At 63.1% G+C, this 115,343-nt stretch carries 105 protein-coding genes, 3 tRNA genes and 1 pseudogene (2 of these 109 only partly in view); 32 read left to right on the top strand and 77 right to left on the bottom strand.

Features of this window, described 5'->3' with window-relative positions; genetic code table 11:
• On the bottom strand, positions 1–406 hold the beginning of the coding sequence (locus tag RX331_RS17970; protein ID WP_317257780.1) for a S41 family peptidase. Its footprint begins 926 nt before the window's first position; the window shows 406 of its 1,332 coding nt (coding positions 1–406); it begins with the start codon at positions 404–406; its stop codon lies beyond the left edge, outside the window.
• Between the two features lie 273 nt (positions 407–679).
• On the opposite strand from RX331_RS17970, the gene RX331_RS17965 reads away from it, so the two are divergent.
• Positions 680–1,162, top strand: coding sequence for a GNAT family N-acetyltransferase (locus RX331_RS17965; protein ID WP_317257779.1), 483 nt, complete (start codon positions 680–682; stop codon positions 1,160–1,162).
• A 29-nt stretch (positions 1,163–1,191) separates the two neighbouring features.
• On the opposite strand, the gene RX331_RS17960 is transcribed toward RX331_RS17965, so the two are convergent.
• Positions 1,192–1,497: a hypothetical protein gene (locus tag RX331_RS17960; protein ID WP_317257778.1), complete on the bottom strand. Its 306-nt coding sequence runs from the start codon at positions 1,495–1,497 to the stop codon at positions 1,192–1,194.
• A gap of 121 nt (positions 1,498–1,618) precedes the next feature.
• Between RX331_RS17960 and RX331_RS17955 the strand changes: the two genes are divergently transcribed.
• The 5 genes from RX331_RS17955 (at position 1,619) to RX331_RS17935 (ending at position 5,365) form a co-directional block, all read left to right on the top strand.
• Positions 1,619–2,245, top strand: a complete 627-nt coding sequence (locus RX331_RS17955) for an HAD family phosphatase (RefSeq protein ID WP_317257777.1) — start codon at positions 1,619–1,621, stop codon at positions 2,243–2,245.
• A gap of 12 nt (positions 2,246–2,257) precedes the next feature.
• Positions 2,258–3,469 carry a gephyrin-like molybdotransferase Glp gene (gene glp / locus RX331_RS17950; RefSeq protein WP_317257776.1) on the top strand — a complete coding sequence of 404 codons (1,212 nt, stop codon included), beginning with the start codon at positions 2,258–2,260 and terminating at the stop codon, positions 3,467–3,469.
• Between the two features lie 202 nt (positions 3,470–3,671).
• The gene (lexA, locus tag RX331_RS17945; protein ID WP_317257775.1) at positions 3,672–4,373 is read left to right on the top strand and encodes a transcriptional repressor LexA; all 702 of its coding nucleotides are present in this window, start codon (positions 3,672–3,674) and stop codon (positions 4,371–4,373) included.
• 261 nt (positions 4,374–4,634) lie between these two features.
• On the top strand, positions 4,635–5,057 hold the full coding sequence (locus tag RX331_RS17940) for a hypothetical protein (RefSeq protein WP_283034631.1): 423 nt from the start codon (positions 4,635–4,637) through the stop codon (positions 5,055–5,057).
• Between the two features lie 137 nt (positions 5,058–5,194).
• The gene (locus tag RX331_RS17935) at positions 5,195–5,365 is read left to right on the top strand and encodes a hypothetical protein (protein WP_317257774.1); all 171 of its coding nucleotides are present in this window, start codon (positions 5,195–5,197) and stop codon (positions 5,363–5,365) included.
• A gap of 7 nt (positions 5,366–5,372) precedes the next feature.
• Here the strand turns inward: RX331_RS17935 and RX331_RS17930 are convergent, their stop codons facing one another.
• The gene (locus RX331_RS17930) at positions 5,373–7,664 is read right to left on the bottom strand and encodes a ComEC/Rec2 family competence protein (protein WP_317257773.1); all 2,292 of its coding nucleotides are present in this window, start codon (positions 7,662–7,664) and stop codon (positions 5,373–5,375) included.
• A 239-nt stretch (positions 7,665–7,903) separates the two neighbouring features.
• On the opposite strand from RX331_RS17930, the gene RX331_RS17925 reads away from it, so the two are divergent.
• Both RX331_RS17925 and RX331_RS17920 read left to right on the top strand, forming a co-directional pair.
• On the top strand, positions 7,904–8,059 hold the full coding sequence (locus RX331_RS17925) for a hypothetical protein (RefSeq protein WP_317257772.1): 156 nt from the start codon (positions 7,904–7,906) through the stop codon (positions 8,057–8,059).
• Positions 8,060–8,167: 108 nt separating this feature from the next.
• A complete protein-coding gene (locus tag RX331_RS17920; RefSeq protein WP_317257771.1) occupies positions 8,168–8,425 on the top strand; it encodes a hypothetical protein in 258 nt (85 codons plus the stop codon).
• Positions 8,426–9,441: 1,016 nt separating this feature from the next.
• On the opposite strand, the gene RX331_RS17915 is transcribed toward RX331_RS17920, so the two are convergent.
• Together RX331_RS17915 and RX331_RS17910 are read right to left on the bottom strand one after the other, a co-directional pair.
• Positions 9,442–9,843 (bottom strand): nuclear transport factor 2 family protein, encoded by a 402-nt coding sequence (locus tag RX331_RS17915; RefSeq protein ID WP_317257770.1) that lies wholly within the window; start codon positions 9,841–9,843, stop codon positions 9,442–9,444.
• A 25-nt stretch (positions 9,844–9,868) separates the two neighbouring features.
• Positions 9,869–11,551, bottom strand: coding sequence for a glutamine--tRNA ligase/YqeY domain fusion protein (locus RX331_RS17910; RefSeq protein ID WP_317257769.1), 1,683 nt, complete (start codon positions 11,549–11,551; stop codon positions 9,869–9,871).
• Positions 11,552–11,696: 145 nt separating this feature from the next.
• Here RX331_RS17910 and gltX point away from each other — a divergent pair, with 145 nt between their 5' ends.
• Positions 11,697–13,121 (top strand): glutamate--tRNA ligase, encoded by a 1,425-nt coding sequence (gltX, locus tag RX331_RS17905; RefSeq protein WP_317257768.1) that lies wholly within the window; start codon positions 11,697–11,699, stop codon positions 13,119–13,121.
• A gap of 159 nt (positions 13,122–13,280) precedes the next feature.
• On the top strand, positions 13,281–14,585 hold the full coding sequence (gene gltA, locus RX331_RS17900; protein WP_317257767.1) for a citrate synthase: 1,305 nt from the start codon (positions 13,281–13,283) through the stop codon (positions 14,583–14,585).
• 107 nt (positions 14,586–14,692) lie between these two features.
• Here the strand turns inward: gltA and RX331_RS17895 are convergent, their stop codons facing one another.
• The 18 genes from RX331_RS17895 to RX331_RS17810 form a co-directional block, all read right to left on the bottom strand.
• Positions 14,693–16,516 (bottom strand): caspase domain-containing protein, encoded by a 1,824-nt coding sequence (locus tag RX331_RS17895; protein ID WP_410708236.1) that lies wholly within the window; start codon positions 16,514–16,516, stop codon positions 14,693–14,695.
• 218 nt (positions 16,517–16,734) lie between these two features.
• The gene (gene lpxB / locus RX331_RS17890) at positions 16,735–17,895 is read right to left on the bottom strand and encodes a lipid-A-disaccharide synthase (protein WP_317258166.1); all 1,161 of its coding nucleotides are present in this window, start codon (positions 17,893–17,895) and stop codon (positions 16,735–16,737) included.
• Positions 17,896–17,918: 23 nt separating this feature from the next.
• Entirely contained in the window at positions 17,919–18,776 is an 858-nt protein-coding gene (locus RX331_RS17885) for an LpxI family protein (protein ID WP_317257766.1), read from the bottom strand.
• Positions 18,777–18,795: 19 nt separating this feature from the next.
• Entirely contained in the window at positions 18,796–19,599 is an 804-nt protein-coding gene (gene lpxA / locus RX331_RS17880) for an acyl-ACP--UDP-N-acetylglucosamine O-acyltransferase (protein ID WP_317257765.1), read from the bottom strand.
• A 168-nt stretch (positions 19,600–19,767) separates the two neighbouring features.
• Complete coding sequence (locus tag RX331_RS17875) at positions 19,768–20,121, bottom strand: hypothetical protein (RefSeq protein ID WP_317257764.1); 354 nt, start codon at positions 20,119–20,121, stop codon at positions 19,768–19,770.
• Positions 20,122–20,267: 146 nt separating this feature from the next.
• Positions 20,268–20,903 (bottom strand): histidine phosphatase family protein, encoded by a 636-nt coding sequence (locus RX331_RS17870; RefSeq protein WP_317257763.1) that lies wholly within the window; start codon positions 20,901–20,903, stop codon positions 20,268–20,270.
• 137 nt (positions 20,904–21,040) lie between these two features.
• Complete coding sequence (gene fabZ / locus RX331_RS17865; RefSeq protein WP_283034616.1) at positions 21,041–21,499, bottom strand: 3-hydroxyacyl-ACP dehydratase FabZ; 459 nt, start codon at positions 21,497–21,499, stop codon at positions 21,041–21,043.
• Positions 21,499–22,566 (bottom strand): UDP-3-O-(3-hydroxymyristoyl)glucosamine N-acyltransferase, encoded by a 1,068-nt coding sequence (lpxD, locus tag RX331_RS17860; RefSeq protein ID WP_317257762.1) that lies wholly within the window; start codon positions 22,564–22,566, stop codon positions 21,499–21,501. Before lpxD ends, fabZ begins: the two co-directional genes overlap by 1 nt.
• Before the next feature lie 122 nt (positions 22,567–22,688).
• Positions 22,689–25,229, bottom strand: a complete 2,541-nt coding sequence (bamA, locus tag RX331_RS17855; RefSeq protein WP_317257761.1) for an outer membrane protein assembly factor BamA — start codon at positions 25,227–25,229, stop codon at positions 22,689–22,691.
• Between the two features lie 173 nt (positions 25,230–25,402).
• Positions 25,403–26,578: an RIP metalloprotease RseP gene (gene rseP / locus RX331_RS17850; RefSeq protein WP_317257760.1), complete on the bottom strand. Its 1,176-nt coding sequence runs from the start codon at positions 26,576–26,578 to the stop codon at positions 25,403–25,405.
• 42 nt (positions 26,579–26,620) lie between these two features.
• A complete protein-coding gene (dxr, locus tag RX331_RS17845; RefSeq protein ID WP_317257759.1) occupies positions 26,621–27,844 on the bottom strand; it encodes a 1-deoxy-D-xylulose-5-phosphate reductoisomerase in 1,224 nt (407 codons plus the stop codon).
• 4 nt (positions 27,845–27,848) lie between these two features.
• A complete protein-coding gene (locus RX331_RS17840) occupies positions 27,849–28,697 on the bottom strand; it encodes a phosphatidate cytidylyltransferase (protein WP_317257758.1) in 849 nt (282 codons plus the stop codon).
• Positions 28,694–29,449: an isoprenyl transferase gene (locus RX331_RS17835; protein ID WP_317257757.1), complete on the bottom strand. Its 756-nt coding sequence runs from the start codon at positions 29,447–29,449 to the stop codon at positions 28,694–28,696. Before RX331_RS17835 ends, RX331_RS17840 begins: the two co-directional genes overlap by 4 nt.
• Before the next feature lie 57 nt (positions 29,450–29,506).
• Positions 29,507–30,070 (bottom strand): ribosome recycling factor, encoded by a 564-nt coding sequence (gene frr, locus RX331_RS17830; RefSeq protein ID WP_317257756.1) that lies wholly within the window; start codon positions 30,068–30,070, stop codon positions 29,507–29,509.
• 69 nt (positions 30,071–30,139) lie between these two features.
• The gene (pyrH, locus tag RX331_RS17825; RefSeq protein WP_317257755.1) at positions 30,140–30,856 is read right to left on the bottom strand and encodes a UMP kinase; all 717 of its coding nucleotides are present in this window, start codon (positions 30,854–30,856) and stop codon (positions 30,140–30,142) included.
• A gap of 70 nt (positions 30,857–30,926) precedes the next feature.
• Positions 30,927–31,850 carry a translation elongation factor Ts gene (gene tsf, locus RX331_RS17820; RefSeq protein WP_317257754.1) on the bottom strand — a complete coding sequence of 308 codons (924 nt, stop codon included), beginning with the start codon at positions 31,848–31,850 and terminating at the stop codon, positions 30,927–30,929.
• A gap of 133 nt (positions 31,851–31,983) precedes the next feature.
• Positions 31,984–32,979, bottom strand: a complete 996-nt coding sequence (locus tag RX331_RS17815; protein ID WP_317257753.1) for a 30S ribosomal protein S2 — start codon at positions 32,977–32,979, stop codon at positions 31,984–31,986.
• Positions 32,980–33,201: 222 nt separating this feature from the next.
• The gene (locus RX331_RS17810) at positions 33,202–35,559 is read right to left on the bottom strand and encodes a caspase family protein (protein ID WP_410708235.1); all 2,358 of its coding nucleotides are present in this window, start codon (positions 35,557–35,559) and stop codon (positions 33,202–33,204) included.
• 239 nt (positions 35,560–35,798) lie between these two features.
• Between RX331_RS17810 and RX331_RS17805 the strand changes: the two genes are divergently transcribed.
• On the top strand, positions 35,799–36,266 hold the full coding sequence (locus RX331_RS17805; protein ID WP_317257752.1) for a YbaK/EbsC family protein: 468 nt from the start codon (positions 35,799–35,801) through the stop codon (positions 36,264–36,266).
• Between the two features lie 76 nt (positions 36,267–36,342).
• Here the strand turns inward: RX331_RS17805 and RX331_RS17800 are convergent, their stop codons facing one another.
• From RX331_RS17800 to RX331_RS17775, 6 genes are all read right to left on the bottom strand, one after another.
• Positions 36,343–36,762 (bottom strand): CBS domain-containing protein, encoded by a 420-nt coding sequence (locus tag RX331_RS17800; RefSeq protein ID WP_317257751.1) that lies wholly within the window; start codon positions 36,760–36,762, stop codon positions 36,343–36,345.
• 188 nt (positions 36,763–36,950) lie between these two features.
• Complete coding sequence (gene adh, locus RX331_RS17795) at positions 36,951–38,468, bottom strand: aldehyde dehydrogenase (protein ID WP_317257750.1); 1,518 nt, start codon at positions 38,466–38,468, stop codon at positions 36,951–36,953.
• A gap of 135 nt (positions 38,469–38,603) precedes the next feature.
• Positions 38,604–39,569, bottom strand: a complete 966-nt coding sequence (locus RX331_RS17790) for a helix-turn-helix domain-containing protein (RefSeq protein WP_317257749.1) — start codon at positions 39,567–39,569, stop codon at positions 38,604–38,606.
• A 300-nt stretch (positions 39,570–39,869) separates the two neighbouring features.
• Positions 39,870–40,403: a DUF2846 domain-containing protein gene (locus tag RX331_RS17785; protein ID WP_317257748.1), complete on the bottom strand. Its 534-nt coding sequence runs from the start codon at positions 40,401–40,403 to the stop codon at positions 39,870–39,872.
• Positions 40,404–40,505: 102 nt separating this feature from the next.
• Entirely contained in the window at positions 40,506–44,015 is a 3,510-nt protein-coding gene (dnaE, locus tag RX331_RS17780; RefSeq protein ID WP_317257747.1) for a DNA polymerase III subunit alpha, read from the bottom strand.
• 461 nt (positions 44,016–44,476) lie between these two features.
• The gene (locus tag RX331_RS17775) at positions 44,477–45,223 is read right to left on the bottom strand and encodes an outer membrane protein (RefSeq protein WP_317257746.1); all 747 of its coding nucleotides are present in this window, start codon (positions 45,221–45,223) and stop codon (positions 44,477–44,479) included.
• Between the two features lie 306 nt (positions 45,224–45,529).
• On the opposite strand from RX331_RS17775, the gene RX331_RS17770 reads away from it, so the two are divergent.
• A complete protein-coding gene (locus RX331_RS17770; protein WP_317257745.1) occupies positions 45,530–45,823 on the top strand; it encodes a DUF3551 domain-containing protein in 294 nt (97 codons plus the stop codon).
• A gap of 161 nt (positions 45,824–45,984) precedes the next feature.
• Positions 45,985–46,242, top strand: a complete 258-nt coding sequence (locus tag RX331_RS17765) for a DUF3551 domain-containing protein (protein ID WP_317257744.1) — start codon at positions 45,985–45,987, stop codon at positions 46,240–46,242.
• Between the two features lie 8 nt (positions 46,243–46,250).
• On the opposite strand, the gene RX331_RS17760 is transcribed toward RX331_RS17765, so the two are convergent.
• The 8 genes from RX331_RS17760 to RX331_RS17725 all read right to left on the bottom strand — a co-directional run bounded on the left by RX331_RS17760 (position 46,251) and on the right by RX331_RS17725 (position 55,082).
• Positions 46,251–46,949, bottom strand: coding sequence for an ABC transporter ATP-binding protein (locus tag RX331_RS17760; RefSeq protein WP_317257743.1), 699 nt, complete (start codon positions 46,947–46,949; stop codon positions 46,251–46,253).
• 7 nt (positions 46,950–46,956) lie between these two features.
• Positions 46,957–48,237: a lipoprotein-releasing ABC transporter permease subunit gene (locus RX331_RS17755; protein WP_317257742.1), complete on the bottom strand. Its 1,281-nt coding sequence runs from the start codon at positions 48,235–48,237 to the stop codon at positions 46,957–46,959.
• 69 nt (positions 48,238–48,306) lie between these two features.
• Entirely contained in the window at positions 48,307–49,626 is a 1,320-nt protein-coding gene (gene proS / locus RX331_RS17750; protein WP_317257741.1) for a proline--tRNA ligase, read from the bottom strand.
• Between the two features lie 237 nt (positions 49,627–49,863).
• Positions 49,864–50,367, bottom strand: coding sequence for a copper chaperone PCu(A)C (locus RX331_RS17745; protein WP_317257740.1), 504 nt, complete (start codon positions 50,365–50,367; stop codon positions 49,864–49,866).
• A 108-nt stretch (positions 50,368–50,475) separates the two neighbouring features.
• Positions 50,476–50,982, bottom strand: coding sequence for a TlpA disulfide reductase family protein (locus RX331_RS17740; protein WP_317257739.1), 507 nt, complete (start codon positions 50,980–50,982; stop codon positions 50,476–50,478).
• A complete protein-coding gene (locus RX331_RS17735; protein WP_317257738.1) occupies positions 50,979–52,193 on the bottom strand; it encodes a sialidase family protein in 1,215 nt (404 codons plus the stop codon). Before RX331_RS17735 ends, RX331_RS17740 begins: the two co-directional genes overlap by 4 nt.
• Before the next feature lie 29 nt (positions 52,194–52,222).
• On the bottom strand, positions 52,223–54,616 hold the full coding sequence (locus RX331_RS17730) for a TonB-dependent receptor (protein WP_317257737.1): 2,394 nt from the start codon (positions 54,614–54,616) through the stop codon (positions 52,223–52,225).
• A 94-nt stretch (positions 54,617–54,710) separates the two neighbouring features.
• The gene (locus tag RX331_RS17725; RefSeq protein WP_317257736.1) at positions 54,711–55,082 is read right to left on the bottom strand and encodes a DUF2946 domain-containing protein; all 372 of its coding nucleotides are present in this window, start codon (positions 55,080–55,082) and stop codon (positions 54,711–54,713) included.
• 262 nt (positions 55,083–55,344) lie between these two features.
• Between RX331_RS17725 and RX331_RS17720 the strand changes: the two genes are divergently transcribed.
• From RX331_RS17720 to RX331_RS17700, 5 genes are all read left to right on the top strand, one after another.
• Positions 55,345–55,581, top strand: a complete 237-nt coding sequence (locus tag RX331_RS17720; RefSeq protein WP_317257735.1) for a hypothetical protein — start codon at positions 55,345–55,347, stop codon at positions 55,579–55,581.
• Positions 55,544–55,945: a globin gene (locus tag RX331_RS17715; protein WP_317257734.1), complete on the top strand. Its 402-nt coding sequence runs from the start codon at positions 55,544–55,546 to the stop codon at positions 55,943–55,945. The genes RX331_RS17720 and RX331_RS17715 overlap by 38 nt, the downstream gene beginning before the upstream one ends.
• 141 nt (positions 55,946–56,086) lie before the next feature.
• On the top strand, positions 56,087–57,106 hold the full coding sequence (locus RX331_RS17710; protein ID WP_317257733.1) for a sugar ABC transporter substrate-binding protein: 1,020 nt from the start codon (positions 56,087–56,089) through the stop codon (positions 57,104–57,106).
• A 5-nt stretch (positions 57,107–57,111) separates the two neighbouring features.
• Entirely contained in the window at positions 57,112–58,614 is a 1,503-nt protein-coding gene (locus RX331_RS17705; RefSeq protein ID WP_317257732.1) for a sugar ABC transporter ATP-binding protein, read from the top strand.
• Positions 58,615–58,624: 10 nt separating this feature from the next.
• Positions 58,625–59,659: an ABC transporter permease gene (locus RX331_RS17700; RefSeq protein WP_317257731.1), complete on the top strand. Its 1,035-nt coding sequence runs from the start codon at positions 58,625–58,627 to the stop codon at positions 59,657–59,659.
• Positions 59,660–59,675: 16 nt separating this feature from the next.
• On the opposite strand, the gene RX331_RS17695 is transcribed toward RX331_RS17700, so the two are convergent.
• Positions 59,676–60,155, bottom strand: a complete 480-nt coding sequence (locus tag RX331_RS17695) for a hypothetical protein (protein WP_317257730.1) — start codon at positions 60,153–60,155, stop codon at positions 59,676–59,678.
• A gap of 364 nt (positions 60,156–60,519) precedes the next feature.
• On the opposite strand from RX331_RS17695, the gene RX331_RS17690 reads away from it, so the two are divergent.
• Positions 60,520–60,921, top strand: a complete 402-nt coding sequence (locus RX331_RS17690) for a calcium-binding protein (RefSeq protein WP_410708287.1) — start codon at positions 60,520–60,522, stop codon at positions 60,919–60,921.
• A gap of 35 nt (positions 60,922–60,956) precedes the next feature.
• Here the strand turns inward: RX331_RS17690 and mtnK are convergent, their stop codons facing one another.
• From mtnK to RX331_RS17675, 3 genes are all read right to left on the bottom strand, one after another.
• Positions 60,957–62,264, bottom strand: a complete 1,308-nt coding sequence (gene mtnK, locus RX331_RS17685; RefSeq protein ID WP_317257728.1) for an S-methyl-5-thioribose kinase — start codon at positions 62,262–62,264, stop codon at positions 60,957–60,959.
• Positions 62,265–62,397: 133 nt separating this feature from the next.
• Positions 62,398–63,003 (bottom strand): class I SAM-dependent methyltransferase, encoded by a 606-nt coding sequence (locus RX331_RS17680; RefSeq protein ID WP_317257727.1) that lies wholly within the window; start codon positions 63,001–63,003, stop codon positions 62,398–62,400.
• Between the two features lie 29 nt (positions 63,004–63,032).
• Entirely contained in the window at positions 63,033–63,386 is a 354-nt protein-coding gene (locus tag RX331_RS17675; RefSeq protein WP_317257726.1) for a hypothetical protein, read from the bottom strand.
• A 528-nt stretch (positions 63,387–63,914) separates the two neighbouring features.
• Here RX331_RS17675 and RX331_RS17670 point away from each other — a divergent pair.
• On the top strand, positions 63,915–64,154 hold the full coding sequence (locus RX331_RS17670; protein WP_317258164.1) for a PilZ domain-containing protein: 240 nt from the start codon (positions 63,915–63,917) through the stop codon (positions 64,152–64,154).
• Between the two features lie 13 nt (positions 64,155–64,167).
• On the opposite strand, the gene RX331_RS17665 is transcribed toward RX331_RS17670, so the two are convergent.
• The 23 genes from RX331_RS17665 to RX331_RS17555 form a co-directional block, all read right to left on the bottom strand.
• Entirely contained in the window at positions 64,168–67,515 is a 3,348-nt protein-coding gene (locus RX331_RS17665) for an AAA family ATPase (protein ID WP_317257725.1), read from the bottom strand.
• Between the two features lie 479 nt (positions 67,516–67,994).
• Entirely contained in the window at positions 67,995–68,270 is a 276-nt protein-coding gene (locus RX331_RS17660) for a DUF1467 family protein (protein WP_317257724.1), read from the bottom strand.
• Positions 68,271–68,276: 6 nt separating this feature from the next.
• Positions 68,277–68,681 carry a methylmalonyl-CoA epimerase gene (mce, locus tag RX331_RS17655; RefSeq protein ID WP_317257723.1) on the bottom strand — a complete coding sequence of 135 codons (405 nt, stop codon included), beginning with the start codon at positions 68,679–68,681 and terminating at the stop codon, positions 68,277–68,279.
• Positions 68,682–68,749: 68 nt separating this feature from the next.
• Positions 68,750–70,420 carry a ribonuclease J gene (locus RX331_RS17650; RefSeq protein ID WP_317257722.1) on the bottom strand — a complete coding sequence of 557 codons (1,671 nt, stop codon included), beginning with the start codon at positions 70,418–70,420 and terminating at the stop codon, positions 68,750–68,752.
• Complete coding sequence (locus tag RX331_RS17645; protein ID WP_317257721.1) at positions 70,420–71,229, bottom strand: biotin--[acetyl-CoA-carboxylase] ligase; 810 nt, start codon at positions 71,227–71,229, stop codon at positions 70,420–70,422. Before RX331_RS17645 ends, RX331_RS17650 begins: the two co-directional genes overlap by 1 nt.
• A gap of 52 nt (positions 71,230–71,281) precedes the next feature.
• Positions 71,282–72,727: an NADH-quinone oxidoreductase subunit NuoN gene (gene nuoN, locus RX331_RS17640; protein WP_317257720.1), complete on the bottom strand. Its 1,446-nt coding sequence runs from the start codon at positions 72,725–72,727 to the stop codon at positions 71,282–71,284.
• Between the two features lie 11 nt (positions 72,728–72,738).
• Positions 72,739–74,250, bottom strand: a complete 1,512-nt coding sequence (locus tag RX331_RS17635) for an NADH-quinone oxidoreductase subunit M (RefSeq protein WP_317257719.1) — start codon at positions 74,248–74,250, stop codon at positions 72,739–72,741.
• Positions 74,250–76,319, bottom strand: coding sequence for an NADH-quinone oxidoreductase subunit L (gene nuoL, locus RX331_RS17630; RefSeq protein WP_317257718.1), 2,070 nt, complete (start codon positions 76,317–76,319; stop codon positions 74,250–74,252). Before nuoL ends, RX331_RS17635 begins: the two co-directional genes overlap by 1 nt.
• Positions 76,320–76,329: 10 nt before the next feature.
• Positions 76,330–76,638 carry an NADH-quinone oxidoreductase subunit NuoK gene (gene nuoK, locus RX331_RS17625; RefSeq protein WP_057856672.1) on the bottom strand — a complete coding sequence of 103 codons (309 nt, stop codon included), beginning with the start codon at positions 76,636–76,638 and terminating at the stop codon, positions 76,330–76,332.
• Positions 76,635–77,273 carry an NADH-quinone oxidoreductase subunit J gene (locus RX331_RS17620; protein WP_317257717.1) on the bottom strand — a complete coding sequence of 213 codons (639 nt, stop codon included), beginning with the start codon at positions 77,271–77,273 and terminating at the stop codon, positions 76,635–76,637. The genes nuoK and RX331_RS17620 overlap by 4 nt, the downstream gene beginning before the upstream one ends.
• Positions 77,274–77,282: 9 nt before the next feature.
• Positions 77,283–77,777, bottom strand: a complete 495-nt coding sequence (gene nuoI, locus RX331_RS17615) for an NADH-quinone oxidoreductase subunit NuoI (protein ID WP_028345787.1) — start codon at positions 77,775–77,777, stop codon at positions 77,283–77,285.
• Positions 77,778–77,784: 7 nt separating this feature from the next.
• Positions 77,785–78,855 (bottom strand): NADH-quinone oxidoreductase subunit NuoH, encoded by a 1,071-nt coding sequence (gene nuoH, locus RX331_RS17610; protein ID WP_317257716.1) that lies wholly within the window; start codon positions 78,853–78,855, stop codon positions 77,785–77,787.
• A 10-nt stretch (positions 78,856–78,865) separates the two neighbouring features.
• Positions 78,866–80,941 carry an NADH-quinone oxidoreductase subunit NuoG gene (nuoG, locus tag RX331_RS17605; protein ID WP_317257715.1) on the bottom strand — a complete coding sequence of 692 codons (2,076 nt, stop codon included), beginning with the start codon at positions 80,939–80,941 and terminating at the stop codon, positions 78,866–78,868.
• Positions 80,942–80,948: 7 nt separating this feature from the next.
• Complete coding sequence (locus RX331_RS17600) at positions 80,949–81,437, bottom strand: hypothetical protein (RefSeq protein WP_317257714.1); 489 nt, start codon at positions 81,435–81,437, stop codon at positions 80,949–80,951.
• A gap of 5 nt (positions 81,438–81,442) precedes the next feature.
• Positions 81,443–82,768: an NADH-quinone oxidoreductase subunit NuoF gene (nuoF, locus tag RX331_RS17595; protein WP_317257713.1), complete on the bottom strand. Its 1,326-nt coding sequence runs from the start codon at positions 82,766–82,768 to the stop codon at positions 81,443–81,445.
• A 21-nt stretch (positions 82,769–82,789) separates the two neighbouring features.
• Complete coding sequence (locus RX331_RS17590; protein ID WP_317257712.1) at positions 82,790–83,005, bottom strand: hypothetical protein; 216 nt, start codon at positions 83,003–83,005, stop codon at positions 82,790–82,792.
• Positions 83,002–83,613, bottom strand: coding sequence for an NADH-quinone oxidoreductase subunit NuoE (gene nuoE / locus RX331_RS17585; RefSeq protein WP_317257711.1), 612 nt, complete (start codon positions 83,611–83,613; stop codon positions 83,002–83,004). Before nuoE ends, RX331_RS17590 begins: the two co-directional genes overlap by 4 nt.
• 11 nt (positions 83,614–83,624) lie before the next feature.
• Positions 83,625–84,581 (bottom strand): FkbM family methyltransferase, encoded by a 957-nt coding sequence (locus RX331_RS17580; protein WP_317257710.1) that lies wholly within the window; start codon positions 84,579–84,581, stop codon positions 83,625–83,627.
• Positions 84,581–85,771, bottom strand: coding sequence for an NADH-quinone oxidoreductase subunit D (locus tag RX331_RS17575; protein ID WP_317257709.1), 1,191 nt, complete (start codon positions 85,769–85,771; stop codon positions 84,581–84,583). Before RX331_RS17575 ends, RX331_RS17580 begins: the two co-directional genes overlap by 1 nt.
• A gap of 5 nt (positions 85,772–85,776) precedes the next feature.
• On the bottom strand, positions 85,777–86,388 hold the full coding sequence (locus RX331_RS17570) for an NADH-quinone oxidoreductase subunit C (RefSeq protein ID WP_317257708.1): 612 nt from the start codon (positions 86,386–86,388) through the stop codon (positions 85,777–85,779).
• Between the two features lie 12 nt (positions 86,389–86,400).
• Positions 86,401–86,991: an NADH-quinone oxidoreductase subunit B family protein gene (locus RX331_RS17565; protein ID WP_317257707.1), complete on the bottom strand. Its 591-nt coding sequence runs from the start codon at positions 86,989–86,991 to the stop codon at positions 86,401–86,403.
• Positions 86,982–87,347, bottom strand: a complete 366-nt coding sequence (locus RX331_RS17560) for an NADH-quinone oxidoreductase subunit A (RefSeq protein WP_057849463.1) — start codon at positions 87,345–87,347, stop codon at positions 86,982–86,984. The genes RX331_RS17565 and RX331_RS17560 overlap by 10 nt, the downstream gene beginning before the upstream one ends.
• Positions 87,348–87,545: 198 nt before the next feature.
• Entirely contained in the window at positions 87,546–88,058 is a 513-nt protein-coding gene (locus RX331_RS17555; protein WP_317257706.1) for a MarR family winged helix-turn-helix transcriptional regulator, read from the bottom strand.
• A 188-nt stretch (positions 88,059–88,246) separates the two neighbouring features.
• Here RX331_RS17555 and RX331_RS17550 point away from each other — a divergent pair, with 188 nt between their 5' ends.
• The 3 genes from RX331_RS17550 (at position 88,247) to RX331_RS17540 (ending at position 91,218) form a co-directional block, all read left to right on the top strand.
• Entirely contained in the window at positions 88,247–89,437 is a 1,191-nt protein-coding gene (locus tag RX331_RS17550) for an aromatic ring-hydroxylating dioxygenase subunit alpha (protein WP_317257705.1), read from the top strand.
• Positions 89,438–89,477: 40 nt separating this feature from the next.
• A complete protein-coding gene (locus RX331_RS17545; RefSeq protein WP_317257704.1) occupies positions 89,478–90,770 on the top strand; it encodes an MFS transporter in 1,293 nt (430 codons plus the stop codon).
• 253 nt (positions 90,771–91,023) lie between these two features.
• Entirely contained in the window at positions 91,024–91,218 is a 195-nt protein-coding gene (locus tag RX331_RS17540) for a hypothetical protein (protein ID WP_317257703.1), read from the top strand.
• 96 nt (positions 91,219–91,314) lie between these two features.
• On the opposite strand, the gene RX331_RS17535 is transcribed toward RX331_RS17540, so the two are convergent.
• Positions 91,315–91,391: transfer RNA gene (locus RX331_RS17535), tRNA-Asp, on the bottom strand.
• A 277-nt stretch (positions 91,392–91,668) separates the two neighbouring features.
• On the opposite strand from RX331_RS17535, the gene RX331_RS17530 reads away from it, so the two are divergent.
• Both RX331_RS17530 and pepT read left to right on the top strand, forming a co-directional pair.
• Positions 91,669–91,968 carry an HU family DNA-binding protein gene (locus RX331_RS17530; RefSeq protein WP_317257702.1) on the top strand — a complete coding sequence of 100 codons (300 nt, stop codon included), beginning with the start codon at positions 91,669–91,671 and terminating at the stop codon, positions 91,966–91,968.
• Positions 91,969–92,060: 92 nt separating this feature from the next.
• On the top strand, positions 92,061–93,317 hold the full coding sequence (gene pepT / locus RX331_RS17525) for a peptidase T (RefSeq protein WP_317257701.1): 1,257 nt from the start codon (positions 92,061–92,063) through the stop codon (positions 93,315–93,317).
• Between the two features lie 375 nt (positions 93,318–93,692).
• On the opposite strand, the gene RX331_RS17520 is transcribed toward pepT, so the two are convergent.
• Positions 93,693–94,553, bottom strand: a complete 861-nt coding sequence (locus RX331_RS17520) for a class I SAM-dependent methyltransferase (protein WP_317257700.1) — start codon at positions 94,551–94,553, stop codon at positions 93,693–93,695.
• A gap of 771 nt (positions 94,554–95,324) precedes the next feature.
• Here RX331_RS17520 and RX331_RS17515 point away from each other — a divergent pair.
• Positions 95,325–95,981 carry a hypothetical protein gene (locus RX331_RS17515; protein WP_317257699.1) on the top strand — a complete coding sequence of 219 codons (657 nt, stop codon included), beginning with the start codon at positions 95,325–95,327 and terminating at the stop codon, positions 95,979–95,981.
• 179 nt (positions 95,982–96,160) lie between these two features.
• Here RX331_RS17515 and RX331_RS17510 read toward each other — a convergent pair.
• From RX331_RS17510 to RX331_RS17480, 7 genes are all read right to left on the bottom strand, one after another.
• Positions 96,161–96,237 (bottom strand) — tRNA-Val (locus tag RX331_RS17510).
• Positions 96,238–96,365: 128 nt separating this feature from the next.
• Positions 96,366–96,767, bottom strand: a complete 402-nt coding sequence (locus RX331_RS17505; protein WP_317257698.1) for a GFA family protein — start codon at positions 96,765–96,767, stop codon at positions 96,366–96,368.
• Between the two features lie 331 nt (positions 96,768–97,098).
• On the bottom strand, positions 97,099–99,525 hold the full coding sequence (gene lon / locus RX331_RS17500; RefSeq protein WP_317257697.1) for an endopeptidase La: 2,427 nt from the start codon (positions 99,523–99,525) through the stop codon (positions 97,099–97,101).
• Positions 99,526–99,827: 302 nt separating this feature from the next.
• Complete coding sequence (gene clpX / locus RX331_RS17495; RefSeq protein ID WP_283034548.1) at positions 99,828–101,102, bottom strand: ATP-dependent Clp protease ATP-binding subunit ClpX; 1,275 nt, start codon at positions 101,100–101,102, stop codon at positions 99,828–99,830.
• 449 nt (positions 101,103–101,551) lie between these two features.
• Positions 101,552–102,184: an ATP-dependent Clp protease proteolytic subunit gene (locus tag RX331_RS17490; protein ID WP_317257696.1), complete on the bottom strand. Its 633-nt coding sequence runs from the start codon at positions 102,182–102,184 to the stop codon at positions 101,552–101,554.
• A gap of 294 nt (positions 102,185–102,478) precedes the next feature.
• A complete protein-coding gene (gene tig / locus RX331_RS17485) occupies positions 102,479–103,843 on the bottom strand; it encodes a trigger factor (RefSeq protein WP_317257695.1) in 1,365 nt (454 codons plus the stop codon).
• A 162-nt stretch (positions 103,844–104,005) separates the two neighbouring features.
• Positions 104,006–104,090: transfer RNA gene (locus RX331_RS17480), tRNA-Leu, on the bottom strand.
• A gap of 174 nt (positions 104,091–104,264) precedes the next feature.
• Here RX331_RS17480 and RX331_RS17475 point away from each other — a divergent pair.
• From RX331_RS17475 to RX331_RS17465, 3 genes are all read left to right on the top strand, one after another.
• A complete protein-coding gene (locus tag RX331_RS17475; RefSeq protein WP_317257694.1) occupies positions 104,265–105,548 on the top strand; it encodes a multicopper oxidase family protein in 1,284 nt (427 codons plus the stop codon).
• Positions 105,549–105,557: 9 nt separating this feature from the next.
• Complete coding sequence (locus tag RX331_RS17470) at positions 105,558–106,640, top strand: enolase C-terminal domain-like protein (RefSeq protein ID WP_317257693.1); 1,083 nt, start codon at positions 105,558–105,560, stop codon at positions 106,638–106,640.
• Between the two features lie 79 nt (positions 106,641–106,719).
• Positions 106,720–107,814 carry an acyltransferase gene (locus RX331_RS17465; protein WP_317257692.1) on the top strand — a complete coding sequence of 365 codons (1,095 nt, stop codon included), beginning with the start codon at positions 106,720–106,722 and terminating at the stop codon, positions 107,812–107,814.
• A 57-nt stretch (positions 107,815–107,871) separates the two neighbouring features.
• Here the strand turns inward: RX331_RS17465 and RX331_RS17460 are convergent.
• Together RX331_RS17460 and RX331_RS17455 are read right to left on the bottom strand one after the other, a co-directional pair.
• Positions 107,872–108,321, bottom strand: a pseudogene (locus tag RX331_RS17460) (GNAT family N-acetyltransferase); the annotation flags it as partial.
• Positions 108,296–109,795 carry an NAD(P)H-hydrate dehydratase gene (locus RX331_RS17455; RefSeq protein ID WP_317257691.1) on the bottom strand — a complete coding sequence of 500 codons (1,500 nt, stop codon included), beginning with the start codon at positions 109,793–109,795 and terminating at the stop codon, positions 108,296–108,298. The pseudogene RX331_RS17460 and the gene RX331_RS17455, both read right to left, overlap by 26 nt.
• Positions 109,796–110,199: 404 nt before the next feature.
• On the opposite strand from RX331_RS17455, the gene RX331_RS17450 reads away from it, so the two are divergent.
• The 3 genes from RX331_RS17450 to RX331_RS17440 all read left to right on the top strand — a co-directional run bounded on the left by RX331_RS17450 (position 110,200) and on the right by RX331_RS17440 (position 113,067).
• The gene (locus RX331_RS17450) at positions 110,200–110,538 is read left to right on the top strand and encodes a P-II family nitrogen regulator (RefSeq protein WP_027537227.1); all 339 of its coding nucleotides are present in this window, start codon (positions 110,200–110,202) and stop codon (positions 110,536–110,538) included.
• Between the two features lie 138 nt (positions 110,539–110,676).
• Positions 110,677–112,086 carry a type I glutamate--ammonia ligase gene (gene glnA, locus RX331_RS17445; protein ID WP_317257690.1) on the top strand — a complete coding sequence of 470 codons (1,410 nt, stop codon included), beginning with the start codon at positions 110,677–110,679 and terminating at the stop codon, positions 112,084–112,086.
• Positions 112,087–112,284: 198 nt separating this feature from the next.
• Positions 112,285–113,067: a hypothetical protein gene (locus tag RX331_RS17440; protein WP_317257689.1), complete on the top strand. Its 783-nt coding sequence runs from the start codon at positions 112,285–112,287 to the stop codon at positions 113,065–113,067.
• Between the two features lie 188 nt (positions 113,068–113,255).
• On the opposite strand, the gene RX331_RS17435 is transcribed toward RX331_RS17440, so the two are convergent.
• Both RX331_RS17435 and RX331_RS17430 read right to left on the bottom strand, forming a co-directional pair.
• Complete coding sequence (locus tag RX331_RS17435) at positions 113,256–115,184, bottom strand: potassium transporter Kup (RefSeq protein ID WP_410708286.1); 1,929 nt, start codon at positions 115,182–115,184, stop codon at positions 113,256–113,258.
• Positions 115,181–115,343, bottom strand: the 3' end of a protein-coding gene (locus RX331_RS17430) for a hypothetical protein (RefSeq protein ID WP_317257688.1). The gene runs 260 nt beyond the window's last position; only the last 163 of its 423 coding nucleotides appear in the window; its start codon lies beyond the right edge, outside the window; it ends in the stop codon at positions 115,181–115,183. Before RX331_RS17430 ends, RX331_RS17435 begins: the two co-directional genes overlap by 4 nt.

Raw genomic sequence — 115,343 nt, 5'->3', positions numbered from 1 at the left:
CCGACAGCACGCCCGCCTTTGCCGCCGGCGTATCGTCGATCGGCGTCACCACCTTGACGAGGCCGTCTTCCATCGTGACCTCGATGCCGAGCCCGCCGAACTCGCCATGGGTGGTCTCCTGCATGTCGCTCCAGCCTTTCTCATTCATGTAGCGCGAATGAGGATCGAGCGCGGAGATCATGCCGTTAATGGCGCCTTCCATCAGCTTGGAATCGTCCGGCTTTTCGACATAGCTGGTCTTGACCCGTTCGAACACGCTGCCGAACAGATTGAGCTGGTTGTAGGTGTCGGAACGGGCCGCGGCCTTTGCCGCCGCGACCAGATTGGCGCCCTGTGGTCCGGCCACGACAAGGGTCAGACACACACCCGTCACCGTGCCGAGAAGAAAGGCGAAATTCCTGCGCATATGGGGCGTCCCTTCCCTAACGGACGCCCACGATTCCCCTGAATCAGCGCCCCTGTCCCGGCACCGCCAACACACAATGGCTTTTTGGTCGGATCAAGGCATGCCCGCCCGGGGCAATACGGCCTCAAGGAGCCCTTATCGGCCTCGAATTGATCCGATTCACCCGAAACAGGAACATTTTCTCACCGAAAGCCGACCGCATTTGCTGAGTTTCCTAATCGAGTGCAAATGTAGGATCGACCCGGCCGGGTTCCGCGGTTCGAAGGGGCAGTCATGGCTGATAGCAACGAAGTGCAGATCGAACCTGCGCTGACCGCGACCGACGAGGTGCGCTCACTCGTCGGTGAGTTGGAGGCTGTGCTCTCCGCGGAGTACTCGCCTGAGCAGCGTCATGGCCTGACGCTCGACGCGATTTTTCAACCGGACGTCCGATTCTTCCTCGCAAGACTGCGCGGAGCGGCGGTTGGCTGCGGCGGCGTCTTCCTCTTTCCCGATTTCGCGGAGGTCAAGCGCATGTACGTGCGGCACACCGCGCGGGGACAGGGCGTTGCGGACGCCATCCTGGCCCGCATCGAAGCCGAGGTCCGCCATGCCGGCCTCACCGTGCTGCGTCTGGAGACGGGAGACCGGCAGATCGCGGCGATGCGGCTCTATGTACGAACGGGATTCCGGGAATGTCCGGCGTTCGGCGCCTATGCGAAGATGGCACCACAATCCATCGCGAGCAGCGTGTTCTTCGAGAAGCGGATCATATAGCCCGGCCATGCGGGCTTTAAGGACTTTGCTTACTTTGCCGCGCCTTCGGCGGATTTGGCCTTTGGCTTGCCGGGTGCCGGCGCCTTGGCGGCGCCTTTCGGCGGGGCGCTGTCGCCGCGCATCGTTCCCCAGGGATCGCTCTTCTGCTGCTGGGGAATGTTGCCGAGCGATCTCTGGTAGGCCCGCTCGGCGTCCTTCTCGGCCCTTATTTCGGCCGGCGTCTTGTCCTTGTCGGTCTCGCCGTAGGCGGGAGGACGGGCCTGCTGACCCCAGGCGGGACCAGCCAAGAATGCAATCACAACGGTCGCGCTCAAAATTCTGCCCACGATTTTCATGCCACCACTCCCTGTTTTGACCCAACGCTTAGCACAGCTCGCGGACCGGCTTAAATGCCGGATCGAGCGGAAATCAGTCCGAGCCGTTGCCCATGCCCAATCAGTTTTGTAAACGACTGCCATGAATTCGCCGCCAGCGCCCCACTCCGCCGACGTCCTGTTGTTCGACCTCGGCCGCGTCGTGCTCGATATCAGCTTCGACCGCGTGATGGCGTGCTGGGCAGGCCATGCGGGCTGCACGCCTGTTGACCTCGCCGCGCGCTTCATTGTCGACGACAGTTTCAAGCATCACGAGATCGGCCGGATCGACGACGCCGCGTTCTTCGCAAACCTGCGCCAGTCGCTCGGCATCACCATCACGGACGCCCAATTCCTGGAAGGCTGGAACGCGATCTTCACCGGCGAGATGCCCGGCATTGCCCCGCTTCTCGCCGGTGCGGCGCGGCGCCTGCCGCTCTATGCCTTTTCCAATACCAATCCGGCCCATGTCGCGCATTTCTCGCGGGCCTATACTGATGTCCTCAGCCACTTCCGCGAGATCTTCCTGTCCTCGAGCATCGGTTTGCGCAAACCCGACGCCGAAGCCTATGATCATGTGATAAAAGCGATCGGCGTGCCGGCCTCGCGGATCCTGTTCTTCGACGATTCAGCCGCCAATATCGAAGGCGCGCGGGCGCGCGGCCTTTCTGCCATCCACGTGACATCGACGGATGACGTGGCAAGGGCACTGACCGCACTTGGAATTTAGGGAGGTCTGCCCGTGGCCTTGATGCCGGTTGCCGATGCATTGTCCGCGATCCTTGATGGCGCCGATCCCCTGCCCGAGGAAATGGTCGCGCTGGACGCCGCCCATCACCGCGTGCTGGCGCGCGACGTCGCGGCGCGGCGGACCCAGCCGCCTGAGGCGATGTCGGCGATGGACGGCTATGCGGTGCGCGCAACGGATGCCGCCGATCTCTCCGCCCGGCTCAAAGTGATCGGCGAGGTCGCCGCTGGCCGCCCGTTCGAACGGAAGGTCGGCCGCGGCGAAGCGGTGCGAATTTTCACCGGCGGCGTCATCCCAGACGGCGCCGACGCCGTCATCATCCAGGAAGACACGGCTGTCGACGGCGATCATATCACCATCACCGAAGCCGCCGTCCCCGGGCGGCATATCCGCGCCGCCGGCGTCGATTTCCGTGAGGGTGACGTGCTGCTGAAGCGCGGGCGCCGCCTCTCCGACCGCGACCTGTCGCTCGCCGCCGGCATGAACTATCCGGAAGTCGCCGTGCACCGCCGCCCGAAAGTGGCCGTGCTGGGCACAGGCGACGAGTTGGTCATGCCCGGCACGATCCCCGGCCCCGGCCAGATCGTCTACTCCAACGGCTATGGCTTGCGCGCGCTGGCGCGGGCGGAGGGCGCCGAGGTCGTCGATCTCGGCCTGGCCGCCGACACCGTTGCCGCCACCACGGAAGGTATCCGCCGTGCCAACGAGTCCAACGCGGATGTCCTGATTACCATGGGCGGGGCGTCCGTCGGGGACCATGACCTCGTCAAGCAGTCGCTCGAAGCCGAAGGGACGACCATGGCCTTTTGGCGGATCGCGATGCGGCCGGGCAAGCCGATGATGCATGGCAGGCTCGGCTCGATGCGGGTGATCGGCCTGCCCGGCAATCCCGTCTCTTCCTATGTCTGCGGATTCCTGTTCCTGGTGCCGCTGATTCGCGCTTTATCGGGCCGCGACCACGTCCATCACGTCAGGGAAGGCGCCGTTTTGGGCCGCGACCTCGCCGCCAACGACCAGCGCGAAGATTATCTTCGCGCCCGCCTGGAAGAGCACGAGGACGGCACGCTGACGGCCGTGCCGGTCACCCACCAGGACTCCTCACTGCTCGGGAATCTCGCTGCGGCACGGGCACTTGTGATACGTCCGCCATTCGCGCCGGCCGCCGTGAAGGGGTCGCGTTGCGAGCTTCTGCGCCTGCCGGAATGACGCGCCGAACGGCGCATCCGGCCGCTATCGCCAATGCGTTCACCTGAAATTAAGTGGTTGCGGAACACATATCGAACATATAGTGTCCGTTCATGATTTGTTTCGAGCGCTAGTGTCTCTGGTTGGGAGTTTGGGGACTCCGGCGATCTGGGCGCTGAAATTCGAGACCGAACGACGATACCAAACCGGGGGATTGCTCGCGATGCTTACGCGCAAACAGTATGAGCTACTGCGTTTCATCAATGAACGGCTGAAAGAGGCCGGCGTGCCGCCCTCCTTCGACGAGATGAAGGACGCGCTCGACCTGCGCTCGAAGTCCGGAATCCACCGCCTGATTACGGCGCTGGAGGAGCGCGGCTTCATCCGCCGCCTGCCCAACCGCGCCCGCGCCATCGAAGTCATCAAGCTGCCGGAGCTTGCGACAGCCGGCAACGGCCGCCGCGGCTTCACGCCAAGCGTTATTGAAGGCACGCTCGGCAAGCGCACCTCAAGCCCGCCTGTTGCCGAGGACGACGGCAATCGTCCGGTCGCCGTGCCCGTGATGGGCCGGATCGCCGCCGGCACGCCGATCGAGGCGCTGCAGACCCGCAGCCATACGATCAGCGTGCCGCCTGACATGCTCGGCTCCGGCGAACATTACGCGCTCGAAGTGCGCGGCGATTCCATGGTCGATGCCGGCATTCTCGACGGCGACATGGCGCTGATCCAGCGCAACGAGACCGCCGACACCGGCGATATCGTGGTGGCGCTGATCGACGAGGAGGAAGCCACGCTAAAGCGTTTCCGCCGCCGCGGCGCCTCGATCGCGCTCGAGCCGGCCAACGCCGCCTATGAAGTCCGCATCCTGCCGCCCAACCGGGTCCGAATCCAGGGCAAGCTGATCGGGCTGTACCGCAAATACTGATCTTTAAATATTGGTCTGTCGGTTGGCGTACATGACGACAACGACATCCAGCCCCGGCCATCGGCCGGGGTTTTTTGCTGCGTGAAGGAACAAAGCCCCGTTATCGCGCTTGTGATTTTGATCGCAGTCAGGCCAGTCGCAGAATTTGTCCCGAACCAAGAAAAGCTTCTGCCAAGTCCACTTGCGATAAAATCCACTGCGATAGAGGCCTGTGCCTCCTTCCAGACACGGGTCAGCTATCTCAAACGAGGGAGCCATCCGATGTGTGACTATAGCCTGCACGCCGTGGCGACGCGCCCTGCCCGGGTCGGCGAGACGCTTGTTACCACAACCTTCCGCGGTACTTCGACCCGCGGCTTTGCGTCAGAGCGCGAACCAGCAGTGGCGGTCTGCATGCTTCCCGGCACCGAACTGGCGTTCGCCGAGGACGTCAGATACGATAACCGCTGGATCTGGACGCGAACCACCGAGTGGCGGGTCGGCAAGTTCAATCAGATCGAGCCCGAAGTGGCCGACCGTCACCATGACGCGATCGAATTTCCCGATGGCAGCCATGTGCTGGTGACGCAGCTTTGCGAAGGCCAGCGGGCGACCGTGCTGCAATTGCCGGTGGTCCAGACCGGCGGCGAGCGCGCCCCGAAAGCCGTCGAAGCGCCTCCGGCCGCTTCTATCGTGACCGGCTAAACGCCGCGCATGTAATCCGCCGGTTCAAACCGGCGGATTACGTGATATATTGCCTGGAAAATCGGCGCCGAGGGCAGTCGGTGGTCAACAAGATTACATGGCAAAGAGCCGGACGCGTCACTGCACCGGGGCGGTACATGTTCCGCTATGGCTGGCTCACCGTCACCGCGGACGATCTCGCGATCTGGCAGCAATTCCCCGACGCCTCGTTCACGTTGGTCAACCTGCCTTCGCAGCCTGACGCGCCGGAGGAGTTTCACCTCGGCGCGTTCGAGATACCGGTCGCTCCTCCGCACGACGATCGCTGAACTCAATTTATTCTTCCGCCTGAAGGTCCGCCTCGGCCGGCGTCGCATCGACGGCCCGCGCCGGCACGCGCGGCGCCAGCACGGTGGCGTCCGGCTCGCGCTCCTCAGCTACGGCCGGCGACCACGGCCGGTCGATCCCGCGCGGCTTGACCGCCTCGACGACAAAGCCTTCCCTGCCTCGCCCTAGCGCCATCGCGCCCTGGCGCCGCAATCGCTCGCCGTCGATCACGGAAGCGCTGCAGGCGGCCGGCGCCTGCCGCAGCGTCACGATCAGCGCCGTGCGCTCGCAATCATCCGCAAACGCTTCCGGCCTGAACGCCTGCGCGACCAGCGGGCCGCCCGCAGACGGCACCACGCAGCCGAGGTCGTCGCAGGACACGCCTGAGGTGAGCGTGGCATCGGTTGCGTTGCGCGCATCGGCATCCGCCGCCAGCCACTCCTTCAGCAGGAACGTATCCTTCGAGCCCTTCACCGCGTGCATCAGATGCAGCCGGCCGTCCTGGCCGCGGACGCCGACATGGCGGCCGTCCGCAGAGATCAGAATATCCGGTGGCGTCACCCGCGCCGCCCACATCGCCGCCAGCACCACCAGCGCGGCGCCCGACCAGCGCAGCGGCGTGCGCAGCAGGCCGAGCAGGATGATGCCAATACTCGCCGCGATCAGCGGGCCGATGCCGAAGGCCGGAATGCGGCCAACCGCGCCGGGCAATGCCGCGACCCATTGCGTGACCGCAATCATCCAGTCGATGCCAAAACCCATGATCGCCCAGAACAGCCCATCGAAGCCGAACGGCATGGCGACGAGGCCGAGCAGGCCCGCCGGCATCACGACCGCCGACACCACCGGCATCGCCGCGAGGTTGGCGATCACGCCATAGGGCGTCACCCGGTGGAAGTGAAAGGCCGCGTAAGGCATGGTCGCAAGCCCCGCCACCAGGGAGGCCAGCAGCAGCATGGTGAACTCGCGGCCGCCCCACAGCGCGGCCCGCGCGGTCGCGTTGTTGTCGGGCGCGGCGAACAGGCGCGGCATGCCGATCTGCACCAGCGCCACCAGGCCCAGCGTGGCGGCAAACGACATCTGGAAGCTCGGATGCACCAGCGCCTCCGGCGCCACCGCCAGCACGATCAAGGCGGCGACCGCGAGCGTGCGGAAGGTGATGGCGCGGCGGTCGACCATGACCGCGATCAGCACCACGGCGGTCATGAAGAACGACCTTTGCGTCGCGACCTCGGCGCCCGAGAGCAGGAGGTAGAACGCGGCGGCAGCGAGCGCGGCGGCCGCCGCCCATTTCTTGATGGCGTAGCCGACCGTGAGCACCGGAAACAGCGCCAGCAGCGCCCGCACCGCAAAGAACACGACGCCGGCGACGACAGCCATGTGGTAGCCGGAGATCGACAGCACATGGCCGAGGCCGGAGATGAACATCGCATCGTTCACCGGCGGCGAGATCGCATCGCGCCGCCCGGTGAGCAGCGCGGTTGCGATCGCGCGTTTGTCGCCTTCCAGCGTGGTCCTGATCCGCGCATCGATCGCGTCCCGCAGGCCCTGCATGAAGGCGGAATAGCGCAGGCGCAGCCCGCCGCCCTCCGGCGGCTCGGCCGTCTTGATCGCGCCCATCACGAAGCCGGAGGCGCCGATGCCGGCGAAAAACATGTCGCGGCTGAAATCATAGCTGCCCGGCCGCACCGGCCCGAGCGGCGGCAACAGCCGCGCCTTCAGCTCGACAAAACTGCCGACATCAGGCGCCGCGCCTTTCTTCACCGACAGCCGCACGCGCTCCAGCTTCAAAGTTCCCCGCGCGCTTTCCATGGTGACGACGCGCAGCACAAAACGGTCGGTGCGCTCGCGGATGTCGCGGGTTTCGACAAAGCCGGTCAGCGACACCGAGAACATCGGCCGCGCCAGCACGCCATGCGCCACCCGCGCCGTCTTCCAGGTGGCGACCGCAAAGCCGGCCGCGACGGCTGCGATCATCACCGCAGCGGGAAAGAACTTCTGCCGCCGCAACAGGACCGCCACCGCGCACAGCACGATGGCCAGGCTGGCGGCCACCGACAGCACCGGCTCATGATCGGCCGCGAAGTAGAGCGCGATGCCCGAGCCGAACGCCACCGGCACCCAGGGCAGCAGCCGCCCGGCGCCGGCTTCGGCGCGGGCCCATGCCCGCACGGTCTCGATCAGCGGCGGCCAGAATGCAGGCGGCGACGGCGCAAGGCCGCCGACGGGCACCGCCGCGCGCGGTGGCCAAGTTCCGGCATAACCGCGCTTTCGGCCCGACGTGTCGTCCTGATCCGCCACCGAGCCTACACCTTACTACACCTTACGATCTCGTGGATGGCGCAAGACTACCGGACGGTGTATCGGGCCCGCTAGCAGAACAGATGCAGAAACCTCAGGAAATGCACGCCGGCGGATAGGTACGCCGCACCGGATAGCGCTGCACAGCGCTTCATCCGCCGTGGAAAACCTCCATTAAGTCAGCCCAACTGCATTTATCGACTCGGCCAGCCGTGCTGGTTTCTGTGCAGTTCAGGTTCGTGGCGGAATACGATGTGAGCCAGTTTTCCTCCGTGCTTCTGCTGATGATCGCTCTGACGCTCACGGTATGTGTCGGAGTGGCGGCTTGGCGCATCTCCGGCGACACGTCGGAGATTACCGGCGGTATTCTGCCGGCATTGAGCGACCCGCGCTGACGCTCGCCCAATAGATGCGTCATATTGAATCTACGGAACCGGAAGAAATACATGCCCGCCGGGGTTACAATTCCGCGCTATGTCTCGAACAGCAGGACAAGAAGTAACGTGAAACATTCGGCCTGGATTGTATGTGCGGTGATCCTGACGCTTTCTCCGGCCGGTGCCGCAACGCCGGAGCAATGCCGCTTCATCGAAGCGCGCGCCGATCGCGAGGCCTGCTATCAGCGCCAGGAGGCGGCGCGGCTTTCCCGGCAAAAGGCGAACGAGGCCAAAGAGGCCGAGCAGCAAAAGCCTCACGAGCCGATGTCGGCCGAAGATGCCCAGCTCGCAAGAGCCATCCGGGGCATCTGCCGCGGCTGCTAGCGAGCTAGTGCAGCGCCGCAGCCTGCTGCATGACCTACCGCCATCGATGTGCCTGTCCACCATCTCAGCATGAAGGGGCGTGGCGCAGCTTTGTGACCATGCTCACACATGATTCCTCCAGATAGGAAGGGATGACGAATGCTTCGATGGCAAACAGGATGACGCCCAATCCGAGTGCGATGGTTAGCCAGACGGCTGGACCGGCCATGCCGAGGACAAACGGCGAAACGACCAGCCACGCACCCACCAACAGGCTGGCAACGTCTTGCCAGTTTGAATGCGCATGATGCTCACCTCCCCTCTCTCATTGATACGGTGGTGCGGCGCTCAAAGCGCATCCGTCCGGCCTGCGTTGTGTTGCCGCCGTGCTTTGGGCCCGGACCGACCAGCCAAACCCGGCAGCGAACCGTCGGGAAGAGCGCCCTTTAAAGCGCTCTGAAGGTGCGCCGCAGCAGGATGCGCATTGTTCGCGCACGACCAGGCGTCAACACGTCTACGCCTCTCGGCTCGACTGGAATTCACGATTGCGTTCAGAACGAGAGAAGCATGCGTGCCCCCTAGACGTGCGCGGAAACGACCGAAAAAATCTTGGTAATTGGCAGTGGGTCAGTTGGAATATGGCAGCCATCCGTACTGGAAAACGCGTGAGCGGAGGCGCATACTTCCGAAATGGCGACCATTGTCAGGTGTAACAATTGCGGCGCCGAGTACCATCGCACTGACGAGAAGTTTCTGGTGCCGCACACTGGTCACGCATCCTGTACGATCTGCGGTGACACGCTGGAGTATTGGGTGGAAGACACCCATGTCGCCATATTCGAGTTGGTCATACGTCCAGACGGAAGCCCTCGCACAGCCCAAACGCCCTAGGACCCAGCCAACTCGCCAGGTCGCGATGCAATGCCGGCAACTTCAAGCACGCGTGCTCTGACATTAATGCCGGGCGGATCCGCCGATGCGATGTCACTGCCCGAACATGAAGGGGTCAGGCCATCGGGTTTATTGGTTCGACAAAATTACTGACCCGCCCCGTCAATCAGCGGGGTCTTGGACGAGACGTGGTGACTGACGATCTTCCAGTCGCCGTCTTCGCGAAGGATGACCCAGGTGATTTTCACGACCAGCGGCTCGGCATCCTGCTCGATTGTGAACGTCGCCGTACCTGCGACGTTGATCAGGTCGGGCGCCGCCTGCGCGGTCCTGACATCGGTGAATTCGACGGACGGCGAGTGCCAGCGCGGCAGGCCTTCGAAATAGGCCTTCACGCCGTCTTTTCCGTGGTAGAGGAGCGGGTTCGAGCCGAAGAAGAACGCATGCTTCGAATAGAGCGCGGCGAGCCCCGTGGCGTCCAGCCGGGTGAACGCCGCGCCCCATCGCTTCATGACGCCGGAGACGATGTCGTGGGGTGCGCTCTGCATCCAGGCGATCCTAGGCCATAGGACTTCAGCCCTTCCCGCCGACTTCCTTGGCAAACGTATCGCGCAGGCCGATGGTGCGGTTGAAAACGGGCTTGCCGGGCGCGGAATCCTTGTCGCGCACGAAATAGCCCTGCCGCTCGAACTGCATCACCTCGCCGGAATTGTCCCCCGCGACCGACGGCTCGATCCGAGCGTCAGGCAGGACCTCCAATGACTCCGGATTGAGGTCGGCGGCAAAATTCGCGGCATTCGGGCTCGGGTTCGCGAACAGCTGGTTGTAGACGCGGATCTCGGCGGGCACCGAGTCCTTCGCCGACAGCCAGTGCATGGTAGCCTTGACCTTGCGTCCGTCGGGGGCGTTGCCACCCTTGGTGGCGGGATCATAGGTGCAACGCAGTTCGACGACTTCGCCGGCACCGTTCTTGATGACGCCGGTGCATTTGACGAAATAGGCGTAACGCAGCCGCACCTCGTTGCCCGGCGACAGGCGGAAGAATTTTTTCGGCGGGTTCTCCATGAAGTCGTCGCGCTCGATATAGAGCTCGCGGCCGAACGAAATTTTTCGCGTGCCGGCGGACGGATCGTCGGGATGGTTGACGGCCTCGAGCTCCTCGACCTGCCCTTCCGGATAATTCTCGATCACGACCTTGAGCGGCCGCAGCACAGCCATGCGCCGCTGCGCCGATTTGTTGAGATGCTCGCGGATGCAGAACTCGAGCATGCCGACATCGACGATGCTGTTGGCCTTCGCCACGCCGATCCGCTTGACGAACTCGCGCACCGCCGCCGGCGGCACGCCGCGCCGCTTTAGGCCCGCGATGGTCGGCATGCGCGGATCGTCCCAGCCGGAGACGTGGCCGTCGCGCACGAGCTGCGTCAGCACGCGCTTGGACAGCAGCGTGTAGGTGAGGTTGAGGCGCGCGAATTCGTACTGCCGTGGCTTTGACGGCACCGGTAGCTTTTCCAGCAGCCATTCATAGAGCGGCCGGTGGTCCTCGAACTCCAGCGTGCAGATCGAATGGGTGATGCCTTCAATGGCGTCCGACTGGCCGTGGGCGTAGTCGTAGCTCGGATAGATCGACCATGTGGTGCCGGTGCGCGGATGCTCGGCATGCAGAATGCGATAGAGCACGGGGTCGCGCAGGTTGATGTTGCCGGCGGCCATGTCGATCTTGGCGCGCAGCACGCGGGCGCCGTTCGGAAATTCACCGGCCTTCATGCGCCGGAAGAGGTCGAGGTTCTCCTCGACCGTGCGGTCACGGAACGGCGAGTTCTTGCCGGGTTCCGTCAGCGTGCCGCGATTAACGCGGATTTCCTCCTGCGACTGGTCGTCGACATAGGCATTCCCGGCCTTGATCAGGCCCTCCGCCCAATCATAGAGCCGCTCGAAATAGTCGGAGGCGTAATAGAGGTCGGTTCCCCAGTCGTAGCCGAGCCAGTGCACGTCGGCCTGGATGGAATCGATATATTCCTGCTCTTCCTTGGTCGGGTTGGTGTCGTCGAAGCGCAGATGGCACTTGCCGGCGAATTCCTGCGCGATGCCGAAATTGAGGGCAATCGACTTGGCATGCCCGATGTGCAGATAGCCGTTCGGCTCCGGCGGGAAGCGGGTCACGATCCGGCTGTGTTTCTTGGAAGAGAGATCGGCCTGGACGATGTCGCGGATGAAATCGCGCCCCGCCTCTGCCGTTACCGGTTCTGTGGTCATCTACGAGTTCCTGTTAGGGATTGGCGAACCTTCTGCCAAATTCGCCCCTGTGAGCCAAGCCTACTTTGCGGTCGCAAAGGCTTTAGTTATGCACCGTTCCTGCTATACACCACCGCCAATTCCTGAACCTCTGCCCCGTCCGGTAATGACTGATCCCGTCGTCACACGCTTTGCCCCCTCGCCCACCGGCTTCCTCCATATCGGCGGTGCCCGGACCGCGCTGTTCAACTGGCTTTACGCCAAGAAGACGGGCGGCAAGATGCTACTGCGGATCGAGGATACCGACCGCGAGCGCTCGACCGAGGCCGCCATCGCGGCCATTCTCGACGGGCTGAAATGGCTCGAGCTCGATTGGGACGGCGAGGTCATTTACCAGTTCAGCCGTGCCTCAAGACACCGCCAGGCGGCCGAGCAACTGCTCGCCAGCGGCAAGGCATACCGCTGCTACGCCACATCGGAGGAACTGGCGGCGATGCGCGAGAAGGCGCGCGCCGAGGGGCGCACCCGGCTCTATGACGGGATGTGGCGGGACCGCGATCCGGCGCAGGCGCCTGAAGGCATGAAGCCGACCATTCGGCTGAAGGCGCCACAGATCGGCGAGACCGTGATCGAGGACCAGGTTCAGGGCCGCGTGGTCTGGCAGAACGAGAACCTCGACGACCTCGTGCTGCTGCGTGGCGATGGCACCCCGACCTACATGCTGGCGGTGGTGGTCGACGACCACGACATGGGCGTGACGCACGTCATTCGCGGCGACGACCATCTGATCAATGCCGCGCGCCAGAAGCAGATCTACGACGCGCTCGGCTGGGACATCCCGAACATGTCCCACATCCCGCTGATCCATGGGCCGGATGGTTCAAAACTCTCCAAGCGCCATGGCGCGCTCGGTGTCGACGCCTACCGCGCTATGGGATACCTGCCGGCGGCGCTGCGCAATTACCTCGTCCGGCTCGGCTGGAGCCATGGCGACCAGGAAATCTTCTCGACGCAGGAGATGATCGACGCGTTCGACCTGCCGGCGATCGGCCGCTCGGCGGCGCGTTTCGATTTCGCAAAACTGGAAAACCTCAACGGCCACTACATCCGCCAAGCCGACGACCGCGAGTTGCTCAGGCAGTTCGAGAGCGTGCTCGACTACGTCCCCGAAGGCGCCGACCTCAAGGCCAAGCTGAGCGACGCCACACGCGCGCAGCTGCTGCGCGCGATGCCGAGCCTGAAGGAGCGCGCCAAGACGCTGATCGAGCTTATCTCGGGCGCCTATTTCATCTTCGCCGACCGGCCGCTGCAGATCGAGGCCAAAGCCGCCGCGCTGCTGACGCCGGAGACCCGCGCCCTGATCGGCCGGCTGCGGACGGCGCTGGATGCCGTTACCGACTGGCGCGCCGAGACGACGGAAGCCGCCATGCGGAATTTCGCCGAGCAAAATAACCTCAAGCTCGGCGCCGTCGCCCAGCCGCTCCGGGTGGCCCTGACCGGACGGACGACTTCCCCGGGGATTTTCGACGTTTTGGACGTCCTGGGGCGGGAGGAATGCCTTGCCCGCCTCGCCGATCAAGCCGGCGGCTAACCCCTACCTTATGCCGGTTTCCGCCCGTCTTGCAGTGCACAGGGCAATAAGCTAACCCATTCAGCGCCGCTTCCAGACAAGCCGGCTCCCTTGCTGCTGCCTTGAAAATGGCACCAGGGGCAGCGCGGTTTTTCGTAACGATTTCATCGGGGATTCACGATGGACGCCAAATCCAGCAACAAGACTGCAACGCTCACGGTAGGTAACAAGACGTACGATTTCCCGATCCTCAGCGGCACAGTGGGGCCAGATGTCATCGACATCGCCAAGCTCTACGCCCAGGCGGGAATGTTCACCTACGACCCCGGATTCACTTCGACCGGCAGCTGCCAGTCGAAAATCACCTATATCGACGGCGATGCCGGCGTCCTCGAATACCGCGGCTATCCGATCGAGCAGCTTGCCGAGCACGGCGACTTCCTGGAGACCTGCTACCTCCTGCTCTACGGGGAATTGCCGACGAAGGCGCAGAAGGCAGACTTCGATAATCGCGTCACCCGCCACACCATGGTGCACGAGCAGATGGCCCGCTTCTTCCAGGGCTTCCGCCGTGACGCGCATCCGATGGCGGTCATGGTCGGCTGCGTCGGCGCGCTGGCGGCGTTCTATCACGACTCGACCGACATCAACGATCCGCAGCAGCGCATGATCGCCTCGATGCGGATGATCGCGAAGATCCCGACGCTGGCGGCGATGGCCTACAAATACACCGTCGGCCAGCCCTTCATTTATCCGAAGAACTCGCTCTCCTTTGCCGAGAACTTCCTGAACATGTGCTTCGCGGTGCCCTGCGAGGACTACAAGATCAACCCGGTGCTGGCTGACGCGCTCGACAAGATCTTCATCCTGCACGCCGATCACGAACAGAACGCCTCGACCTCGACGGTGCGTATCGCCGGCTCGTCCGGCGCCAACCCATTCGCATGCATCGCCGCCGGCATCGCCTGCCTGTGGGGCCCGGCGCATGGCGGCGCCAACGAAGCGGCGCTGGCGATGCTGTCCGAGATCGGCTCGGTCGACAAGATTCCGGAATTCATCAAGAAGGTGAAGGACAAGAATTCGGAAGTCCGCCTGATGGGCTTCGGTCACCGCGTCTACAAGAACTACGATCCGCGCGCCAAGATCATGCAGAAGATGTGTCATGCCGTGCTGAAGGAAACCGGCCATGGCGACGATCCGATGCTCAAGGTCGCGCTGGAGCTGGAGAAGATCGCGCTCTCCGACCAGTACTTCATCGACCGCAAGCTCTATCCGAACGTCGACTTCTATTCGGGCATCACGCTGAAGGCGATGGGCTTCCCGACCTCGATGTTCACCGTGCTGTTCGCGGTCGCCCGCACCGTCGGATGGATCAGCCAGTGGAGCGAAATGATCGAGGATCCGCAGCAGAAGATCGGCCGTCCGCGCCAGCTCTACACCGGCGTCGCCCGCCGCGACTACGTGCCGGTGGACAAGCGCAAGTAAACGAAGTTGCTCACCCACAACAGAAAGCCGGATGCGGCGACCGCATCCGGCTTTCTTGTTTTGTGGACGTGCGTGGGTCCTACCGCCCTACCCAACGATGCGTCGCTTTAGGGGCACACCTGGTATTGAGAACTACGGTTCTTGTCGCCCGCGGCCCAGCCAGACTCAAGTCTGCAGCCCTTTCCCAGGGGGCGACATCCCTGCGAGTCGCAGAATATCTTTCCTGCAGCCTGCCTAGACGGCGTGTCGTCCATTTTTGCGCCTTTGGCCGATTCAGGTCTCGGCTTCGGCTGACCGGGGTTAACGGCCCTTTTCGTCCGGACCTTCTCGCACGAACCAAGATCGTTGAGCTCATAGCCGGCACGGCAGACGATCTTGCGGCAGCCGCTGCCCTCAGCGCGATAGCCAAAATCGCAGGCAAGGGGGCAAATCCGGCCGGTCTTGCGCCTGACCGCGTTGAGCGCATCGGCGCTCGCGCCCTTCGTATCGAACCGCGTGCCCGCGTGGACGTTAAAGAGTTGGAGCGCGCGCTCAGAGGCCGCGCTCCACGTGCCGTCCACGGAAGCTGTATTGCATCCGACACGACGAAGCTCTTCTTGAAGCGAAACCGTCAATTCAAGCGGGGTGGGCTGCTGAACAGGGGGCGACAGGGCTGCAAGCTGATGCTCGACCTTTGCGTCTGCAGGTTTTTCGGCCAGCGCCCCCACCTGCTCCAAAGTAGCGGCCGCCTTTTCCTTCTCGTCCTTCGGCTTCTCCTGTTCGGATCGCGCAGCTTCCACGGCTGCAATCTTCTCAGGCGCAATGCGCTTGCCTTCTTCTACCGCAAAGCGAGCTTCCTCTGCCGCCTTCGCAGCAGCAACGGCTTTGGTCAGTTCGTCTTGTCTTGCCCCCTGCTCAGCGAGACGCGCTCTTTCTTGTTCGGCAAGGCGCGCCTGCTCGGCCGCCGCCACACGTGCATCTTCTGCCGCAATCTTGTTTAGCTGCCCTTTAGCAAGGTTGGCGTAGAAGCCGTCGGCATGCTGCGAAAGAAAGGCTTCCCATCCATCTCGCGTACCAAGCTGGAGTGCCAACTCGTAGTCGCGCCGAACTGCGGATTGGATATCCTGAGGAGCGGCCTTAGAGGCAATCACGGGGACCAAAGAGACATCGTCGCCGCCGAGCGATCCGTAGACATAGGGCTCCTGTTTGTTGCCAGTATTCTTCAACACGTCATCGCGGACATAGCCAAGGGCCCGGCGAATATCTAGGCCGGGTCTGGGCAGATATTCCACGAGTGCAGTGGCGAACGGGCTGTTTTGGAAGTCCCCATCTGATGCAGTCGAACCCGCCTTCGCCGCGAATGCGATCAGCGTGTTCGGGCTTGTTGGTTCGACCTTGGCAAGTCCACGCCAGATGCCACGCGAGGCAACTGTGCGCTTCATTCTGTTAACAAAGGGATTGTCCCGGCAGGCGTCGAGGATGACGAGTCGAAGCCGCTTGGCGGGCTCCACCGCAAATAACACCCGCTCGACCGACACCGTTTCGTCCAGCACATCGCCATCGGTTTGAAGAGCAGCATCGACAGGCACCAGGAAATTGTTGCCGTCCAGCTCGATGCCGTGGCCGGCGTAATAGACGACGGCAATATCTGCATCGCGCGTCCTGCTCGCAAATTCTCGCAGTGCTCTGCGAAGCTCGGTCGCGGCAAGATCGAACTTCAACTCGACCAAGTCGAAGCGCGCTGCCTTGAACATGGCTGCTAGCGCCGTCGCATCGCTCGTGGGGTTGGTGAGGCTCGGAACTTTCTGATAGGCAGAATTACCGACGACTAGTGCAACGCGCGTTTCGGCCAGCGCTGGATGGCGGCCGAGACAGCCCAAACAAATCAACAAAATCAGAAGCCGAACTGTGCGCACGGACAGTCCTCGAACAATCGACTGCAATATCGGCAACAGAGTATCGGAAAATAGAGGACCGTAAAGGCACCTCTGTGAGGCTCATCACACGCACGATGATGTGCAGCCCTTGCGGGCGCGGCTGCCTTTAAGAGCAGGGATTGGCCGGATTGGTTATGGCTTGCTTGTTCTCATAGGCTTTGCACCTGGCGCGAGCGCCAAGCCAAGCGCGGGCCGTTGATACGCGTCACCACGAGGCGCTGGCGCCGCCGGCCTCATGCCCGCCGCTTGTACATCGTTGCCAGCACGATGTCCGCGGCGCGCACGCTCGGCGGCTGGTCGCCGGTCGACATGATCGTGTCCAGCGTGGCGAAGGCCTCGAGCTGCTGCCGGCGCAGCTCTGAATCCGACAGGACATCGGCGAGCGCCTCCGCCAACTTTTCGGGCGTGCAGTCTTCCTGAAGGAATTCGGGAATGACGTCCTTGCCGATCACGAGGTTGGCGAGGATGACCGACGACACGCGGATCGCCCGCCGCAGGATGAATGCTTCGATGGCGCCGACGCGGTAGGCGGTCACCATCGGTACGCCGGCCAATGCGAGTTCGAGCGTCACGGTGCCGGATTTGGCGAGCGCCGCATGCGCGATCCGGAACGCGGCCCGCTTGTCCTGCTCACCGATCACGACCTGGGGCTGGACCGGCCAGCCCTTCACCGCCTCGACCACCGTCTCCTGCAGATGCGGCATGGTCGGCAGCATCAATTCGAATGCGACGCCCCGCTCCTGCAGCAGTCCCACGGCCTCGCCGAATACCGCCATGTGGTGGCGGATTTCGCTGCGGCGGCTTCCTGGCAGCACCAACAATACCGGCGGCGATTCCGCCCGCCGTCTGGCTTCATCCGCGTTCGGGCGCAGCGAGGCCAGCTGCTCGGTCAGGGGATGGCCGACATAGCTGCAGGGGGGCCCGTGCAGCCGCTGATAGGCCTCGGGCTCGAACGGCAATAGCGCCAGCACGTGGTCGACATATTTCAGCATCGCGCGCGCCCGGCCCGGCCGCCACGCCCAGACCGACGGCGACACATAGTCGACGATCGGAATCGCCGGGTTCTTGGCGCGCACCCGCTTCGCCACGCGGTGAGTAAAATCCGGGCTGTCGATGATGACGAGGATATCCGGCGCGGCTTCCGTCACTGCGATTGCGGTTTCCTTGATCAGCCCGAGGATCTTCGGCAATTCCTTGACGACCGCGGCAAGCCCGATGATCGAGAGCTCTTCGATCGGAAACAGCGTGTCGAGCCCTTCGCGCGCCATCGCGCGGCCACCGACGCCTTCGAACCGCACGCCATCGCCAAGACGCTGGCGCAGCACCTTCATCAGATTGGCGCCGAGCCGATCGCCGGATTCCTCCGTCGCGATCAGAAAAATCCTCCGCTCCATGCCGGCGGTCGCGCTGGACGGCGTCACGCGGGAACGCCCTGGATGAACAGTCCGGCATGGTCGGCCGCCGCGATCATGGCCTGCGCGTCGGCGGCAATCGTATGGCCGGCGATCACGGCGATGCCGGCGAGCCCGGCTTTCGCCGCGCCCTCGACCGTCCGGGCACCCACGGTCGGCAGGTCATAGCGCAAATCCTGCCCGCTCTTGGGCGCCTTCACCAGCACGCCGCGGCCCGCTTTGGCTCTGATGCGCCCGGCCTCGCGCAGCCGCGCGACGCGGGCCAGAAGCCCGTCGGTGCCCTCGATATCCTCGACCGCCACCACATGCCCGTCAATCACGACGACGGCCTGGCCGATGTCGAACGGACCGAGCGCGCCGAGCACCTCCCGTCCCCTTGCGATGTCGGCGATATCTGTGGAATCGGGTACGGCCCGGGCAATATTTCCCTCCGGCATCAGCACGTCGGGCGCCACATCCCTGACGCCGACCATCCGGAAGCCGTCCTGTTCGAGGATGCGGCCGATGCCCGACAGCAGATGATTGTCGCCGCCGCGAAACGCCGCAAAGATGCGGCCGAGAACGCGGACCGTTCCCCAGTCCAGCCGGATTTCCGACAGCGCGGGGCGCAGCAGGGTGCCGATGAAGATCAGGTCGCGGCAGCCTTCGCTGCGAAACAGCTTTGTCGCGCGCCCGAGCTGCCCAACCGAGATCCAGTGATGGCGAAAGCGGCCGACGCGCTCCGGATCGCAGGAGCCACGCAGCGCAAAGAGCACCGGCGCAATCCCCCGCGCGACCAGCGAATCCGCGACCGCAAACGGCATCGCGCCGCCGCCGGCGATGACGCCGACCGGTGATGAAATGTCGGAGGCCGCTGAAGTCATGGCTGCGGCGATCCCGTCATCACAGCTTGTTGCTGTCGCCGGCGGGAAGGCAGAGCGGACGATGCTTGCCCTGCGCGATGAAAGCGAGGATTTCGGCAATTGCCGGATCCTCGCCGGCCATCGGCTGCACCGTGTTCAGCCGCTCGGCGAAGACGCCGGGCCCGTGAAACAGCTTCTGGTAGAACGCGCGCACCCTCGCCAGCCGCTCCTTGGTGAACTTGCGGCGCTTCATGCCGATGATGTTCAATCCTTCGAGGCTGGCATATTGGCCGTTGGCGAGCCCGAACGGAATGATGTCGCCGCGCACCCCGCAGACGCCGCCGACCATCACCTGCGGCCCGATCCGGGTGAATTGGTGCACGGCGGAGAGCCCGCCGATGAAGACGAAGTCGCCGATCTCGCAATGGCCGCCGAGCGTCGCCGACGTCGCGAAGATGACGTCATTGCCGACCAGGCAATCGTGCCCGACATGGCTGCCGTTCATGAAATAGCCGCGTTCGCCGACCCGCGTCACACCGCCGCCGGCAACCGTGCCGGCGTTCATGGTGGTGGATTCGCGGATGATGCAGCCGGCGCCGATCTCCAGCCGGGTCAGTTCGCCCTTGTAGCTCAGCGATTGCGGGGGCGTACCAAGCGACGCGAATGGATAGATCGTGCAGCCATCGCCGATCGTCGTCTGCGCAGTGACGTGCACATGCGCGATCAGCTTGCAATTTGCGCCGATGACGACGTTGGGCCCGATGATGCAATAGGGACCGATCGTGGTCCCCTCGCCGATCACAGCACCATCCTCAACCCGCGCGGTTGGATCGATCGTACCCATCACTTAAGCCAGCCCATCCTTGAACGCGAATATGTCGCGTTTTCCGGTGGTTAGCGCGGCATACTTGGGCTGTCTAGTGACGTATGGTTACGGCATGTTTCGAGACATCCGAATAGGATATCCACCAGATGACGGCTCCTTGTCCGACGTCAGAACGAGTCTGCGGCTTCACGTCATGCTGCCGGGCAGGAAGCAGCGGATCGTTATTCCGAGCGTGCCCTTGATCGGCCAGACCATGGTGCGGCCGACGCGGTTCGGCTCGGTAATGACGGCGTCGTCAGGGACATCGACCCATTGGCCCTCGAGCCGCACGCGGTAGTGACCGTCCTTTGATTCCCAGTCGACGTCAGAGACGGCCGAGCCGTCAGCATCGGAGCAGCACAGGCCCTTGCCGCTTTTCAAGCCGTCGAACCAGGATTTGAGCGGGGAATTGGCGTAACGCCCGTCATCGCGCGCAATTGCGTTTCCGGCGAAAACAGCGGCTGAGCCTAGCAGCACGACGGCTATTCCAAGCGATCTCATGCGGCCTCTCGGCACCGATGATCTGCCACCGCAGCTACAAAGTCGCAGCCACGGATGAAGTTCCATCATCATGACGACGTGATCGCGCTGTGACCGCGATCCGACATCGACTGCAGCGGCGTCTCACGACGAGACCCAGATGCCTTTCAGCTGCCCGCCAGCGCGATCCACTCGCTGGCCTGCACGCGCGCGACGAATGCGGCCGGGCCCGAAGCGCTGGTCTTGTAGACGAGCGCCTCGCCCTCGCGGATATCGGCGAACTCCTTGCCGAAGGCGTCGGTGACATTGGTCTTGTGCGTCACGGCCAGATTGTTGACGCCGGCTTTCGGCGGCGCATTGACGAGATCGCGCACGGCACGTCCAATCTTGGCGTTCTTGCCGTCGGGATTGGCCATCCCCGACGAACTGCCCGCGCCGCTGTCGGTCAATTCATCCACCGGCGAGACGTCCTTGCCGCCGATCAGCCTGCCGGTCTCGACCGCGCGGTTCAGCCGGCTGGTATAGACGTCGCCGATCGGCACGCCCAGTTTCGCAAGCGCCGCGCCAAGCTCGCGCGCCATGGCACGGCCCTTATCGTTCAGTTGCCGCTGCGCGCTCATGTCGTCGAATTTGAAGGGATAGACGTCTTTCTGGCTGTCGTCGGTGGCGCCGTGCCGAAACACGATGACGTAACCACCGCCCTTCAGCGAGGCAATCAGACCGTCCAGATCAGCCGCATAAGTTGGCGGCGGAATCAGAAGGAAAGTGAGCAAAAACGAAATGATCGGCACAAGCTTGTTCACGGACGCCTCCGTCAAAAAGCGCGGACACCGAACTGGAAATCAGGCTGGTAAATTTCTCGATCGATCTCGGCGTGGGTTCCACTACCAAAGATTGAGTAGAAATCCGTCAGTTGTATGACGAAAAAGTCCAATCCGACTTAGTCGGTCAGCATCGCGCCTACATCGGCTTCGGCGACGACCGTGCCATTGACCTTGGCGTCGCCGTGAAACCACCACATCGCCTTGCGTCGCCCGATCGAGCGCATGTGATACTCGACGGTGTCGCCGGGCATCACCGGCTTGCGGAATTTGCACTTGTCGATGGTCAGGAAATAAACCGCGCGCGGCTTCTCGGTGCCCTCGACCGACTTGATGCCGATCACGCCGGCGGTCTGCGCCATGGCCTCGATCATCATCACGCCGGGATAGACCGGACGCTCGGGGAAATGGCCGAGAAACGGCGGCTCGTTGAAGGTGACGTTCTTGATGCCGATGCCGCTATAGTCGGTCCGGATCTTGATCACCCGGTCGATCAGCAGCATCGGATAACGGTGCGGGAGGGTCTTGAGGATCTCGTTGATGTCGACGAGCTCGAACCTGACAGGTGCTTCCTCCATCACTCCTTCCCCTCGCCCTTTAAATGGGCTGCGCTATCGCGAGCCAAGCGTTCAAGCGCCAGCGACTCTCGAAACCATTGCCGGGTTGGCCGAGCTAGATGACCGCCCCAGCGTTCGTTGGCAGGAATGTCGTCCTTAACCGCGCTCATGGCCGCGATCTGCGCTCCATCGCCAATCTTGATGTGGTTGTTAAGTCCCGCTTTGGCGCCGATTGCCACGTTGTCCCCGATCGTCAGGCTGCCCGCGAGCCCGATCTGGGCCGCGAGCAGGCAGTGCCTGCCGATGGTCACATTGTGGCCGATCTGGACCTGATTGTCGATTTTGGTGCCTTCGCCGATCACGGTGTCGCGCAGGCTGCCGCGATCGATGGTGGTCGAAGCGCCGATCTCGACATTGTTCTGGATCAGGACGCGGCCGGTCTGCGGCACCTTGAGGTGACCCTCGGGGCCGAAGAAGATGAAGCCATAGCCATCCTGCCCGATGCTGCAGCCGGGATGAATCAGGACGTTGTTGCCGATCAGGGAGAACTGGATCGCGGTCCGTGCACCGACATTGCAGTCGCGGCCGATCTTGACGTCGGCGCCGATCACCGCGCCGGCACCGATCACGGTTCCAGCCCCGATCTCGACCCGCGGTCCGATTACCGACAGCGGATCGACGACGACGCCGTCCTCCAGATGCGCGGACGGGTCGATGATCGCCGACGGCGCAATGCCGTCAACACCGAACCAGGATTGCGGACGAAGCGCATCGGCGTGCCATTCGCGCGCCAGCTTCACGAAGGCGCGGAACGGCTGAGCGGCGCGCAACACGGCGACATGGGCGGGCACCTGTTGCTCGAAGCGCGGGCTGACCAGGCAGGCACCGGCCTTAGTCGCCTTGAGCTGGTCGACGTATTTGAGGTTGTCGAAGAACGCCAGATGCATCGGACCGGCTTCGTCGAGCGAAGCAAGCTCCCGGATCACATGGCCGCCCCGTTTGTCGTCAAGCAATACCGCTCCCGTCAACGTGGCCAGATCGGCGAGCGTTGAGGAAGGAGGTTGTTTGAAGAATATCGGCTGCGCCATTCCACCCGCCGCAGTCCGGCCCTCACATCAGAGCGTCGGCCCCGGTGAACGGAGCCGACCTCTCCCGTTATTCCGCCGCGTCCTCGAAGCGGACCTTAAGGTCCGCCTCGCGTCAAGACGCCTTAGAATGATGTGCCGCCGCCAAACTTGAATTGCTGCACGCGGTCAAACTGACCCTTTGTAAGCGGAACCGCATAGTCGAAGCGCAGCGGACCGAACGGCGAGGCCCAGATGATGCCGACACCCACCGAGCTGCGGACCACGTTGCCGTCGTCATACACCAGTCCCGTACAAGTTCCCGGAGTCGCTCCAGTCGTTGAATTCGCCTGGGTCGGCCTGATGCAGCCCGGCAGATTGATTTCGTTCGTGGCCGCCCACGACGTCGGCCCCTTGTAGTCCCAGAGTCCGCCGGCGTCGGCATAGACCGAGCCCTTGAGCCCGACTTCCTTCGGCAGGAACCAGAACGGCATCTGCAGTTCGAACGAAGCGCCCCAGTACTTGGTGCCGCCGAGTGCGTCACGCGTGCCGTAGGGGTTGATGTCGCGCGGTCCGATGCCGTTCGGTGCAAAACCGCGAACCAGATTCGGACCCATCTGGAAGTGGTCGAGCATGCGCAGCTCGCTGCCGCCGAACTGGTTGAGGATACCGCCCTGGAGATGGATCAAGCCGACGATATCGGCGACCAGGGGGGTGTAGTACTTCGCGTCGATCGCCGACTTGATGTACTTCACGTCGCCGCCGACACCAGCAAAATCCTGCTTCCAGTCGATCAGCAAGCCATCGGTCGGGTTCTTGTTGTTGTCCAGCGTGTTGTAGTTCAGCGAGTAGCCGACCGCCGAAGTCAACGCCTTGCCGTTCTGCAGCTCCTTACGGACTGGCAGCGAGGCTTCGCCATCGAAGTAACATCCCAGACCGTTTGTGGAGACCAGGCTGATCCCGTTCGCGTTCGCAAACGCCGGGCTCGGATTGAAGTTTGGATTCGGAGATCCGTCAGGCAAGAACTGCACGTTGTTACAGTTCGCCAGCTGGCTCGGCAGCGAGATTTCCTGCTGATAGATCGAGTAGCGCAGCTGCAAGGCGAGATCTTCACGCAGGGTGAAGCCGAGCCGCGGGCTGAAACCCAGCGTCTTGGTGCCGTAGGCGATGTAGCTGTTGGCGAGCTGCTCGCGATAGAACAGGTCGAGGCCGAGCGCGACGCGGTAGTCGAACAGATAGGGGTCGACGAATGACAACGAGCCGCCGCGCGCATACTGGCCATAGGTCACGGCAGCCTTCGCGTAGAGGCCGCGGCCGAGGAAGTTGCGCTCGGAAATGCTGACTTCGGCCAGCGCACCGTCGGTGGTCGAATAGCCGCCCGATACCGAGAAGTCGCCGGTCGACTTCTCTTCGAGGTCGACGATCAGGATCACGCGGTCGGTCGACGAGCCGGGCTCGGTGACGATCTTCACGCTCTTGAAGAAGTCGAGGTTCTTCAGCCGGCGCTCGGCCCGATCGACCAGCGCACGGTTGTAGGCGTCGCCTTCGGACAGGTCGAACTCGCGGCGGATCACGTAGTCGCGGGTACGGGTGTTGCCGCGGATGTTGATGCGCTCGATATAGGTGCGCGGGCCCTCATCGACGGCGAACACGATCGAAACGGTGTGTTGCTCGAAATTGCGATCGCCGCGCGGACGCACCACGGCGAAGGCATAGCCGCGCCGCGAAGCCTCGATCTGCATTTCCTCGACGGACTTCTCAAGCGCCTCGGCGTTGTAAACCGAACCGACGCTGACGCGCGAGAAGCTGCGCATCGAGGCGGCATCGAGCGTCGGGATCGAGGTCTGGAAGTCGACGGACGCGACGCGGTATTGCTGCCCCTCATCGATCTTGAAGGTGACGAGGAAGCCCTTCTTGTCAGGGTCATATTCGGTCAGCGCCGCGACGACCTGCACGTCGGCGTAACCGTTCTTGAGATAGAACCGGCGAATCAGGTCGCGGTCGGCCTCGACCCGGTCCGGATCGTAGACATCGGCGCCACCGAGGAAGCTCAGCAGGTTGGATTCACGCGTCTTGATGACGTCCTTCAGGCGATAGGACGAATAAGCGACGTTGCCGACGAACTCGATCGACTTGACGCCGGTCTTGCTACCCTCGGTGATCGTAAAGACCAGGTCGACGCGGTTGTTCGGCTGCTCGATGATCTCAGGCGTGACGCGCACGTCATAACGGCCCGAGCGGCGATAGATTTCGGCAATGCGCTGGGCATCCGACTGGACCATCGGCCGCGAGAACGTGCCGCGCGGCTTGGACTGGATTTCAGCGGAGAGCTGCTCGTCCTTGACCTTCTTGTTGCCTTCGAAGGCAATGCGGCCGATCACGGCGTTTTCGACCACGGTCACGACCAGGCGGCCGCCGACCTGGTTGATTCGCACGTCCTGGAACAGGCCGGTCTCGATCAGCGCCTTCAAGCCGTCGTCGATCTGCGCCTGCCCGAGGCGGCCACCAGGACCCGGCTTGAAATAGGAGCGAATGGTCTCGACCTCGACACGCCGATTCCCCTCAACGGAGATCGACGCCACGGTCTGGGCCGCAGCTGGCGCATTTACCAGCGTACCCCCCATCGGCACGGCAACCATGATCAGAGCGGCCAGCAGGCCCCCCCGCACTCGCATTCCCAACATCATGCGCAACGCGCCCTCGTCATTCCGATGCCGGTCCGTTCCCCAACGAAACCGGCAGATTCCCAAGTTGCATTGCTTGTAGCCAATTTCGACAGGGCGGCAAACCAGACTTAACGCGGCATTTCCAATTTCATTCCAAGGCGTTGCCAATGGGCAACGTCACAAAAAAGCCGCTTCTACGATCTGCCGAAAAGCCCCTTCAGCCACGGTACCTGATGGAAATCATTATAGAAGGCGAACACCATCAGCATCAGGACCAGCACCAGCCCGACCCGGAAACCGTATTCCTGCGATTTTTCCGACAATGGACGGCCCCGGAGCACTTCGGCCGTATAGAACAAAAGGTGGCCACCATCGAGCAAGGGAACCGGGAACAGGTTCAGGAGCCCGATCGAGATGGACAGCACCGCCGCCAGATGCAGCAAGGGAATCAGCCCGAGAGTCGCGACCTGCCCCGAAATCTGGGCGATTCGAATCGGCCCGCCGATCTGGTCTGCGCTAGCCCGGCCGGTAAAAATGTTTCCAATATAGGCAAGCGTCTGCTCGATGACGAAATAGGTTTCCTTGACCCCGAGCCAGAGCGCGGTGGCCGGATCGACCTTCTCGGTCGTGGCTTCGCCCGGCGAGGTGGCGCGGGTGATGCCGAGAATGCCGAGCCGCTGCGTGTTCCCGAACGGGTCCTTTACCTCGCGTAGTTCCGGCGTGCCCTTCAAATCCAAGATCGAATCGCCGCGCTTGACGGTGAAGGTCATGGTTTCACCGGCGCGGACGCTGACGAAGCGCTGCATGTCGGAGAAGCTGCCGATCTTCTTGCCGTCGATGGCGGTGACGATGTCGCCGACCTGGAACCCGGCGCGCTCGGCGGCGCTGCTGGCTTCGATCTTGTCGACCCGCGCGGTGGTGCTCGGCTTGCCGAAGAAGGTGAACAGACAGGTGAAGATGACGATCGCCAGAATGAAATTCGCGATCGGACCGGCGGCGACGATGGCGGCGCGCGCGCCGACCTTCTTGTGGTGGAAGCTCCCCGCCCGCTCCTCCTCGGTCATGCGGGCGAGCGCTTCGGCCGATGCGGGCGTTGAGGCCTCAGATTCGTCGCCGAAGAACTTCACGTAACCGCCGAGCGGGATCGCCGAGATCTTCCAGCGCGTGCCGTGGCGGTCGTTGAAGCCGGCAAGCTCCGGCCCGAAGCCGAGCGAGAACGTCAGCACCTTTACGCCCGCCCAGCGGGCGACCAGGAAGTGGCCGAGTTCGTGAAAGAACACGACGATGGTCAGAACGAACAGAAAGGGGATGATGTAGCCGACGAGCCCATGGCTCAATGTATTGAAGCTATGGAGAAAAAATTCTGACATCAGGTTCCCCTCGACGAAAGCGCAAGCTCCGTCCCCAACCCTCTAGGATGCCTTTAAGGCAATTTGAGGCAATAGGGAGGCGGCTCGATTTCGTGCGTTATGGTCAACGGAAATCGCGTCGTCGGCCGAGCTCAAAGACGCAAGGTTCCCGGCGCGAATCCAGTCGTTCATGGTGGCTTCGACAAGGCGCGCGATCGATCCGAACCTGATCTTTCCGGCAATAAACGCCGCCACCGCCACCTCATTGGCGGCGTTGAATACCGTGGTCGCACCACGTCCGATACGTAACGCTTCATAGGCCAGCCGCAAGCCCGGGAAGCGTTCAAAATCCGGTGCTTCGAAGGTCAACTGACCGATCTTGGCGAGATCCAGCCGCGCCGACGGGCCGACGATTCGATCGGGCCACCCGAGGCAATGCGCAATCGGGATGCGCATGTCGGGCGCGCCAAGCTGGGCAACCACCGAGCGGTCGGAGAATTCGACCATGCCGTGAATGATCGACTGCGGATGGACGAGAACGTCGATTTCGTCGGCCGAGAGCGCGAACAGATAGGAAGCTTCGATGACCTCGAGGCCCTTGTTCATCATCGAGGCCGAATCGATCGTGATTTTCTGCCCCATGCTCCAGTTCGGATGCTTCAACGCCTGCTCCAGCGTCGCCTGCTCGATGTCGGCCGGTGCCCAGGTGCGGAACGGCCCGCCCGACGCCGTGATGATCACGCGCACCAGTTCTTCGCGGTTGCCGGACGAGAGCGCCTGAAACAGCGCGTTGTGCTCGGAATCCGCAGGGAGAATGCAGGCGCCGGCCTTCGCCGCGCGCTGCATGAAGAAATCGCCGGCACAGACCAGGCATTCCTTGTTGGCGAGCGCCACCGCTGCGCCGCGATCGACCGCAGCCAGAGCGGGCTTCAGGCCAGCCGCACCGCTGACCGCCGCCATCACCCAGTCGGCGGGACGCGCCGCCGCCTCGATAATAGCGCTTTCGCCGGCGCCGCATGCGATGCCGGTACCGGCAAGCGCCGCCTTCAGTTCGCCAAGCCGCGCCGGATCGGCAATCGCGGCGAATCGCGCGCCGAATTCCCTGGCGAGCTTGGCCAGCGCCTCGACGTTGGAATTCGCTGTCAGCGCCTCGACCTGATAGCGGTCGCGCGCGCCGCGCAGCAAATCCATCGTGCTGTCGCCGATCGAGCCGGTGGCACCCAGCACCGAGACTGTGCGCGCGGCTGCCGCCGCAGTCTTGTTGTTACGCAATGGAACTGCGCTCATCGTATCACCAAACCATAAGACCGCGGCCGACGCCATCGGCGCCGGCTCGCAAGAAGCCCAAAAGTGCCGCCACGGCGACGGCTGCGACAAAACCATCCAGGCGATCCATTAGACCGCCGTGGCCAGGAATAATGTGACTTGAGTCCTTTACGCCAAACCGCCGCTTCACGGCGGATTCGAAGAGGTCGCCGAGCTGCGACACGGCCGAGAGGACCGCCGAAAGCAGCAATAAGGGCCCTGCCCTGCCCAGATCGAGCGCGGCAAAGCCGCCGGCCACCGCTAGGCTGGCGGCAAAACCGCCGACCGCACCCGCCCAAGTCTTCTTCGGGCTGACGCGCGGCCACAGTTTAGGCCCCCCAATGCCGCGGCCCGCAAAATAGCCGCCGCTGTCGGTCACCCACACGATCAGCAGCACGAAGATCAGGGCGGCGAATCCCTTCACGGGATCGAGACGCACCAGCACCGAGGCAATCTCGGCCGCCGCCGCATACAAAAATCCCGCCGCCGCCCAGTTTCGCCGCTCCGGCGCCATCGTTGCGACGGCGGCAAGCCCGGCCCCCAGCACGATCAGCGCGACATCGAGGCGATGCAGCGCAAGGCAGAGCCCGGCGACCGCAAACGCCGCGACACCCGGCACCGTCATACGCAACGCACCGGAAAGACCCACAATCGCGAGCCATTCCACGAACAGGCCGATGGCGGCAAGCGTCACCAAGACAGTCCAAAGCCAGCCGCCCGCATAGGCAATCGCAACCGCGAGCGGTATCAGCACCGCGGCCACGGCGACGCGCATCGCGAGATTGCGCTTGTCCGATCCGCTCGCTGCCGCCGGTGCGGCCTCGCCCTCGGTCACGATCCGGTTTTCGCGGCCAGACCGCCGAAACGGCGTTCCCGCCTGGCATATTCGGCAATCGCACTTTCCAGCGCCGCCTTGTCGAAATCCGGCCAGTGAATCGGCACGAATACGAGCTCGCTATAGGCCGCCTGCCACATCAGGAAATTCGACAGCCGCTGCTCGCCGCTGGTGCGAATGATCAGGTCGGGATCGGGAATATCGGGCGCATCGAGATAGCGGCCGAGCGTATCGGCGTCGATCGAGGCCGGATCGCGCTTGCCTTCGGCGACCTCGCGCGCCAGCCGCTGCGCGGCGCCGGCGATCTCCTGGCGCGATCCGTAGTTGAACGCGACCACGAGATTGAGCTTGGTGTTGTCCTTGGTCAGTTCTTCGGCTTCGTTCAAGAGCGCGCAGATATCCGCTTCCAGCCCTTCCCGCTCGCCGATCACACGCACGCGCACGCCATCGCTATGCAGTGTGGCCAGATCGTTGCGAATGAAGCGGCGGAGCAGGCCGAAGAGATCGCCGATTTCGGTCGCCGGCCGCGACCAGTTCTCGGAACTGAACGAGAAGATCGTGAGATAGCGTACGCCGAGTTCATGGGCGGCACGAACGACGCGGCGCAGCGCCTCGACGCCGCGGCGATGACCTTCGGCGCGCGGCAGACCGCGCGCTGCCGCCCAGCGCCCGTTTCCGTCCATGATGATCGCCACATGCAACGGAACGGAGCGATCCGGTCCTTCCGTGGCAGGGGCGGCGGCGTTCGGCATCATCAAAATTCCAGAGCCAGTCTTGACCGTTCCAGTCTCAACCCATGAAAGCTGTCATCAAACGGTGAGGATTTCCTTTTCCTTCGCCGCAAGCAACTGATCGATTTCGGCAATCGTTCCGTCGGTCGCCTTCTGCACGTCGTTGGCGAGCCGCTCCTGATCGTCCTCGGAAATCTCGTGATTCTTCTCGAGCTTCTTGACGATATCGAGCCCGTCGCGCCGGACATGGCGGACCGCGACCTTGGCAGCCTCGGCGTATTTATGCGCGACCTTCACCAGTTCCTTGCGCCGCTCGGTGTTGAGTTCCGGAATCCGCAGGCGCAGCACCTGTCCTTCGGTCGCGGGCGAAAGGCCGAGATTGGAATCGACGATCGCCTTCTCCACGGCCTTGACCATCGACTTGTCCCAGACCTGGACGGAGAGCAGGCGCGGCTCGGGCACGCTGACGGTCGCGAGCTGGTTGAGCGGCATGTGCGAGCCATAGGCCTCGACCTGCACCGGCTCCAGCATCGATGCCGACGCGCGGCCGGTCCGCAGGCCACCCAATTCGTGCTTGAGCGAGTTGGTGGCGCCTTGCATGCGGCGCTTCAATTCGTTGATGTCAAAACCGGGCGTGGGCATACGGCTCTCCCCTCCTTAGAAACCAGCCGCCGGCGTGTTGCTGCCTGCGGTCGAAACTGCGCCGGCCTATCAGCCGGCGACCACTGTGCCGTGGCCGGTCCCGCGCAGGATGGCGCCGATCGAAGCCGGCTCGGCGATCGAGAACACGATGATAGGCAGTGACGTCTCGCGGGCAAGCGCGAATGCGGTCGCATCCATCACCTTGTAGCCACCGGTGATCGCCTGCGAATGCGTCAGGCGATCAAAACGCTTGGCGGACGGGTCCTTTTTCGGATCGGCGCTGTAGACGCCGTCGACATTGGTGGCCTTGAGCACGGCCTCTGCCCCGATCTCGGCGGCCCGCAGCACTGCGGTAGTATCGGTGGTGAAAAACGGATTGCCGGTTCCGCCGCCGAGCAGCACGATACGCCCTTCGGCGAGATATTTGTGCGCTGCAGTGCGGGTGAACAGCTCGGAAATCTCGGGCATCACGAACGCCGACAAGGTCCGCGCCGGCGTCCCCTTGCGCTCGATGGCGGCTTCCAACGCCAGGCAGTTCATCACGGTCGCGAGCATGCCCATGGTGTCGCCGGTCGGGCGCGACACGCCGCGCGAGGATACTTCCACCCCGCGAACGATGTTGCCGCCGCCGATCACGACGGCGACCTCGACGCCGAGCTTCTGAGCCGCGATCAGATCGTCGGCGATGCGGTCGACGGTGGGCTGGTCGATACCGAAAGACTGGCTGCCTGCGAGATACTCGCCCGAGAGCTTGATCACGACGCGACGATAGACCGGGTCAGCCATTGCTTATCGCTTCCTTGTCCCGCGCAGGCGACTTCCGATGCATCGCACCGGAAGTCTGTGACCGCAGCGGTTACTTCTTGCCGCTGGCCGCCGCGACCTCGGCCGCGAAATCGGATTCCTGCTTTTCGATTCCCTCGCCGAGAGCATAGCGCACAAAGCCGGCAATCTTCACCGGTCCGCCGACCTTGCGCTCAGCTTCCTTCAGCGCCTGCGCCACCGACTTGCCGGTGTCGTGGATGAAGGCCTGATCGAGCAGGCAGACTTCCTTGTAGTAGGTCTTCAGGCCAGACTCGACGATCTTCTCGATCACATTCTCCGGCTTGCCCTGCTGGCGATACTTGTCGGCCAGCACGTCCTTTTCGCGCTTGACGGTCTCCGGGTCGAGACCGGCCGAATCCAGCGCCAGCGGATTGGTCGCGGCCACATGCATCGCGAGCTGACGGCCGAGCTGGGAGAGCTCATCGGTGTTGCCGGTGGACTCCAGCGCAACCAGCACGCCCATCTTGCCGGCGCCATCGATCACGGCGCCGTGGACGTAGCTCGACACCACGCCCTTACCGACCTCGAGCGAGGTGGCGCGGCGCAGCGACATGTTCTCGCCGATGGTGGCGATCGCATCATTGATCGCGACCTCGACCGTGGCATCGCCGATCTTGGCGGCCTTGATCGCTTCGACGTTTGCCGTGTGGTGCAGCGCGACCTGGGCGATCATCTTGACGAGGCCTTGGAACTGTTCGTTGCGCGCGACGAAGTCGGTCTCGGAGTTGACCTCGACCAGCACACCCTTGGTACCCGACGTCAGGGCGCCGATAAGGCCTTCAGCCGCGACGCGGCCGGCCTTCTTGGCAGCCTTCGACAGGCCCTTCTTGCGCAGCCAGTCCTGGGCGGCCTGCATGTCGCCGGAAGTTTCGGTAAGCGCGGCCTTGCAGTCCATCATGCCCGCGCCGGTCGACTCGCGCAGTTCCTTGACCATTGCCGCAGAGATCGTTGCCATCGTTGAATATCCTTCTTGCCTGTGAGCGGCGGGCCCGGCGCGCTTTGCGCCGTGCCGTCGTCAGCTCCAGGGAATGCTCAAGCCTTGAGGAACAGAACCGGCGGCCGGAAGATCCGGCCACGCGGCGTACCAATTATTCCGCTTCCGCGGTGAGCGCCTTGGCCTGGGCGACCCAGGCATCAGCCCGGCTCGGAAGACCAACCTCTTCGCCGATCTTGTGCGCGGTATCGTGGTCGAGCTCGGCGAGCTGCCAGTAGTGGAAGATGCCGAGGTCGTTGAGCTTCTTCTCGATCGTGCCGGACACGCCGGTGAGCTTCTTGAGGTTGTCGGCGGTGCCGCGCGGACCGGCCAGGCCCTGGAAGCCGGAGGTTTCGGCCGCGGCAATTTCCTCGCGAACCGGCTGAACCGCGGCGCCGATGTCGATGCCGGATTCGCCCTGCGCGCGCGAAATGCCGTCGATGGCGGCGCGGGCCACCAGGTCGCAATACAGCGAGATGGCGCGGCCGGCGTCGTCATTGCCCGGCACCACATAGGTGATGCCCTTGGGGTCGGAATTGGTGTCGACGATCGCGGCGACGGGAATGTTGAGCCGCTGCGCTTCCTGGATCGCGATGTCTTCCTTGTTGGTGTCGATCACGAAGATCATGTCGGGAAGACCGCCCATGTCCTTGATGCCACCGAGCGAGCGGTCGAGCTTGTCGCGTTCGCGCTGCAGCGTCAGCCGCTCCTTCTTGGTGTAGGAGTTGGCTTCACCCGACGACAGCACCTCATCGAGGTGACGCAGGCGCTTGATCGAGCCCGAAATCGTCTTCCAGTTGGTCAGCGTGCCGCCGAGCCAGCGCGAATTGACGAAATACTGCGCCGAGCGCTTGGCCGCTTCGGCGACGCCATCCTGCGCCTGGCGCTTGGTGCCGACGAACAGGATGCGGCCGCCCTTGGCCACGGTGTCCGAAACCGCCTTCAGCGCGTTGTGCAGCATCGGCACGGTCTGGGCCAGATCGATGATGTGGATGTTGTTGCGGGCACCGAAAATGTAATCCGCCATCTTCGGATTCCAGCGGTGCGATTGGTGACCAAAGTGCACGCCAGCTTCGAGCAGCTGACGCATAGAGAAATCGGGTAGCGCCATAGGTATAGTTCTCCGGTTGGTTCCTCCGGAAACGTGTGAGCAAACGAGCCTGACTGGCCCGGTTGCCACCGGACGGCCTTGAGAGCCATGTTTCCGTGTGAGATGGCGCGCTATATAGCCGGATTCCAGCCAGAAGCAAGGAAATACGGCTGAATTTTCCGCCACTGAGCCCTCCGATTTAGGGCCGTCTGGGCCAGATCCCGTGATCTGGCCCGTTAACGATCAGCACCGGGCCCCGGGCGGGCAACTCCTGGCCGGCGCGGCGCGGACCGCCGGTGGCGGTGCAGTCATCCGGGGCGGCGGGGCCGCCATATGCGGCGGTGGCGCTGGCGCGGCCATCCTCGGCGGAGGCGGCGCAGCCATCCGCGGGGCTGGCGGAGGTGCCGCCATACGCGGCGGCGGGGCCGCCATCCTGGGTGGCGGCGATGGCGAGGCCATCCTTGCCGGGGGCGGCGGTGGTGCAGCCATCCTGGGCGGGGGCGGAGCGACCCGCGCGGCCGGCGGCGGAGGCCTTGCCGCGACTGCCGCGGGCGGCGGCGCTCGCCGTATGTCGGGCGGCGGTTGAGGTCGCGGGGCAACGGCCGCGGCTGGCCGCGATGGCACGGCGGCGCTGGGCGGCGGGGCGCCTCTTGGTGACGGGCCAGCAGCCGGAGCCGTCGCGCCAATGGCGGGCCGTGCGCCGGTAACGCCGGGTGCCGGCGGTGGCGTGCCAGGCGCAGTCCTCGCGCTCGGATTGACGGCCGCACTGGGCTGTGGCGGCACGCCGGGCGCGGTCCTCGCGTTTGGATTGATCGCCGCGCTGCCTGGCGCAGGCGGCGCGCCCCTTGCGCCCGGCACCGGCAACGTATTGGTCCTCGGCAGGGACTGCGACGACGGCAGCGCGGCGGCCGGCGCGTTCGCCGGCTGCAGCGCGTTTGGCCGCCCCGCCTGCCCCGCCGGAGCGCCGGGCAAACCGGTTCTCACCGCAGGATTGATCGTGGCGCTCGGCGGCACCGGGGCCTTGCCCTGCTGGATCAGCGTCGCGCGCTGCGCGACAGCGGGCGGCAGGCTCGGCGTGACGCTTCCTTGCGCCGGCGCAATCGCAGGAGAGCCGGGACGTCCGGCTCTGTCGCCGGACCCAGCCGCGGGCGGTGGCGGCCCACGCCGGTTGATGACGCTGTCGATGGCGGCACGGTTGTGGATGTTGGCGAAGATCACGTTATTCGGCGGCGGCGCCACATAGCGCGGCGGCCTGACATAGACTGGGATCGGCACGAACACCGGCTGTGGCAGGATGAATAGCCCGATCGGCGGCGGCGGCGGCTCCAGCACCACGAAATCATCCGGCGGCGGCGGCAGATAGTAGACCGGCGCCGGCGGCGGCGGCACGAAGTCGAACTCGGGATCGCCGAACGCCAGCACCGGGCGATCGACATAGATGATCTCTTCCGGCGGCGGCGGCGGCACGTCGTAATCGAGGACGTCGAAGGTCGGCGGCGGCTCCAGTGGCGCAGTGAGGATGGCCAGGCGGCGGCGCGCGTCGGCGGCATGCGGCCCGCGCGGATAGCGCTGCAGGTACGACCAGTAGGCGTTCGGCGTGTCCGTGCGGTAGGTACGGCGCCATGTGATCGCCTCGCGCCGCGCCGCCGCAATCGCCCTCACCCGCTTGGACAGCGGATCGCTCGCATAGGCGCCGAGGAATTCCTCATAGCCCTGCAGCGTGTCACGCTCCAGCGCCGCGGCATAGGCGTCCTGCACGCCGAGATCGCGGATCGGCTTGTCCTTGACGGCGGCCGTCTGATCCGGCGCCGGGACGGGCGCATCGGGGGCACGCTCGAAGAAGGTGAAGCCGGCGTCGACTTTCTGGCTGTCCCAGGGCACCTGCGCGCCCTTGCTGGCTTCGTTGACGCGGAGCCTGAGGCGGTTGAAAACCTCTGGGAGCGGCAATCCGCCGGTGCGGATCATCTCGGCCAGCGACTGGGCGTAGATGCCGTACGGCCCCTGCTCGGCCGGTGCCACCGTACCGGGCGCGGCATTGAAGGCGATCAGCATGTGCGGATCGGCTTCGACCAAAGCAAGGCCGCTTGCGATCTGTCCATTGACGAAAGGCTGCTGCCGCGCCGCGTCCAGCACGACAATGCCGACCTTGAGCGGTAGCGAGGCCAGCTGGCGGATGTAGTCGCCGGTCCGCAGTGCCTCGATCGGCACGTCGGCCTCGCGGTTGATCGCGGAATCGACCGGCACGAAGTAGTTATCACCCGCCAGTTGCAGCCCGTAGCCGGCCAGATACACCATCGCGACGGTGTCCGGCCCCGAGCTCTCGGCCTTCTGGATGAAATCGCGAAAACTTCTGCGCAGCGTGTCGCCGTCGAGGTCGCGGGCGCCGATCACATCGAAGCCGGCCGCCTGCAAGGTCTGCGCGATCAGGCCGGCATCGTTCGCGGCAGTCGGGAGTGGCGATTTTGCGTAAGCGCCATTGCCGACCACCAGCGCAATGCGCTTCTCGGGTTGCTGCGCAGCGGCATCGTTCAGATGACCCGCCAGAAAGGACATCGTCACGAGACATGCCGAGACGATCGATAAACTTCTCGCTACCCACATGGGATTCCACCCTGTCGCCGCCCGCGCGTCATATGAAATGCGCGTAGCTGAACATTTCTTGAATAATTGCGCTCTCAACAAGGCACGGCAGCCGGCCTCCGTCCAGTTCCGGACAGAATTGGGCATTGTGGCGGCCACCCGGCAGGCGTATCGTTTGCCAATCGTGTTCGCCCGCATCGTGAGGCGACGGCGCGAGTTCCTCCCGGTGTGCGGACTGCCCATGCAATGGAGGAAATCGCATGACCGTTGCCCCGACCCTGCAGAAATACCTGGATCAGAGCGTCACCTACGAACTGATTCCTCACGCTCCCACCATGTCATCGACACGTACGGCCGAAGCCTGTCACGTGCCGGGCGACGCGCTTGCCAAGGCGGTCGTGCTGCGCCGTGACGGCGGCTACATGATGGCCGTGCTTCCCGCCTCCCATCACCTGCATATGTCCGCACTGAAGAGCCAGCTCGGACACAAGGTCGACCTGGCGAGCGAGAAGGAAATCGCCGAGCTGTTTGTCGACTGCGACATTGGAGCCATCCCGCCGATTGGCGAGTGCTACGGGCTCGACGTTATCGTCGACGACAGCATCGATGCTCGAGGCGATGTCTATATGGAAGGCGGCGATCACGCGACGTTGATCCGGGTGGACGGCGAAGAGTTCGCACGATTGACGGCGAAAGCCTGGCGCGGCCACTTCAGCTCGCATGATTGAGGGCGCGCGATCACGCCCGACGGCCCCGCGTCGACTTTGACGCGGGCGCCCTACCGCTGATCGGGGTTGCGTCGCTTCAATGATGCGCCGCGACGTTCTTCACGCATCCGGCCACCAAATCATTAGGTGCCAATCGGCCGACGTCACCCAAACTGATCATGCCGACCATTCGCTTGTTCTTGTTGATGACAGGCAGCCTGCGGACCTGCAGCGCCTCCATGTGATGGACGGCCTTGGCAAGGTCGTCGTCTTCCCGGCAGCAATGGATCCCGTCGGTCATGACATCGCGCGCCAAGGCGCGGTTGGCGTCAAACTTGCCGTTGGCAAGTCCTTTGCAGACGATGTCGCGGTCGGTGACCATGCCGACCAGCTTGTCGTCCTCGCCGATCGGGATGCAGCCGATGTCGTGCTCACGCATCAGCTTGGCAATTTCGCTAATGGGAGTATCGGGATTGACCCAGTCGACGCCCTTGTGCATTGCGTCTTTGACTTTCATGGCGGACCTCCGTCACTGCGATTTCAGGTGATACTCACGTGATGCAGCACAGCTTCCCCCTGGATGTGCGACTATACGACGGATCGGCTCTGGCCGGAATCGCAAAGGCAATGACAAGTTCTTGAAAAACAGCACGACGCGCGGACCGCATTGGCCCGCGCGCCGCACCATCCCCCTGCTCTCACCGATCAGAAGAAGCCGAGCTTCTTCGGACTGTAGCTGACCAGCAGGTTCTTGGTCTGCTGGTAGTGGTCAAGCATCATCTTGTGGGTCTCGCGGCCGACGCCCGATTGTTTGTAGCCACCGAACGCGGCGTGCGCCGGATAGGCGTGGTAGCAATTGGTCCAGACCCGGCCCGCCTGGATGGCGCGGCCGAACCGGTACAGCCGGCTGGCATCGCGGCTCCAGATACCGGCGCCAAGGCCGTAGAGCGTGTCGTTGGCGATCGCGAGCGCCTCGTCATCGTCCTTGAAGGTCGTGACCGAAACCACCGGTCCGAAGATCTCCTCCTGGAAGATGCGCATCTTGTTGTTGCCCTTGAACACCGTCGGCTTGACATAGAAGCCGCCGGCGAGATCGCCGGGCAGTTCGTTGCGCGCGCCGCCGGTCAGCACCTGCGCGCCCTCCTGGCGGCCGATGTCGATATAGGACAGGATCTTCTGCAACTGCTCGGACGACGCCTGCGCGCCGATCATCGTCGCCGGATCGAGCGGATCGCCCTGCACGATCGCCTCGACGCGCTTCAAGGCGCGCTCCATGAAGCGGTCGAAGATCGATTCATGGATCAGCGCGCGGCTCGGACAGGTGCAGACCTCGCCCTGGTTAAACGCGAACATCACGAAGCCTTCGATCGCCTTGTCGAAGAAATCGTCGTCCTCTGACGTGACATCCTTGAAGAAGATGTTGGGCGACTTGCCGCCGAGCTCGAGCGTCACCGGAATGAGGTTCGCGCTCGCGTACTGCATGATGAGGCGGCCGGTCGACGTCTCGCCGGTAAAGGCGATCTTGGAGATGCGCGGCGAGGATGCCAGCGGCTTGCCGGCCTCGAGGCCAAAGCCGTTGACGATGTTGAGCACGCCCGGCGGCAACAGGTCGCCGATCAGGCCGGCCCACAGCATGATCGCGGCCGGGGTCTGCTCGGCCGGCTTGAGCACGACACAGTTTCCGGCGGCCAGCGCCGGCGCGAGCTTCCAGCACGCCATCAGAAGCGGGAAATTCCAGGGAATGATCTGGCCGACGACGCCGAGCGGCTCATGGAAATGATAGGCGACGGTGTCATGATCGATTTCGGAGAGGCTGCCTTCCTGGGCGCGGATGGCGCCGGCGAAATAGCGGAAATGATCAATGGCGAGCGGCAGGTCGGCCGCAGTAGTCTCGCGGATCGGCTTGCCGTTGTCCCAGGTCTCCGCAAGCGCGAGCACATCGAGGTTTTCCTCCATGCGATCGGCAATGCGGTTCAGGATCAGCGCGCGTTCGGCGACGCTGCTGCGGCCCCAGGCCTCCTTGGCGGCATGCGCGGCATCGAGCGCGTCTTCGACGTCCCTCGCCTCGGAGCGTGCGATCTCGCACAGCAGCTGGCCGTTGACCGGCGAGTAATTCTCGAAGTAGCGGCCCGAGCGCGGCTCGGCCCATTTGCCGTTGATGAAATTCCCGTATCGCCGTTCGAACGGGGCCTTCGCAGTTCGTGAAAATTCGACCTTGTTCATGGCTGTTCCTCGCTATGGCGCCGCTGAATGGTGCTCGGGAAAAACCATGACGAAGGCGGGAATTATTGTCTGCCCGTTGAAACCGGATGGTCCGCGCGACTGTCGCAGAACTGCGACAGTCGAATAAGACAATCCTCAATGCGCGCGATGAAGCTCGAGACGGCGCAGCTTCCGGTGCAGGGTCGCGCGGCTGATGCCGAGCGCTTCGGCCGCGGCCGATACGTTGCCGTTGCTGCGCGCCAGCGCGCGCTGCACGGCGGCGCGCTCGGCCTGGTCGAGATCCCGCACCGGACTGGAGGTACCGCCGAGCAGGTCCGCCGCCGGCAGCGGCTTCTTCAGGAAATCCCTGCTGACCCCGAGCGCCAGACGCGCCGACCGCGTCGCGCCGATGACGAGGTCGTCGGCATCGACCGCAATCAGCCCGCCGCCACCGCGGTTGATGTCAGGTGCAAACAGGAAGCGGGCGTCCGGAAACGCCAGGCGGAAATTCTCCATCTCGATCCGCCGCGCGGCGTCACCGACAGCGACTGCGATGAGATTGACGAAGCCCTCGGTGAGGTCGGCGCGGCAGGAGGAGACGTCGAGCGCCGCGGCCAGCCTGCCCTCGTGATCATAGATCGGCGCCGACGTGCAGCTCAAAAGCGTGTTGCGCGCGTAGAAATGCTGGTCGCGATGAACCGTCAGCGCGCGTTGTTCGGCAATGCATGTTCCGATGCCGTTGGTGCCCTCGCACTCCTCGCTCCAGACCGTGCCGGTCCACAGCCCCCATGACTTGAACGTATCGTCGTCGCTAGCCGCGCCTCGCCGGTCGACCGGCACGCCGTTGCGGTCGGCAAGCAGCACGCAGCAGCCGACGCCGCCGACCGCCAGGAACAGCCGGTCGAGATTGGATTGAGCGGCGCGGACCAGCGGCTCGACCTGCTGGCGGGCCGATTCGAATTCGGCCCCGCTCAAGCGCCGCGGCAGGCTGCATTCGGCGGGATCGAGACGATGAAAATTGGATGAGCGGCGCCAAGACGCGACCATGGCCGACGTCGCGGCCGAGCCACGCGCCACCGTCGCCTGCACCTGATCGGCATGCTCCTTGGTGGTCTGCGCCACGCTTCTTCCTCCCGTACAGTATTATTATTCCGCCTGACGCGGTTGGCGAATTGATCCAGATCAAGCGCAGCCTTGACCGTCCCGCCGTCAAGAGCCCGCAACACTGAATGCGCCTGACGATCCTAACAGGTTCGGTTTGAATTCCCCTCAGGACCAAGGAAGTATATTGCTTCAATCGTCGCGAATAGAACGAATGACCCGCGTCGGATTTCCTCTGACAAAGGTATTCGCGGGAACGTCCCTGGTGACGACCGAACCTGCAGCGACGACGGAGTTTTCGGAAAGGCGGGAATCTTCCGGTCAGCTGGCGTCCGCCAACTGCAGATCGGCGAGTGTCGCTCTCGCCGCCGGCTCGTCCAGCGGAATGAGGTCGGCCGGTCCGGTGTTGTCGCTGCCCGACGTTACGACGGAGGCGACAACGGCGCCGGCCAATCCCGCGACGACGGTCGTGCCAGTGACGGCGTCATGCCGCGCGCTGGACTTGACGAGGAAGAAATAGGTCCGGCCGGGCGCGGTAGAGAAATCGCGCCGGCTCTCGCCTGGAAACATCAGTTCGGTCGCGGTGAGTTGATGCGGGCCTGCCGGGAGGTCGGCATAGGCGTAGGTGCCGACCAGCACCTTGCCCATCGGACTGCCATCCAGTCTCACCTCGCAGGCGCAAAGCGACATCGACAGGCCGTCGCGCTTTTGCTGGAGCACGACGACACGGGAATGCCCCGCCTTCGGCGGACCGATCTTTTGCGATATTGCCGCGTAATCCGTCCCGACCTTGGCGGTCATGCACCCCGACAACAGCAGTGCAGCCGACAGCAACGCAATTCCACGCCCCAACATGATGCCCCCAACACTTTCCCCGGAACGAACCTAGCTGGGCGCACTGTCAGGTTGCAACAGTATTTAGGGCGTCATTTGCGCGGTCAGCCGACAGCTGTGACTTTATAGCGTCTGTACGTCCACCACGCCGGCCACCGCCTTGATGGCACCTGCGATCTGCGGCGAGACCTTGAAGCGGCCTGGCAACTTCATTTCGACTTCGGTCTGCAGGTCGAGCATCATGACTAGCGAGACGTCGCCATCGGCGCCGCCGGATGGTGCCGGTGCGGGCTTTGGTGGCTGGCCCTTCGCCAGGCCGTTCGACGGCGTGATTTCCGGCATGTTGAGCCGTCTTGCGATGGATTCCAGCGGCTTGGTGTCGCGCACGAAAATCCGCAGGCCCTTTTGCGTCTTGGCGGCAGCATCATCCAGCGGCTCGGCGTGCAGCACCCGCGCCCGTACGTCCTCGCCCTGCAACTCGGCGCCGAGCTGCAGCAACACGGCCGCCCCCGGTTCCAGCACGTCGCGATATTGCGCGAGGCCTTCGGAGAACAGCACCGCCTCGAAATGCCCGGTCGGGTCCGACAGACCCATGATGCCCATCTTGTTGCCGGTCTTGGTGCGCCGTTCCATTCGCGACACCACGGTCGCCGCGACCTTGCCCGCGGTCGCGCCGGTCTTCACGGCGCGCGAAAATTCCGCCCAGGACTGCACGCGCAGCCGCTTCAACACGGTCGCATAATCGTCGAGCGGATGTCCCGACAGGAAGAATCCGACGGCGTCATACTCACGGCGGAGTTTTTCGGCCGGCAGCCACGGCTCGATCTGCGGCAGCATGATGGTCGGCGCATCCGCGGCATTGCCGAACATGTCGTTCTGGCCGATCGTCGCCGCTTCATGGCTGCGCTGGCAGGCGGCGAGAATGGCGTCGGCCCCGGCAAAGACGCGGGCGCGGTTGGATTCGAGCGTGTCGAAGGCGCCGGCGGCGGCGAGGCTCTCGATGATGCGCTTGTTGATGGCGCGCGGATTGACCCGCGCGGCGAAGTCGGCCAGCGAGGTGAACGCGCCCTTCTTGCGCTCCTCGACGATCTGATCGATTGCCTGCTGGCCGACGCCCTTCAACGCGGCCAGTGCATAATAGATGGTGTTCTCGCCGACCTCGAAGGTGGCGCCGGAGCGGTTGATGTTCGGCGCCTCGACCTTAATGCCGAGCCGCTGCGCCTCGGCACGAAATTCCGAGAGCTTGTCCGTGTTGTTCAGTTCGAGCGTCATCGACGCCGCCAAAAACTCCACCGGGTAATGCGCCTTCATGTAGGCGGTGTGGTAGGACACCAGCGCATAGGCCGCGGCGTGGCTCTTGTTGAAACCGTAGTCGGCGAACTTGGCGAGCAGTTCGAAGATGGTCTCGGCCTGCCCCTTCGGCACGCCGTTCTTCACCGCGCCGGCGACGAAGATGTCGCGCTGCTTGTCCATCTCGGCGCGGATCTTCTTGCCCATCGCGCGGCGCAGCAGGTCGGCGTCGCCGAGCGAGTAGCCCGACATCACCTGCGCGATCTGCATCACCTGTTCCTGGTAGATGATGACGCCGAAGGTCTCTTTTAGGATCGGCTCCAGCACCGGGTGCAGATATTCCGGCTCCTCGTCGCCGTGTTTGCGCGCGCAATAGGTCGGGATGTTGGCCATCGGGCCCGGGCGATAGAGCGCCACCAGCGCGATGATGTCCTCGAAACGGTCGGGGCGCATGTCGATCAGCGCGCGCCGCATGCCCTGGCTTTCCACCTGGAACACGCCGACGACATCGCCCCGCGCCAGCATCTGATAGCTCGGCGCGTCATCGATCGGCAGCGTCGCCAGATCGACATGAATGTCGCGCTGCCGGAGCAGTTTGCACGCGACGTCGAGCACGGTCAGCGTCTTCAGACCGAGGAAGTCGAACTTCACCAGCCCGGCCGGCTCGACCCATTTCATGTTGAACTGGGTCACTGGCATGTCGGATTTGGGATCGCGATAGAGCGGCACCAGTTCGCTCAACGGGCGATCGCCGATCACGATGCCGGCGGCGTGGGTCGAGGCGTGGCGGGTCAGGCCCTCGAGGCGCTGGGCGATGTCGAAGGCGCGCGCTACCACCGGGTCCTCGTCGCGGAACGCCTGCAGCTTGGGCTCGCCCTCGATCGCCTGCGCCAGCGTCACCGGCGCTGCAGGATTCTGCGGCACCAGTTTCGTCAGCTTGTCGACCTGGCCATAAGGCATCTGCAGCACGCGGCCGACGTCGCGCAGCACGCCACGCGCCTGCAACGTACCGAAGGTGATGATCTGCGCCACCTGATCGCGGCCGTAGCGCTGCTGCACATACTGGATCACCTCGCCGCGTCGATCCTGGCAGAAGTCGATGTCGAAGTCCGGCATCGAGACGCGTTCAGGATTGAGGAAGCGCTCGAACAGCAGGCCAAAGCGGATCGGATCGAGGTCGGTAATGGTGAGCGCCCACGCCACCAGCGAGCCTGCGCCGGAGCCGCGGCCCGGCCCGACCGGAATGCCCTGCGCCTTGGCCCATTTGATGAAGTCGGAGACGATCAGGAAGTAGCCCGCATATTTCATCCGCGCGATGACGTCGAGCTCGAAGGCGAGCCGCTTGTTGTAATCCTCCTCCGTCATGTTCGGCGACAGACCATGCACGCGCAGGCGCTCCGCGAGCCCTTCTTCCGCCTGACGCTTCAGCTCGGCGGCCTCGACCGCGGCGGCGTCCGAGCTTGATGCGGCACCGACGGTGAAGAACGGCAGGATCGGCTTGCGCGTCCTCGGGCGGAACGAGCAGCGCTCGGCGATCTCGACCGTCGAGGCCAGCGCCTCCGGAATGTCGGCGAACAATACCGCCATCTCGGCGCGGCTCTTGAAGCGGTGATCGGGCGTGAGCTGCTCGCGGTCGGTCTCGGCGATCAGCTTACCGCCGGCGATGCAGAGCAGCGCGTCATGGGCCTCGTAATCGTCGTTGGACGCGAAATATGGCTCGTTGGTCGCGACCAGCGGCAGGCCCCTGGCATAGGCGAGATCGATCAGGCCGCCCTCGACGCGGCGCTCCTTGTCGATGCCGTGGCGCTGCAGCTCGATATAGAGGCGATCGCCGAACAGGCTCGCGAGACGCTCACAACGCGCGGCGGCGAGCGCAGTGTGATCGGCCTGCAGCGCCAGCGAGATCGGCCCGTCGGGGCCGCCGGTCAGCGCGATCAGATCCTCGGCGTCGCCTTCCAGCCATTCGAGCTTGATGTGCGGCGATTGATGCACCGGCGTTTCCAGGAACGCCCGCGAATTCAGCCGCATCAGGCTGCGGTAGCCGCGCTCCTTGGCCGCCAGCAGCACGATTCGCGACGGCGCAGCAGCCAGCGTGCTGCGTGCATTCGGGTCCTGGTCGCCGAAATCGACCGCAAGCTCGCAGCCGACGATCGGCTGGATGCCGTAGCCGGCCATCTTGTCGGAGAATTCCAGCGCCCCGAACATGTTGTCGGTGTCGGTCAGCGCCAGCGCCGGCTGGCGATCGGCTTTCGCCAGCTCGCCGAGCTTGGCAATCTTGATGGAACCTTTCAGCAGCGAATAGGCCGAATGAACGTGAAGATGAACGAATCCGGCGCTGGACATGATCGCTGAACGGGCTCTTGCATCGTGGTGGGAAGCGATCACCGACGGCTGCCGCACGCCGACTCGCTATCCGCAATGGTGATGCCTCAGACCTGCCGAGTCCACGTCGGACGCGCCCTGCGCGCCCGCCATCCGGCTTTTCCCCAGCCCGGGCGCAGCGGCCCGGGCAAGATCCCATCAAAGCTGCGGAATCACCTGCGCCCAGACCGCGATCATTCCGACAAACAGCGCAATCGAGGCCAGCGCCGCCGCTTCTTCCACGAACATCCGCAACATGATCCGACTCCCTGACGAGATGAGAACATATGAAGAACAATGTTCCTTTTTCGTTCCTAGGAGTCAAGCGTCCTTTCGCAGCCGATCCTGCCACCCTTTGCCGTGTGGTTAACCGGCGGGCCGCAGGGCAACAAAAAAGCCCCGGGACATCGCCCCGGGGCTTCGTTGTTCTGAGTAGCGCGAGCTCAGTACCTCGAGATCGACGGGCCGCCGAACTTGTAGTTCACGCGGGCGGTGATGAGATCGACGTCCTGACGGATGCGGTCAGTGCCGAAGTAGGCGCCGGCCGGCGTGGTGAAGTTGTAGGTACGGTCCTGCATGAACAGGTGATTGTACTCGACGCCAACCGACCAGTTCGGCGCGAAGGCATATTCGAGGCCCGCCCCGATCGTGCCGCCCCAGCGGGTGTCGTCGCCGGTGACACCGATGGTCGCGCCTGCAAGGTTGGAGATGCGGTAGCTGTTCGAGGTCACCGCAGCACCGCCCTTGACGTAGAGCAGCACGTTGTTGACGGCATAGCCGACCTGACCGGTGAACAGGCCGAACGCATCGACGTTCGTGTGGTTGCGGGAGCCGGCGAACACCTGGCTCACATTGCTGCCCGAAAAGTCAGCCCAGTTGCCCTGAGCTTCAAGGCCGAACACGAAGGTGCCAGCCTGCCAGCGGTAACCGACCTGGCCGCCGACGGTGCCGCCGGTCGCGTCATGGGAGCCTTCGGGACCGAGCAAACCGGCCGGCGGAACCGAATCCCAGGAGTTGCGGCTGGAGCCGTAGCCGCCGTTCACGCCGATGTAGAAACCCGTCCAGTCATACACAGCCGCGACCATCGGCGGCGCCTTGGTGTAAGGACGCGCAGCGAGATCAGCAGCGACAGCCGGCGCAGCCGCGCCGAGCGCGATCAGACTGGCCGTAACAAGCAAAACCTTCTTCATTCTTATTCCCGTTCCTTTATTGACAGCCCCCAAGGCCGCGGCATGCTCATAGCATCGTCAGTTCGAATTGCTGTAACCTCGCTGCAACAACGCGCACCAAACGGCCCAACTGTGGACGCAACTTTGTGAACGCAAGTTAATGTTGTCTCACAGGCATTTTTTGAAACATTACGACGTAGCGCCTGCAAAAAGTTCCGTTTTGATATTACAGCAATTGACGAGGGGTGGAATCGGTTGACGAAGTTGCGCACGTGCGGCTTCCTCCGATCACGTGCAGCGCTGCCGCTGAGAAGGAGACAAGAAAAAATGCGTAGAGCTGTTCTGGCTGTTCTGACCGCAACCGGATTGGCCGCCATCGGCTCTGCGCCCGCCGAAGCCGTCGGCACCCGCTACCCGTTCTGCCTTCAGGGCGATGAATATCCGGCACTGAGCTATTGCACGTTCACAAGTTACGAGCAGTGTCAGGCGACCGCCTCTGGACGTTTCCTTCAGTGCATCGCCAATCCCTATTATGTCGGCGAAGATGGACCCCCGCCCGCCGGATATCGTCCGCTGCCGGGCCGCGCGCTTCCGCCGGCTCCGGGCTACGGCAGGTACTAGACCCTATCAAGATTTCGCGATCGCTTCCGCTGTCGCCGCCCAAAGGCATCAACGCGTGAACGTGATTTGACGCGGGCGTTGCCGCGTCGTCTGCTTGAAGACCGAAGATTGCAAGCGTTGCGGCAGAGCGGACCGCGGCTTCGATCGCATAGGAGCTTGTGATGCGCATTCTGGCTTTGGCAATTTTGGCGATCGGCGCAGCGTCGGTAGCCGCGCCGGCTCGGGCACAGACATACGATCCCAGCTACCCGGTTTGCCTGCATGTGTACGGCAAGGTCACCTACTACGAATGCCGCTACACCTCGCTGCCTCAATGCAACATGTCGGCGTCGGGCCGCGCGGCGCAATGCGTGGTCAATCCGTATTACGCGCAGGCCCAAGGGCCGTCGGCGCGCAAGCGGTATCGCAACGTCTACTGAGATTGCCGCTATTCGAGCTCGACGACCTGGCCGTCGACCAGCGACACGCGGCGGTCCATCCGGCCGGCCAGCTCCATGTTGTGGGTGGCGATCAGCATCGCCACCTGTGTGGCCTGCACCAGTTGCATCAGCGCCTTGAAGACATGATCGGCGGTATGCGGATCGAGATTGCCGGTCGGCTCGTCAGCCAGCAGCGCCCGCGGCGCATTGGCAACAGCACGCGCGATAGCGACGCGCTGCTGCTCGCCGCCGGAAAGTTCGGCCGGCCGATGTGAGATGCGATCGCTAAGCCCGAGATAGGCCAGTATCTCCTCCGAACGCTTGATCGTCTCGGAACGTTTGAGGCCGCGGATCATCTGCGGCAGCATGACGTTTTCGAGCGCCGTGAATTCCGGCAGCAGCCGGTGCGACTGATAGACGAAGCCGATGTCGTTGCGCCGGATCTGGGTGCGGTCGACGTCGGAGAGTTGCGACGTCGGCGTGCCCGCGACATAGACCTCGCCGTCGTCGGGGCTTTCGAGCAGGCCTGCGATATGCAGCAGCGTCGATTTGCCCGAGCCCGACGGCGCCACCAGCGCCACCGACTGCCCGGCCCACAGCGCCAGCTTGGCGCCGTTGAGGATGGTCAACGTCGCCTCACCCTGCCGGTACTCGCGTTTTATCTCGTGGAGATAGATAACCGGTACGTCTTCTGCCTCCTCGGCCATCACGTCCTCACTCGTACCGCAGCGCGTCGACGGGATCGAGGCGCGCGGCGCGCCAGGACGGATAGAGCGTCGCCAGGAACGACAGCGTCAGCGCCATGATCACGACCGCGGTGGTCTCGCCGAAATCGACCTCGGCGGGCAGCTTGGAGAGGAAATAGAGTTCCGGCGAGAACAGTTCGGTGTTCGTCATCCACGAAAGGAACTGCCGGATCGATTCGATGTTCAGGCAGATCAGCATGCCGACAAAGAAGCCGGTCAGCGTGCCGACCACGCCGATCGCGGCGCCCGTGATCAGGAAGATCCGCATGATCGAGCCCTGCGAGGCGCCCATGGTGCGTAGGATGGCGATGTCCTGGCCCTTGTCCTTCACCAGCATGATCAGGCCGGAGACGATGTTGAGCGCGGCAACCAGCACGATCATGGTCAAGATCAAAAACATCACGTTGCGCTCGACCTGGAGCGCGTTGAAGAAAGTCGAGTTGCGCTGCCGCCAGTCGACCAGGAACACCGGCCGTCCAGCCGCTTCGGTGACGAACTTGCGGAACGCGTCAATCCGATCCGGATTGGTGGTGAATACCTCGATCGCGGTGACGTCGTCCTTGCGGTTGAAATAGGCCTGCGATTCCGGCAGCGGCATGAACACGAAGCTCGCGTCATATTCGGACATGCCGATCTCGAACACTGCCGCCACCTTGTACGGCTTTATGCGCGGCGTGGTGCCCATTGGTGTCACGGCGCCCTTCGGCGCGACCAGCGTGATGGTGTCGCCGGCATGCAGCGACAATTGATCGGCGAGACGGCGTCCGATGATGACGCCCTGCCCTTCGTCAAAGCCCTCCATCGTGCCCTGCTTGATGTTCTTGGCGATCGAGGTGAGGTTGTTCAGGTCCGCCGAGCGCATGCCGCGCACCAGCACGCCGGCGGCGTTGAACGCGGACGACGCCAGCGCCTGGCCGTCCACCACCGGCGCGGCAAGCCGGATGCCGTCGACCGTACTGATGCGCTCGGCGACGTCCTTCCAGTCGGTCAGCGGTGATTCCAGCGGCTGCACCAGGAGGTGACCGTTCAGACCGAGGATCTTGTCCAGAAGTTCCTTGCGGAATCCGTTCATGACCGCCATCACGATGATCAGCGTGGCGACGCCGAGCATGATGCCGAGGAAGGAAAAACCGGCGATGACCGAGATGAATCCTTCCTTGCGGCGCGCCCGCAGGTAGCGCCCGGAAAGCAGCCACTCGAAGGGCGCAAAGGGCGGAGTTCGGGCTGTCTCGTTCATGGTCTCATCCATTACTCGATAATCCCATGATTCGGACCAAATGTGGCCTCATTGGCCAACATTACCACCACGGTGGATATCCTATCCCGCGATCTTCGCCACCGCTTCCGCCGGGCTGAGATTCTCGCGCGAGCCGTCGCTGCGCCGCTTGATCTCGAGCTTGCCCTCGGCGAGGCCCTTCGGACCGACCAGGATCTGCCAGGGGATGCCGATCAGGTCGGCGGCCGCGAACTTTGCGCCGGCGCGCTGATCGGTATCGTCATAGAGCACGTCGACGCCCTTGGCCTGCAGCTCGCGATAGAGCTTTTCGCAGGCGCCGTCGACCGCCGCATCGCCCTGCTTCAGATTGAGGATCACGGCAGTGAACGGCGCCACCGCTTCCGGCCATTTGATGCCGGCATCGTCATGGCAGGCTTCGATGATGGCACCGACCAGGCGCGAGACGCCGACGCCGTAGGAGCCGCCATGGATCGGCACCTCGACGCCATCAGGGCCGGCAACCAGCGCCTTCATCGCCTCGGAATATTTGGTGCCGAAATAGAAGATCTGGCCGACCTCGATGCCCCGTGTGTTGACGCGCCGCTCAGCGGGCACCTCGGTCTCGTAGCGCGCGGCATCGTGCACGTCCTCGGTCGCCGCATAGACCGACGTCCACTGCTTGATGATCGGTGTCAGATCGCCATCATAGTCGACATCGTCGGGCGGGATCGGCAAATCGAGCACGTTGCTGTCGCAATAAACGCCAGACTCGCCGGTCTCCGCGAGCACGATGAATTCATGGCTGAGATCGCCGCCGATCGGACCGGTCTCGGCCCGCATCGGAATCGCCTTCAATCCCATCCGCGCGAAAGTGCGCAAGTAAGCCACGAACATCTTGTTGTAGGCGCGCCGCGCCGCCGCCTCGTCGATGTCGAAGGAGTAAGCGTCCTTCATCAGGAATTCGCGGCCGCGCATCACACCGAAGCGCGGACGCTGCTCATCGCGGAACTTCCACTGGATGTGATAGAGGTTGAGCGGCAGGCTGCGGTAGGACTTGATGTAGGCGCGGAAGATCTCGGTGATCATTTCCTCGTTGGTCGGCCCATACAGCAATTCGCGCTTGTGGCGGTCGGCGATGCGCAGCATTTCCGGACCATAGGCGTCATAGCGCCCGCTCTCGCGCCAGAGATCGGCGAGTTGCAGCGTCGGCATCAACAGTTCCAGCGCGCCGGCGCGGTCCTGCTCCTCACGAACGATCTGCTCGATTTTCTTCAAGACTCGGAAGCCCAGCGGCAGCCAGGCGTAAATGCCGGCCGCTTCCTGCCGCATCATGCCCGCGCGCAGCATCAGACGATGCGAGACGATTTCCGCCTCTTTCGGATTCTCTTTCAGGATGGGCAGGAAAAACCGCGACAATCGCATGGGTCAACTCGAGGAATCAGTGGGCTAGGCAGAAGAAGGTGCAGTGAAACCGGATCGGGTGCGAAAATACAAGGCCGGGAGCTACGAAAAAGCCTCTGAAAACGAGGATTTGTAGCTCGTTCCATCGGTGAATTGTTAGTTTCGCAGTGTAGGCAAGCCGAGCAAGCCCACCATCTTAAGCCGCGCGCTCCGACGATGGATAGCGGGCGGCAGCGCGCCTGGGCTGCCGCCGCCTCCCTACTTCTTCATGCCGGAATGATCGTGCTTCATCCCGCCCGAGGGTGCCTGCGCGCCGACGCCCTGCACGTCGAGCGACAGCGCAACCTTGCCGGCCTTCTCGAATTCGAGCGTGAGCGGCACCTTGTCTCCCTGCTTCAGCGGCTGCTTGAGATCCATCAGCATCAGATGGTAGCCGCCCGGCGCGAGCTTGACGGTCTTGCCGGGCTCGATGGCGAGGCCCTTGTCGAGCGGCCGCATCGTCATCACGCCATTATTCATCGCCATCTCGTGGATCTCGACCTTGCCGACGATATCGGCGGAGCCGCCAATCAGCCGGTCCGGCGCGGCTCCCTTGTTCTCGATGGTGAGGAACCCTCCCGCAATCTTGGCGCCGCCGGGCGTCGCGCGGCTCCAGGCCTGCGTAATGACGAGGTCGCCGGCCTTGACTTCCTGCGCGTGCGCGGGCGTGCCAAACAGTGCCAACAGGACGGCAAAGGCGAAGAATTGCAGAATAGGTTTCATCGTAGGTCTTTCGATTGATGAAGTATGACCGGCACAGCGGGCGAACCGCCCGCTGCTGCATTAACTTGAGAACACAACGTTAAAATTCACAATAGCGGGAGCGCGGCCTTATTTGCCGGACACCGTTTGCTGGTCCAGCCATTTCTTCAGGTCCGGTATCTCCACCGAGCCCTCGATCGTGGTGACTGTTCCATCCCGCGCGATCAACAGCGTGCGGGGGATATCGCCCTGCCAGACCGGATCGATCTCGAACCGCAGGCGCTCGACAAAGCCGTCGCTGAAGATCCAGTTCTCCGCCGGGCCGAGCCCGGCCTTCTCCAGCATCGCACGGGTCGGGCCGTCCAGGTTCGGAACGAGATCGGCGCTGATCATGACGACATCGAGTTCGGAATGCTCCTTCATGAACTTCCCGAGCAGCGGCAGTTCGACCTTGCACGGGCCGCAGGTGACGCCCCAGAAGTGCACCAGCGTCGGCCGGCCGGCATGCGCGCGCAGCATTTCCTGCCAGCTCCCCCGCACGAACGGCTTGAGCGCAGGCGCAGACGGCGTCTCGGCCATCGACATTTCGCCGAGGCACGCAATGAGGAATATGAGAGCAAGGAGCAGACGTTTCATGATCCATCTCCAATCGGCAGCAGGCGATAACCGTCGGCCTTGGTCATCCAGGACAAGTAGGTTTTCTGTCCGTCGCTGACCAGCATCGGGTGGTCCGACGTATCCGTCGTAGTGGCGATTGTCGACGGCGTCGACCAACTCTTGCCCTCGTCATGCGAGGTCATGGCATTGACCACGGTCTTCTCGCCGTCGAATTCCTTCCAGACCACGGTGGTGCCGTGCGGGCCGGCCAGAACGTAAGGCCGCGTCGGATTGCGGTCGGCGCGGCCGAGCGGAATGGGATCGGAGAAGCTGCGGCCCTCATCCTGCGAGCGGGCATAGAACAGCCCCTTGCGCGCCTTGCCGCTGGTGAACCAGGTGACGTGGTAGGTACCGGCGGCCGAGATCGACAGGCTCGGGCCATGATGCGGGCATGCGGCGATCTGCCAGTCGTCATGGCTGACGCGGCGAACGTCGCCCCGCGTCGCCGGATCGGCAAACGTCATGACGGCATGATCGCGGATGCCGCCTTCAAAAATGTTGCGGAACACGATCACGGGACGGCCGGGCCCGGCGAAGGCCATGCCGAGCCGGCAGCATTCGCAGGTGTTATCCGCGGCCAGTTGTGTTTCGGAATAAGTCGCGCCGCCATCTTTCGATGAGGCAAAGAACACCCCCGCCCCTTCGTATTTCCTGCCCTCCTCGCCCGCCGGCACGCGGTTGCGCTTGTCGATCCAGGCTGCGAACACCGAACCATCGGTATCGAGGCCGAGCGCGACAAACCGCTGGCTCTCGTTATTCGCCGTGATCGGCGTCGGCTCGGCAAAGCTTTGACCTCCATCGGCCGACTTCGTCGCGAACACCTGGCCGTTGAACGCCTTGTCCCGGAAAGTTGAAAACGCCAGCGCGATGCCACCGTTTTTGTCGGGGACAATTTGCGGCCGCGCGTCCGGCCCCCAATCGAGGGTGTACTTTTTCTTCGTCACCCCAACCGGTGCCGAAAAGCTGCGTCCCTGATCCTTCGAACTCGCCACCGAGATGTGCCCGCCCGCCATAAAGGCGAGCCATAGCGTTCCGTCAGGTGCAAAGGCCGGCGTGACCTTCGACGCGCAGCGCAGCGCCGTCTCCTCGCACGCCGTTTCCGAGGCATGCTGGTGATGACTCATCTGCGCATGCGCTACGGTCTGGCAAAGCGTGAAAGCGAGCGTTGCGAGAAGGCTCATTCGTAGCATGGCTTTACTCCTTCTGCAGGGTTTTCCAGTCATTTGAACGCCAGCTTCATTCCGGCGATGAAGGCGCGCGGCGAGCCGGCGTAGATCGAGCCGGTCGTACCCGCCAATGAGCCCGCTCCGTCCTGGATGCCGGTCGCTTGCACCGTGTTCGCGATGTTGTTCGCCGAAGCCACATACGTCCGGTCGAACACGTTTCTGACTTCGAAAAAGACACTCATCGACTTGAGGTAGTCGGACTGCAGGTCCGTCTTGTAGTGAACGTTGAAATTGACCAGTTCGTAGCCGGGCGCCTTCAGCAGATTGGCGTTGTCCATGTAGAACGAGTCTTTCCACTGCACTTCGACAAACGCGCCAAGGCCTGACAAGGGACCCCACATCTGGTCATAGCCGAGCCGCGCCGTCAGCTCATGCGGCGAGATGCCGGGAATCTTGTTGCCTACGCGATTGAAGTTGAAGGCCGCCCCACCTGCGCCGGCAACACGCAGCGTTTCCGTATAATCGGTGTAGTATTGATCGAGATAGGTATACGCGGCCGTGAACCGCCAGCCGGGATAGAACTTCCAGTCAGCAGCCAGTTCGACCCCGCGATGTTCCGACTTGGGAGCGTTGAAGGTGAAGCTTGCATTGGGTGCGCCGGCAGGCGTTGCCTGGGTTACGAGTTCGTCCCTGAAGAACTCGTAGAAGCCGGTCACGCTGAACTTCAGCGCACTGTTCGGCGTCCAGTCGAAGCCGAGATCGTAGCCAAGGTTCTTTTGCGCCTTCAGTTGCGTGTTGTTGCCGCTATTCCCCTGCGCATCGACAAAGAGGTTGCCGACCTGCGGCGTGCCATAGCCGGTGGCGACGCGCGCGCGCAACAGCCACTCCGGATTGAGCTTGTAGAGCAAGGCCAGCTCCGGCGCAGTGTTCTGGAACTGCCTGTCGGCAGACACCAGTTTCGGTATCGCGGTGGGGACGTCAATTGTGGGGTAGCTATAGGAGGTATTGATCCCCTTCAAGATGGTCGTTTCCCAACCGATGCCGGCGACCGCCGTCAGATTCGGCGCGAGCTTGAGTTCTTCACGCGCGCGAACACCGTAGTTGCTGGTGGAGCTCCAGGTGTTGCTCTGCAGAAGGCCGAGCTTCGCATTGCCTCCCGGCATGACGTTGCGCGTGTCGCTCGACGCCGTCAGCGTGTTGTAGAAGGCGCCGAAATACGTCGTCGATTCCAAGCCGAAGAGTTCGCCCCGCTTGGTCACGTCGCTCATGTAGTTGTAGGACGGAAAATCGCCGATTGAGCTCGTGGTGCCCGTGGGCTGGTTGATGTTGCGGTCGTCGAACACGAACTGGTTGCGCCAGGTGGTCGTATTGTCGAAGTCGTGCTCCCAGCGGCCGCCGACGATGGTGCGTCGGTCCTCGCGGCCGAGCCCGGCCTGCATAGCGGTGAGCGGCGTCCTGGTCCCGTTGAAGCCGTTGTTGAAGAGTGAAACCGTTCCGCAGCCGGCGACACCGGCCATGTCACAACCCTGCTGGAACGGGTTCTGATAATACTGGTTAAGCGACAGCCGGATCGGCAGCCTCGTATCGAGATTGTTGTTGATGAATTTGACGGTGAAGCGGTCATCGGGCGTCGCATGCAGCGTGCCGAGGAAATTCACGGTCTGGGTGTTGAACCAGCTATTGCCGATAAAGCCATCGCTGCGCGCGTCGCTGGCGAACAGCGAATATTCGAAATTGCCGACTTGCTTGCCGGCGGCAAGGTAGTTGTTGAGGTAGCCGAATTTGCCGCCCTCGACGCCGTATTCGACCCCGTCGATGCTGCGGCCCGGACGGGTGCGGAAATTGAGCGCGCCGCCGGTGGCATAATTGCCGAACAGCGCCGACGACGGGCCGCGGATGACGTCGATCGCGCCATAGGCCTTGGGATCAATCAGATCGCTGCGGGACAGCCCGTCAGGCTGGGTGACCGGAAATCCGTCGTCGAAGATCACGAGGTTGCGGATGCCAAAGCCGTTGCGGGCGTTGGAGCCGCGGATCGAGATGCCGATGTCGCGCGGGCCGTTGCCCTGCTTCAGCGAGATACCCGGGCTCTCGCGCAGCACGTCGGCCACGGAGAATGCCGGGCGGTTGTCGAACTGGCTGCGGTCGATGGTCGTCCCGGTCTGACCGTTGGGCGCCTGGAACAGCAGCGCGCGCGCCACGCTCGGCGTAATGCCCGCGGTCAGCGACGCCGCGGGCGTGGGGTTGACCGAGGGCGGCCTCACCTGCATTCGGGCAGCGGCTCGCACGGCGGGCTTGCGGGCCGCAGGTCTGGCGGCCGCGGCGCGCGGCGCGTCGACGGTCACCGCCGGCAGTGCCGTCTGTGCAAGCGCGTTCGATGGCATGAGGGATAGCGCACTGCCGAGCACGAGCAGGCTCGCACTTCCCAAGGCACGATGGGGGTACATAAGACATTCCTGACGCCAGCTCTGTGGCCGGCTTGATTCAACTGAACGAACTGGCACAGCCGCGGGCCGCGCCGTTGACGAGGGTCAAGTGAAGTCAGGAAATGGAAGGAGGTGCGCGCGCCTGCGCGTGCGATCCGGCGCGGGCGTTCGTTAGCCGGAAGGCAAAATCGAACCAGGCCATCTGCTCGGCAACCCGATCGACGTCGATCACCGCGAGGTGCGGTACATCGACCGGCGCACCGGTTTGCAGCACGCTGCAAACCGAACAGCATCCGTCATGGGCGCGGTGATTGAGCTGGTCGGTCTGCCCAGCGCCTTGGGCGCCATTGCCGTGACAGATCACGGCGCCGGCGAGCGGATCGGAAGCGGCGATGCTTGCCGCCCAGCATGCGCCGATGGGTGCAAAAATCTGCACCACCAGGGCAATCAGGACAATTGGCAGAAAATGCTTCAGCCGGGCACGCATCACGATTCCATCCGCTTCAGACCTTAATCCCCATTGGAGTCCGAAGTCGAGATGAGGTTCCCGGAACTATGTTGCAGCCTCAAGGAAAGAAGGAGGCGAAAAGCGATGCCTTTTGCAGCAATTGGGGGGCGCCCTACCATGATACCAAGCCTCGGGCGTAGTGCAGCTAAACCCACAACCGATCGTTGCAAATTCCCAATCATTTCGCAGAGTGCTGGAATTTTGAACAAACGTTGCCGAAAATGGTGACAAGAAGAAAAAGATGGTCTACCAATTCAAGCTCAGGCTGGCCGAGAGGCAAAGCTTGGTGGTCCAAGTCTCGGGAGGAGCCCTGACGCGCACAAGCAGCGTCGCCTCGACAATCAAGATCAAATCTAAATTTTCGAGGAAATTAAGGGTCGACACAATTTTTGAGCAGGGCTCCGAGCCCTGCTCTTTTTTTGAGACGATCGCAAACGACAATGACGGCATCGTCAAACCCGATCGAGCGCAGTTTTGAACTCGCCGCGATACGCTGCGAAGATCTGACGCCGCTGGTCTATCGCCAATTATTCGACACGCATCCAGAAGCGCGAACGATGTTCCGCACCGATGGCGGCGAGCTCGTCATGGGCTCGATGCTGGCAATGACGATCGACGCCATCCTCGACTTTGCCGGCGAGCGCACCGGCCATTTCCGCCTGATCACTTCGGAAGTGTCGTCGCACGATTCCTACGGCACGCCGCGCGAATTGTTCGTCGCGTTCTTCGCGATCATCGCGCAGACGCTGCGCGATGTCATCGGCGCCGATTGGTCCGACGAGATCGATGCGGCATGGCGAAAATTGCTCGGCGACATCGAAAGTCTCGTTGCAGCGCAGTGAAGCGGCGCGCACCGATCTCATTGATACCGACGATCAAGTCACCCCGTGGCGCAATTGCGCCGAGTGTGAAAGACTGCCGCGATCCGCGGCGCGTGCAATCGACGCCGACGGCGATAACAATGATAAGCGAGGGAGCAAACGATGTCCGGAACTGACAAATCCGTTACGACCAGGCGTGACCTTCTTCAGGCGGCGGGCGTGGCTGGCGCTGCGACCGCGCTGCTTGGGGGGCTGGGCATAAATCCGGCGCTGGCGGCGGCGGCGCGTTCAGAGAAACCGCTAAAGGCTGCATTTTCCAACGCCGGCCTGCAGGCCACCTGGTGCGCGCAAGGCAAGCAGGCGGCGGAATGGTGGGGCAAGCTGTTCAACGTCGAGGTCACCTGGTTCGACGGCCAGCTCGACGCCGTCAAGCAGCGCGCCGCGATCGACAACATGGCCTCGCAGAAATGGGATTTCGTCGCGATCCAGGCGTTCGGCATCGGCACGCTGACGCAGCCGGTGAACAAAATGATCGATGCCGGCATTCCCGTGATCGACATGGATACGCTGATCGCCCCGCTCGACCAGATCAAGGTTCACTCCTTCCTCGCTCCCGACAACGAGTTCATGGGCGCGTCCGTGACTCAGGCGCTCTGCAACGCGATCGGCGGCAAGGGCAAGATCATCATGACGCAGGGCGCGCTCGGCCACACCGGCGCCCAGGGCCGCGCCAAGGGCTTTGAGTCCGTGGTCAAGCAGTTCCCGAACATCGAGGTGCTCGACACCCAGCCGGCGGACTGGGACGTCTCCAAGGCAGCCCGGCTGTGGGAGACCTATCTCACAAAATATCCGCAGATCGACGCGGCGTTCTTCCACAATGACGACATGGCGCTCGCCGCCGCCAACATCATGAAGGCGCGCAACCGCACCAACATCCTGATCGGCGGCGTCGACGCCATGCCGCCGGCGATACAGGCGGTCAGCGAAGGCCGCATGTTTGCGACCGTCCGCAATCCCTCGTGCCGAATCCATGGCGGCGCCATCGTCGCCGGCGTCGCCGCGGTGACCGCGGGCGAGAAGAGCGGCCAGGGTATTCCGAAGCATGTCATCACGGATGGCCCCGTCGTCACCAAGGCCAACGCGGCCGGCATGCAATGGATGGAGGACCACTTCCTGATCTGACCCCCATGCCCTCGGGACATCAGCCCATCCTTGAACTGAGCGACATCACGAAGGCTTTCGGCGGCGTCGAGGCGCTTCGTGGTGTCGACTTCGCGCTGTCTCCCGGCGAGATCCATGGTCTCGTCGGCGAGAATGGCGCCGGCAAAAGCACCCTGATGAAGATCATCGCCGGCGTGCACGCGGATTTCTCGGGCCGATTCGTGCTGGATGGAAAAGAAACCCGCTTCCGCTCGGTGCGTGATGCCCATGCGGCGGGCATCGCCATGGTGCATCAGGAACTCAGCGTCGCGCCCGATCTGTCGGTGGCCGAGAATGTGTTTCTCGGCAACCAGCCGACCAACCGCCTCGGCCTCGTGCAGTGGCGACGCATGGCCCGCGAGGCCGGCGAGCAGCTCAAGCGGTTCGGCATCGACGTCGATCCGATGTCGCGGCTCGGCGACCTTCCGATCGGCCTGCAGCAACTGATCGAGATCGCCCGCGTGCTGTTTTCCGGCGCCCGCATCATCATCCTGGACGAGCCGACCTCGGCGCTGTCGCCGCCCGAAGTCGAGCGCCTGTTCGCGACGCTAAGGCGGCTGCGCAACGAAGGCACCAGCATCGTCTTCATCTCGCATTTCATCGAGGACATCCTGCGCGTCTCCGACGTCGTCACCGTGTTCCGCAACGGCCGGAAGGTCGCGGAGACGAAGGCGGCCGAGACCAGCAAATCCGCGCTGATCGAGGCGATGATCGGCAAGGGCCGCGAGGCGCTGGAGGAGACCTATACGCACGACATCATGTTGCCGCCGGCCATCAAACGGCCGGTGGTGCTCAATGCCAGCGGGCTGTCGCTCGCCCGCAGCCTGCGCGATGTTTCCTTCGACGTCCGCGCCGGCGAGGTGCTCGGCATCTATGGCTTCATGGGCTGCGGCCAGCTCGAGCTGGCGCGGATTCTGTTCGGCAAGCTCAAGCCGGACCAAGGCTCGCTGGTCGTCGCCGGCCACCAAAAGGCCTTCCGCAGCACGGCCGACGCGCGGCGCGCCGGAATCGCTTTCGTGCCGGAGAGCCGCCGCGACATGCTGTTCCACCAGGAGCCGGTCTACAAGAACATCTCGATCAGCGTCCTCGACCGCATCTCATCGCTGCTGCTCAAACCCTCGCGTGAACGCGAGATTGCGACACGCCAGGTTGATCAATTGCGCATCCGCCCGGCGGCGGTCGAGCTCGACCTCGGCATGCTCTCCGGCGGCAACCAGCAGAAGGTGGCGCTGGCGAAATGGCTGAGCTACCCGCCGCGGCTGCTCGTGCTGTGCGAGCCGACCCGCGGCATGGATGTCGGCGCCAAGAACGACGTCATCCACATTGTCAGGGACCTGCGCGACAAGGGGCTCGCCATCATCGTGCTGTCCACCGAGCCGGAGACGGTGTTGTCGCTCGCCGACCGCGTCGTCGTGCTCAAACGCGGCGCGGTGGTGCGGGAATTTGCCAATGAACGGATCAGCAAGGACCGCCTGCTCGAAGCGGCGTGAGGAGACCGAAATGACCGGTGAAAGCGTGACAGTCCCTGCTGCCGATCGCAAAAGCCCGCACCGGCTCACCGGCTTGCTGCGCGCCCAAATGCGCAACATCGCCCCCTTCCTGACGCTGATCTGCCTGTTCGGCTTCTTTGCAGTGGCCAGCCCGTCCTTCGCGACGCTCGACAACCTCGGCAATATCCTGACGCAAATCTCAGTCACCGGCATCATCGCCGTCGGGCTCACCTTCGTGATCCTGTGCGCCGAGATCGACCTCTCGATCGCGGCGATCGCCAATGTCACCGGCATTGCGGTGGCCTATTTCACGCTGCAGGAGTCCTACGTCAACATCGCCAATGTCCCGATGCCCGGATGGGCCGCGATCATCCTCGCGCTGGCGCTCTGCGCCCTGCTCGGCCTCGTCAACGCGTTCGGGTTGACGGTGATCGGCATCCCGTCCTTCATCATGACGCTGGCGATGATGCAGATCGCAGCCGGCATCTCGGCGCTCCTGGTGCGCGGCCAGATCGCCTACAAGGTGCCGCCGCTGGTCTCGACGCTCGGGTCGACATCGATCGGGGGGATACCCTGGATCGTGATCGTAGCCGCGTTGATGCTGCTCGGCGGCCATCTGGTGCTGACCTACACCCGCTTCGGCCGCTACGTCTACATGGTCGGCGGCAACCGCGAGGCCGCCGAATATTCCGGCCTCAACGTCAAGCTCATCCTCGGCAGCGTGATGGTGATTTCGGCCGTCTGTGCCGGCATCGGTGGCATGCTCGGCGTCGCGCATTTCGGCAGCGCGCAGCAGAACGAGTTCGACACTTACCTGCTCGACTCCATTGCCGCCGTCGTGGTCGGCGGCACCAGCCTGTTTGGCGGCCGCGGCGGCATCGGCAATACCATTGTCGGCCTGTTCGTGCTCGGCGTTCTCAACAACGGGCTCGACCACGTCAACATCGACAGCTTCCTGAAAATATTGATCCGCGGCCTGATCCTGCTGGCTGCGCTGATAATCAATGTCTATGCGCAGCGATTGCGAGAGCGGGCAGTCGAGTGAGACCGGGTGGCCGGTCTTACGCGTCCGTTTTGTCCTGGACCTTGGTCGGAGCTGCGAGCCTGTCTTTCATGTCTTCGCAAATCTTGCGGACTTCCGCCGTCAGCAACGAACAGCTCTCGATCTGATCGAAGACGCGCTTGGCCTCGGCGCGATAGCGCTTCGCGGTTTCCTTCAGTTCGTCGGTCACCACGAGCGCGTCGCGCATCATGGCCTCGCATTGCTTGGCCCGCTCGGTCAGCTCTTCGCCCAGCGCCTCGATGTCTTTCGCAGCAGCTTCATATTCGCGGACGACAGCTTCGGCCGACAGCTTGCCGATCTCCGTGGCGCCGTCGCTGTGCTCGACGTAGTCAGGCATTCCGAGATCCGGCGCGCGTACGGAAGGCGGCGCGAACTCGGTCGGCAGAGAGTCGTGCTGGTCCAACTTGCGAAACTCCTTTTCGATCTCGCGCTCAAGATCGAGCGCGTCCAAAATCGGCGGTTTTACTGCACGTACCATGGGAATGCTCCCTTAACCAAAACAGTGAGCAGAGAGCAAAGCTCTCTCGAAAAAATGCAGCTTTGAGGGTTAGCCTGCCAGCGCAAGCAGGCAAACCGAAACACCGTGGTAAGATTGCTAGTTAACCTTGATGTCCGGCCTGGCGGTTAATTCGGGAACCGATTGCCGGGCGGAACTGCCTGATAGTACCTACGATCGTCGCGCAGGCTAGGTCGGTGCCCGCGTTGGAAGCGTCGTTTCCTAATGCAGCACACGGTTGTCGTACTGGCGGTAGCATGAGACAGTGATGGTGCGCCGTCGGGACCTGGACGGACGACCCCTTGTTAGCGAGTACCTTCAAATGGCTTCACCCGGGAGGTCACGTATGAATTCGCACCTCTTCATCGGTCTATTGCTGGCTGCGGCTGTTGCATTCTCCAGCCCCGCCTCGGCGGCGCCGAAGCGGGTCGATCCAGTCAAGATGTTCGATACAGACAATGATGGCACCCTCGATTTGATGGAGGTGAAGAAGGCGGCGTCCGCCATGTTTGCCAAACTGGACCCGGATCGGGATGGCACGCTCGATGCGCGTGAATTGCGCGGCAGGCTAACCGCCAAGGAGCTGGCTGCGGCCGATCCTGACCGCGATGGCACGCTGACGCTGGACGAATATCTGGCGGTCGTCGAGCAACGCTTCAATGCGGCCAATCCGGACAAGGATGGAACGTTGGACGCAAAGGAATTGGCAACGCCTGCCGGGCGGGCTCTGCTGCGGCTCATGAAATAGCGTCAGCTCGGAACAGGCATCCCCGCCGGGTGTCATCAACCAAAATCCGGCTGCCAATCGCGCACCTCGCGCGCCGCTTTTGTGACGGCTGCGATGCTGCGGAACGAGGCCGCATCGACCATCATGGCCCGGGCCAACCGCAGGCTGCGCGCCTCACAGACGGCACGCCGCTTAGCATCCTCAATCAGTTCGAAGTCGATGTTGTGCGCCAGTCCGAGAATGCGGCGGATGATTTTTGCGGCGGAGAAGCCGACCGTATCCTGGAACAGGTGTTCTATGTAGCGCTGCCGTTCGGCTTCCAGCCGCGCCGCACCCGCCTCGCCCTGGAACAGCGTCGCCGGATACGCGTCCCCGTTTGCCTCGCTGCGCCACAGCGCGAGGAACTTGCGGGAAAACTCCGTCCAGACGCCCTCGACCGTCGCCAGCACCCAGGCCTCGAAGGCGCGGCGGTCGCCGGGCGAGCGCTCATGGCCTGACGAGGCGAGATACGCCATCAGGAGGTTGGCGATCACCGCGCCGATATCGAAACCCATCGGGCCATAGAACGCGAATTCGGGATCGATGACCTTGGTTTCGCCTTCCGTCACCATGATCGAGCCGGTGTGGAGGTCGCCATGGATCAGCGCTTCCGGGCTGCTGAGGAATTTCAGCTTCAGGCGCGAGATCGCGACGTGGAGGTCGAGGTCTTCGCGGAACGCGCTCGCGACGGCATCGAGCCAGGGCTGTGTCCAGCGGTTCTGCTCGGCGACGCGATACGGATCGGTGAAGATCAGATCCTCGGTGATCTTGCAGAGTGCGTGGTTGCCGCCGAAGGCGGCAATCCCCTCCTTCTTCTCGGCGGCCGGTACCGCGAGATCGGACGACAGGAACAGCGTCCGCGCCAGAAAGGTCGTGATGTCTTCGACAAAGCGCGGATAGCTCGTGCCGGCCACCAGCCCCTTGCGCATGATGATGTGCGGCTCGAGCAGTTCCATGACGACGAGTGCGAGTGCCTCGTTGTGGTGCAGCACATCGGGCACCAGCGCGGGCGCCAGCCGCGCCTGATGCGTCAGCGCCAGATATTCGTAATGCGAGCGCGACAGCGGCAGCGGCCAGCTCTCACCGACGAGCCGCACATAAGGTAGCGCCTGCTTGACGGCGATACCGCCCGACGCACCCTTGACGATAAAGACCAGGTTGAGGTTGCCGTCGCCGACCTCGCCGATCGACCATGAATCCGGGACCCCGCCCAGCCGGGCCGCGATCTCGCCAAGCCCTGCGAGATAATTCCGCAGATCGGCTTCATGCAGGATGCGATATTCGCCCTGCCGCGAATCGGCCGATGATCGACGCTGAGAACTCATGCCGGTCTCCCCGTGCCGGCGTGGGAGTTCGCCCCCGTTTCGGAAATTTCGGCCGGCCTTTTCTTCGGCGGATCATAGCCGGAAGGCGCGGGCGGCGGCCAGCATGTTTACCGTCCGCCCTTGTCGCAGCGTCTCAAACGCGCTGCGCCAGCCAGATGGTATGGCCTCCGCAGCCGGGGTCCTCCACGACATGCGACACCACGCGAAATCCGTTACTATCGAGCAGTGAACGATATTCGGCGGCATCGAGGCTCGCATGGTACAGCGGCTCGCCGCCGAATTCTCCGATCGCTTCGCCATGCACGTGACCGCTGGTGAACATCAAGGCCGCATTCGGCGCGGCATGCGCGCGAAACACCGGAAACATCAGGCGCTGATCGTCGTAACCGAGGTGGAAGAAACTGTCCCATGCCAGGATGGCGGAAAAAGTCTGCTGCAGGGAAAGGCGGCGCATGTCGCCGACGATCCATTCCTGCTCCGGGAAACGCTTCCGGCAGGCGTCGATCATGTCCGGCGAAGAATCGACGCCAGTCATGGGATGGCCGAGGCCGATGAGATAGGCCGCCATCGGCACGCCGGAACCGCAGCCGAGATCGAGGATTGCGCCGGACGACGGAAGCAGCACTTGAAGCCGGTCGAGCCAGGCTTTTTCGATCAGCCTGGTGCGCGCGCGACTCTCGATCCAGTCCGCCGCCTTGCGCTGGTAGAGGTCGATGATCCCAGCGGCCTCGTCCGACACCTTTGGGAACTCACGCTTTGCGCCCGCGCCTAGAAGGTTTCCCGTTCCAGGAAGTTCGAGCCGATATCGGCCTTTTTCTTGATCGGGTCGTAGTCGCAAAACACGCTGTCGGCGACCAGCGTGTAGCTCGGGATGATCGTGTCCTTGTCGAGCTTGACCGACGTGAGGCCGATCACGGCGGTCCGCTTGCCGTCGGCCCATTTGAACGGCGTCGTGCTCTGCGCCCTCTCGCAGGCGGCAACGGCGTCGGCAAACACCGCGTTCTCGACGAACGCCTTGACCGTCCGAAGCTGCCCAAGGGTTTTCCAATTCATGTAGAACGACCCGGCAAGCCCGGCGGCGAGCAAAACCATCAGCAAGATTAAAATACGCTGAAAATTCATTCATTTCCCCAAAGCCGGAACAGACCAAAGGAATAAATTAACCGATCCCACCGGATTTGTCAGAAGTCGCATATTACCAGATGAAACCGCCAGCGGGCTATTGTCCCGCTGACCCGGATGTGAGTAACGGTATTGGCTAGCCTCTAACAATCGGATCGGGGACATCCGATGACGACTGACGATCTGGAAACCATTGCGCTGCGGCCAACCGTCATTGGCGGCGCCCGCCAGGACGACGACTTTGAGGTGATTTGGCGCGGCTTTCCAGTCGGACGGATCATGAAGCAGGCCGATGGCCCACATTGGTGGTGGGCTTGCACGGTCTATGGCCTGCCGCCTACTCCCAATGACCGGGGGCCTGCCATCAATTTCAAGGACTGCCAGGTCCGCTTCCGGCTCGCTTGGGCCAGGATCAGGCCGACGCTGACCGATCAAATCATTCAAGCCGCAACGCATCACGCCGAAGGACTGCTGGAGGAACAAACCGCGAAGGAAGCAAAGCCCAAGGCGCCTGAACCGCTTCAGGTCATGGACAATCACCGTGTGGCGCCCCGGCACCGGGTCTTGAAGGCCGGATCGATCGAGTTCAATGGCGGCGTCGTTGACTGCACCATCCGAAATATATCGGATACGGGCGCCCAGCTCGAAGTCGCCAGCCAAATCGGCATTCCCGATAATTTCTGGCTGGTGATCTCGGGCAGCCACACGCCGCGCCACTGCCGGGTTGCCTGGCGAAACGACAAGCGAATTGGCGTCGCCTTCGACTAACAAGGCGCGAAAATCACCAGGAGCTTTCCAGTTTTGCCCTGGCCCGCACGAGATCCGGGGTTTCAAATCCCTCGTCAAACGATCCATAAACATCCCTAAGCAGTGAGCAACACCTGCCGGCATCTGGTCTCAGCTCGTACAAATCGCACATGCTCAGACTAACTCTGAGTTCAAAGGATCTGGCTTTCTGCTCGCGCGCGACTTCCAGGCCTTTGCAAAAATATTGCTCGGCCTGATCCAGATTTTGATTCGATCGGAGACACGTTTCACCAAGCAAGCGATATATTTCCGCCGCATAAAAGCGCGTGGAGTTCTCTCCACTGAGCCTCAATTCCGCCTGTTTCAGAGAGTCGTACGCCTGCCGGTAACGTTTGTTCTTGATGTACGCATCTGCCAACAATCCCAAGGAGTACGACTCCAATACCAAGGCGCCGGTGGCCCGTGCCTTTTCCAGACCTTCTTTAATCTCGGCGATACCTTTCTCAAGCTCGCCTTGGTCGGCAGTTGCCCAGCCGCGGAAAATCAACGCCATGGCTAGATAGTGCACAAATTCATGCTCTTCGCAGAATGCGACGGCAGCGTTGGCCTCACCTGCAACAACTGCAGCATCGCCGCGAAGCTGATGCACGCGGAGCCCTATCGTTCTTGCAATTGCCTCACTGAACGGATGTTGAGATGCATCTGCGTATCGGCGCGCCTCCGCGCAAAGACGCAACGCCCGATCTGGATAGCCCAGCATCCAAACTGCCATGCTGTCGTATGACCTTACATGAACTCGCGGATCTTGTGCCGAGAGTTCAAGATATGCCGCGGCCTTGCTATCCTCGCAGAGGCTGATGCTACGTTCCAGCTCCGCGTGGGCAGCGGAAAATTTCCCTTGTGCAAACAAGGTAAACCCCAAGGCTTCGCGGGCAAGAACATTGTAAACTGAGTTGTCCGCGCTCTCGGTGCTCTTCAGCAAATGTTCGGCAAGGGATTGAGCTTCACCAAGCGAAGCACGAACGAAATTCCAGGTCCATAGACCGAACACCGCAGGCAAGATATGTTCGTCAAGACCACTCTCTTTGGACAGTTGGAGCGCTCGCGTGTACGCATGCTTCACGCTGTCAGTGCTCCAGCCCTTGGTCGCCCGGAGGGAGTTGCCGAGAGAGATTTGGAGCAGCAACTCCGACTTGTTGCGCAGCATCGGCTCACCGATGTTTGGAATCTGATTCAACCCTTCCTTCAGATGACCGATCGCCTCGTTGTGCGCCGAACGAGCCGCAGACTGTTTACCTGCTTCATACCAGTAGTGTAGGGCTTTTACGTAGTTTCTCGCTTGAGTGTAGTGATATGCAACGATCTCGGGCTGAGCTTGCGCTACTTCGGGGAATTTCTGCTCAAGTCCCCTCGCGATAGCGGCGTGCAGTTGCACGCGGCGGCTCTTTAGGAGCCCGGCATACGCGGCATCCCGCACCAACGCGTGCTTGAAGGTGTATACCGCGTTTGGAATTTCTCCCCGGCGGAACACCAGTTCCGAGCGCACCAATTGGTCGAGCGCCTCGTCCAATCTCTGCTTCGGCAGCCCGGCGACGGCACTTACAAGTTCGTAGTGGAACTCGCGACCTGCGACGGCACTAATCTGGGCCACATCCCGCACCGGTGACAGCCGATCAAGGCGAGCCATCAGCGAAGCCTGCAAGGTGGTTGGGATTGCGAATGAAGGTAGAGGACCGTCAAGAACATATTCGCCGTACCGCTCTTGCAGCAACCCGCCTTCGAGCACCATCTTCGTCAGTTCCTCGATGAAGAGAGGCACCCCGTCGGTGTGCGCGAGAATGTGCTCCATGACCTCCTTAGGGAGCGTCTTACCGCCGGTCACCCGCAGCACCAACGCCGCGCCGTCGCGTCGGCCGAGGCGGGTGAGCGGCACGGTTGTGGTGTGAGGATAACTCGGCCACGGGGGAGTGAATTCGGGTCTGGCCGTGATCAGCATCAGTGCCCGGAGCAGCGGCACTTGCTCCACAGCTATTGCAAGAAGTTCAAGCGAGGTTGGGTCAATCCAGTGTACATCTTCGAAAATAAGCAAAACCGGCTGCTGCGCAGCTAACCCATCGAGCTGGGCCAGCAATGCCGCGAAGGTTTTCTCCTTGCGTTTTTGTGGAGTGACGTCCCGCAGTCGGTAATGATCATCGACCGGCAGTGCCAACAAGCTCGCCAGAACGGCCAGGTGTTCGGGATTGTGTGTGGATTGCGCCAGTAGCGCGTCGAGCTTGGATCGCCTCTCCTGAGGTGAGTCGCCGCGCTCGAACTCGGCAGCGCGTTCGAGCTGGTTGATGAACGGGAATAATGCGCTGTGGGTATGATGCTCTGAGCAAAAGTAGCGCAAGGTGATGTGCGATTCACCCTGGATCCGCTCATTAAGCGCCAACGCGATGTGTGACTTGCCGATGCCCGGCTCGCCTGTAAGGGTCACCATCCGACCCCCATCGAAAGTAGCTTGTCTCCAGCGGCGTAACAGTAGCTCTATTTCCTCCTCACGGCCGAACAGAGGCGGCAGCTTGGCAGTGTGCGTCGCCTCGAAGCGACTCTCCACACCGCTCGTGCCCTGCACCTGATATACTTGGAGTGGCTGCGTCCAGCCTTTCAACGCGACGAGCCCGAGATCGCGGTAACAAAACGTTGCTTGGGTGAGCCGACGTGTGCTCGCGCAGATCAACACCGTTCCTGGCTCCGCCATTGCCTGCAGACGCGCGGCGAGATTCGGGGTTTCACCGACGACCTCTCGCTCCGCCAATGTCTTCTCAATCAGAAGCTCGGGAAGAAGCACAGTCCCGGTCGCAATGCCGATGCGTATCTGGAGTGTTTCAGCGACGTTCTGGATACTAGCCACCGCATCAATGAGCGCGAGCGCGGCGCGCACTGCCCGTTCAGCATCATCCTCATGTGCTTGTGGAAAGCCGAAATAGATCAGCGCACTCTCGCTCATATACCGGGCAATAGTTCCGCTATAATGGCCGATGACTTCTGCGATGCAGCCATGATACGCGCCAATCAGCGCTCGCATGTCCTCCGGGTCCAACCGCGCCGCGATGGCTGTGGAGTGAACCATTTCACAAAACATCACTGAGAGGTGACGCCGCTCGCCCTCACCCGCTTGTTTCGATTCGGCTGCTGTTTTAGCTGGTTGAGGCCTGGCCGTGTCTTCAAGCTCCGCAATCGCACGCAGCATCTTACGGCGATGACCTAAAACGACGCCCAGTTCTTTCAGGTCCTGGTCCGTCAGGTCGCAGAGAACCGAGAACTCAATGCCGTTTTCGCCGAAGCGCTCGGCGTACTCCGACAAGCCGATCGACTCGAGCCACTCGGTGACGCCTGTCATGGCGCTCCCTGCTCAGTTCTCGGTCCCCGGAGAGTTGATACAACACAGGATACCACATACGGACAAAAAGTGAATGCGTGACAAAGCAGGTATCGTTGGGACAACGCGATCAGCAACCAACAATGGACTCGTCACGAGTTTGAAACTGTTGGACGTTGCGGAAACGTATAACGATGAACACCGCGCTTAACTCTTCTCCATCACTTCAGATCCGATCGGGAGCCTTCGTTACCCAGCTACCCCATCGACTTCAGCCCAAGAGAACTTCTCGCTGCTCGTGCGAGAATACTAGTCTAATGAAAGTGCGATTCCGCCGCTGGCCCTTCGCGATATGCTGCACCACCCGACCCAGGGGTTGCGAGAAAAGCGACATAGGTTTCGGGTTTCGGCGATTCACGGCTTGACGAAGATGCCGCCCGGCCGCCGTGCCACCACCTCGTTTTGGGGGACATAGCTGATCGGAATGCAATTGCGTCGGTTCAGAACGGCAGCCCCATCAGCTTCGACAGCCGCTCGATGTTCAGATAGCCTTGGTGATAGGCCCACATCCCGATGCCGAACAGCACGGCCGAAATGATCGTGGTCCAGAGCAGCTTCCAGCCCATTCGTGCCATCACCGGCGCGCCGGGATCGGTGCCAGGCGCCCCCTCGCCGTCCTCGTGCTGGCTGCGGACGCCGAACGGCAGCGTGAGGAACAGCACAAGCCACCAGACCACGAAGTAGATCGCAAGCGCCGTAGAGAGGCTATAGGCCATCTAAGTTCAAGCCTGTTCGATTTCGACGAGCGCGCCGGAAAAATCCTTCGGATGGAAAAACAGCACCGGCTTGCCATGCGCGCCGATCTTCGGCTCGCCGCCACCGAGCACGCGCGCGCCCTCGCTGATCAGCTTGTCGCGCGCGGCGATGATATCGGGCACGTCGTAGCAGATATGATGGATACCGCCGTCGGCATTGCGCTCGACGAAATTGGCGATCGGGGAGGCATCGCCGAGCGGCTGGATGAACTCGATCTTGGTGTTGGGCAGCGTCACGAACACCGTGATGACGCCATGCTCCGGCAGCGGCACCGCGCCAGAGATTTCGGCGCCGAACGCGCTGCCATAAATCTTGGCGGCCTTTTCCGCATCCTTGACGGCGATCGCGACGTGATTGAGCCGGCCCAGCATGACACTCCACTCCCTGCCTTCGCGTTTCCCGGCCTACGACCAGTGCCCGCCTGAACCCTCTTATTACCTCAAACCACCAGAACATGAACGAGGCAAATCGGCTTCTTGCCCCAGTGCTCGTTGATCACAGCCCGCACCGCGCGGCGCACCGATTCCGATGTCGCATCCGGGTCGCGCCGCCGCGGCCGCGGCAGACTCTCCACCGTCGAGACCACCGTGTCGAACACGATCTCGTCGATGATCTCGCCGGCCGCGTTCTTCTCGGGGATGCCGACCAGATCGACCTCAGGATCGTCGGCGAGCTCGCCCTTGTCGGTCATGGCGATGGCGACGAAGGCGCAGCCGGCAAATCCCATCCGCCGCCGCTCGACCACGGCGCGGGATCTTGAATCCTCCAGGATGGCGCCGTCCTTGTAGAGCCGTCCCGACGGCAATTCGTCGATGATGCCGGGCTCGCCGGGCCCGAGCTTGACCAGATCGCCGTTGCGGCAGGTCAGCACTTTAGGCACGCCGGCCGCGCGCGCCAGCTTGGCGTGCTCCGATAGATGCAGCGCCTCGCCATGGACGGGGATCAGGAGCTGCGGCCGCACCCAGGAGATCATGTCGCGCAATTCGTCGCGGCGCGGATGGCCGGAGACATGGACGAGATCGGTACGGTCGGTGATGACCTCGATGCCCTGCGCCACCAGCCCGTTGATGATGGCGCCGACCGCCTTCTCATTGCCGGGGATGGTGCGCGACGAAAAGATCACGCTGTCGCCCTTGTTCAGCGTCACCTGCGGATGGTCGTCGTTGGCAATGCGCGCCAGCGCCGCGCGCGGCTCGCCCTGGCTCCCCGTGCACAGCGCCAGCACCTTGTCCGGCGGGAAGTGGCCGTAATAGTCGGCGCCGCGGAAATTCTGCACGCCGTCGAGATAGCCGGTTTCGCGGGCGACCTGCACCACGCGCTCCATGGCGCGACCGACCACGACCACCTCGCGGCCGGCGTCCCGGGCGGCATCCGCCACCGCCTTCACCCGCGCGACATTCGAGGCAAAGGTGGTGACGGCGACGCGGCCCTTGGCGGCGCCAACCAGCTTCTTGATGGTGGCGGCGACCTCGGTCTCCGAGGGCGAGCGCCCGTCTCGCACCGCATTGGTGGAATCGCCGACCAGCGCCAGCACGCCCTCGTCGCCGAGCTCGCGCAAGCGCCGCTCGTCGGTCGGAAGTCCGATTAGCGGTGTTGGATCGATCTTCCAGTCGCCGGTATGCAGCACGGTGCCGGCGGAGGTGTGGATCGCCAGCGCATGCGATTCCGGGATCGAGTGCGCGACCGGGATGAATTCGACGGTGAAGGGGCCGAGATTGATCCGGCCGCCTGAGGGCACCACCGTGACCGGAATTTTGGGCGGATTGCGCTCGGCGGCGCATTTGGCCTCGAACAGGGCGGCGCTGAACTTGGTCGCGTAGACCTTGCACTGCAGCTTCGGCCAGAGGTCGATGATGGCGCCGAAATGATCCTCATGGGCGTGCGTCAGCACCAGGCCCATCAGGTTGTCGCGTTCCTTTTCCAGGAAACCGATGTCGGGCATGATCAGGTCGATGCCCGGCAGATGCTCCTCGTCGCCGAAGGAGACACCGAGATCGACCGCCAGCCAGGAGCGCTGGTGGCGGTTGCCGAGGCCATAGATCGACAGGTTCATGCCGATCTCGCCGACGCCGCCAAGCGGGGCAAATGTTAGTTCATCCGGCCGCGCCATCAGGCCGCTCCCACAGACGCCGCGGTGCCGAAATAGACTTCGCCGGCCGTGATCGGCATGCGCCTGCCCTCCGCGGTGCGGACGATCAGGCAGCCGGTTTCATCGATCGTATCGAACGTGCCTTCCACCGTTGCGGTTCCGGTCTTGATCGCGACCGGCTCACCGACGCCGAAGGCGCTTTCCAGCCAGGCTTTGCGGATTTCACCGAAGCCGCGGCCCTTGTCCCAGATGCCGCGGAACTCGACCCAGGCGTCCGACAGCGCGGCAAACAGCTCCTCCGCGCTGACATGCACCCCAAGCGCATTGAGCGAGATTGCAGGCGTCGGCGTCCCCTCGGGCGCCGCGACGATGTTGGTGCCGATCCCTGCCACGACGGCGAGGCCGTCAGCCATGGCCTCGGCCTCCACCAGAAGGCCGCACAGCTTTTGCCCGCGGACCAGAACGTCGTTCGGCCATTTCAAGAGATAATTCAGTTGATCCGATCCGGCGAGCCGCAGGTTGGCTTCCACGCTGACGCGTTGCAGCGCTGCCGCGTGCGCCAGGCCGAAGGCAAAGCCCATGGTCGCCGCGACGGCCGGAGTAACATCCATGACCTCCAGCACGCTGCTGGCGAGGTTGCCACGCGACGCGACCCACGCCCGCTGCCGGCGGCCCCGCCCCGAGGTCTGTTCCGCCGTGACGAACCATATCGGCCCGCGCTCGCCCTCGCGGGCGCGCGCCATGGCTTCGGTATTGGTGGAACCGATCTTATCGAAGGCGGCGAGACGATAGCCCGCCGATGTGGCTTTGGGACCGAGCGAGAAAGTCATTTCCGGTTTCTGCGCATGATCCGGTGCGAAGCCGAATGTCGGTTTTCGCAGATCATGCGCCTAAAAAGAGCGACTTCGCCGCCGCCGTGGCGACGCTGACCAGCGGCCCCGGATAGACGAAGAAGAAGATGTTGAAGATGCCCGCGACCGCCAGCACCGTGCGCAGCTCGATGCGCATCGGCTCGATCTGGCCGGCCGGCTCGTCGAAATACATCACCTTGACGATAGTGAGATAGTAGAACGCGCCCACGACGCTGGTCAGCACGCCGATCACCGCGAGCGTGAACAGGCCCGCCTTGATCGCGGCGACGAACACATACCATTTGGCGAAGAAGCCCGCGAGCGGCGGGATGCCGGCCAGCGAGAACAGCAGCATGGCGAAGAAGAAGGCCAGCATCGGATTGGTGCGCGACAGACCTGCGAAGTCGCTGATCTCCTCCATCGGCTGGCCGCTCCGCTTCATGGCGAGGATCACGGCGAACGAGCCGAGCGTCATCGCGACATAGATCGCGATGTAGACCAGCACGCCCTGCGCCCCCTCCACTGTGCCGGAGGCAAGGCCGACCAGCGCAAAGCCCATATGACCGATCGAGGAATAGGCCATCAGGCGCTTAATGTTCTTCTGCCCGATGGCGGCGAATGAGCCCAGCGCCATCGAGGCGATCGCGACGAACACCAGGATCTGCTGCCATTGCGGCACGATGCCCGGGAACGCGGTCAACGTCACGCGGGTGAACACCGCAAGAGCCGCGACCTTCGGCGCGGAGGCAAAGAATGCGGTGACCGGCGTCGGCGCGCCTTCATAGACGTCCGGCGTCCACATATGGAACGGCACGGCCGACACCTTGAAGCAGAGCCCGGCCAGCAGGAAGACGAGGCCGAACACGATGCCGACGCTGCCGGTCTTCACGGCCGCTGCGATGCCGGCGAAATCGACCGTGCCGGTGAAGCCGTAGACCAGCGAGGCCCCGTACAGCAGCATGCCGGAGGACAGCGCGCCGAGCACGAAATACTTCAGGCCGGCCTCGGTGGACTTGGCGTTGTCGCGGTTGGAGGCGGCGACGACGTAGAGCGCAAGCGACATCAGCTCGAGCCCGAGATAGAGCATGATCAGGTCGCCGGCCGAGATCAGCACCATCATGCCGAGCGTCGAGAGCAGCACCAGGATCGAATATTCGAAAGTCCGGCTCGACGGATTGGAGAGGAATTCCACGGAGAGGATCAGCGTCGCCGCCGAGCCGATGATCGCGAGAATCTTCAGGAAGCGGGCAAAATCGTCGACGATGAAGCTGCCGCCGAAGGTCGTCAGCTTGCCGGCCGGCAGCATCAGCTCCATCAGGCCCGTGACGACGAGCAGCACCACCGCAAGGCTGGAGACGATCCGGGTCGTGCCCTCGCCGCGATAGGCGCCCAGCATCAACAGCGCCATGGCGCCGACGGCCAGCACCATCTCCGGCAGCACCGGCAGCAACTGATATCCTGCACTGGAAAAGCTCATAGCGACGGGCCTTATTGGACGACCAGCGCGGCTGCCTTCACGGCAGTCACGGCGGCATTATAGTTGTTGACGAGTTGCTGGACCGAGGCCGCCGACATGTCGAGCACCGGCTTCGGATAGACGCCGAACAGGATGGTCAGCGCCACCAGCGGCATCAACGTCAGGCATTCGCGAGGTGTCAGGTCCTTGATGCTGGCGAGCGACGGTTTTGTCAGCGCGCCGAACACCACCTTGCGGTAGAGCCACAGCGCGTAAGCCGCTGACAGAATCACGCCCAGCGTGGCGAAGGTCGCCGTCGGGATCGACACCTTGAAGGTGCCGAGCAGCGTCATGAATTCACCGACGAAGCCGGAGGTGCCGGGCAGACCGACATTGGCCATGGTGAAGACCATGAACACCATCGCATAGAGCGGCATCCGGTTGACCAGGCCGCCATAGGCCGCGATCTCGCGGGTATGCATGCGGTCGTAGACGATGCCGACGCAGAGGAACAGTGCGCCGGAGACGATGCCGTGCGACACCATCTGGAACACGCCGCCGGCGACGCCCTGCGTGCTACCAGCGAAGATGCCCATGGTGACGAAGCCCATATGGGCGACCGACGAATAGGCGATCAGCTTCTTGATGTCTTCCTGCATCAAGGCCACCAGCGAGGTGTAGACGATGGCGATGACCGACAGCGAGAAGATCAGCGGCGCGAAGTCATGCGACGCCAGCGGAAACATCGGCAGCGAGAAGCGCAGGAAGCCGTAGCCGCCCATCTTCAGGAGGATCGCGGCCAGGATCACCGAGCCCGCAGTCGGCGCCTCGACGTGGGCGTCCGGCAGCCAAGTGTGCACCGGCCACATCGGCATCTTCACCGCAAACGAGGCAAAGAACGCCAGCCATGCCCAGGTCTGCAGGGAGCGTGGCACGGCAGTGGTCATCAGCGTCGGGATGTCGGTGGTGCCGGCATTCCAGTACAGCGCCATGATCGCGAGCAGCATCAGCACCGAGCCGAGCAGCGTGTAGAGGAAGAACTTGAACGACGCATAGACCCGGCGCGGGCCGCCCCAGACGCCGATGATCAGGAACATCGGGATCAGGCCGCCTTCGAAGAACAGGTAGAACAGCACGAGATCAAGCGCCGAGAACGTGCCGACCATCAGCGTTTCCAGGAGCAGGAACGCCATCATGTATTCGCGCACGCGCACCGTGACGGACTTCCAGCTCGCGATGATGCAGAACGGCATCAAGGCGGTGGTCAGGATCACGAACGGCAGCGAGATGCCGTCGACACCCATGTGATAGGTGATGCCACTGGCAAGCCAGCTCGCCTTCTCGACGAACTGGAAGTCGGCGCTCGACGGGTCGAAACGCCAGACCAGGATCAGCGACACCGCGAAGGTGATCAGCGTGGTCCACAGCGCGATCCAGCGCGCATTGCGCCGCGCCGCCTCGTCGTCGCCGCGGGTGATATAGATCGCCAGCGCGCCGATGACCGGCAGGAAGGTAACGACGGAAAGTATCGGCCACGTCGTCATTACTGGGCCCCCAAGCCGAACATGAACCAGGTGATCAGCCCGGCGACACCGATCAGCATCGCGAAGGCATAGTGATAGAGATAACCGGTCTGGATCTTCACCACGTTGCGGGTGACGTCGAGCACGCGCGCCGAGACGCCGTCCGGCCCGAAGCCGTCGATGACGAAGCCGTCGCCCTTCTTCCAGAGCTGGTACCCGATCCACTTCGCCGGACGGACGAAGATGAGATCATAGAGCTCGTCGAAGTACCATTTGTTGAGCAGGAACTGGTAGAGCATCTGGTGCTCGCGGGCGAGCTGGACGGGGATGTAGGGCCGGCGGATGTAGAACAGCAATGACACCAGGAAGCCCACGGCCATCATCGCTGTCGGCAGGAAGGCGACCACCGGCGAGATGTGGTGCATCTCGTCGATGATGTGCGGGTGCATCTTCAGCGACTCGCGGAAGAACTCCTCCACGCCATGGCCCGCAAACACTTCCTTGAACGGGAAGCCCGCCAGGATCGAGCCGGCGGCGAGAATGCCGATCGGAACCAGCATCCACATCGGCGCTTCATGGGCCGCCTCATAGTGGTGATGGTCATGCGGCTCGCCGTGGAACGTCTTGAAGATCAGGCGCCACGAATAGAACGACGTCAGGCCGGCTGCGATCACGGTCATCACGAAGCCGTAATAGGCAAACGGATTGTGTGCGACATAGGCGGACTCGATGATCGCGTCCTTGGAGAAGTAGCCGGCGGTGAGCGGGAAGCCGGTCAGCGCCAACGTGCCGATCAGCATCACGCTGTAGGTATAGGGAATCTTGCGCCACAGGCCACCCATGTTGCGGATGTCCTGCTCGTGATGCATCGCGTAGATCACCGAGCCGGAGCCCAAGAAGAGCAGCGCCTTGAAGAAGGCATGCGTGAACAGGTGGAACATGCCGACCGAATAGGCCCCTGCTCCCATCGCTACGAACATGTAGCCGAGCTGCGAACAGGTCGAATAGGCGACGATGCGCTTGATGTCGTTCTGCACGAGGCCGACGGTGGCGGCAAAGAACGCGGTGGTAGCGCCGAAGAACATCACGACGGCCTGCGCGTTCGGAGCGAGTTCGAACAGCGGCGACAGCCGCGCCACCATGAACACGCCCGCGGTCACCATGGTCGCGGCGTGGATCAGCGCCGAGACCGGCGTCGGGCCTTCCATCGCGTCCGGCAACCAGGTGTGCAGCAGGAACTGGGCCGATTTGCCCATCGCGCCCATGAACAGCAGCAGGCAGATCAGCGTCAGTGCATCGGCGTGCCAGCCGAAGAAGTTGATGGTCTTGCCTGATAGCCCCTGGGCGCCGGCGAAGATCGTCTCGAAATCGGTGGTATTGAGCAGCATGAACACGGCGAAGATGCCGAGCGCAAAGCCGAAGTCGCCGACGCGGTTGACCACGAACGCCTTGATCGCCGCCGCGTTCGCCGACGGCTTCTGGTACCAGAAGCCGATCAACAGATAACTGGCGAGACCGACGCCCTCCCAGCCGAAGAACAGCTGGACCAGATTGTCCGCGGTCACCAGCATCAGCATCGCAAAGGTGAACAGCGAGAGATAGCCGAAGAAGCGCGGCCGGTACGGGTCCTCGTCCATGTAGCCGATGGAATAGAGGTGCACGAGCGAGGAGACGGTGTTGACCACCACCAGCATCACCGCGGTCAGCGTGTCGACGCGCAGCGCCCAGGACACCTGCAGGTCACCGGAATTGATCCAGGGGAACAGCGCAATCCGCGCGTCCTGGTGCATGAAGCCGACATTGACCAGCACCACCCAGGACAGCGCCGCAGAGACGAACAGCAGGCCTGTGGTGATCAGCTCGGCCGCGCGCGAGCCTTGCGCCGGCGGCTCGGAGACGTGACGGTCGTCGTGGCCGTGATCGTCATCGCCATGGTCATGGGCGGCGGCCGCATGCGCGTGATCGCCATGCCCATGATCGTGATGCTCGACCTCATCGCCACTCGGGTTGCGCGCATGCGCCCCGAACAACGCGATCAGGCCGGCCAGGATGGCGCCCAGCAGCGGCAGAAAGACGATTGCCTGAACCATGGTGGCGCCCTTAGCCCTTCATCAGATTGACGTCTTCAACCGCGATCGAACCGCGGTTGCGGAAATACACGACCAGCACTGCAAGGCCGATCGCGGCCTCGGCGGCGGCGACCGTCAGCACCAGCAGCGCGAACACCTGGCCGACAATGTCGCCGAGGAAAGTCGAGAACGCGACGAGGTTGATGTTGACGGCGAGCAGGATCAGCTCGATCGACATCAGGATGACGATGATGTTCTTGCGGTTCAAGAAGATGCCGAGGATCCCGGTTGTGAACAGGATGGCGGCGACCGCGAGATAGTGCCCCAGACCAATCGTCATTTCACCCACTCCGCCGCGTCCGAATCCTGCAGCCCCTGCCCCGACGCCACCTTGCGGATGGCCATCGCGATATCAGGCGTGCGCGCGTTCTGCACGTTGATGTCCTGCCGCTTGACCTTCGTCTTGTGGCGCAGCGTCAGCACGATGGCGCCGATCATGGCAACCAGGAGCACCATGCCCGCGATCTGGAAGTAATGGATGTACTTCGTATAGAGCACGAGGCCGAGCGCCTCGGTGTTGCTGACATTGGCCGGGATTGCCGCCGTGATCTGCTTGGCGGTAGCCGGATTCATCACCCAGCCGCCGGCGACCAGCAGCAGTTCGGCCAGGAAGATGCCGCCGATCACGAGGCCGATAGGCAGATATTCGATGAAGCCCTCGCGCAGCTCGATGAAGTCGACGTCGAGCATCATGATGACGAACAGGAACAGCACGGCGACCGCGCCGACATAGACCACGATCAGCATCATGCCGAGGAATTCGGCGCCCATCAGCACGAACAGGCCGGAGGCATTGACGAAGGCCAGGATCAGATACAGCACGGAGTGCACCGGATTGCGCGAGACAATCACCATCACCGCCGAGGCCACGCAGACACCGGCGAAGAGATAGAAGAACAGCGCGGGAAGGATCATGCCCTCACCTCACCGGTACGGCGCGTCAAGCTCGATTGCTTTCGCAATCTCGCGCTCCCAGCGGTCGCCATTGGCGAGCAGCTTGGCCTTGTCATAGTAGAGCTCCTCGCGGGTCTCGGTCGCGAATTCGAAATTCGGACCTTCGACGATGGCATCGACCGGGCAGGCTTCCTGGCACAGGCCGCAATAGATGCATTTCACCATGTCGATATCGTAACGCACGGTGCGGCGGGTGCCATCGTTGCGGCGCGGACCGGCCTCGATCGTGATCGCCTGCGCCGGGCAGATCGCCTCGCACAGCTTGCAGGCGATGCAGCGCTCCTCGCCGTTCGGATAGCGGCGCAACGCGTGCTCGCCGCGGAAGCGCGGCGAAATCGGGTTCTTCTCAAAGGGATAGTTGATGGTCGGCTTCGGCTTGAAGAAATAACGCATGGCGAGAAAGAACGCCGATACGAATTCGGATAGCAGAAGCGCGCGGGCGGTTGCGTTGACGTTGACACTCATGACGGCCTCACTTCGGCGCAATGCCGGCGAACTGCAGCACCCCGGCCACAATCACCACCATCGCCAGCGACAGCGGCAAAAACACCTTCCAGCCGAGCCGCATCAGTTGATCGTAGCGGTAGCGCGGCACGATCGCCTTCGCCATCGCGAACAGGAAGAACATGAAGAACAGTTTCAGCGCGAACCACACGACGCCCGGGATCCAGGTGAAGGGCGGCAGCGCGACCGGCGGCAGCCAGCCGCCGAGGAACAGGATCGTCGCCATCGCGCACATCGTGGTGATCGCGACATATTCGCCGAGCATGAACAGCAGATACGGCGTGGAGCCGTATTCGACCATGAAGCCGGCGACCAGTTCGGATTCCGCTTCCACCAGGTCGAACGGCGGACGGTTGGTCTCTGCCAGCGCCGAGACGTAGAACACCACGAACATCGGAAACAGCGGCCACACATACCAGTTCAGGATGGTGAGCTGCGGCAGCCCGATCAGGCTGGCGAAGCCGCGGGCATTCTGCGCCTCCACCACCGCCGAAAGGTTGAGCGAGCCGGCGCACAGCAAGACGGTGATGATGACGAAGCCGATCGAGACTTCGTAGGACACCATCTGCGCCGCCGAGCGCAGCGCGGCGAGGAACGGATACTTCGAGTTCGACGACCAGCCGGCCATGATGATGCCGTAGATCGACAGCGACGAGATCGCGAAGATGTAGAGGATGCCGACATTGATGTCTGATATCACCCAGCCGAGATCCATCGGGATCACGGCCCAGGCGGCCAGCGCCAGGATACAGGACACCAAGGGCGCCAGCAGGAACACGCCCTTGTTGGAGCCGGACGGAATGACCGGCTCCTTCAAGACGAACTTCAGAAGGTCTGCGAAGGACTGTAAGAGGCCCCACGGCCCGACCACGTTGGGGCCGCGGCGGATCTGCACCGCCGCCCAGATCTTGCGGTCGGCAAGCAGGATGTAGGCGATTGCGATCAGGAGCACGACGAGCAGCAACAGGCTCTGCGCGACCATGACGATCAGCGGCCAAAGAAAGCCGGTCCAGAACGAGCTTGCGAAGAATTCAGCCATCAGATCACGCTCACTCCGCTGCCGTCAGCATTCGTCCGGCCGCCAGCCGGGAACATTCCGCCATCACCGCTGATGCCCGTGCGATCGGGTTGGTCAGGTAAAAATCCTCGACGGGCGATTTCAGCGGGCTCTTGTCGACCTTGCCGTCCTTGCCCGCCACCGCCTTGACCTGCTCGGCCGTGCCCGGCTCGATCTGGTCGATCCGCATCAGATGCGGTACCGCCTTGAATAGCGCCTGGCGCAATGCCTGTAGCGAATCGTAAGGCAGCTTCTTGCCGAGCACGTCCGACAGCGCACGGGCGATCGCCCAGTCCTCACGCGCCTCGCCCGGCGGGAACGCCGCGCGGGCGGCGATCTGCACCCTGCCCTCGGTGTTGACGTAGAGGCCGGATTTTTCCGTATAGGCCCCGCCCGGCAGGATGACGTCGGCGCGGTGCGCGCCGCGGTCGCCATGCGTGCCGATATAGACCACGAACGTGCCCTCCGGCACCTTCACCTCGTCGGCGCCGAGCAGGAACAGCACGTCGAGCGTGCCGAAGGTCGTCATCTGCGCGAGGTTGAGCCCGCCCTTATCGGCGGCAAAGCCGATATCGAGCGCGCCCGCGCGCGAGGCGGTGTCCTGCAGCACGGCAAAGCCGTTCCAGCCGTCCTTTAGCGCGCCGACACCGGCCGCGATCTTGGCCGCCAGCGCCAGCACACCGGCGCCATCATGCCGCGACAACGATCCGGCGCCGACCAGCACGATCGGGTGCTTGGCGCCCTTCAGCACCTCGGTGAAGGAATGCTTGCCGCCCGCGAGATCGTTCAGCGTGTCGGTGCCCGCGCCGAGATAGTCGTAGTCGTAGGTCAGGTCTGCCTTGGGGCCGACCACGCCGACCCTGAGCTGCCCGGTGCGCCAGCGCTTGCGGATGCGCGCGTTGAGGACGGCCGCTTCCTTGCGCGGGTTGGAGCCGATGATCAAGAGCGCGTCGGCCTGCTCGATCCCCGCAATGGTCGGGTTGAAGATGTAGCTGGCGCGGCCGAGTTTTGGATCGAAGGCGTCGCCGCCCTGCACCGCCAGGTTGGTCGAGCCGTATCGGCTAAGGAGATCCTTGAACGCGAACATCTCCTCGACCGCGGCAAGATCGCCGGCGATCGCCCCGATCCGCTTGCCGTCGGTCATTCGGAGCTTGGCGGCGATGGCTGCGAAAGCCTCCTGCCACGATGCGGGGCGAAGCTTCTCGTTCTCGCGGACATAGGGCCGGTCAAGCCGCTGCGTGCGCAGGCCGTCGACGATGTGGCGCGTCTTGTCGGAAATCCACTCCTCGTTCACAGCCTCGTTGATGCGCGGCAAAATCCGCATCACCTCGCGGCCGCGGGTGTCGACGCGGATTGCCGAACCGACGCCATCCATCACGTCGATCGACTGCGTCTTGCCGAGCTCCCACGGGCGCGCGGCGAAGGCGTACGGCTTCGAGGTTAGCGCGCCGACCGGGCAGATATCGACGAGGTTGCCCTGCAGCTCGGAGGTCAGCGCCTGCTCCAGATAGGTCGTGATCTCCATGTCTTCGCCACGGCCGGTCGCGCCCATTTCCGGGGCGCCGGCGACTTCGGCGGAGAAGCGCACGCACCGCGTGCACTGGATGCAGCGGTTCATCGAGGTCTTGACCAGCGCGCCGAGATACTTGTCCTCGACCGCGCGCTTGTTCTCGGCGAAGCGCGAGGTGTCGACGCCGTAGCCCATCGCCTGGTCCTGCAGGTCGCACTCGCCGCCCTGGTCGCAGATCGGGCAATCCAGCGGGTGGTTGATCAAGAGGAATTCCATCACGCCTTCGCGTGCCTTCTTGACCATCGGCGAACGCGTGGAGATTTCCGGCGGCTCGCCCTTCGGACCAGGGCGGCAGTCGCGCACGCCCCAGGCGCAGCTTGCGACCGGCTTCGGGCCGCCCTTCACCTCGACGAGGCACATCCGGCAATTGCCGGCGATCGACAGCCGCTCGTGGTAGCAGAAGCGCGGGATTTCGGCGCCCGCGGCCTCGCACGCCTGCAGCAGCGTGTACTCCGCAGGTACATCGATCTCTTTGCCGTCGATGATGAGTTTGGTCATTGCTGTCTCAAGTCTTTCCCAGCTTGCAGTCTGGCGGTGTAACGCTGGCGGTCTTCAGCGAGGTCGTGATCCATCGCTGGGTATCGGCGCCATAGGTCGTGAGATAGGCGGGCTGCGCCGCGTTCTTCTCGCACAGGAACGGCAGATGCGGCTTCAGGTCATAGTCACAGGACGCCTGCCACTCGCTCTTTCCGGCGAACGCGCTGATCGCCTCCTCGCAGGCGTAGAGCAGATACGTCACGAAGCTCTCGTACTGCACCTGCTCGTCGCGGCCCGCCGCCTTGATCTTCTCGTAGTCCGGCTGCGCGAATTTCGGATTCTTGAACGCCAGGTCGGTGTAGCCCAAAAACGCCTGACGCGCACTGGCGGCGCGGTTGTTGGTGCGGATCTCGTTGATCTGGATCAAGATCGCAACAAAGCCGAGCAGCGCCACGGCCGCCTGCGCCATCTGCGCCAGCGTCCCGTATCTCTGCCACCAGAAGCTCGGTTGCGACATTGCGATCACTCCGCCGCGACCATGTTCACGGGATCGCGCACGCCGATATCGTCGATGTCAGCCTTGTGCGAATATTGGGCGATCCGCTCTTCGATCTCGTGCCGGAAATGCGCGATCAGGCCCTGGATCGGCCATGCGGCGGCGTCGCCGAGGGCGCAGATGGTGTGGCCCTCGACCTGTTTGGTCACCTCCAGCAACATGTCGATCTCGCGCTTGTGGGCGCGGCCTTCGGCCATGCGCGACAGCACGCGCCACATCCACCCGGTGCCTTCGCGGCACGGCGTGCACTGGCCGCAGCTCTCATGCTTGTAGAAATAGGAGATGCGCGCGATCGCCCGGATCAGGTCGGTCGACTTGTCCATCACGATGACAGCAGCGGTGCCGAGGCCGGAGCGCAGCTTGCTCAAAGAATCAAAATCCATCGGCGTGTCGATGATCTGCTCGGCCGGCACCATGCGCACCGACGAGCCGCCGGGGATCACGGCCTTCAGATTGTCCCAGCCGCCGCGGATGCCGCCGCAGTGCCGCTCGATCAGTTCGCGGAACGTCAGGCCCATCGCCTCTTCGACGTTGCAGGGGCGCTCGACATGGCCGGAGACGCAGAACAGCTTTGTGCCGACGTTGTTCGGCCGGCCGATCGCGGCGAACCACGCCGCGCCGCGGCGCAGGATATCGGGCGCCACAGCAATGGACTCGACGTTGTTGACGGTGGTCGGGCAGCCATAGAGGCCGACATTGGCCGGGAATGGTGGCTTCAGCCGCGGTTGGCCCTTCTTGCCTTCGAGACTTTCGAGCAGCGCGGTTTCCTCGCCGCAGATATAAGCGCCGGCGCCGTGCGCGACATAGATGTCGAACGGCCAGCCATTAACGTTGTCCTTGCCGACCAGTTTTGCGTCATAGGCCTGGTCGATCGCCGCCTGCAGGCGCTCGCGCTCGCGGATGAACTCGCCGCGGACATAGATGTAGCAGGCATGCGCGCCCATCGCGAAGCTGGCGAGCAGGCAGCCTTCCACGAGCAGATGCGGATCGTGCCGCATGATCTCGCGGTCCTTGCATGTGCCGGGCTCGGACTCGTCGGCGTTGACGACGAGATAGCTCGGCCGGCCGTCGGTCGATTCCTTCGGCATGAACGACCATTTCAGGCCGGTCGGAAAGCCAGCCCCGCCACGGCCGCGCAGGCCCGAGGCCTTCATCTCGTTGATGATCCAGTCGCGGCCCTTGTCGATGATCGCTTTCGTGCCGTCCCACGCGCCGCGGCGGCGCGCACCCTCCAGCCCCCAATCATGGAGGCCGTAGAGGTTCTTGAAGATGCGATCCTTGTCGTCGAGCATGACTTGAAGCTTCCTAGCGGATCAACGGTTGGATTGCGCGTAGGCAAGGCCCGCGGCGCATCCGCCGAAGGTCAGCGCCCACAACAGGCTGGATTCGAGCGTATTGTTCAGCCCGTAACGCTGCAGCAGAAAGATGAATGCCGCCGCCGCCGCGGCGTGCATGCCGATATAGCGCCAGTTCTTCATTGCGCTGATCCTCCCCGGCCCGGCCACGGGCAATGTGCCGTCACGCCTCATGTGGATTCCTTCAGCGTCGTCGGCCCGCCCGCAGGCGCCGAAAACTGACGGTCAACCTGCGGTCCGGGCTTCGGCGGATTGCCCGAGGCAAAGCCGTCCAGCACCTTGCCAAACGTTTCCTTGGTCAGGTCCTCGTAGGTGTCCTTCCATATCTGCACCATCGGCGCATTCACGCAGGCGCCCAGGCACTCGACCTCTTCCCAGCTGAAATTGCCATCTTTCGACAGATGGAAAGGCTCATGGTGAATGCGGCTCTGGCAGACGTCGATCAGGTCGCCGGCGCCGCGCAGGCGGCAGGGCGTGGTGCCGCAGACCTGCACATGGGCTTTCTTGCCGACCGGCTGGAGCTGGAACATGGTGTAGAAGGTCGCAACCTCCAGCACGCGGATATAGGGCATGTCGAGCATGTCGGCGACGACGCGAATCGCGGCTTCCGGCACCCACCCCTCATGCTGCTCCTGCGCGCGCCACAGGATCGCGATCACGGCGGAAGCCTGCCGGCCCGGCGGATATTTGGCGATCTGCGCCCTGGCCCAGGCGAGATTCTCGTCCGTGAACGCAAAGCTCGCGGGCTGCTGTTCCTTCGGGGCGAGGCGACGTACCGACATCGTTCAGTCTCTCATTGCACGCGGCGCGCGGCTTTCGCATTGAGCGCTTCGATCCGGGCGAGCCAGAAAGCGCTTGCGGTGCCGAACACGTTGTAGCCGACATGGGTTGAAACCTTGATCCGATCGAGGATCGACAGATCGGTCACGGTTTCCAGGCGATGGCTGCGCGGATCGTAGACGATCAGCGTCAGCGATTGGTCGAGGATATAGCGCGAGACGGTATGCCTGGGATCGTTGCCGTGCTCCTCGCACAGCAAGACGCTGTCGCCCTGCATCAGCCGGGCGCCACCCTTCATGGCCTCGATCTCGACGCCCTCGACGTCGAGCTTGATCAGGTATTTGCCGCCAGGCGTGATCTTGCCGTCGTCGAGCAGGTTATCCAGTGCGATCACCGGCACCTCCTCGCCGCCGGGCTGGTCGCCGGCGATGCTGAAGGCCTCGTGCTTGGTGCCCGAGAGCCGCGCGGTGCCGCGCGCGGCACCGATCGCGCATTTCATCGTCTCGAAGCGGTTGCCGTTGATGCGCGCATTATTGGCGAGCTTCGGAAAATTCTCTCCCGACGGCTCGATCGCGATCGCCTTGTGCGCGCCGAACGGCCTGCTCGACACCAAGACCGACCAGTAGCCGTAATTGGCGCCGCAATCGAGCAACGTATAGTCGACGTCGGCAGAATCCTCGAACAGCAGCTCGAGTTCGTTCTCGTAGTGGAAGGTGCGATTGAGCAGCTTGCTCCAATAGCCATCGCCATAGGGAAACTCGAACACGGCATCATCGTTGAGTTTGACCTGGATGCCGCGCTCCGGCAGCGTCGTGCGCAACAGATTGGCGCACATGTTGTAGCCGCGATGCGAGAAGTTCGACGCCACCTTCGACCCCAGCACCAGCGCGACGGCAGCCAAACGCTCCCACGCGTTCGCACCTTCGAGTGCGCCCGATGCCCGGTCAAACTGGATGGGCGCCTGCGCCATCACCGATCGACCTCTCCGAACACGATGTCGAGCGAGCCGAGAATGGCCGAGACGTCGGCGAGCAGATGGCCCTTGCAGATGTGGTGCATCGCCTGCAGATGGGCGAAGCCCGGCGCGCGGATCTTGCACTTATAGGGCTTGTTGCTGCCGTCGGAAACCAGATAGACGCCGAACTCGCCCTTCGGCGCCTCGACGGCGGCGTAGACCTCGCCGGCCGGCACGTGCACGCCTTCGGTATAGAGCTTGAAGTGATGGATCAGCGCTTCCATCGAGCGCTTCATCTCGCCGCGGCGCGGCGGCGCGATCTTGTTGTCCTCGACCACGACCGGGCCCTGCCCGTCAGGCGAGTTCAGCTTGGCAATGCACTGCTTCATGATGCGCACGGACTGGCGCATCTCTTCCATGCGGATCAAATAACGATCGTAGCAGTCGCCGTTCTTGCCGATTGGAATGTCAAAATCCATCTCGGCGTAGCACTCATAGGGCTGCGCCTTGCGCAGATCCCAGGCGGCGCCCGAACCGCGCACCATCACGCCTGAAAAACCCCACTCCCAGGCTTCCTTCAGCGACACCACGCCGATGTCGACGTTGCGCTGCTTGAAGATGCGATTGCCGGTCAGCAGTGTGTCGAGGTCCGTGACGACCTGCAGGAACGGCTCGCACCAGGCATCGATATCGTCGATCAGCTTCTGCGGCAGATCCTGGTGCACGCCGCCGACGCGGAAATAGGCCGCGTGCATGCGCGAGCCGGAGGCGCGCTCGTAAAATTGCATCAGCTTTTCGCGCTCCTCGAAACCCCACAGCGGCGGGGTGAGCGCGCCGACGTCCATCGCCTGCGTGGTGACGTTGAGCAGATGCGACAGGATGCGGCCGATCTCACAATAGAGCACGCGGATCAACTGCCCGCGGCGCGGCACCGTGATGCCGAGCAGCTTTTCCGCCGCCAGGCAGAACGCATGCTCCTGGTTCATCGGCGCGACGTAATCGAGCCGGTCGAAATAGGGAATTGCCTGCAGATAGGTCTTCGCTTCGATCAGCTTCTCGGTGCCGCGGTGAAGCAAACCAATATGCGGATCGACGCGTTCGACGACTTCGCCATCTAGCTCCAGCACGAGACGCAACACGCCGTGCGCGGCGGGATGCTGCGGCCCGAAGTTGATGGTGAAGTTTCGCAGATTCTGTTCATTCATAGCGGTCAGGCCTTCGGCTCAGCCTTCTCATCGCCGGGAAGCGGATAGTCCGCGCCTTCCCACGGCGAGAGGAAATCAAATTTGCGGAATTCCTGGTTGAGGCGGACGGGCTCGTAGAGCACTCGCTTCTCCTGATCGTCGTAGCGGACCTCGACGAAGCCGGTGAGCGGAAAATCCTTGCGCAGCGGATGGCCATCGAAGCCGTAATCGGTCAAGAGCCGGCGCATGTCGGGGTGGCCGGTGAAGATCACGCCGTAGAGATCGTAGGCCTCGCGCTCGAACCAGTCGGCGCCGGGAAACACGTCGATGATCGAGGGCACCTGCGTGGTCTCGTCGGCCTCGGCACGGACGCGGATGCGCTCGTTCAGGGTCGGCGACAGCAAATGATAGACGACGTCGAAGCGCTTCTCGCGGGCAGGATAGTCAACCGCGGTAACGTCGGTGATATTGACGAAACGCAGCGCCGGGTCGTCGCGCAGATGCTTCGTCACCTCGACGATCTTGGCCGCATCGACTGTAATGGTGAGCTGGTTGAATGCGACCGCATGGCTGGTTGCCGCACCGCCAAGCGCGCTAACAATCGTCTGCCCAAGGGCCTCGAGCTTGCCGTCGTCCATTACATTAAAACCTTAGCGTTCGATGGTCCCGATGCGGCGGATCTTCTTCTGCAGCAGCAGCACGCCATAGAGCAGCGCCTCCGCTGTCGGCGGGCATCCGGGCACGTAGATGTCGATCGGCACGATGCGGTCGCAGCCGCGCACGACCGAGTAGGAGTAGTGATAGTAACCGCCGCCATTGGCGCACGAGCCCATCGAGATCACGTAGCGCGGCTCGGGCATCTGGTCGTAGACCTTGCGCAGCGCCGGCGCCATCTTGTTGGTCAGGGTACCCGCGACGATCATGACGTCGGACTGCCGCGGCGAGGCGCGCGGCGCAAAGCCGAAGCGCTCGACGTCGTAGCGCGGCATCGACATCTGCATCATCTCGACCGCGCAGCAGGCAAGACCGAACGTCATCCACATCAGCGAGCCTGTGCGCGCCCAGGTGATCAGGTCGTCGGCAGCGGCGACGAAGAAGCCCTTGTCGGAGAGCTCGTGGTTGACCTCGAGGAAAAACGGGTCATTGGCCCCGACCGGCTTGCCGGTCGAGGGATCAAGAATGCCCTTCGGCGCCTGCGCGATATCAGGCGAAGAGCCTTTTATTGTTTGGCTCAATCCCATTCGAGCGCGCCTTTCTTCCACTCATAAGCAAAGCCGACCGTGAGGACGGCCAGAAACACCATCATCGACCAGAAGCCGGTGGCACCGAGCTTGCCGAACGCGACCGCCCACGGGAACAGAAACGCCACTTCGAGGTCGAAGATGATGAAGAGGATCGCGACCAGGTAGAAGCGGACGTCGAACTTCATACGGGCGTCGTCGAATGCGTTGAATCCGCATTCATAGGCGGAGAGCTTCTCCGGATCCGGCTGCTGGAACGCGACCAGGAACGGGGCGATCAGGAGCGCCAGACCGATCAGGCTCGCCACCCCGATAAACACGACAAGTGGAAGATAGTTCTGCAGGATGCCGGACATCGGCGTGCCTTTTCCCGCGGATTTCGACCGCAGATTCGTTGGATTGGAATTATTCTTGGCTTAGCGCAGCGCAACAGAGGGCGCAAGACGAGCCGCCCTGACGCCCCGACCTGCCCCCGATGCGTCGGCAGAACACCAAAAAGTGTTGCGTTCCTGCCTCTCCGGATCAACGCAGGGCCGGCGGAATGGTCCCAAATTTCAGTTCAAATGCCTCTCGTCAGCGAGCATCTGGGCGGCGGTATCGGTGAGCCGATCGATCTGGTCGAGCAGCACCGCCACCTCATCCTTGCCGAGCTGTTCCAGGAGCCGCCGGTTGCGCTCCTGCGCGCCCGCCACAACGGCGTCATGCGCGGCCAGCCCGGCCTTGGTGAGGCAGACCAGCGTCTCACGATTGTCCCGCGGGTTGACCTCCTTGGCGACCAGCTTGCGCGCGACCAGTTCCGCCAGCGCCCGGCTGATCTGCCCCTTGTCCATGCCAACCGCTTCGGCGAGCCGGATCACGCTCATCGGCGGCCGCCGCCCGAGCGAGGCGACCAAGCCGAACTCCACCGAGGACAGTCCCGTCAGCCGCTTGTAACGCAGGATCGCGCCGCGCTTCAGCACGTTCGCCAGCACCATCAGCCGCGAAGACATCATTGCGGTTATCGGCGCCAGCTCCGCGACATCGTCCGCAGGCGAAGCCGCCGTCTTTTTTTCCAGCTTCCGGCTCATTTGCAAACCTCTGCCAACAAAGCGGCCCGGTGCCAAGACCGATGCTTCCCGTGAGCCCCCGCGAATAAGAGCGCCAAATAGTGCCATTGGATATCCCAATCGAAATTCGTTGACATTGTCATCGATTGTGCTTTCACTGCCTAAAATGATCAACGACCGCGGCGCCAACGCCGTGGCGGGAGGAACGGATGACCATCACGCCGCGGGATCGCGATCTCGGGACCGGCTACGCCATGAAGCCGTCCAGCACCCGGACCGAGCTGACCTCAGTCGGCCGCGGCACGCCGATGGGCGAATTGCTGCGACGTTACTGGCACCCGGTCGGCCTCGTTTCCGACCCCACCGATATCCCCAGAAAAGTGCGCGTGCTTGGCGAAGACCTGGTGCTGTTTCGCGACGGAAGCGGCCGCGCCGGCCTGTTGCACGCGCGCTGCTGCCATCGCGGCACCACGCTCTATTACGGCAAGGTCGAAGCCGATGGTATCCGCTGTTGCTACCACGGCTGGAAATTCGGCGCCGAGGGCCATTGCCTCGAACAGCCCTGCGAGCCCGAGGGCGGCCTGTTCAAGGACAGGGTGCGCCAGCCCTGGTATCCACTCGAGGAGCGCTACGGCCTGATCTTCGCCTATCTCGGCCCAGCCGAGAAAAAGCCGGTGCTGCCGCGCTACGACTGCCTGGAAACCATGGACGACGGCGAGTTCGTCGAGGCCGATGACTCATCGATCGGCGGCGGCGGACCTGCGATCATTCCCTGCAACTGGCTGCAGCATTTCGAGAACGTGGTCGATCCCTATCACGTGCCGGTCCTGCACGGCTCGTTCTCAGGGCCGCAATTCACCACCATGATGGCCTCGATGCCGCAGGTGAAGTTCGAGATGTCGCCGCGCGGCGTCACCGTGCGCTCGATCCGGCACCAGGACGACGGCAAGGTCTTTTACCGCGTGACGGAAGCCGCCCTCCCCACGCTGCGCGTTGTGCCGAACCCGCGTGTTGCGCAATTTGCCCGCGTCGAGTCGATCGGCTGGACGCTACCGATGGACGACACCTCGTTCCGCATCTATGTCGCCGGCCGCGTCAAGAATTCAGGCGACATCGGCCGCATGCGCTCCAAATTCAACGGCAAGTTCTGGTGGGACATGACCGAGCGGGAGCATCAGCAATTCCCCGGGGATTACGAGGCGCAGGTCGGGCAAGGCCCGGTGACGGTCCATTCGGAAGAGCATTTTGGCCAGAGTGACCGCGGCATCCTGATGATCCGTAGAATGCTGAGCGACCAGCTCCAGGCGCTCGCCGCAGGCCGCGATCCGATCGGTGTCTCCTTCGATTCAAATGGGCCGCCGGTCGAATTCGAGGCGGGGAATTTCATCCGCGACGCCTGAAGGCAGCCGTTTCAAAGAAAAACAGACATCAGGGGCAAGCATGGTCGACGTCGCACCGCAGGTCACCCTGCAGAACCAAGCCACTGCCCGGCCGTCAATCCGGCGCTATTACGTGCTGTCGTTGCTCACCATCGTCTATGCGTTGAACTTCCTCGACCGCACCATCTTCAACGTCCTGATCGAGCCGATCAAAAAGGAGTTTGCGCTCAGCGACACCACGATGGGCCTGCTCGCCGGCTTCGGCTTCGTGCTGTTCTATTCGGTGCTCGGCATTCCGATCGCGCGCATCGCCGACCGCTTCAACCGCCGCAACATCGTCTCGATCGCGTTGGCGTTCTGGAGCGCGATGACGGTGTTCTGCGGCATGGCCTCGAGCGTCGCGACGCTGGCGCTGGCGCGGATCGGCGTCGGCATCGGGGAGTCCGGCGGCACGCCGGCCTCGCAGTCGATCATCGCCGACCTCTTCAGCAAGAACGAACGCCCGCGCGCGCTCGGCATCTACGCCATCGGCACCTATCTCGGCGTCTTCCTCGGCTATTTCATCGGCGGCTACGTCAACCAGTACTATGGCTGGCGGATGGCGTTCTATGTCGCCGGCCTGCCTGGCCTGGCGCTCGCCGCGATATTGTGGCTGACGGTCTCCGAGCCGAAGCGCGGCGCGATGGCCGAGACGTTCGCGCCGGAGCCGATCGGGCCGACGCTTTCCTTTCTCGCTTCGCAGCGAACCTTTATCATCCTGCTCGTCGGATTCTGCCTGACCACCTACACCAACTACGCGACGTCGGCCTGGATTCCGCCGTTCCTGGCGCGGGTGCATCATCTCTCCAGCGCCGAGATCGGCACCTATGCCGGCACGTTCAAGGGACTTTGCGGCATCGCCGGCACGCTGCTCGGCGGGGTCGTCGTCGCCCAGATCAGCCGCCGCGACGATCGCTGGAAGCTGTGGGCGCCCGCCGTCACCTCCGGCCTCGCCGGGCCGGTGTTTGCGCTGTGCATGCTGACGCCGGATTTCACCATCATGGTCGCGACGCTGGCGGCGACCTCGTTCCTGGTCGGCTTCCAGCTCGGCCCGATTTTTGCAATCGCCCAGACCGTCGCAAAACCCAGCATGCGGGCGCTGGCCTCCGCGATCATGCTGCTGACCGCCGCCGGCTTCGGCCAGGGCATCGGCCCGCTTGCGGTCGGCATGCTCAACGACGCCTTGAAGAACGACTTTGGTGCCCAAGCCGTGCGGTATTCGCTGCTGTCGGCCGCAGTAACCTCCACGGTCGGCGCACTGCTGTTCATCTGGGCGGCACGGTCGATCCGGAGCGATATCGAGCGGGCGAGCTGAAACGAACGACACGCCTTCCCGGCTTCAACCTTGTTTCTATTACTGTTTTGATGGCACTAGCCTCCCCGCTGCCCCGCATCCGCGCCGGCTACGTTATCCGTATGTGACTTACATCACGGACGACTTGGCAAGAAACCGGCCAAAAACAGGCCGAATGAAACCATTTTGCCGAAACCGCGAAACCTTCCTGAAACACACGCGGCGTATTTTCTCTCGCCAACACAGGACGTCAAAGGCGTCCGGGAGGCATATTATGAACCACTCCATTCATTCCGCGGATCGCGCCACCCATTTGAAGATCGTGGTCGTCGCCCTGGTGGCAGGCATTGCGGTTGCCGCCTTCGGCATTTCGGCCCGGACCGGTGCGAACTATGAGCAGACCGCCCAGGTCGTGAAGGCCGGCAAGCCGGTGGTCGTCACCAGCTCGAGCACCTCGACCGTTCGTTAATCGATATCCAAGCGATCGGAATAAAAACGGCCGCCTGACGGGCGGCCTTTTTGTTTGCAGCGGTCTTCGGGAGACCAGCATCAGGCCATTGAGAAATGGCGCGAGAGACGGGACTCGAACCCGCGGCCTCCGCCGTGACAGGGCGGCGCTCTAACCAACTGAGCTACTCCCGCGGATGCCGTAATCAGATCCTGATCCGCGCAGAACCGAGGGCATAAAGGCCCGCTTCCGCTTAGTCAAGGACGTTGCGCATATCCGCGCCGGAGGCAAATAACGGCCTGTTTTGGGGCAAAACTGCCCCGGCGGCAATTTATCGAATCGTTGAAGGCCTGCATCATCGGGGTTTCATGAAACCTCCGCGGATATTCCGGGTTTCCCGTCACCCGCGAGGCATTTCCGGCGCGTCAGGCGCGCTCAAAAGTCATTCCAGGCAACGAGGAGAAGCCAGACATGGCGAAGAAAGCAGCGGCTCCGGCCACCATCACCCTCAAGCATCTGGCCGCCGCGCTCGCCGAACCCCATGAATTGTCGAAGAAGGCCGCCGAGGCGTTTCTGACCGACATGGTCGACACCATCACGGGACATCTGAAGAAGGGCGACCGTATCAGGATCGTCGGGCTCGGCATCCTCCAGGTCCGCAAACGCGCCGCCCGCATGGGCCGCAACCCCGCCACCGGGGAACCGCTTCCGATCAAGGCCAGCAAGAAGGTCACCTTCCGCCCGGTCAAGGAACTCAAGGAAGCCATCTGAGGCTTTGGTAGCGGAATAGTTGTTTCGCCCGCGGCCCGGTGCGGCGCTTTCTGCTATAGAGCCTTCCTGTCGCTTACCTTTTCCGGATCGTCATGCCCCCTTCGCCCCTCGCCTTCACCCACGACGTCACCGAGCGTTTCCTGCGCTATGTCGTGATCGACACCCAGTCCGACCCGAATTCGCCGACCTGCCCTTCCACCGAAAAGCAGAAGAATCTCGGCCGCCTGCTGGCGTCGGAACTGCAGGCGCTGGGGCTCACCGACGCCCATCTCGACGAGCACGGCTATGTCTACGCAACTATCCCGGCCACTTCAGACAAGAAGGTGCCGGTGATCTGCTTCTGCTCGCACATGGACACCTCGCCGGACTGCACCGGCGCCGGCGTCAGGCCGCAGATCGTGAAGAATTATCGGGGCGGCGACATCGTGCTGCCGGCCGATCCGACCCTGGTGATCCGCGCCGCCGATCACCCCGCGCTCAAAGGCCAGATCGGGCATGACATCATCACGACCGACGGCACGACGCTGCTCGGCGCCGACAACAAGGCCGGCCTCGCCGAGATCATGGATGCCGCGCGGTTCCTGGTTCAGAACCCGCAACTGAAGCACGGCACGATCAAGATCCTGTTCACGCCCGACGAAGAGATCGGCCGCGGCGTCGACAAGGTCGACCTGAAAAAGCTCGGCGCCGACTTCGCCTATACGATGGACGGCGAGAGCGCCGGCCATATCGAGGACGAGACGTTTTCGGCCGACGGCGCCACCATCACCATTGAGGGCGTCTCGACCCATCCCGGCTTCGCCAAGGGCAAGATGGAGCACGCGATCAAGATTGCGGCGGCCATCATCGACCGCCTGCCGAAGGACACCTGCTCACCGGAAACGACGGAGGGCAAGGAAGGCTTTCTGCATCCGATCGGCATTTCGGGAGCGTTGGAGAAGGCCACCATCGGCTTCATCGTGCGCGACTTCACCGACGAAGGCCTGCAGCAAAAGGAAGCCCTTCTGGAAGGTATCGTCAAAGCTGTGATGGAGGACTACCCGCACTCCAGCTACCGGATGGAAGTCAAGCCGCAATACCGCAACATGAAGCAGGTGATCGACCGCCACCCCGAAACCGTCGACTACGCGATCGAGGCGATCAGGCGCGCAGGCCTGACACCGGTCAGAAGCTCGATCCGCGGCGGCACCGACGGCTCGCGGCTGTCGTTCATGGGCCTGCCCTGCCCCAATATCTTCGCCGGCGAACACGCCTTCCATTCGCGCCTGGAATGGGTCAGCCGCCAGGACATGGAAAAGGCCGCCGAGACGATCGTGCATCTCGCCATGATCTGGGAAGAGCGGGCGTAGCGGCCCGCCGGTCCAACGCCTGCCGCCGGCTTGCCTTACGGCAGCGATCCGCGCAGGCCTTTGATACCCCCGATATCCACGGTGGCTCGACCCACACTCTCAGGTGGGGTGTCCCTGCGGACCTCGCTCTGCCCGGACATCGTGAGTATCCGTACGAAGATCACGCCGAACACAAGGACCGCGATCATGATCAGCCCGGCCCGGGCTGGCGTCAGATATGGATTGGGTCCGCGCATCACACCTGCAACTCATGCGCATCCGCCAGCCTGCCGTAATAGCTATCGTTGAGTCGTCAGGCGATTTGGTGGCGTGGCGATGGCGATCCGGCGTTCATTCTGGAGGGCCGCAGACGCAATCGTGTGGCGCGAGCGTGAGCTACGACGCCCCCGCCGTCACGATCCAGACCGACGCCGGCAGCAGTACGGCATCGCCCTTCACAAACGGCGTCAGCGCCTCGCGGATCGACGCGGCGACGGCGGCGCGAAGATGCTCCGGCTGCCCCTCCAGCGCCCGGCTGACCGGACCGATCTCGAACGCCCCTTGCACCGCGCCATCGAGGCCGCGGCCGATGGCGGCATCCAGCAGCAGCGGACAGGCCTCAAGCCCGATGCCGGTAAAGCCGGCCTCACTGAGGATGCGGCGCACCCGCGCCTCCGAGGCGAAGGCGAACGGCCCGGGATCTTCCGGTCCCTGCTGCGGCAGCTTCGGCACGTGCTTGTAGGCGGCCGAAAGCGGCGCCATGAAGAACGGATTTTCGCGCGGCTCGCGCCAGCACGCGAACGCCAGCCGTCCCGTCGGCCGCAGCGCCTTGCGCATGTTGGCAAACGACAGCACGGGATCGGCAAAGAACATCACGCCGAACCGCGAGGCGAGCACGTCAAAACTCGCCGGCTCGAACGGATACACGGTAGCATCGGCCAGCACGAAATCGATCGGCAGGTCCTTCGGCGCCGCCTGCCGCGCCCGCTCCAGCATCGGGCCGGAGACATCGACCCCGAGCACATGGCCCGTTGGCGCGACCTTCCGCGCGAACGCAATCGCCGTGGCGCCGCTGCCGCAGCCGACGTCGATCACGCGCTCGCCCACCTTGAAGCCGGCCCGCTCGATGACGAGGTCGGCAACCGGCTTGAGCAGCACGTCCTGCGCCGCCTGGCGATCGGCCCAACGCTGCCCGGCGGGGCCATTCCAGTAAGCGACCTGATCGGCGTTCTGATCGTGGCTTGCCGGTTTATCCATTTCGCACTCCCTTTGATTTTCGAACGTTCATCGCGCCCATTGACGCCGCATCATTGCCGTATCCTAGCCGTGATGCCGCTTCGCTCGTTCATGTATCCCAAGATTTGGGGTCATAAATATACCTTCGTGCATTTACTTCGGAACGATATCCCGTCTCTCGCGTGATCTATTGCCGCAAGGCAATCGACCGGCACTAGCACCTGGAGGGACCAAGATGAATGGAATGCGCAAATATGTGTTTGGCGCCGCGGCAGCCGCTCTTTTTGTATTTCCGATTTCGGCCTTTTCTCAGTCCATCGAGATTGGACCGGGTGGCGTCCGCGTAGACCGAGGAGGCGGGCGATGCGAGCAACTAAGGCTCGCCTGCGAAAACAAGGACGCGCTTGGAGAGCGTGGCGAAGGAAATTGCCGCAGATATCGGGAGGCCTGCGGACGACCGGTTCGCAGGGATGTGTGCGCCGAACTGAGATCTGCTTGCCTCAACAAGGATCAGCTTGGCGAACGAGGCGAAGGAAATTGCCGTCGGTATCGCGAGACGTGCAGAGGCCGACTGTAGAGGTTAGGAGTTGCGGGGTGGTGCGACATCGCTCGGCACCGCCCCGCGCTACGACCCGGCTGGCTCTTGCCGAGCCGAAGCGCCGTAACGCGGAATTAATCTCATCAGCTTATTATTCCGGACAGTTCTCGTTGAGTGTCGCGTAAAGGAGCCGTCGCAACGGACGATCCAGCGACGGCTCCTTTTTTTGTTTCGCTCATTGGGGGTTAGGGCACGTGACCACGACATCGGAAAAGCAGGACAACATCGAACAATCCAACTCCACCGCGTCGACCAAGCAGACGGGCCGAAAGTCGGTCCTGGCGCTCGCCATCTTCGCTCTCGGAATAAACACCAGCGCGGCCATCTATACCTTGTCGCCGTCCGAGTTTTCGTTGCCGGACATCAGCCATTTGGCCGAACTGCTTCCGCTTCCCAAAGCTTCCGATCCGACGCCGGATCCGGCTGTGGCCACATTGAAGGATATTCAGTCGACCCAGCAGCAGCACGTTGCCGCGCTGCAAGAAAGTAATCTCCTGCTGCAACAAAACACCGCTCTCCTGCAGCAGGACTCCATTGCGCTTGCCTCGCTGCGCCAGAGCGTCGGCGACGAGCAGGCGGGTGTGAAGAAGATATCCTCCCAGATCACGGATCAACATGAAGACGTGAAGAAGATCTCCGCGCAGATTTCCAAGCTGATGGCGAAGGTCGAGACGCTGCAGAATGCGATCACCCCGGAAGTGACCTCCTCCATTCGAACCGAGCACGGGCGTAACCGGCTATCCCGCACGATGCGGAAAAAGATGGTTCGACAGCCTCAACCTTTCGGACCTATTTCGCTCGGCGGAGCCCCGTTAAGCCCCCCGGCGACGACGCACAGTCCGCAAGGCTGAAATGAGGATCGAGAGAGGACAATGCGCGGGGCTTCGGCCCCGCGTTTTGATTCCGCTGCCGGGTGTCCGGAGCCAGATCGCGCGAAGTAACAGCCGCGGCCTTTTCCTGTCCTGAAGGACTCGGCATCACGGCCGCGAAGGCTGGCATGCCGGGCCGAAGCCCCCGCGGGGGCGAAGGCTGGTAGGCGGCGAGAGATTCGAACTCCCGACCCTCTCGGTGTAAACGAGATGCTCTAACCAGCTGAGCTAGCCGCCCGTGAGCCGCCCCTATCTACAGCGCGGGAAGGTGTGAACGCAAGCGAGGCTGGCGCTGCCAAATGGCCCGAAACCGGCAGATTTGCCGCGAAACCGCTGGGCCACGACGGCAGCGCACGAAAACCCTGTTCAGTCTGTCGGCCGCCCCGGCAACGTGCCGATCTCATTGATCCAGGGTGCGGCGGAGCGGCACCAGATCTGCCGCGCTGGCTTGAGCTCGCCGCGCTGGCGGATGCTGCCCCAGCGGATGCCCCAATCGTCCGCCCCGGCCTCGCCGCTGGAGAACAGCGGCGAGCCGCAGGCCTCGCAAAAATGCTGGAAGCGCGTGCGGCCGTTGTCGCCCTTCTTCGCGTAGACCTTTGCCGGCGCGCCGGTCATCCGGATCTGCTCGGCGGAACAGAGCACGGTGACGCGGTACGGCGAGCCTGTGAGGTTCTGGCAGTCGGTGCAGTGGCAGATCGACACCTTCGCCGGATCGATCTCGGCCCGATAGGTCACGCGCCCGCAATGGCATTGCCCGTCGATTTCCATTCGCCTCAACTCCGCCTGATCAAATCCGATCCGTAAAGATTGCTCGACAACCGCTCGCCGTGTCCCGGACGCGGTGCAGCGCCTCTTGGCGGTGCGCCGCAGAGCCGGGACCCAGAGGTGGCTAACTGGGTCCCGGCTATGCGTCGCGGCACCATAGCGCGTCGAAGATGCGCGTGAACGCGCTGATGGTGCCGCGCCGCGTCCGGGACAAGAACCGGGGATGTCCCAGACACGACCTGGGATCAGGTCCCAGCCACGACGACGACGGCGCGCAAACCCAAAAGGAAACGGCGCCCGCGGGCGCCGTTTTATCACTGTTCAGTCTAGTAGATCAGTGGGCGGTCAGGCCGCCGCCGGCTTCCTCGCCTGCGTCGGGCTTGACGGCCACCTTGGTGTCCTCTTCCCAGACGATCGGCGTGGGCGTGCGGACCAGCGCCTTGGCGACCACCTCATCCAGCCTTCCGACCGGGATGATCTCCATGCCGCCCTTGATCGCATCGGAAATCTCCGTGAGATCCTTGGCGTTGTCCTCGGGGATCAGCACCGTCTTGATGCCGCCGCGGGCGGCAGCCAGGAGCTTTTCCTTCAGACCGCCGATCGGCAGCACGCGGCCGCGCAGCGTGATTTCGCCGGTCATCGCGACATCATGGCGGACCGGAATGCCGGTCATGACCGAGATGATCGCGGTGGCCATCGCCACACCCGCCGACGGTCCGTCCTTCGGGGTTGCTCCCTCCGGCACGTGGACGTGGATGTCGCGCCGGTCGAACAGCGGCGGCTCGATCCCGTAGGTGATCGCCCGCGAGCGGACGTAGGACGCCGCCGCCGAGATCGATTCCTTCATCACGTCCCGCAGATTGCCCGTGACCGTCATCTTGCCCTTGCCGGGCATCATGACGCCTTCGATGGTCAACAACTCGCCGCCGACATCGGTCCAGGCAAGGCCGGTGACGATACCGACCTGCGGCTCGCTCTCGATCTCGCCGAAGCGGTACTTCGGCACGCCGAGGAAGTCCTCCAGGGTCTTCTCTGTGACCTTGACCGACTTCTTCTTGGAGATCATCAGCTCCTTCACCGCCTTGCGGGCGAGTGTGGAGAGCTCACGCTCCAGATTGCGCACGCCCGCTTCGCGGGTGTAGCGGCGGATCATCAACAGCAAGGCATCGTCGTCGATCGACCATTCCTTCGAATCGAGGCCGTGCTTGGAGATGGCGTTCGGGATCAGGTGCTTGCGCGCGATCTCGACCTTCTCGTTCTCGGTGTAGCCGGCGATCCGGATGATCTCCATGCGGTCCATCAGCGGACCCGGAATATTCAGCGTATTCGCGGTCGTGATGAACATGACGTTCGACAGATCGTAGTCGACCTCCAGATAGTGGTCGTTGAAGGTCGAGTTCTGCTCGGGGTCCAGAACCTCAAGCAACGCCGATGACGGATCGCCGCGGAAGTCGGCGCCCATCTTGTCGATCTCGTCCAGCAGGAACAGCGGGTTCGAGGTCTTCGCCTTGCGCATCGACTGGATGATCTTGCCGGGCATCGAGCCGATATAGGTGCGGCGGTGACCGCGGATCTCCGCTTCATCGCGCACACCGCCGAGCGAAACGCGCACGAACTCACGGCCCGTGGCCTTCGCGATCGACTTGCCGAGCGAGGTCTTGCCGACGCCGGGAGGTCCGACGAGGCACAGGATCGGTCCGGTCAGCTTGTTGGCGCGCGACTGCACCGCGAGATACTCGACGATGCGGTCCTTGACCTTCTCAAGCCCGTAGTGGTCGGAGTCCAGCACGGCCTGCGCCTGCTCGAGGTCCTTCTTGACCTTGGACTTCTTGTTCCACGGGATCGACAGCAGCCAGTCGAGATAGTTGCGCACGACGGTGGCTTCCGCGGACATCGGCGACATCTGGCGCAGCTTCTTGAGCTCGTGCTGCGCCTTCTCCCGCGCTTCCTTGGAAAGCTTGGTCTTGGCAATCTTCTCTTCCAGATCGGCCAGCTCGTCGCGACCTTCGTCGTCGCCGAGCTCCTTCTGGATCGCCTTCATCTGCTCGTTCAGGTAATACTCGCGCTGGGTCTTCTCCATCTGGCGCTTGACGCGCGAGCGGATGCGCTTTTCGACCTGCAGCACCGAGATTTCGCTCTCCATCAAGCCCAGCACCTTCTCCAGGCGCTGCGTGACGGACAACGTCTCCAGGATGCCCTGCCGGTCCGCGATCTTGACGGCCAGATGCTGCGCGACCTGGTCGCTCAGCTTGGCGAAATCAGTGATCGCCTGAACCACGCCGACGACTTCGGCGGAGATCTTCTTGTTCAGCTTCACATAGCTTTCGAAATCGGACACGACCGAGCGCGCCAGGGCTTCGGCTTCAACCGAATTGGCGTCGGTATCGGCGAGCGCGATCGCGGTCGCTTCGTAGTATTCGGTGCGGTCGGAATACTTCTGCACGCGCGCGCGTTCCAGGCCCTCGACCAGCACCTTCACGGTGCCGTCGGGAAGTTTCAGGAGCTGCAGCACGCTGGCGAGCGTACCGACCTCATAGATCGATTCCGGGCTTGGATCATCGTCGGACGCGTTCTTCTGCGTCGCGAGCAAAATCAGCGCGTCGTTCTTCATTACCTCTTCGAGGGCGCGGATCGACTTCTCGCGGCCGACGAACAACGGCACGATCATGTGCGGAAATACGACGATATCGCGGAGCGGCAGCACCGGATACGAATGGCTTTCGCCGAGAACGATGGTTGGCCGGGTTTTTGGGGTCGTCATGGCCTATTCCTCTTGTTTTGCCCCCTTGCACGCAATCCGCTCTAGCCGGCGCAACTGCCACAAGGTGCCGTAAGTTCCGGTCATTTCAGCTGCTTCGCAGCCGCTTTTACCGGAGGATTTTGCGACGAATCTCGAACGTGATTTCCGCCACCACCGGCATTAGGTGGCTATCGGGTACGGGGGTGTCAAGTCACGGAAAAATGCCCACTATTTCGGGCCAAACGGATGTGGAATACCGGCAACAAAACGGCCGCCGGAAGGTCCGGCGGCCGTCTTATTCACACAACTTTTGGCGAGCGCGCTCAGGCGCTGGCGCTGCTCTCGACGGCCCGGTCCGAACGGTCCGCATAGATGTACAGCGGACGGGCGGTTCCTTCGACCACTTCGCGCGAGATCACGACCTCCTCGACGCCTTCCAGGCCCGGCAGGTCGAACATGGTCTCGAGCAGGATCGCCTCGAGGATCGAGCGCAATCCGCGTGCGCCGGTCTTGCGCTCGATCGCCTTGCGGGCGACCGCGCCAAGCGCCTCGTCGGCGAAGGTGAGCTCGATGTTCTCCATCTCGAACAGCCGCTGGTATTGTTTCACCAGCGCGTTCTTCGGCTCGACCAGGATCTTCTTCAGCGAATTCTCGTCGAGGTCCTCCAGGGTCGCAACCACAGGCAGACGGCCGACGAATTCCGGGATCAGACCATACTTCAGTAGGTCTTCCGGCTCGACGTGGCGGAAGATTTCGCCGGTACGCCGATCCTCCGGCGCCAGCACCTGGGCGGCAAAACCGATCGAGGTCGAACGCCCGCGCGCAGAGATGATCTTCTCAAGGCCCGAGAAGGCGCCACCGCAGATGAACAGAATGTTCGTGGTGTCGACCTGCAGGAATTCCTGCTGCGGGTGCTTGCGGCCGCCCTGCGGGGGCACCGAGGCAACCGTTCCTTCCATGATCTTCAACAGCGCCTGCTGCACGCCCTCGCCCGACACATCGCGGGTGATCGAGGGATTGTCGGACTTGCGGCTGATCTTGTCGATTTCGTCGATATAGACGATGCCGCGCTGCGCGCGCTCGACATTGTAGTCGGCGGACTGCAGCAGCTTCAGGATGATGTTCTCGACGTCCTCGCCGACATAGCCGGCTTCGGTCAACGTCGTCGCATCCGCCATCGTGAAGGGCACGTCGAGAATCCGCGCCAGCGTCTGTGCCAGCAGCGTCTTGCCCGAGCCGGTCGGACCGATCAGCAGGATGTTCGACTTCGCGAGTTCGACGTCGTTGTGCTTGGTCTGGTGATTGAGCCGCTTGTAGTGATTGTGAACCGCGACCGACAGCACCTTCTTGGCATGGTTCTGGCCGATCACGTAGTCGTCCAGCACCTTGCAGATTTCCTTCGGCGTCGGGATGCCGTCGCGCGACTTCACCAGCGAGGACTTGTTCTCCTCGCGGATGATGTCCATGCAGAGTTCAACGCATTCGTCGCAGATGAAAACGGTAGGACCTGCGATGAGTTTGCGGACTTCGTGCTGGCTCTTTCCACAGAACGAGCAATACAGCGTGTTCTTGGAGTCGCTCGTGCCAACCTTACTCATTCCTGTCTCCGTCCGCCGTTCGATCCGTTACCCGATCGACCCATTCCGGTACTGTACCGGACCTCAAGGTAGATAGAGCAAATTCCGTACCAGAAAAGACCCTAACTCAGTTACGCACCGTGCTGCGAATCACGGCTCGAGAATCCCCCGCGATCTTAACCCAGTCCACACAGCCAACCATGCTGGCACCCGACTATCAAGAATTCGCTAATCGGGGCCGGAATGGCTACCCGTGACAATACCGTGATTTGTGGCATTCGCACGGGGCGAAGTTCACGAAATCGACCGAGCGTTGCGGTATTGCCACGCGGCAAAACCGGCACGAAAGCGGAACTTTCGGCCCATGCGGGGGCATAGAAGTGCGCTTTCGGCCGAATTTGCCGATTCAGCCAGCCGTTAAGGTCAATGCGGGGTGTCGCAACCCGTTACCTTACGGGGTTTTCCGTTTACTAGGTTTTCGCCGGGCTCGCCTCTTCCGGACGCTTGTCGATCACCTTGTCAACGAGGCCGAAGTCGCGGGCCATTTCGGCGGTCAGGAATTTGTCGCGCTCCAGCGCATCCTCGATCGCCTTGTAGGGTTGGCCGGTGTGCTTCACATAGATCTCGTTGAGGCGCTTCTTGAGATTCAGGATCTCCTGCGCGTGCAGCATGATGTCGGTAGCCTGGCCCTGGAAGCCGCCGGACGGCTGATGCACCATGATGCGCGAGTTCGGCAGCGTGAAGCGCATGTCCTTTTCGCCGGCCGCCAGCAGCAGTGAGCCCATCGAGGCAGCCTGCCCCGTGCACAGCGTCGACACCGCAGGACGGATGAACTGCATCGTGTCGTAGATCGCAAGCCCCGATGTCACCACGCCGCCGGGCGAGTTGATGTACATCGAGATTTCCTTCTTCGGATTGTCGGCTTCCAGGAACAGAAGCTGCGCGACGACGAGTGTCGACATGCCGTCTTCGACCGGGCCGGTCACGAAGATGATGCGCTCTTTCAAGAGCCGCGAGAAAATGTCGTAGGCGCGTTCACCGCGGTTGGTCTGCTCGACCACCATCGGAACGAGGTTCATGTAGGTTTCAACGGGATCGCGCATTGGTTACCCCAAGGGTTAGGTAGGGACTGAACGGAGGCGAACATCCATCGGCAAGGCAGGCCAATCGGCATGGATTGCCGTGCGCGGACGAACGTCCCGTGATGCAGGACTTCAACTCACAGCTCGCTCCTGCGAGCCGCTCACAGATATGAGCCAATTTCCCGGCGACAAGACCGGGCGATCGAGAGCCGATTGAGCCGAGTTCAAGCTGATTCGCAGGCGATCTCATAGCGGCGGATGCCAGGGCCCCGCCGCTTTCGCCGTTCATCATTAACATCAGGCTGACCCAATCGATCAGGCCGCGCTCTTCTCGTCGGCCTCGTCGTCCTTGAACAGGTCCTCGCGCGAGACCTTCTTCTCGGTCACGTTGGCGAGTTCGAGGATGAAATCGACGACCTTATCTTCATAAATCGGCGCACGAAGCTGGGCCAGCGCATTGGCATTGCTGCGATAGTAATCCCAGACTTCCTTCTCGCGGCCAGGCATCGAACGCGCCCGCTCGATCACTGCGCGGCCGACTTCGTCGTCGGTCACCGTGATCTTGTTCTTCTCGCCGATTTCGGAGAGCACGAGGCCGAGCCGCACGCGGCGGTCGGCGATCTTGCGGTACTCTTCCTTGGCCGCATCCTCGGTGGTGTTCTCGTCGGCAAAGGTCTTGCCTGACGACTCCATCTCGGCCTTGATCGAGTTCCACATCAGGTTGAACTCTTCCTCGATCAGCGAGGGCGGCGCCTCAAACTTGTGGCTGTCGTCGAGACGGTCGAGCAGCGCGCGCTTGACGCGCTGGCGCGTCGCGCCAGCGAACTCGACGACCAGACGCTCGCGCGCGGCCTCCTTCAGCTTGTCGAGCGATTCGAGGCCGAGCGTCTTGGCGAATTCGTCGTTGATCGCAGTCTCGCCGGGCGCTTCAATCAGAGTTGCCGTGGTCTCGAACTCCGCCGCCTGTCCGGCGAGCTTCTCGCTGGCATAGTTCTTCGGGAACGACACTTTCAGCGTGCGGGTCTCGCCGGCACCGATGCCTTCGAGCTGCTCCTCGAAGCCCGGAATGAACTGCCCGGCGCCGATCACGACCTGGATGCCCTCGCCGGTGCCGCCGTCGAACGCCACGCCGTCGATGGTGCCCTTGAAGTTGATGGTGACGCGATCGCCCTTCTCGGCCTTGGCGCCCTCGCCCTTTGCCGTGTAGGGACGGTTCTGATCGGCGATCCGCTTGATCGCCTCGTCGACCTCGGCGTCGGTGACGTCGACCACCGGCTTCTCCACCGAGAAGGTCTTGAAATCGGCGAGCTGGATCGTCGGCACCACCTCGATCGCAACCGTGTAGGTCAGGTCGGTCTTGCCGGCGAGCAGCTCCTCGACCTCTTTGGTCTCGGTCGGCATGGTGATCTTCGGCTCGGTGGCGAGACGGAAGCCGCGGTCGGTGAAGATCTGCGTGTTGGTGTCGCGGATGGTCTGGTCGATGGTCTCGGCCATCACGGAGCGGCCATACACCTTCTTGAGGTGGGCGACCGGCACCTTGCCGGGACGGAAGCCGTTGAGGCGCACCTTGTCCTTGAGATCGACCAGCTTGGCGTCCGCCTTGGCGTCGAGATCCGATGCGGGGACGCTGACCTTGAACTCGTGCTTCAATCCCTCGGCGAGGGTTTCGGTGACCTGCATGGTATCAATCTTCTTCCGCTTGCGCCGGGCTGGAAGCAGCCCGGCAGTGTTCAAATGTCAGAGGCGTGGCCTTGGGGGCCTGACGCCGGTGGTTCGGCGGGCCTTGGCTCCCCCAGGGGAAGCGGGCCCTCCAATATTCGTCATGCAAACGCTTGGAGCGCTTGGTGCGGGCGGAGGGACTCGAACCCCCACAACTTTCGTCACTGGAACCTAAATCCAGCGCGTCTACCAGTTCCGCCACGCCCGCGTGAAGTGCATCATAGGCCCGGCCGCGATGCCCGCGGGCGGCGGCTTATAACATGAGCCACCACCTCCGCAGCAAAAAAATGGCCCGTCCCGACTGCATTGGGCCGAACCGCCGCAACTGGACATCTCACCTTAGAAATGGTCCGGATCGGCCTCATGGCAAGGGAGTTTTCGGATGGATCGGCGTGCATTGATGGCGGGGTTTGGGGCTGCCTCTCTCGGCCTGCTGGTACCGGGCGGCAGCGCCGCCCAAGGACGCCCGGCGGTTGCGATCCGGGCCCGGGAGGGCGCCCTCAAGCTCCATCCCGGAGGCCTGGAAACGCCGGTCTGGATGCTCGCGGCTCCGGAGCTCCGCTTCCGCCGCGGCGAAAACCTTCAGGTCGAATTTGCCAATGATTTGGCCGTCCCGGTGGGCCTCGATTGGCGTGGAATCGATGGCGTTCCTGCCATCGAGCTGCTCGTTGGCCGCCGGCTGCTGGCCGCTTCAGGCTGGGAAAACGTCCGGATTCCATTGCGCCACGCCGGAACCGTCCTGTGCGACATGAGCGTGTTCGCCAACCAAAACGCACTACCGACCAGGGGCCAGCCCGTGGTGGTCGCCGAAAGCGAGCCCGTCGGCGTCGATCGCGACGAGGTGCTTTTGGTCGAGGAATGGCGGTTACGGGCGGATGGGACTGCTGCCGTGCCCGGCACGGACCCGAACGAAACCACGGTTTCCTATACGCTCAATGGGAAGCCCTCAGTGGACCTCTCGGCCCGATCCAACGAGCGCTTGAGGCTTCGCTTCATCAACGGCAGCCGGCGCACGGTCGTCGCGCTGAAATTGGAGTCCCTTGACGTCACCGTCATGGCGATCGACAGCCAGCCGGCCGAGCCGTTCCCGGCCCGCAACGGCGCGCTGGTGCTGGCACCGGGCAGCCGGGTCGACGCTTTTGTCGACGTCACGGGACCGCCAGGCTCGCAGCTCAAGATCCTCCTGCACGATGGCCGGCAAGCCCGTCCCCTCGGCCTTGTCATCGTGTCGGGCGAGCCGCCCGCGCGTGCGGCTCCACTGCCGCCTCCTTCGCCTTTGCCGTCCAACGGGCTGCCGGCGCGGCTTGATCTCAAGGACGCGATCCGCGCCAATATCGCGTTGAACGGGCCTGAGTGGACCGTAATTGCAAACCTGGCCGCGTCGCCACAGCCGGCCTTCCGCGTCAAGGCGGGGCGCATCGTCGTGCTGGCACTGACCAACCGAGCCGACGTCGCAACCGTCTTTCGTCTGCATGGCCATCATTTCCGCCTGCTCGACAAGCTCGACGATGGCTGGAAGCCATTTTGGCTGGACGCGCTGGCGATCGAGCCTGGCCAGACCCACCGCATCGCCTTTGCGGCCGAACATGCCGGGCATTGGCTGATCGAATCCGTCGCGACCGATTGGGCTGCACCGCGGTTCGTGCGATGGTATGGGGTCGAGTGAGGAAACAAAATGAGCAAAACCGTCCCAGCCATCTGCAGCGTCAAGGCGCGCGGTCTCGTTGTGCCGCTCAAGCGTCCCGTGAAGAACGCTTTTGGCGTTATCGATGCCGGGCCGCTGGTTCTGATCGACGTCGAGACCGATCAGGGCGTTACCGGCCGCGCCTACATCTTCGCCTACGCCAAGATTACGCTGAAGCCGCTGGTTCACCTGATCGAGGAGATCGGGCGCGAACTCACCGGCCGGCCGGTCGCACCTTACGATCTGATGGCGGCAATGGATGCCAAATTCCGCCTGCTCGGCTGGCAGGGCCTCGTCGGCATGGCGGTATCAGGCCTCGACATGGCCTATTGGGATGCGCTCGGACAGTTGGCCGGCAAGCCAGTGGTCGAACTGCTCGGCGGTTCGCCGAAACCGATCCAAGCCTATGACAGCTATGGCGTGGTCGATCCGGTCGCCGACGAACGCGCGCTGCGCCATTCGCTCGAACAGGGGTTTCGCGGCATCAAGATCAAGGGCGGCGATGGCGATGCCGCCAATGACGAGCGCGTGGTCAAGGGCGTGCGTGCGCTGATTGGCCCTGATATCGCGCTGATGATCGACTTCAACCAGTCGCTCGCTACAGCGGAAGCCACGCGCCGTATCGCCCGCCTCGCGCCTTACGATCTGCACTGGATCGAAGAGCCGGTGCCGCAGGAAAATCTTCTGGGGCATGCCAAGGTGCGCGAGACCTCGCCGACGCCAATTCAAGCTGGCGAGAACTGGTGGTTCCCGCGCGGCTTTGCCGAAGCGATCGCGGCCGGCGCGAGCGACTTCATCATGCCCGATTTGATGAAGTGCGGCGGCGTCACCGGCTGGCTGAAGGTCGCCGCGCAAGCCGAAGCCGCCAACATTCCCATGTCGAGCCATCTGTTTGCGGAGGCCAGCGCCCACATGCTGGCGGTGACTACGACCGCGCACTGGCTCGAACATCTCGATTTCGCCAGCGTGATCCTCGCCAAGCCCGCCGAGATCATTGACGGCACGATTACTGCGCGCGGGCCGGGCCTCGGGCTGGAATGGAACGAGACAGCGGTGGCGAAATATCTCGCTTAGAAGCATCTCGTTCAATGACAAGATTGACTGCAATACGCGGCGTCTTGCCCGCTCAGTTTGCGGCTGTTAGGGCTGCCGGATGACAGGCGCCGGCAGCGACCATCGGATTCCGGAACTGGATGGCCTGCGCGCCACCGCTATCTTGGTGGTCGTCGCCTGGCATTATCTCGGCATGCAAGGCGGTCCCGATACCTTTGAATGGCAAGTTCTCGCATTCGGGCGGGCCGGAGTTGACTTGTTCTTTGCCCTGTCCGGCTTTTTGATCACACGCATCTTGCTCAAGCACACAGATGCAACGAATTACTTTTCAGCGTTCTATGGAAGGCGGTGCTTTCGCATTCTTCCGATCTACGGCGCGGTCGTAGGCCTTTGGTTGCTGACGAAGATCGGCCGGATGAACGATGGCGATCTGCCGTGGTGGTCGTACATCATCGGCGTGCAGAACTTTTTCATGGCCGCTCGGCAGAGCTACGGTGCGTATTCGCTTTCCGGCACCTGGTCGTTGGCGGTTGAAGAACAGTTCTATCTCGTTTTCCCCATGATCGTCCTCGTCACGTCTCGCAAGTATTTCCTGCCGCTATTGCTGAGCCTGATCATCCTCTGCCCGATTGGACGGGCGATCTGTTACAGCCTTGACGATCGATTTGGCTACTACGTCCTCATGCCGCTTCGCGCAGACATCCTGGCTGTGGGAGCCATTGTTGCGTGGTTCGAATATTCGCCTCCGGGCCCTCGCGTGAAAGCGATGTTTCGAGCGACGTTCTGGGTAACCTTGCTGCTTATGCCCGCCGCTGTTTTTGCAGTGGGCCAGAACGTTTCGTGGGCCTATTGGGTGCACACCTATCTGGTGGCATTCTGCGGCTCCGCCCTGTTCATGACCGTACAGAACAGGGGGGCTCGCGAGCTTGCTTTTCTTCGAACCGGCGCAGCAGCTTTTTTCGCCCGTATCTCCTATGCACTATATCTCGTGCACGGGATCGTGTTTGCGAACATCAACGGAGCATTCAGGAACTTGCCGGAGCTTGTTGTCATTCTTTCATTTGCAATGTCCGTTCTGATCTGCATGGCAAGTTATCGGTTTCTCGAAAAGCCGCTTATCGAGTTGGGGCATCGCAAATACCAGTATCGGCCACCCGCCCAGAATATTGCCGTTGCGAGTATCGCCCGGGCGTAATCGGGCTAACGAGAACTGACGGGTTGCGCTGCGCCCTATCGATCCTGCGGGACTGACGCGCGTCCAGAGATAGCGCGCGTCCGGCTCTTTCTCTTCATTGCCGGCGCCGTCGGTTTCCTCGACGCGTGCAAAGCCCCGCGCTTCATAGAAGCGACGCGCGCGCAAATTGCGCTGAAACGTCCACAGTTGGAGACGATCGAACGCACGCTTGGCGAGATCCAGCAACTCGCTGCCGACGCCGCCTCCCTGCGCCTGCGGCAGTACATAGAGCTGATCGATCCAGCCGCTTCGGAAGGCGATGATGGCGGCCAGCGCGTCGTCCTCGAAGGCGCCGTGTACCTGACATTCTCTGAACATGCGTTCGCGGTAGAACCAGCGGTCTTCGTCCGGCGTGTGCAGGCCACGGAGCCAGGGCAAGGCATGGTCGAACGCCGCGCGATGGACGCGCGCCGCGGCGTCCATGTCGGCGAGTTCGAGTTGCCTAATACTCAATCCCGAACCCGTCATAGAGCCGCCGGAACACCGCGGGCAGCACTTCCGGCAGGTCCTCCGCGATCAGCCCGGGCCCCGCTTCGCCCGCGGCCTCGCCATGCATCCAGACGCCGATGCATGCGGCTTCGAACGCCGGCACGCCCTGCGCCAGCATCCCCGCGATCATCCCGGCCAGCACGTCGCCGGCCCCTGCCGTCGCCAGCCAGGGCGGCGCGTTGGCGGCGATGGCCGCGCGGCCGTCGGGCGAGGCCACCACCGTATCCGGCCCCTTCAGCAGCACCACCGCGCCGGCGCGCTCGGCGGCATCGCGCACCCGCTCCAGCTTGGAGCGACCGGGATGCTTGTTGCTGATATCGCTGAACAGGCGTGGAAACTCCCCCTCATGCGGGGTGAGCACGACCTGCGGATATTCGCTCGCCTTGATTGATTCAAACAGCCGCTCCGGCGCCTCGGCAAAACTCGTCAGCGCGTCGGCATCGAGCACGAGGCCGCGCTTCGTCGACAGCGCGGCATGCACGAAATCGCGCGTGCGCTCGCCGATGCCGGCACCGGGACCGACCACGATGGCGCTGAGCCGCCGGTCGGCGAGCATCTCGGCAAATTCGATCGGCGTATCGACCGCGCGAACCATCACTGCCGTCAGCGCCGCCGCGTTCACGGCGAGCGCGTCGCGCGGCGAGGCCACTGTGACGAGCCCGGCCCCGCCCCGCAGCGCCCCGCGCGCCGCCAACCGCGCCGCGCCGGTCGAGGCCACCTCCCCCGACAGCACCACCGCATGGCCGCGGGCATATTTGTGGCCGTCGATCGCCGGCACCGGGAAGGAGTTTTGCCAGGTCTGCGAAACGTTCTCGAACGTGCGCGGCCGGATTTCCTCCAGCACGCGCGGATCGATGCCGATATCGACGACGCGAACCCGCCCGCAATGTTTCCGCCCCGGCATCAAGAGATGCGCCGGCTTGCGGCGGAAGAAGGTCACGGTCTCCACCGCGTTGATCGCAGCCCCCATCGCCGCGCCCGAGGTGCCGTTGATGCCGCTCGGCAGGTCGACCGCGAGCACGGGCGCGCCGTTGGCATTGATGGCCTCGATCATCTCGAGCGGATCGCCCTTCACGGGACGGTTGAGCCCGGCGCCGAACAGCGCGTCGATGATCAGCGCTGGCTTGCCGATCGCCTGTGGGTTGAACGGCAGCACCGGATATTTCCAGCCGCGTGCAGCGAGCGCCGCGTCGCCCTGCAGGCTGTCGCGCTCGCACAAGAGGATGACCGAGACATCGCGGCCGCGCGCGGCCAGCTCGGCCGCCGCGACAAAACCGTCGCCGCCATTGTTGCCGCGTCCGGCAACCACCGCGATCGGCCCCTCCTCAACAAGGTCCATCGCGGCTTCCGCCACCGCCTGGCCCGCGCTCATCATCAGCGCAAAGCCGGGCGTGCCGGCGGCGATCGTCAGCTCGTCGGCGCGCTCCATCTCCGTCGTGGTCAAAACTTCCATGCCGAATCCTCGATCCGTCAGCCTTTTCCAGAGGCACATTCCGCCGTGTTAGCGGCCTGCTTCGCCCTTGGCTGCATACGAATTGATCGATTTGCCTATTTTATAAGCTTCGCTATCATGCGTCACTCGGCCAGTCCTCTTTCACCTGCCTGTTAAAAGTCTGATAACGTTCCGAAATCAGGCGCATTAACAACTTGGCATAGACCCTGCTTTTGAGGAAGCCGGTTGGAATACCGAGCCCAAGATCGTCGCACGTGAGCGGCGAGAATGAGCAATTCCGGTTTTGCTGGATCATTATCCGGCTTTGCCGAATGCAAGGATCAAACCAGACGGCGCCAGGGAAAGTTCACCAGGCTGCGACATCGACCTATCTGCAATTTTTGGAAATGCCCGGGAGGCGCTCAGTGAAGAAGATTGAAGCCATCATCAAGCCATTCAAGCTCGACGAGGTGAAAGAGGCGCTTCAGGAAGTTGGACTGCAGGGCATCACGGTGACCGAGGCCAAGGGCTTTGGCCGGCAGAAGGGCCACGCCGAGCTCTATCGCGGTGCGGAATACATCGTCGACTTCCTGCCCAAGGTGAAGATCGAGATCGTGATTTCGGACGAGCTGGTCGAGAAGGCGATCGACGCGATCCGCCGCGCCGCCCAGACCGGGCGCATCGGCGACGGCAAAATCTTCGTCTCCAACATCGAGGAAGCGATCCGGATCAGAACCGGCGAATCCGGGCTGGACGCTATCTAAGGGCGGTGGTATCCGAATTTTGCGGCTAAAAATCAAGAAAAGGGCTGCTCCCGCAGCCCGATTTCGTTCGCGGCATCTGTTGCGATCGTCTGCGAAATGTCGCGTTCTGGAAACCGTCCGTAGCCAAAAGGGGTATTCATGAAGACCGCCAAAGACGTCCTGAAATCGATCAAGGACAACGACGTAAAATACGTCGACCTGCGCTTCACCGATCCGCGCGGCAAGTGGCAGCACGTGACCTTCGACGTCAGCATGATCGAAGAGGACACCTTTGCCGAAGGCCAGATGTTCGACGGTTCCTCGATCGCGGGCTGGAAGGCGATCAACGAATCCGACATGTGCCTGATGCCCGACCCGGTTACCGCGACGATTGATCCGTTCTTCGCCGAGACCACCATGGTCATCGTCTGCGACGTGCTCGAGCCGACCACCGGCGAGCCCTACAACCGCGACCCCCGCGGCATCGCCAAGAAGGCCGAGGCCATGGTGAAGTCGTCGGGCGTCGGCGACACCGTGTTCTTCGGCCCCGAGGCCGAATTCTTCGTGTTCGACGACGTGCGCTACCAGACCACCCCCTACAACACCGGCTTCAAGCTCGACTCCTCGGAACTGCCGATCAACTCGGACACCGAATATGAGGGCGGCAATCTCGGCCACCGCATCCGCACCAAGGCCGGCTACTTCCCGGTTCCGCCGCAGGACTCGGTGCAGGACATGCGCTCGGAAATGCTCGGCGCCATGGCCAAGATGGGCGTCAAGGTCGAGAAGCATCACCACGAGGTCGCTTCCGCCCAGCACGAGCTCGGCATGAAGTTCGACACGCTCACCCTGATGGCCGACCAGATGCAGATCTACAAATACTGCATCCACCAGGTCGCCCATATCTACGGCAAGACTGCTACCTTCATGCCGAAGCCGGTCTATGGCGACAACGGCTCGGGCATGCACTGCCACCAGTCGATCTGGAAGGAAGGCAAGCCGGTGTTCGCCGGCAACAAATATGCCGACCTCTCGGAAACCTGCCTCCACTATATCGGCGGCATCATCAAGCACGCCAAGGCGATCAACGCCTTCACCAACCCGTCGACCAACTCCTACAAGCGCCTGGTCCCGGGCTATGAAGCCCCGGTGCTGCTCGCCTATTCCGCGCGCAACCGTTCTGCCTCCTGCCGCATCCCCTATACGGCGAACCCGAAGGCCAAGCGCGTCGAAGTCCGCTTCCCCGACCCGATGGCCAACCCCTATCTCGGCTTCGCCGCGATGCTGATGGCCGGCCTCGACGGCATCAAGAACAAGATCGATCCGGGCCCGGCAATGGACAAGGACCTCTACGACCTGCCGAAGGAAGAGCTGAAGCAGATCCCGACGGTGTGCGGCAGCTTGCGCGAGGCGCTGGAAAACCTCGACAAGGACCGCGCCTTCCTCAAGAACGGCGGCGTGTTCGACGACGACTTCATCGACAGCTTCATCGAACTGAAGATGACCGAAGTCGAGCGCTTCGAAATGACCCCGCACCCGGTCGAGTTCGAGATGTATTATTCGCAGTGATGGTTGCGCGGGGATTTCCGCCGACGTCACCGCCCGAAAGATGCGAAAGGCGCCCCCATTCGGGGCGCCTTTTGTTTGGTCCGGGGGATGCAGTTCCAATATCCCAGTGAAACCAAAACTTCTCCTAAATCGTGGCGCTTTTAGACCTCGCTCGCGAGGTATTGTGGACGCGGGTCAACAAGAGGCGGCATCATTCAAATGGCGACAAACGACGGGTTCCAGCCAGATCGTCCTCCGATCTTTCTCACCGAGCGGACGGAAGAAACCGGGCAGCCGGATATCGGCAAGGCCCAGGACATCGCGATCATCTCGTCGCGAATTCTCAAGGCGAGCATCGTGGCTGCCGCCGCGACGGCGGTCGGCATCGCCGTTCTGTCGATCGACAATCCAGCGACGCTCGTTGCCAACCTGGCGGATTGGGCGAGCGACAAACCGGCGCTTCAGCCCGAAGCCGATCCGCCGCCATCAACGATTCAATCAATCGCAATCGCTGGCACCAAGGATTTGCCGGCGACGACAACCGATGTACCGACACGCGACGAAGTTGCTGCGGCGGTTGACCCCGCCGAACAGCGCCAGCAACTTGCCCAGCCGAGCCAACAACCGGCCCAGCCGAGCCAGGAACCTGCCGAGCCGCGTCAAGCCGAGAGCGGCCAGCCCGTCACTGAGGCCTTGTTCAAGCAATTCCAGGCGTGGGCTGACGAGGAAGAGGCCCGGGCAAAGGCCACCGCCGCCCAACCCGCCCCCGTGCGGGTGGCGGAAGAGGCCCCGGCGCAGGTCCGGAAGAAGCACCGGCGGGTCCGCTCGGTGCAAAATGCACGCGCGGAAATCCGGACCCAGCGAAACCATCGAGCCAGGCTGCGCGAGGAGCAAGATGCACGCGGACAGGTCTCGCCCGCAACCGACCCGCGATTACCGGACCCGTCAGCGCAAAATCCCCAGCCACCGACGTTCCTGCAAAGTCTGGGCTTGAGCAATTAGTCCGCGGGTTGGGGATCGAACGCAAACGTCCCCGGACGAGCGACGCGACGCATCTGCACCGGACCCGCAGATCGCTGCACCGGGCACGTGCAGGTTTCCCGCCGGCATCACGGCTTACGAGAAATACAAAAGACGGTCCCAACGGAGCGCCTTTGTATTGGTGGGCACACATGCGGCGCAGGGCCCTATCAGATCGTGACCTGGGTCCCCACCTCAACCACGCGCCCGGTCGGGATCTGGAAATAGTCCGTGGCGTCGTTGGCGGAGCGGCTGAGGCGGATGAATAGCAGATCCTGCCAGCGCGGCATGCCGGAATGGGCGGCCGGCTTCAGGGCGCGGCGCGACAGGAAGAATGACGTCGACATGATGTCGAACTGCCAGCCGAGCTTGCGGGCGATCGCCAGCGTCTTCGGGACGTTCGGCGATTCCATGAAGCCGAAGCGCAGCGTCACCCGCGAGAAGGTCTCGCTGAGCTGCTCCATCCGCACCCGCTCGGCCGGGTCGATCCGCGGTATCGGCGCAGTTTCGATGGTGAGGATAACATTCTTCGCATGCAACACCTTGTAGTGCTTGAGGCTGTGCATCAGCGCGGTCGGGGCGCACTCGCGGTCGGAGGTCAAAAATACCGCTGTGCCGGAGACACGCTGCGGCGGGCGCTTTTCCAACATCGCCACCAGATCGACGAGCGGGAATTCCAGCTTGCGCGATTTCTCGAACAGCAGCCGGCTGCCGCGCCGCCAAGTGTACATCAGCAGCATCACCACCGACCCCAAAGCCAGCGGCATCCAGCCGCCTTCGAACACCTTCAGCAAATTCGCCGAAAGGAACGTCAGATCAAGCGCCAGAAGCGGTGCGATGATCGCGCCGGCCGCGACCGCCGACCAGCGCCAGACCTTCCAGATCACCACGAAGGCCATCATCGCCGTGACCACCATGGTCCCCGTCACGGCGATGCCGTAAGCGGATGCCAGGGCGCTTGAAGAGCGAAACAGCCCAACGAGCAGCAATACGCCGATCAGCAGCAGCGTATTGACCTTCGGCATGTAGATCTGGCCGATCAATGATTCCGAAGTGTGCCGGATTTCAAGGCGCGGCAACAATCCAAGTTGGATTGCCTGCTGCGTGATTGAATAGGCGCCCGTGATGACCGCCTGGCTGGCGATAACCGTCGCGGCTGTCGCCAAAGCGATCATCGGCAGCAGGGCCCATTCGGGATAGAGCAGGAAAAAGGGGCTCTCGATCGCCTTGGCGTCCGCGAGCACCAGCGCGCCCTGACCAAGGTAGTTGATCGTCAACGCCGGCAGCGCCACGACGAACCATGCGGCACGGATCGGTCGCTTGCCAAAATGACCAAGGTCCGCATAGAGCGCCTCCGCCCCGGTAACAACGAGAAAGACCGCACCCAGCGTCATGAATCCGATCACGCCGTGGGTCAGCAGAAAGCTCAAACCATGGAGCGGATTGAAGGCCAGCAGCACCGTGGGATTTCGCACCATCTGCGGCACGCCCGCGGCCGCGATAGCAGTGAACCAGATGAGAGTGATCGGTCCGAAAAACGCCGCAACTTTCGCCGTGCCGCGCGATTGCACGGCAAACAGGCTGACGAGAATGAGCGCCGTGATCGCAACGACATAGGGTTCGAACGCCGGAGTTGCCAGCTTCAGGCCCTCGATGGCCGACAGCACCGAGAGTGCTGGCGTGATCATCGCGTCGCCATAGAACAACGCGCCGCTGATGATGCCGAGCAGCACCAGGAGCCCACTGCCACCGACGGCGCGATTTGCCAGCGCCATCAATGCGAGCGTGCCGCCCTCCCCGTTATTGTCCGCACGCAGCAGGATGACGACGTACTTGACGGTCACCACTAAAAGCAGCGCCCAAATGATCAACGAAAGGATGCCAAGTACGACCGTTTCGCTGGCAGGGGCATTTGGGCCAACGGCGGCCAGGACCGACTCACGAAGAGCGTATAGCGGGCTGGTTCCGATATCGCCGTAGACAACGCCGATTGCCCCGAGCGTGAGCCCCCAGAACCCTGCTCGAGGATGTTCATGCGCTACCATCTGCTGCGTTTCTGGAGCGGTCAAGTCTGCGGCAGTGGAAACAGTCTCGGTCATTGCGATCCCTCGCGGACGATTTGAGCAGGCGCAAGAGCGCCCCTTGCAGGCTGATGAAGAGCGGCGATCTGGTCGTAGCAAGCCAGTCGCGCCTGCTTGTCGGCGATCACGACGCAGGGAGCCAGCTTTTCCCCGGCCCCGCCTTCGGCGGGCGGCCCC

It is taken from the genome of Bradyrhizobium sp. BWA-3-5 (assembly GCF_032917985.1).
Lineage (GTDB): Bacteria > Pseudomonadota > Alphaproteobacteria > Rhizobiales > Xanthobacteraceae > Bradyrhizobium.
The sequence above is the reverse complement of the archived record's forward strand: the minus strand, read 5'-3'. Positions and strand labels throughout refer to the sequence as shown.

Coding starts and splice junctions, on each gene's coding strand:
- bamA (WP_317257761.1), bottom strand. CDS start 25,229: ATGATGTTGGGAATGCGAGTGCGGGGGGGCCTGCTGGCCGCTCTGATC.
- RX331_RS17540 (WP_317257703.1), top strand. CDS start 91,024: ATGAACCACTCCATTCATTCCGCGGATCGCGCCACCCATTTGAAGATC.
- RX331_RS17800 (WP_317257751.1), bottom strand. CDS start 36,762: ATGAAAGTCAAAGACGCAATGCACAAGGGCGTCGACTGGGTCAATCCC.
- RX331_RS17915 (WP_317257770.1), bottom strand. CDS start 9,843: ATGCAGAGCGCACCCCACGACATCGTCTCCGGCGTCATGAAGCGATGG.
- RX331_RS17960 (WP_317257778.1), bottom strand. CDS start 1,497: ATGAAAATCGTGGGCAGAATTTTGAGCGCGACCGTTGTGATTGCATTC.
- RX331_RS17490 (WP_317257696.1), bottom strand. CDS start 102,184: ATGCGCGATCCCGTTGAAACCTACATGAACCTCGTTCCGATGGTGGTC.
- RX331_RS17580 (WP_317257710.1), bottom strand. CDS start 84,581: ATGGCGCAGGCGCCCATCCAGTTTGACCGGGCATCGGGCGCACTCGAA.
- RX331_RS17455 (WP_317257691.1), bottom strand. CDS start 109,795: ATGGAAGTTTTGACCACGACGGAGATGGAGCGCGCCGACGAGCTGACG.
- RX331_RS17440 (WP_317257689.1), top strand. CDS start 112,285: ATGGCGACAAACGACGGGTTCCAGCCAGATCGTCCTCCGATCTTTCTC.
- RX331_RS17690 (WP_410708287.1), top strand. CDS start 60,520: ATGAATTCGCACCTCTTCATCGGTCTATTGCTGGCTGCGGCTGTTGCA.
- frr (WP_317257756.1), bottom strand. CDS start 30,070: ATGCCCACGCCCGGTTTTGACATCAACGAATTGAAGCGCCGCATGCAA.
- pyrH (WP_317257755.1), bottom strand. CDS start 30,856: ATGGCTGACCCGGTCTATCGTCGCGTCGTGATCAAGCTCTCGGGCGAG.
- RX331_RS17745 (WP_317257740.1), bottom strand. CDS start 50,367: ATGAAACCTATTCTGCAATTCTTCGCCTTTGCCGTCCTGTTGGCACTG.
- lpxD (WP_317257762.1), bottom strand. CDS start 22,566: ATGGCGCAGCCGATATTCTTCAAACAACCTCCTTCCTCAACGCTCGCC.
- adh (WP_317257750.1), bottom strand. CDS start 38,468: ATGAACAAGGTCGAATTTTCACGAACTGCGAAGGCCCCGTTCGAACGG.
- nuoI (WP_028345787.1), bottom strand. CDS start 77,777: ATGAGTGTCAACGTCAACGCAACCGCCCGCGCGCTTCTGCTATCCGAA.
- RX331_RS17875 (WP_317257764.1), bottom strand. CDS start 20,121: ATGAGATCGCTTGGAATAGCCGTCGTGCTGCTAGGCTCAGCCGCTGTT.
- tig (WP_317257695.1), bottom strand. CDS start 103,843: ATGCAGGTCACCGAAACCCTCGCCGAGGGATTGAAGCACGAGTTCAAG.
- RX331_RS17740 (WP_317257739.1), bottom strand. CDS start 50,982: ATGAAACGTCTGCTCCTTGCTCTCATATTCCTCATTGCGTGCCTCGGC.
- RX331_RS17770 (WP_317257745.1), top strand. CDS start 45,530: ATGCGTAGAGCTGTTCTGGCTGTTCTGACCGCAACCGGATTGGCCGCC.
- RX331_RS17670 (WP_317258164.1), top strand. CDS start 63,915: ATGGACAATCACCGTGTGGCGCCCCGGCACCGGGTCTTGAAGGCCGGA.
- RX331_RS17955 (WP_317257777.1), top strand. CDS start 1,619: ATGAATTCGCCGCCAGCGCCCCACTCCGCCGACGTCCTGTTGTTCGAC.
- glnA (WP_317257690.1), top strand. CDS start 110,677: ATGAAGACCGCCAAAGACGTCCTGAAATCGATCAAGGACAACGACGTA.
- RX331_RS17505 (WP_317257698.1), bottom strand. CDS start 96,767: ATGGAAATCGACGGGCAATGCCATTGCGGGCGCGTGACCTATCGGGCC.
- RX331_RS17705 (WP_317257732.1), top strand. CDS start 57,112: ATGCCCTCGGGACATCAGCCCATCCTTGAACTGAGCGACATCACGAAG.
- RX331_RS17765 (WP_317257744.1), top strand. CDS start 45,985: ATGCGCATTCTGGCTTTGGCAATTTTGGCGATCGGCGCAGCGTCGGTA.
- RX331_RS17965 (WP_317257779.1), top strand. CDS start 680: ATGGCTGATAGCAACGAAGTGCAGATCGAACCTGCGCTGACCGCGACC.
- RX331_RS17590 (WP_317257712.1), bottom strand. CDS start 83,005: ATGAGGCGTGACGGCACATTGCCCGTGGCCGGGCCGGGGAGGATCAGC.
- RX331_RS17665 (WP_317257725.1), bottom strand. CDS start 67,515: ATGACAGGCGTCACCGAGTGGCTCGAGTCGATCGGCTTGTCGGAGTAC.
- RX331_RS17775 (WP_317257746.1), bottom strand. CDS start 45,223: ATGAAGAAGGTTTTGCTTGTTACGGCCAGTCTGATCGCGCTCGGCGCG.
- RX331_RS17475 (WP_317257694.1), top strand. CDS start 104,265: ATGGATCGGCGTGCATTGATGGCGGGGTTTGGGGCTGCCTCTCTCGGC.
- mtnK (WP_317257728.1), bottom strand. CDS start 62,264: ATGAGTTCTCAGCGTCGATCATCGGCCGATTCGCGGCAGGGCGAATAT.
- RX331_RS17660 (WP_317257724.1), bottom strand. CDS start 68,270: ATGGCCTATAGCCTCTCTACGGCGCTTGCGATCTACTTCGTGGTCTGG.
- RX331_RS17725 (WP_317257736.1), bottom strand. CDS start 55,082: ATGCGTGCCCGGCTGAAGCATTTTCTGCCAATTGTCCTGATTGCCCTG.
- RX331_RS17815 (WP_317257753.1), bottom strand. CDS start 32,979: ATGGCGCTACCCGATTTCTCTATGCGTCAGCTGCTCGAAGCTGGCGTG.
- RX331_RS17755 (WP_317257742.1), bottom strand. CDS start 48,237: ATGGATGAGACCATGAACGAGACAGCCCGAACTCCGCCCTTTGCGCCC.
- RX331_RS17575 (WP_317257709.1), bottom strand. CDS start 85,771: ATGAATGAACAGAATCTGCGAAACTTCACCATCAACTTCGGGCCGCAG.
- RX331_RS17560 (WP_057849463.1), bottom strand. CDS start 87,347: ATGTCCGGCATCCTGCAGAACTATCTTCCACTTGTCGTGTTTATCGGG.
- nuoH (WP_317257716.1), bottom strand. CDS start 78,855: ATGGCTGAATTCTTCGCAAGCTCGTTCTGGACCGGCTTTCTTTGGCCG.
- pepT (WP_317257701.1), top strand. CDS start 92,061: ATGCCCCCTTCGCCCCTCGCCTTCACCCACGACGTCACCGAGCGTTTC.
- RX331_RS17470 (WP_317257693.1), top strand. CDS start 105,558: ATGAGCAAAACCGTCCCAGCCATCTGCAGCGTCAAGGCGCGCGGTCTC.
- RX331_RS17935 (WP_317257774.1), top strand. CDS start 5,195: ATGTTCCGCTATGGCTGGCTCACCGTCACCGCGGACGATCTCGCGATC.
- RX331_RS17810 (WP_410708235.1), bottom strand. CDS start 35,559: ATGTGGGTAGCGAGAAGTTTATCGATCGTCTCGGCATGTCTCGTGACG.
- nuoF (WP_317257713.1), bottom strand. CDS start 82,768: ATGCTCGACGACAAGGATCGCATCTTCAAGAACCTCTACGGCCTCCAT.
- fabZ (WP_283034616.1), bottom strand. CDS start 21,499: ATGGAGGAAGCACCTGTCAGGTTCGAGCTCGTCGACATCAACGAGATC.
- RX331_RS17555 (WP_317257706.1), bottom strand. CDS start 88,058: ATGAGCCGGAAGCTGGAAAAAAAGACGGCGGCTTCGCCTGCGGACGAT.
- RX331_RS17720 (WP_317257735.1), top strand. CDS start 55,345: ATGGTCTACCAATTCAAGCTCAGGCTGGCCGAGAGGCAAAGCTTGGTG.
- RX331_RS17520 (WP_317257700.1), bottom strand. CDS start 94,553: ATGGATAAACCGGCAAGCCACGATCAGAACGCCGATCAGGTCGCTTAC.
- lon (WP_317257697.1), bottom strand. CDS start 99,525: ATGACGACCCCAAAAACCCGGCCAACCATCGTTCTCGGCGAAAGCCAT.
- RX331_RS17550 (WP_317257705.1), top strand. CDS start 88,247: ATGACCATCACGCCGCGGGATCGCGATCTCGGGACCGGCTACGCCATG.
- RX331_RS17545 (WP_317257704.1), top strand. CDS start 89,478: ATGGTCGACGTCGCACCGCAGGTCACCCTGCAGAACCAAGCCACTGCC.
- RX331_RS17710 (WP_317257733.1), top strand. CDS start 56,087: ATGTCCGGAACTGACAAATCCGTTACGACCAGGCGTGACCTTCTTCAG.
- clpX (WP_283034548.1), bottom strand. CDS start 101,102: ATGAGTAAGGTTGGCACGAGCGACTCCAAGAACACGCTGTATTGCTCG.
- dnaE (WP_317257747.1), bottom strand. CDS start 44,015: ATGTCCAGCGCCGGATTCGTTCATCTTCACGTTCATTCGGCCTATTCG.
- proS (WP_317257741.1), bottom strand. CDS start 49,626: ATGCGATTGTCGCGGTTTTTCCTGCCCATCCTGAAAGAGAATCCGAAA.
- RX331_RS17570 (WP_317257708.1), bottom strand. CDS start 86,388: ATGGACGACGGCAAGCTCGAGGCCCTTGGGCAGACGATTGTTAGCGCG.
- dxr (WP_317257759.1), bottom strand. CDS start 27,844: ATGAGCGCAGTTCCATTGCGTAACAACAAGACTGCGGCGGCAGCCGCG.
- RX331_RS17695 (WP_317257730.1), bottom strand. CDS start 60,155: ATGGTACGTGCAGTAAAACCGCCGATTTTGGACGCGCTCGATCTTGAG.
- RX331_RS17530 (WP_317257702.1), top strand. CDS start 91,669: ATGGCGAAGAAAGCAGCGGCTCCGGCCACCATCACCCTCAAGCATCTG.
- RX331_RS17785 (WP_317257748.1), bottom strand. CDS start 40,403: ATGTTGGGGCGTGGAATTGCGTTGCTGTCGGCTGCACTGCTGTTGTCG.
- nuoL (WP_317257718.1), bottom strand. CDS start 76,319: ATGGTTCAGGCAATCGTCTTTCTGCCGCTGCTGGGCGCCATCCTGGCC.
- RX331_RS17645 (WP_317257721.1), bottom strand. CDS start 71,229: ATGACTTTCTCGCTCGGTCCCAAAGCCACATCGGCGGGCTATCGTCTC.
- RX331_RS17600 (WP_317257714.1), bottom strand. CDS start 81,437: ATGTCGCAACCGAGCTTCTGGTGGCAGAGATACGGGACGCTGGCGCAG.
- lpxA (WP_317257765.1), bottom strand. CDS start 19,599: ATGGGTACGATCGATCCAACCGCGCGGGTTGAGGATGGTGCTGTGATC.
- RX331_RS17715 (WP_317257734.1), top strand. CDS start 55,544: ATGACGGCATCGTCAAACCCGATCGAGCGCAGTTTTGAACTCGCCGCG.
- nuoE (WP_317257711.1), bottom strand. CDS start 83,613: ATGTCGGTACGTCGCCTCGCCCCGAAGGAACAGCAGCCCGCGAGCTTT.
- RX331_RS17620 (WP_317257717.1), bottom strand. CDS start 77,273: ATGATCCTTCCCGCGCTGTTCTTCTATCTCTTCGCCGGTGTCTGCGTG.
- RX331_RS17565 (WP_317257707.1), bottom strand. CDS start 86,991: ATGGGATTGAGCCAAACAATAAAAGGCTCTTCGCCTGATATCGCGCAG.
- RX331_RS17650 (WP_317257722.1), bottom strand. CDS start 70,420: ATGGCGCGGCCGGATGAACTAACATTTGCCCCGCTTGGCGGCGTCGGC.
- RX331_RS17885 (WP_317257766.1), bottom strand. CDS start 18,776: ATGACTTCAGCGGCCTCCGACATTTCATCACCGGTCGGCGTCATCGCC.
- RX331_RS17700 (WP_317257731.1), top strand. CDS start 58,625: ATGACCGGTGAAAGCGTGACAGTCCCTGCTGCCGATCGCAAAAGCCCG.
- RX331_RS17940 (WP_283034631.1), top strand. CDS start 4,635: ATGTGTGACTATAGCCTGCACGCCGTGGCGACGCGCCCTGCCCGGGTC.
- RX331_RS17635 (WP_317257719.1), bottom strand. CDS start 74,250: ATGACGACGTGGCCGATACTTTCCGTCGTTACCTTCCTGCCGGTCATC.
- gltA (WP_317257767.1), top strand. CDS start 13,281: ATGGACGCCAAATCCAGCAACAAGACTGCAACGCTCACGGTAGGTAAC.
- nuoG (WP_317257715.1), bottom strand. CDS start 80,941: ATGACCAAACTCATCATCGACGGCAAAGAGATCGATGTACCTGCGGAG.
- RX331_RS17465 (WP_317257692.1), top strand. CDS start 106,720: ATGACAGGCGCCGGCAGCGACCATCGGATTCCGGAACTGGATGGCCTG.
- nuoN (WP_317257720.1), bottom strand. CDS start 72,727: ATGAGCTTTTCCAGTGCAGGATATCAGTTGCTGCCGGTGCTGCCGGAG.
- RX331_RS17835 (WP_317257757.1), bottom strand. CDS start 29,449: ATGCCGAACGCCGCCGCCCCTGCCACGGAAGGACCGGATCGCTCCGTT.
- RX331_RS17435 (WP_410708286.1), bottom strand. CDS start 115,184: ATGACCGAGACTGTTTCCACTGCCGCAGACTTGACCGCTCCAGAAACG.
- RX331_RS17760 (WP_317257743.1), bottom strand. CDS start 46,949: ATGGCCGAGGAGGCAGAAGACGTACCGGTTATCTATCTCCACGAGATA.
- mce (WP_317257723.1), bottom strand. CDS start 68,681: ATGCTGGGCCGGCTCAATCACGTCGCGATCGCCGTCAAGGATGCGGAA.
- RX331_RS17805 (WP_317257752.1), top strand. CDS start 35,799: ATGACCGTTGCCCCGACCCTGCAGAAATACCTGGATCAGAGCGTCACC.
- gltX (WP_317257768.1), top strand. CDS start 11,697: ATGACTGATCCCGTCGTCACACGCTTTGCCCCCTCGCCCACCGGCTTC.
- tsf (WP_317257754.1), bottom strand. CDS start 31,850: ATGGCAACGATCTCTGCGGCAATGGTCAAGGAACTGCGCGAGTCGACC.
- lexA (WP_317257775.1), top strand. CDS start 3,672: ATGCTTACGCGCAAACAGTATGAGCTACTGCGTTTCATCAATGAACGG.
- RX331_RS17735 (WP_317257738.1), bottom strand. CDS start 52,193: ATGCTACGAATGAGCCTTCTCGCAACGCTCGCTTTCACGCTTTGCCAG.
- RX331_RS17675 (WP_317257726.1), bottom strand. CDS start 63,386: ATGAATTTTCAGCGTATTTTAATCTTGCTGATGGTTTTGCTCGCCGCC.
- RX331_RS17730 (WP_317257737.1), bottom strand. CDS start 54,616: ATGTACCCCCATCGTGCCTTGGGAAGTGCGAGCCTGCTCGTGCTCGGC.
- lpxB (WP_317258166.1), bottom strand. CDS start 17,895: ATGGAGCGGAGGATTTTTCTGATCGCGACGGAGGAATCCGGCGATCGG.
- nuoK (WP_057856672.1), bottom strand. CDS start 76,638: ATGACGATTGGTCTGGGGCACTATCTCGCGGTCGCCGCCATCCTGTTC.
- RX331_RS17910 (WP_317257769.1), bottom strand. CDS start 11,551: ATGACCACAGAACCGGTAACGGCAGAGGCGGGGCGCGATTTCATCCGC.
- rseP (WP_317257760.1), bottom strand. CDS start 26,578: ATGTCAGAATTTTTTCTCCATAGCTTCAATACATTGAGCCATGGGCTC.